Genomic DNA, 115,343 nt, shown 5'->3' with positions numbered 1-115,343 from the left:
TTTATCTCAAATTTAAAAGATTTAGAAATACCAAGTGAGTTTAAAAAGAATTTAGAAACATTAGGTTTTTCTAATTTAACTTCAATACAAGAAAAATCTTTACCTTCTATTTTAGATGGTAAAGATGTAGTTGGACAGGCTAAAACTGGTTCTGGAAAAACACTTGCTTTTTCAATTCCAATTGTAAATGCTTTAAATGTAAAAAAGTTTAGAATTCAGTCAATTGTTTTGGCTCCTACAAGAGAGCTTGCAAATCAAATTGCAGTAGAAATAAGAAAACTTTCACGACATATTCATAATGTAAAAGTACTTACTTTATGTGGAGGAGTTCCTTTTAAGCCCCAAGTTGCATCATTAAATCATGGTGCGCATATTGTAGTTGGTACTCCTGGACGAATATTACAACATATACATGAAACAAAAGTTGACTTTTCAAATGTAAATATGTTAGTACTAGACGAAGCAGATAAGATGCTAGATATGGGATTTTATGAAGATATTTTAAAGATTATTGAAAATGTTCCACAATATAGACAATCTTTACTTTTCTCTGCTACTTATGAAGATAATATTAAAAAATTATCAAATGAAATATTAAATAAACCAATTTTTGTGCAAAGCGAAGCAGTACATACAAGTGAAGTAATAAATCAAAAATTTTATAGTGTAACAGAAGAGGTAAAGACAGCTTTAATTCCTTCACTTATTTCTTCAAATAAATCAAAATCAGTGCTTATATTTTGTAACACAAAAATAAAATGTGATGAATTGACAGATGATTTACTTGATTTAGGATTAGATGTTTTAACACTTCATTCTGATTTAGACCAAAGAGATAGAGATGAAACTATTATTCTTTTCTCAAATAAATCATATCCTATTTTAATAGCTACTGATGTTGCTTCTAGAGGTTTACATATTGATGATATAGATTTAGTAATAAATTATGATGTAGCGCGAAATGAGATGGTTCATACTCATAGAATAGGAAGGACAGCACGTGCTGGGAAAAATGGACTTGCCGTAACTTTAGCTACTAATATAGATGATAATAGAATGGATTTAATTAAAGAAAAATTTGATGATGTTGAGTTTGAAGATATGACTACAGTTGTAGATGATATGAACTATAAAATTGATTCAGATTTTAGATCTATTTTTATTCTTGGTGGAAAGAAACAGAAGGTTAGAGCAGGGGATATTTTAGGTGCTTTAACAGCTGGTGTTGGACTTGATAAAAATGATATAGGAAAAATAAATATATTAGATTTTGTCTCTTATGTTGCAGTTAAAAAAGAAGTTATAAAAAAAGCTGTAAAAGGTTTAGAGAGAGGGAAGATAAAAGGTAAATACTTTAAAGTCTTTGAAAAGTAATTATGTTAAAATTCAAAAAAATTTAAAGGAAATAACAATATGGCAACAGCAACAGCTAGACACTTATTAGTAGAATCAGAAGAGTTATGTAATGAATTAAAAACAAGAATTGAAAATGGTGAAACATTTGAAGATTTAGCAAAAGAGTATTCTCAATGTCCTTCAGGTGCTCAAGGTGGAGATTTAGGTCATTTTTCACAAGGTCAAATGGTTCCAGAATTTGATGCAGTAGTTTTTAACAAAGCTTTGAATACTGTTCATGGTCCAGTTCAAACTCAATTTGGATATCACTTATTAGAAACTACTTCAAGAGAAGACTAATTTAATTATAAATTTTTAGACTCCTTTTAAGATAATCAATTATAATGATTTCTTATAAAAGGAGTTTTTATGAAATTACTTACAACAATACTATTTTTTACAGTATCTTTATTTGCAGCTGGTATAAATTTTGAAAAAGATTTAAATATAGCAAAACAAAAAGCTATAAAAGAAAACAAAAAACTCATGATAATGTATTCTACTCCAACATGTCCAGAGTGTAATTATATGAAGAAAAAAGTTTTTAAAGATAAAGAGATTATCTCTTATACAAATGATAATTATGTTTCTGTAATAATGGATATTAAAAAAGACAAGGAAATCTTACCTTACAAGTTTATAGGTATTCCAACATTTTATTTTGCTGATCCTAAAGATATGAAATTATTATCTAAAAAAATTGGTGGTACAAGAGAAGCTCAGTTTTTAGATATTATAAAGCAAGTTAAATAGAGTAAATATGAAATATATATTAATAATAGCCTTATTCTTTTCTTCACTTTTTTCATATAGTGAAACAGATTTAAAAAAACTTTTAGAAACTAATATTTGTCAAGAATGTGATTTAACAAATGTAAATCTAAGTGGTAAAAATTTAGAAAAAGTAAATTTAACAAGTTCAAATTTAAGTGGTGCAAATTTAGAAAATACAAATTTATTAAAATCTAACCTTTGGGGTGCAAACTTAACAAATACAAATCTAAATGGTGCAAATGTAAGGGCTTCTAATCTTTCAGGAGTAGAACTTATAAATGCAAAATGTAATAATACTATATTCAAAGGCGTAAACCTTTCAAATGCTACTTTAGAAAATTTGAAGTGTGAGAATTTATCTATTTGGTCAGCAAGGTTTTTAGATACTTCTTTTGAAAATGTAGACTTTACAAATGCAGGTGGAGCTTACTCAATTTTTGATGAAATAGATTTTTTTGGATTAAAAATAGAAAATGTAATTTTTTGGAATGCAAAGGTTTCTAATTCTACAATGTCAAAAAAACAATGTGAACACTTTAAAAAAGAGGAAGCTATATTAAAAGATGTAGAGTGCGAATAAGTTAAGAAACTTTTTCCTCTACCTCTTCATCCCAAAGAATTGAGACTCCATACTCTTTGTCTGCAATTACATATTTAAAATATTCTCTAGTTCCTTTTCTTCCATGAAGTCTTATTATAGTTTGTTCATTTTGAAGTAATTTTTTCATCTCATATTCAGAAAAAGAGCGTTTATTCCATTTTAAAAAAGCGTTTGAATATACTCTAAAAGTACAAGTTGAATCTGCTGTGAAAACATATTGTTCACTATCATCATACTCTTTTTTTGCATTTTCACAAGAGTATAGTTTGATTTGTTTTCCTTGTGCAGTTATTTTTTTTGATATAACATTTGCTTCGCAGTATGGGCATTTCCCTAAAATACTCATTTTAAACCTTTATTTGTTTTATATAAGTATTTTAGTGTAAGATTTTTGAAGAGCCAAAAAATATTTCAATTTGTAATATTAGTTATCAAAAACTTCAAAAAGTATTTGTCTTAAATCTTCTTTCATCTCTTCATTCATATTTTTCTTATTTGAGTATATATAAAAAGGAACAGTATTTAACATAGATTGTTTAAGTCTTTTTCTTAAAGTTGATATTTCATCTATATTAATTAAATTTTCTCCATCATAAAAGGAAAAACTTTTTTCTATACCAATTTTAAATGAAACTATTTGATATGTAAAGAAAAGTTCTTTATCTTCTTTTTCCCATTTTGTTATAAAATTATCAAGTCTATCTTGTAACTCTATTCTTCTTTTGTGTGTTATATTTCCAAAACTTTCTCTAAATTGATATCTTTGAATAGTTGTAAAACCTAATACTTTGTAAAATTCATTTAGATTTTTCCAAGGACTTCTAAAATATCTTTTCCCAAAAAGGACTTCTTCAAAACAGTAAATATATTTTTTATCTTCGTGAGATAGTTCTTTTTTTCTTTTTATATAAAAATACTCTTCTTTAAATAAAGAAATTAACCAGTTTTCATCTAGTTGTGATATTGTGTCAAGTCTTTTTTCTATATCTTTATGTTTTGCAAAGTTCCAAAGCATAGAAATAGAATCTGAAAGTTTATAATTTTCTTCTTCTTTATCAAAATATTTTTTTGCTAAATATTGCACTACGTTTTCTAAAATAGCATCTGTTTTTGCAATACCATGATTGAATATTACTTTTTTATAAAGATTAAATCTCATCTCCAGCATGTGTTCAATATCTATTAAACTCATGTCAAAATAACACAAGTGGTACTTTCCATTTTCTTCGACTAAGACTGCTTCTTTAGTAATTCTAATATGGTCATTTGGACCAGTTATATAACCACTTGCTAGCATATCTCTATTTATATAATCTAATCTATCTGCATCAACTGTACTATCAATTACTTTATGTAAAACAGAAAAATCAAAGCCTTTATATTTTTTATTCTTTAAAATTTTTATTGCAAGAATCTTAATAAGTTTTATTAAATCTTTTTCATCATTCTCTTTAATTAAATCAAAAATTTCATATTCAAATAAAATAATTAGAAGTTGTTTTCCTATTGCCTCATGGAGAACTTCACTAGAGTTTTCAGTTATCTCTTCATAGATTTTTATAAAATCTAACTCTTTTTTTGAAAGATTTTCTTCTTGTTTTATACTGTGGTAAACTTTTTCAAGTGCATATTCTACTTGGTGTGAAAATGGCAAATGCCCTACATCATGAAGAAGTCCAACAAGTCTAATAGTTTGTAAAATAATAGTATAAATAACTCTATCTTTTTTATTTTTTGTTGGAATAGTAAATTGATATAAAGCTTTGTTATCAAAATATGCTAAATCATCTAGATTTATATTTAGTTTCTCTTCTTTGATTATAGATTTAACTGCTTTTTTTAAATCTTTTAAGAAAGAGTTTTTTGTCTCTTTATGCGCATTAAGCAAAGCATTTTTAAAAATATATGAACTTAGATGCATAGTTCCTAAAGAATGAATAAATCTCTTAGTAGTAATAGATGGATATGAAAAATATGCTAAAGCATTTTGTGTGATAAATTGTAATCTATTCAGTATCTTTGTTTGAAGAATTTTATCTTCAAGTTTTGTATACTGAATATGATTATAAATAGTATCATTGATTAGTCTACTTTGGATTATCTTTTCCTTTCAAATATTCTTTCTGTAAATTCTGCAAACTTACCTCGAACTGCTTTTTCTAGTTCTATCGCAAACATTTTTACTTCTGGATGCTCTTGTCTTGTTTGTTTTAATAGTGTTGTAAGACCATTGTTATATTTATTTAAATATAGATTATCTATTTGTCTATTTGATCCAATTACTATTGCCATACAAGATTCGTCAAGTCTACTTAAAATTAATTGGGTAGTTTTTTCAGAAGAGTTTTGCCACTCATCCATAATGACAATTGCTTCAGAAAGTGTTCTTCCTCTAGCTTCCCCAGGCCATAATGTTTCAATACAATATTTAGATGTAAGTTCTGAAATTTTAGATTCTATTGATTCTTTATTCTCTTTGTTTTCACTTTTTTTAAGTTGTTTTTTTGCTACAAATTCTAAAGTATCCTGTAAAGCCATATTATAAATTCTAAATTTTTCGTCATTCCCTGCTAAATATCCTATATCAGCACCTTTATCAAGTGATTCTATAGAGTTTCTAACATAAACAATTTTATCGTAGTGTCCTAAATCAATAAGTCTCATAGCTGAAACCATAGACATAAGAGTCTTTCCTGAACCTGCTTTTGCATCAATAACAAGTAAATCAAACATATCAGTTAAAATTGCTTTCATAAAAAGTTTTTGTTTTAAATTAACAGGTTTAACTTGCATAGTTTTAAAATCTGCTTCTGTTAAAATATTTATTCTTTTATTTAAAATGATTCCATAAGTAGAGTTTCCATCATCACTTTCAAAAGCATAACAGAAATTTTCAGAAGAGTATTCTTCATCATATATAGTTATATCACTACCATCAAGAGAGTTAAATAAAGAAGAATCTACATTTATAAATTTTACAAATTCAAACTTTGGAACTGTAGATTTATCATCATGTAGTGTTTCTGCTTTTATACCTTTAAATAATGCAAAAGTTCTTGCATAGACATCTAAAGATAAAAATACAACTTGAGTACCTTTATAATAATCTTGAGCAATAGCAGCAACTTCAATTATTCTTTTGTCATTGCTCTCACTTAAATGAACTTGTTCAATTTCTGATTCGTATGCATCTTTTGAAATAATATGAAGTGTAAGTTCATCGTTATAAAGTTTTACAACTTTAAATCCTGTTTTGTAGTCAACCTCTTTGATTTTCATTTTTGCAAGTAGTCGTGCGAACTCTCTAGAATAATAACCTAATTCATTTGTTAGTTTCTTTTTATCCTCTAATTCTAATAAAACTGTTTCTGGTATAACGATGTTGTTAGTGCTATTGTCAGATATTCTACTTAAGTTTTGCACATTTTGTAAAATGATATTCGTATCTAATACATATACTTTTTCTTTCATAAAATTATTATAGCATGGAATAGCTACAAGTTAATGACAAAATGTATATTATTTATTAAGTGGTAACTTTATTTTAAAGCAAGCTCCTATAAAGTATGTATTGTCATGTTCATATTTACAGTTTTCTACTTCTAATGAACCTTTCATATTTTTTTCAATTATTTCTTTACACATATATAGACCAATACCAGTTCCTTGGCTTTTATGTTTAGTTGTAAAATATGGTTCAAAGACTCTATTTTTTAGATTTTTAGGAATTCCTCCAGCATTGTCTTTTATTTCTATAGAAACAAAACCTTTTACTTTTTTAACTTTTATGAAAATTATTTTCTTAAAATCTTTATTCTTTTTTGTTAATTCATCTTTTGCATTTGTTAAAATATTGATAATTACTTGAATAAATTCATTTTCAAAATTAGTTATTTTGATATCTTTTATATCTTTAACTATATCAATTTCTAAGTTATACAATTGAGCACTACAAAGAGATATTGCTCTACAAATAGTATCTTTTATACTAAATTCTACTTCATTTTTATTTGTTTTGAAAAAGTTTCTAAAATCATCAATTGTTTTTGATAAATATTGTGCTGAATCATTTATTCCTGATAATCCTTCAATTAAGAAACTATCTTCAAGTATATTCATCTCTTTTTGTATCTTTAATCCAGTTGCAGTTGTTGTAATAGTAGATAGAGGTTGTCTCCATTGATGGGCAATATTTCCTATCATTTCACCCATGGCAGCCATTTTAGTTTTTTGTGCCATAATATTTTGCTGTTTTGTATTTTTGTTGATATGTTCTTTAATCTCTTTTTTGTATTTAATAAATTTATTTTGTAATATTCTAGAAAAATAGATTGATAGTAGTAATAGTATAATTGTTATTAGGATTGTCACTTTTAAGATTTGATAAACATATTCTTTAAATTTTTCATCTAAATCTTTTCTTTTTTGAATAATTGCCATATTCATGTCATCTTCGTAAAAACCAGTTCCTATAATCCATGACCAGTTATCAAGACCTTTAACATAGCTTACTTTTTTAGTAGGTTGTTCACTTCCTGGTTTTCTATTTTGTACATAACTATAGTAGCCTTCACCATTTTTTGCAATTTGTAAGAGTTTATCTATTACCTCTTTTGTTCCTACTGCATCATTATTCGTAATGGCGTGTTTCCCGATATAGTCTTTTCGTATGTGACTTAAATAGATTAAATCATAATCAATGATAAAGATATATCCATCTTCATTTAAATTTACATTTTTTACAAAATCTAATATCTTCTCTTTTATTTCAACTTCATACTCTTCTATATATTCACCTGTACCAATAAACCATTCAAAAGGTTTAAAGTTTCGTACGAGACCAATTTTTGTTTTTTGTTTATCTGGGTTAGTTGGATTATACCAATGCCATTGATAAAAAGCTTCATCTTTTTTCTTTAAAAGACTTACCATATCTTGAATAACGTAAGCGCCTTTTGAATCTTGATGCTTCCAAAAGTCATTTCCTTCAAGTTCTGGGTTATGTGGAAGTAGAATATTTTTTCCAGTGTTTTCATATATAAAGAAATAACCTCTATTTTTATTGAACCTTATATTTCTAAGTGCATCAACAATTAGTTTTTTTATAAAAACTGGATCTTTATCTTGATTATTTTGATATATTGTATTTGCAATTGCATAAGCGTTGTTAACTGCATTTTTTAGAGATTCTTTTAACTCTTTTTGTGTTGATTGTTGTTCTCTTTTTATAAAATCATATACTTCATCTATTTCTTGTTTAATGATATTTTTATTTCGTGTAGTAAATTCAGTTCTTATTTTTTCTTTTTCAATTTCAAAAGTTCTATTATTTTCTGCAAATTGAATAGTTAGTGTTATTATAGAAATTGTTAGTATAAAAATACTTGGTGTATATTTTATTATTTTTAATAGCTGTTTTTCATTCTGAAATATCATCTTTGACCCATATTTAGATTTATAAATAGTATAATACATAAATATAATAATAATATGATAAATAGGAATTTATAAATTCTAATAGTTCAAACAGCTAATAAATCATAATTTGATATAATCAAAATAAAAAGTATTAATAAATGATAAGATTTACATCAGAATCTATGTTTGAAATAATTCAAATAGTTAAAAAAAATCTAGAAAAAGAGAAAACTTGCCAATTTGAAGTATTAAATCCTGATTTATTTAAGTCAAAATATGCAGGTGAAATTGTAATAATTGATAAAAAAGAGTACCTTTATAGAGGTTATAAAGCTTGGCAAGATTTAGCTCAAAAACTTTTTTCTAGAATGTTAACTCCAATTAAAGTTTCTGAAGTATATGTTCGTTTAGAGTTTGAAAAACTTGATTTAACTGATAGTTTTCATAATAAAAATAGTGAAAAAGAGGAAAAGTATGGAGTAGGGTCAACTTTTTTTGAAATAAATAAAAATGAAGAACCTGAAGTTTTATTATCATATTTTGAAGCATTACAAAATGTAAAGATAGAAAAGAGAAAAAGAATTTTAAATTTAGGTGTTAACACTGGTGAAGAATTTGAAATAATTGAAAGTATATATGATAAATTTCCAGAACATGAGTTTGTAGGAATAGATTATTGCGAATCTGCTATAGCCTTTGCAAAAGATAAGTTTAAAGAAAAAACAAATGTAAAATTCTATGCACAAGATATAAATTGCTTAGATGAGCTAGCTTTGGGAAAATTTGATTTGATTATTTCAATAGGAACTTTGCAAAGCTCAAATTTGGATTTCAATAAAACTTTTATGGATATTGTTCAGAACTATCTAAATAATGATGGTTCGATGATACTTGGATTCCCTAACTGTAGGTGGATTGATGGTGAAATTATTTATGGTGCAAAAGCTCCAAATTATTCATTTTCTGAGATGTCTATACTTTATAAAGATGCATTTTTTTGTAAGAAGTATCTTCAACAAAAGAAATTCAGAGTGACTTTAACTGGAAAATATTATATATTTTTAACAGCAACATCTATAAGAAAGTAAAACTTACTAAAAACTAAGAGGATTTCTCTTAGTTTTTAAAATCGTTATTTTCTAAATTACCTTCTATAAGCGTTGGATCTGTTTGATCAGGTTGTTCTGCCTCTGTAATACCTACATTATTTTTATCAATATTGTTAGGTCTTTCTTTTTTCATCATTTCTTTTTTCATCATTTTCTTTTCCATCATCTTTTTTTCACCATGATGTTCAGCAAATGCAACAGAGACTAAAATAAACATTGAGCTTAAAATTAATGCTATACCTTTTTTCATTTTGAATCCTTTAGTTTGGTCTTTATGGAAAAATTGTATCTCAATCAAGATTATAATTTTTTTTGTAAATTATCTATTTTTTAATTTTAAACTAGATTTAATTTTCTACTTATAATTTTTTATATGATTTTTTTATATTTTATGATATTGTTTTGTTATGAAAACAAAGAACATTTTTAAAGTAATATTAGCACTATTTTTATCTACAAATCTTTTTGCATATACAAAGAATTATAATAAAAATCTTGAAGTTAAAAGATTCATAAATGAACTTGTAAAAAAAGACAAGTTCAAGAAAAATGATTTAAAAAAACTATTTTCAAAGGTTTTTGTTCAAACTTCATCTTTAAAATATTATACAAAAGTGAAAAGGCCAGATTTTGAAACTAAGCGATATCATGGCAGTTGGGATAGGTATGAAAAAAAGCTTTTAACACAAAGAAGAGTAGATCTTGGTGTTGAATTTATGAAAAGAAATAAAAAAGCTTTATATAAAGCATATAAAAAATATGGAGTACAATCTGAATATATTACAGCTATTATTGGTATAGAAAGTTATTATGGAGAATATACAGGAACTTATCCTGTATTTGATGCTCTTGTAACATTAGCTTTTGAAGAAAATCGACGAAATAAATTTTTTAAAAGTGAGTTGAAAGCTTTTTTAAAATTAATGAAAAAAGAAAAACAAAACCCAAAAAAAGTTTATGGTTCATTTGCAGGAGCAATTGGATTAGCTCAATTTATGCCAAGTAATTTTAAAAAATTAGCAGTAGATTTTAATAAAGATGGAAAAGTAAATCTAAATCATGACATTGATGCAATAGGAAGTATTGCAAATTATTTTAATAAATCAGGTTGGAATAGAAAAATACCAGTTGCAACTAGAGTCTCTTATAAGGGAAAAAGATTTACACGATTAAAAACAGGATTTAAGTATAAGTATAAGCGCTCAAGACTTAAAGGAATTAAACCAAGAAGTGGAAGGTTCTATTATAATAAAAAAGTACATCTAGTTAAGCTTGATAGATATAGACATGACGAATTATGGTATGGTACAAAAAATTTTTATGTAATTACAAGGTATAATAGAAGTAATTATTATGCTATGGCTGTTCATAAACTTGCACAAGAAATAAGAAAAGAGTATAAAAAAAGTAGACGTAAATCCACATAGTCTCCACAAGATTTAGATATAATCACAAAATTTTTTATTAGGATAATTATGGATAATAAAACAATGAATTCCACATTAGTTTTTTTAAGTTTTTTAGTAGCTTCAACTGCTACTCTTGGTTCTTTATTTTTTAGTGAAATTATGGAGTTTATACCTTGTTCAATGTGTTGGTATCAAAGAATATTTATGTATCCACTTGTTTTAATATTTTTAATAAATTTACTTTATCCTGATGATAAGATTTTTAAGTATTCTTTTCCTATAGTTCTTGTAGGACTTTTCTTTTCAATTTATCATAATTTATTGATGTGGGGAATAATCCCTGAAAGTGTAGTTCCTTGTAGACAAGGAGTTCCTTGTTCAACTGAATATTTTGAGTATTTTGGATTTATAAATATTCCATTTTTATCTTTACTTTCATATTCATTAATTTTTATTTTTTTAATTATAGGTTTAAAAAAGGGTAACAATGCAAAATAAAAAAATTGTTTTTATTTCAGTAGCTGTATTAGCTTTAGTATTTATTGGTGCGATTATAGGATTTAAAAAAAGTGAATCATCAAACGTTGAAACTTTAGCAAAAACTAGTTCAAAAGGAGCTCCTTTTGTTAGAGACCATTCTGTAAGAATGGGTGATAATAAAAAGAATATTATCATTACAGAGTTTACTGATCCTGAATGTCCTGCTTGTAGAACTTTTCATCCAGCAATATATAATATTTATAAAGAATATTACGAAGATATACATTTAGTTATAAGATATTTAGCAAATCATAGAAATTCTGAATATGTTATAAAAATAATGGAAGCATCTAGAAAACAAAATAAATATAAAGAAGTGACTGATTTAGTATATAAATATCAACCAGCTTGGGCAGCAAAAAATAATCCAAATCCTCAACTTCTTTGGAATTTTTTACCAAATATTGAAGGTCTTGATGTAGAGAAATTAAAACAAGATGCGGATACAATTGATATTAGTGATATGTTAGCATTAGATAGACAAGATGCAGCAACTCTTGGTGTAAGAGGAACTCCTACTTTTTTTGTAAATGGAAAAAAACTTGAAAAATTAATTTATCAAGATTTTTTAGATTTAGTAGAATCAGAAATCTATAAGTAAGGGAAAAAAATGAAAAAACTTTTTTTAATTTTTAGTTCGCTTATTGCGATACTAATATTTAGTGGATGTAATTCAGATGAAGAAGCAACAACTATTATTGAAGATAATAAAAGCTTTAAAGAATTAAAAGCACAGAGTAATAAAAATTACTCATTTAAAACTACAGATGGTAATACAATCGAGTTTAAAGTTGAAAATGATGTTTTAACATCAAAACAATTAAATGGCAAATATGTGATGCTAAATTTTTGGGCAACTTGGTGTGCTCCTTGTCTTAGAGAGATGCCAATTTTAACCTCTTTACAGGAAAAACATAAAGATAAGTTCCAAATTATTGGTATATTAGTAGAAAAAAATAAAGATGTTAAAGAGTTAGCAGATTTTATGACAAAATATAAAATAAATTTTCCTGTAACAATTGGAGAAGAGAATTATAGAATAGCAAAAGCTTTTGATGATGTTAAAATGTTTCCGGAATCTTTTGTTTATGGACCTGATGGAAAGTTCTTAAAAAAATATATTGGTGAAGTTGAGTTTTCTGATATTGAGAATTTAATTAATAAATAAAATGCGTTAAAAAGTCACATCGTACTTTATAGTTTAGATTAATTTAGTGAATAAATTTTTTTAAAACTACTAATAAGGTATGATGTACTTTATGAAATATATTTTAATCACAATATTATCTTCAATCTTACTTTTTGCTTCTTCTCTTGGAGATGTTGACAAAGGTCACACTTATTTTAGATATATAATCAATCCAATTATTAATGTCAAAGGAGATATGTTTACTATTAAACATACTAAAAAAGAGTGGGAAGATCTTTTTTCAAATAATGCTCAGGGATTTAAAAGCAAATATAGCACAATAAATGATGATTTTAAGAAGTTTTTATCAAGTGAAAAATTTGATAATATAGCTTTAGATTTAAAAGCATTTTTTATTTATTATGCAAAAGATTCTGATATAAAACCTCAGTGTGGTGAATAAATTATAAATAAAAATCAAGTTTATTTTTGTATACTAATATCTTAAGTTTACAAATACTTTAGAAGGAAAAACAATGTCAGTTACCGAGTTTTTATCGATTGCAAAAGAATCAAAATATAATATACTGGATATTTATAAACAAGCTCCCAATGAGGTTTTAATACTTATAGGTGTCATTTTATTTATTCTTTTAGTAATTTACTTTTTAATAAGAAGATCAATTAAAATTTCTTTTGCTGTAAAGTTAGTTGATAAAATCCAAGACTCAAAAAGTTATGATGAATATAATGAAAAAATCTCTGCATTAGTTGATGAACTTCCAAAAAGAGGATTAAAAGTTGCAGATGTATTAAATGCAAGTAAGGATCATATTTTATTTAGAACATCTAAACTTTTAGCAAATATGAGTATTTCAGATAAAATTGATAAGTATTTAGAAGTTTCACAAAAGTATAAACAATTAGCAGATGGTTCTGCAAAGTATAAAAATCAAGAATTAACAGAGTTTTATGACACAAAATCAAAAGAGTTATTAGATATAAATTTAAATGAAGAGATAGCTTACTATTATCAAAATACGTATTTTACGAGTGATGAAGTAAATAATGTTAATAGAATCATTAAGTATGCAAATACTTTAGAAGATTCATCTACAATATTAACACCAATGATAGATACTATAAACCAATTTTCTTATGGATACAATTTAGAATTATTTAAATTTATTGAAGCTTTAGATGAAAAAGAATCAAAACAAGTATATAAAAATTGTAATGAAAAAGTTGAGGAGTTATTAACTAGTGGAGAATCAGAAGTATCTATTAATATATTAGATTACTTACTGGAAAAAGAAGAAAATCAGAAAGTTTATGATTATATTTCTTCTTTAAAATTAAGTGGATATTTACAACAGTTACATGATTTATATTTTAATAAAAAAGATGATATTAATTTAGATTTGGCATTTATTGCTAATCCTACTAAGATTAACTCAGAGTATAAGCACTATCTAGATGAGTCTTTAACTAGCAACTGGAGAGATCCAGAGTATATTGAGTTTATTTCTAAAGCTCCTGGAGTTCTTGAAGTTCTTGGACATATGGAATTTAGAACACTTATTGAAAGAATAGATAATATAAGTATTGAAAATGAAAATAGAAAAATGGTTGAAGAAGCATTAACTATTGCAAAAAGAGCAGAATCTATTGCCCTTGAAGCTAAGTCTTTAAATAAAAAGCCAATTATTGTTCCATCTACACCTTCAAATTAAAGTAGGAAATTAAAATGTCAGAATTACTAATCCTTATTTTGGCATTTTTAATCCTTGCTTTTATAATATATATTTTTTCAAAAAAATCTATAACTTCTTCTAAACCTGCACCTATAAAAAAAGAGGAGCTCATAAAAAAATATGAAGATGAGATGACTGAAATTATAAATAGATATAAAGATGATAGTATAAATCTACAACAAAAGAAAATAGAGTATTTAAAATTAGCAAGTCATCAATTACATAATAATATTTTTTTTGATGCCCAAGAAGCAAAAGAAATTGTAAAAAAATTAGCAAGCTTGTAATATGGAAAAATTAGATTTAATTACTTTAGAGTATAAAGATATTTTTGACAATAATAAAGATAAGAAAATTGAGTTTTCAAAAGACTTATTACCCAAAAAATATAATCTAAATTCTTTATTTGTTGTAAGAGTTGATGGTGAGTCAATGCAACCTGTTATTAATGATAGAGCATTAGTTGTCGCTGATTTATCACAAAAAGAGATTATAAATGATTCTATATATTTAGTTTATAAAGAAAATAAAATGTGGATTAAAAAAGCTCTTATCTTAGATGGTAAAACAAGGTTTGTATCTATAAATAGTGATTATTCTCATTTAATTTATGATTTAAAAGATATCCATGTTGTGGCAAAAGTTTTATTAACTTTTAGAACTTTTTAACAAACGATAATATATTTAGAAGTTAAATCAGAAATTTTCTTTAAACTAAGTTTTATACTGAACTTGCAATTGAAATTCCTCTTATTAGTATATTCTTCTTATAATATAAATAAAAAAGAATATGTAAATTTAATTGCTACCTAAAGGTAGTATTAAGTATAAATAGAATACTATTCGATTAAATACTACTTATAGGTAGTGATAAAAAGGATAAAAATGAAAAAATTAATTTTATTAAGTAGTTTAACATATGCAATGTTTGCAAATGAAGTTGTTGCTGTGGATGAAGCAAATAAGTTTTTGACTGCATTAAAAAATATGGATGATAAAATAGTAAACACAATGGTTCAAAATGATAAAAAAAGTATTTTAAATTCGTTAGATAATCATATCTTATATTTTAGAGATATAAAAGTAAGTGGTATCAGACAAGCTGATGAATATGGTCATTATTTTGTTACTTTAGATAATGAAGAATTTAATAAGTTAGAATTAAAAAGAGATAATAACGGAAAATATAAAATAATAGGTTTATAAAAGAAGAGGGTAATCCTCTTCTTTAAAACTTGATTGCTTGTTCTGTTAAAATTTTTAGTGATTTTTTTTCAAACATTTTTAGTAAAAGATTTTTTGGTTTTTGCCAATCATCATGTAATCCACATTTATTGGTACCTGTGCATAAGCCTACGCCAAGTAAGCACTCTTTTTTTTCAATACTTTCATTTACGGCATTGAGTATATCAGATACAAAAATCTCACTTGAATCTTTTGTTAATACAAAACCACCTTCTCGTCCTCTTTGTGATGTAATTAATCCTGCTTTTGTAAGAGAAGTCATTAGTTTAGTTAAATATTTATATGGAATATCCAAGCTCTCAGATATTTTCTTTGCATTATATTTGTTAATACTATCTTTTGCAATTAATATCAATATTCTAATTGCATATTTAGAAGTTGTATTGAGTTTCAATATATTTCCTAATTTTTATATATTTTATATTTTATGATAATTTTGCTTAAATTAATTCTACTTAAAGGTAGTATTAAGTTTTAATTGTATATTATTTCATATACCACTCCTAGGTAGAAATTAAATTTTTACGTTTGAAGTAGTTATATTATTCAAGAAAAGTATTTCTCTTCTCCTAAAAGTGCCTATTCTGGACTTGAAAATATTTCATACGTAAGAAAAGTTTATGATTTAAAACTAAAAGCAGTGAAAACCTTCTGCTTTTAGTTTTTAGTAGTATTAAAATTCTGCGCTTGCAACCCAGTCAGCTGGTTCTTCAAGAAATGCTACAATTTCTTCAAGAATTTGTTTATGTTTGATTTCTTCTTTTGCAACATGTAGAAAAATCTTTTTTTGTTTTTCATTATCTAGTTCAGCTGCTTTTTCAGCATAAAAATCATGAGAGTCTTCTTCTCTTGCAATTGCATCTTTGTAAAATTTAATTTGGTCAGCATCAAAAGTTACATTATCTTTTTCTTCATTAAGTGTTTGAAAAATTGTTTGAGTATCAGTGATTAAGTCTAATTCTTCTAAATCCATGTCCTCTTTTTTCATCATATTTTTAAAAACATTGTAATGTTTAACTTCTTCATCAGCTAGCATAGTAAAGATTCTTTTTAGTCCTGCATTTGTTGCAGCAGCTGCCATTTCTCTATAGTATGCTTCTCCTTCTTTTTCAACTTTCATAGCGTATTCGTAAACATTCATATTTGTCCCTTTAACTTTAATTTATAAAATAATATCACACAAAATATATAAAGTCAATTTAAGTTAACTTTATTCGTAAGGAATTGAAACAGGTGGGTTAGATTCAAACGATTTTTTGATTGAATGGTTAATTGCATGTTTATATTTTGAGTACTGTACAGGAGATGCAAACTGTAATAATTCAATAGAACCATCAAGTGTTTTCTCTTTTTTGTATACAAATGCAACTTTTTTACCCATTTGCACTGTTCTATCATAGATTAATTTGGCATAATCATTTATATATGGAAATTCTTTTGGATTTATCTTTTCACCCCATGCAAAAAATACAAATTTCCCTGTTGGAATAATATTTTGTGCATCAAGATACATAATATCTCTATCAAATTCAGTATTTTGAGAAGAATTATATGTTTCTAAATCTGCATTGAATTTCATAAGTAGTTGTGAAGCGTCAATATTTTCTTCAACTAAATTAAATAAATTTTTTATTTCTACGAGTTTCCCTTGGCATTGTTTAGCCATTGCTTGTTTAAAAGTAGTTATATAACTTTCTGCTTTTAATTCAATATATTCATCAAATTGATCAAAATCTTGTTCTAATAAAAATTTGTTAGAATCAAAACCAATTGGAGTTACGACAGGGTTATAAAGAAAGACTGTTCCTGCAATGTTCTTTTTTCTATCTTTATTTGTTTTTATTAATTGTTTTAATTCTTTAGGAGTTATTGTTTCATCCTCTTTATTAAAATATAAATAACTAGATGTTAAAAAAAGTTCTTCATATTTAGTTTCTAAAATTCCAAAATATTGCATGTTAATCCTTAAATAATATATGCAATGCTATCAAAAAGTTGCTCAGGTTATGTTAAAGTGACTTCTAAATAATAAACTTTTTCCTTGAAACTTAAATGAGACTAAAATACTCCTATTTGTTTTTTATTTATAAAACTGTTTAAGGCTAATCTGTTATAGTTTCAATACATTAAGAATTTGATGTAAAACTACACAGCCAAATTACACAATGTAAATTAATGCAAGTATTAATTCTTCTCCTTCACTTGGTTAATTTCATTGTGTTATATTCCTCAAAATTACTTATTATCCTAACTTAGATATAATATTTTCTTTAATTATAAATAGGATATTTAATGAGATACGAAAAAATGAGCTCTTTTATTGTTATGGATATTGTAAGAGATGCTTTAAAATACGAAGATACGATACACTTTGAAATAGGACAACCTGATTTAACTCCAAGTCCAAAAGTGAAAAAAAGACTAAAAAAAGCTTTAGATGATGATAAGTTCTCTTATACAGAAAGTCTAGGACTTTTAGAGTTAAGAAAAAAGATTGTTAAACATTATAAAAAAACTTACAATGTTAAAATAGATGATTCACAAGTTTTATTAACACCAGGAACATCAGGTGCTTTTTTAATTGCATATACTTTGACTTTGAAACACAAAGGAAAGTTAGGATTAAGTGATCCCTCATACCCATGTTATAAAAACTTTGCTCATATGTTTGATATTGACCCTGTTTTTATGAATATTGATAAATCAACAGACTATCAGTTAAATATTGAACATTTAAAAAATAATGATATTGATGCCCTTCAAATATCTTCTCCTTCAAATCCAACAGGTAATATTTATAATAAAAAGAATTTAAAAGAGTTAGTTAATTATTGTGATGATAATGGTATCTCTTTTATATCAGATGAATTGTATCATGGTTTAGTATATGAAAAAGAGGCTCACTCTGCTTTAGAATTCTCAAAAAGTGTTTTTGTGATAAATGGTTTTTCAAAGTATTATTGTATGCCAGGACTTAGATTAGGATGGATTATTGTTCCAAAACATTTAAGCAGAGAAGCAGAAATTATTGCTCAAAATATTTTTATATCTGCACCAACACTTTCCCAATATGCAGCTTTAGAAGCTTTTGATTATGAGTATTTAAAAAGTATAAAAAAGACTTTTAAAAAGAGAAGAAATTATTTATATAAAGAGTTAGATGAAATTTTTGAAGTAGATGCAAAGCCAGATGGGGCTTTTTATTTATGGGCAAATGTATCAAAATATACAAATGATAGTTTTGCTTTTGCAAAAGAGTTATTAGAGAATATTCATATTGCTACTACACCAGGAATTGATTTTGGAGATAATAAAACAAATCAATATTTAAGATTTGCATATACAAGAGATATAAAGCATATGAAAGAGGGTATTAAAAGATTGAAAAAATATCTTAAGAAAAGATAGTTATAAAAGAGTTTTTAACTCTTTTAAACTATCTATAAAATAATTTGCTTTTGAAAAATCATGTGATTTAGTAAACTCATTTTTTACTATTACACATTCTATGCCTGCATTATATGCAGAAGTTAAACCTCTTTGAGAATCTTCAACTATTATTGTTTCTTCTTTTTTTGCATTAAATTTTTTAAGTCCTGCAAGATATGGGTCAGGGTAGGGTTTAGCCCTTTTATATTCTTCTACACATAAAGTAAAATCCATAAAATCTACTATTCCTCTATTTTTATGAATTAAATCAAAATCGACTCTTCTTGATGTTGTAATGATAGCCATTTTATATTTATTACTAAGTTGTGATAAAATATCTTTTACTCCATCTATTTCAATATCTTTAGTTTGTAAAAATTCTTGATAGTATATATCTCTTTTAAATCTTTGGGCATCAATAATTTCTTTTTTTATACCTTGTTTTTGAGCAACTTCCCATGCTGTTCCACCTCTTGCCATAATTTCCATGTAAACGTCTTCATCAAGTTTTATATTTAATTCATTTAGTGCTTTTACATTTGCTTCGAAGTACCATTTCTCAGTTTCTACTAATACTCCATCATTATCAAAAAGAATATATTTTTTCAAGGATGCCTTTCAAGTTTTTTGAAAGTATACAAAAAATAAGTAGTAAAAAGATTTAAATAAAAGGTTTAGGCATCATCGTATTTCTCAAATTCTTCATCATAGAAGCATCCAAGTTGACAATGTGTTACTTTAATGTCAGAGTTGTTAATTGCAGAACCTACTTTTCTAAGGCTCATACCTTTATCCCTTGCAGTATAAAATGCTACTTCACAATCAATTTTTTTCTCATGTGCAAAGTTTCTAGATAATTTGTCATAAATATTATCATCAAGTTCTGAAAATTTTAATTTTCCAAATACTCCAAGTTCACAATTAGTTATTTTGATATTCATAGATTTAGTTATTTCATCCATATCTTTTGGTTTCATACCAATAAGACGAGCAACTTTAAAAGCTTTTAAACAAGATAATTTTCCATCTTCATCTAAATTTGTAAGTAATAAATCTGTTTGAATCTTATCAAGTTTTTTCATTTTTTCTAGGTACCCTTTTTATATCTGATAAATTTGGTTGGGATTATACATTTATAACATAACAATAACATAGCAATTATATAATTTTGGTGTGAAATTAATGTGATTTATTAACTCTTTTTGATTTATTAAATAAAAAAAAACAGAGAGATCAAAAATCGCTCTGTTTTTTAGGAGAGTTGTTCGCAAAAATTCTATAAGTAGTTCGCAGTTACTTATTTTGTATAAAAATTATAACGCTTATGTATTAATGATAGAGAAACAAAAAGTTAATCAAGAGTTAATGGTTTAAGAGAGTTCCCATTTACTTTTTGGAGCTTTATATTTTAAAAAAGAGTTATAAATAAAACTTATATCATCACTTATTATAATTGCATCTAAATGTTCTTGCTTTATGAAACCTTCTATTACGCAGTTTTCTAGAAAACCAATAAGTTTATTATAGTATCCATTTTGATTATATAAAGCACATGGTTTATTATGACTTCCTATTTGTATAGAAGTAAAAACTTCACTTATTTCTTCTAGTGTTCCATATCCCCCTGGAATTGCTATAAAAGCATCAGAAAGTTCTTCCATTTTTGCTTTTCTTTCTCTTATATCATTCACATAGTAAATATTTGAAATATTATTGTTTAATATCTCTTTATTTGCTAAGTCTTTTGGAATTACACCATGAATTTGCATATTTAATTTTATAGCTTCATTTGAAATTGTTCCCATAAGTCCGGATTTACTTCCTCCATAAACTATTGAAACATTTTTTTTAGATAAATAGTTGATTATTTCTTTTGCTTTTTCTTCATAGATTTTTTCATTTCCAAATGAAGAACCACAATAAATAGCTATATTCATATTAAAACTCATTACCTTCTATTGCATTATATGAGAAAGCAGTTACTTCTCCTTCTTCAACACAATAATCTATATCAATAGGTCTACAACAAACTTCGCAGTCATCGACAACATTTGTAAAACCTTCTACTCCTGTATCAAGTAAAATAGTTATAGCTTGTCTACAGTAAGGACATTGAAGATGTTTTTCAAACATGTGATTTTACTTTAGACCCATAAGGCTTAAATAATATCAATAATCTTGGCAATAAAAGTAAAGCAGAAGCTAAGATTGTTATCATTACAACTACTGTTAAAACACCAAAATATATTGTAGGAATTAAGTTTGATAAAACTAAAATAGAGAATCCAACAATAACTACTAATGAAGTATATGTCATTGCATATCCAATACTTTCATGTGATCTTTTCATTGCATTTAAATAATTATGGTCTTTTTTATACTCTTCATAAAATCTATGGATATAGTGAATAGTATCATCCACTCCAATTCCAATAGATATAGCAGCAATAGTAATTGTCATAATATCAAGAGGGATGTTAAACCAACCCATAATACCAAATATAATTGATATAGGAACTATGTTAGCTAAAATTGCAATGATAGCTATTTTAAGTGATTTAAAGAGTATTAAAAACATAATAAATAAGATGGCAACTACAAATCCCAAAGTTTTAATTTGAGAGTCAAATAAAGATTGAAGCATATTATTGTATAAAATCATTAAGTTAGAAAGTCTATGTTCAATTGAACTATCATTTATAACAGTATCAAGTTCTTTGTTTATCTTATTTATTAAATCATTTCTTCTTAGATTTGGATTTGAATCTACTATTCTAATACTTATTCTTGCTTGATTATGTTCTATATTTATATATGGATCTAAAATAATTTGTTTGTATTCTATAGGAAGTTTATTATATAAAAGTGCTAATTTAAATCCATCTAAATCTTCCCCTTTATTTAAAAGCTTACCTATTTTTAAAAGTGTTGCAAGTGATTGTACTTTTCCAACTTCAGGAAGAGTATTTAAATAATCATGCACTTTTGTAATAGCTTTCATTTTGTCTTCAGAGAACCAATATTGTGCATCATTTGTTTCTTCTTCATATTCCTCATCAAATGAATCAAAATCGTCTTCTATTTCTTCTTTATTTATTTCTTCTTTTACTTCAACAGTAGGCTCTTCATTAGAATTAAAAGTTAAAATAACATCTAAAGGAGTAGTTCCTCCTAAATGTTCATCTATAACTTCCATTCCTTTATATATTTCTGTACTTTTTTTAAAGTAGTTAATAAAGCTATTTTCTACAATTAATTTTGATGCCCCAGTTAAACTAAATATTACTAGTAAAATTGAACCTATGATAATAGACGGTCCTCTTTTTTCAACTAAATGAGTTGATCCACTTATTATTCCTAATTTAAATTTAGATTCATTTGTTGCATTTACTCTTTTTAGCATTATTAGAATAGCTGGAAAAACAATAAATGCAATTAGTAAAGATATTGCAATTCCTGTGCTCATCATCCAGCCTAAATTTTTAACAGGCTGAATTCCAGAAAGAACAAGTGAACCAAAGCCTGCAATAGTCGTAATTATTGCAAAAAATGATGGATTTAATTTTGAAAGAATAGTATTTATTACAAGTTTATATTGACTAGATTTTGTATATTTTGCACTTAATTCTCTATATCTTACAACAAGGTGTAAAACTATTGAAATAGTAATAATTAACTGCAAAGCAATAAAGTTTGATGATATTACAGTAACTTCCCAACCAAATAAACCTAATGTTCCTGCCGTTGATACAACAGATAAGGTACAAATTATTATAGGAAGAATTATCCATATTGTTTGTCTAAAAATAATCCATAAAATAAGAATCAAAAGTAAAACTAAAGTTGAACCATAAATTAGAAGGTCATTTTTTACAAAACCAACTATATCATCTGCAATCATATTTACTCCACCTAAAAATAGTGAAGAGTTTTTATTTTGATATTTAGATAAAATAGTTCTAATTGCTTCTATATTTTCATGGTCTTTAACTCTTTGTATATCTCTATGGTTTTTAAATTCTATTATAGTTTTTTGAAGTTCTTTTATTTCTTCTTTTGTAATTTTATTTTCTCTTTTTTTTGATAATAAAGAGTTTCTTTTTTCAAGTAATTCTATATATTTATCATCATTTTTTAAATTTAAAAGAAGTGCAGTAGTTGTGAAATCTAAACTAACTAAGTTATTTTTATAAATTTCTGATTCTAGGAACTCCTTTTTTACAAGAGTTTTATCAATGTCTTTACTACTTAATGTTTTTATATTATTTACAAGCTGAGTTAATTCTTGTACAGGAGATTGAAGTAAAGGAACATTTAGTATTGAGGTAATAGATTCTATTTTTTCAAGTTTTAATAATTCATCACTTATATTTTTTATCTTATTTAATGACTTTTCAGATAATAAATCACCATTTGGTTTATAAGTAACTAATAAAAAGTTTGGGTTATAGTATCTTTTACTAATTGTTCTTGTAAATTGTAAATCTTTATCGTCATCAAGTAGAAGTGTTTCAGCAGAAGCATCAATTTCTAGTTTTGTAGAATAAAAAGCTAGAAAAGAGATACCCAATAAAAGAAAAATAAGTACTTTTATTGGGTGTTTTAGAACATATAAGTCATAAAACTTTTTTATCATAAACTTTTATTTTTTTGTTTTTAAATGTGTTAACAATTCTTGAAAAGTTTTATCTTTTAAGAACCCTTTGAATTGTGCTTGGTATGTTTTTATAATACTAACACCTATTAAGTCCACATCATATATTAACCAAGTATCTACAGCATTTTTAACTTTGTAAAACTTATAATTGATATCATGTTTAGCATCTTTTCCAACTAATTGTGTTTTTAAAATAAGTCTATTTCTTTTAGGTTCTTCTGTACCTATTATTTTTACTAGCTCATCTGTATATAAATCAAGTTTATCAACATAAGAATCTTTCAGCATTTGAGTGAAAATTTTAATAAATTCAATTCTTTGTTCTTTTGAAATTTTTTTCCAAGTTCTACCTAAAGATAATCTTGACATTAATGTATAATCAAAAGCAGCGTTCATAATCGAAATAATTTCATTTGCTTTTTCATCTTTTGATAGATTTGAATCTTTTAGTACTATTAAAACCTTATCAATTTTATTAGTCATTTCTATTTCTATATTTGCTTTTGTCATTGCAAAACTACAGGTTGCAAATAATAAAATGAAAGGTAAAATTAATTTTCTGATCACTTTTATTCCTTAATTAGTTTTTCTCTGTTTTGTGTATATATATCTTTTAAAAATGGATATAAATCATCTATCGCATCTTTTTTTAAGTTTTCATATTTCCCTAAATTTAAAGATGTTCTATTTAATGTACTAAATACAGTAATCCCTAAAGTTTTTTCAGGTCTATCTGGAATCTTATACTTAATAGAACTTACATCTGTTAATGGGTTTATATAGTTATCTCCAACTGAACCAATAACATCTCTAAGGTTAGATGGTCCATATATTGGAAGAACAATATGAAAACCTTCTCCAACTCCATAATATCCTAGAGTTTGTCCAAAATCTTCTTCTCTTTTTTCTAAATTAAAGCTCTCTTTTGCTGGATCCATAAAACCTAGAATACCAACTGTAGAGTTAACAGCAAATCTTCCTAACTCTTCTGCTGCATAATTAATTTTAAATTGTAATATGTTATTTACAAATCGTATAGGAAAAGTTATATTATGTAAAAAATTAGATATTCCAACTCGTGCTTCTTCTGGAACTACTTCAGCATAGCCTTTAGCAACAGGAGTTAAAAAATTTATATACATGAAATCATTAAATGAAGTCATAACTCTATTATAAGGTTCAAGGGGATCCATTGATTCTTTTGCATCTTTAAATTCATCAGAAAAATCATCTTCAAATTCATCATTGCTAGTAAGTGAATCTTTTTGAATCTCTTTTATCGCTCGTTCTTTACCAAAAAGTTCGTATGTTTTTCTATCTTTTTCATTTACATATTCAAATTCTAAATTTTCAGTAACTTTATAATGTGATGTAACAGAACATGCATTAAAAGTAATTATGATAAATAGAAAAATAATTAGATTTTTCATTTTTTCCCTTAACTCTTTATATTAGACTAATAGAATATCTAAAATTTTTATAAAAAAAGCTGAATACAACTAAAAATTATTTAACAGCTTCATCAATTGTAACGGATCTACCTGAATACCATGGACTCTAAAAGAAAAATGTAAATGTGGACCAGTAACTCTCCCTGTGCTTCCACTTAAGCCAACAATTTCACCTTTTTTAATATAATCTCCACTCTTATAATTCATGCTACTTAAATGAAAATAACAAGAATATATTCCTTGCCCATGATTTATAACAATAGAGTTTCCTGCATAAAATCTATCTTCTGATATTACAACTATCCCATCATTTATTGCTTTAATTGGTGTTCCTACAGATGCTTTAAAATCAGTACCACTATGATAGGACTTTAAACTACCATTATAAACTCTTTTTTTACCAAAAGAGCTAGTTATATCTGAGTTTATAGGTTTAATTGATTTGTCTTTTATATAAAAAATATCTGTAGTTGTGTTATATATTTTCATTGCAGAAGCATACTCTTTTTTAGTTCTTTTTTTATTTTTTTTACTTAAACTAACTTTTCCTTTTGCAACATTTATAGTTTCACTTTTATATTTTCCATCAACAACTTTTATATTGATGCCTTTAAATATTTTTTTATCATTTTTTATATAAGAAATAATAATTCTATAATTACCTAATTTTTTATAATATGAAACAGGTATTAAAGCATAATATGTATCTATTTTGTTAGGGTATTCAAAAAATTTTATATTGTGTTTATCAAATGTAAGTTTAGGATTGTTTATATCTTTTTCTTTTAATGTTACTAAAACTGTATTTGCATTTTTAACTTCGTTAGAAGAAACTGAAACTTGTGCTGATAATAGACTACTTGTAAGTAGTGTAAATAGGATAATAATTTTATAAGTCATTATGTATTATATCAAAAAATAATGTTGAAAATATGTGTTTTATAAACTTAATATATCAAACCTGATATAATCGTCAAAAAATTATATAAATTATTGGAGTTGTTTATGGGTAGAGCCTTTGAATATAGGAAAGCGTCAAAGATGAAAAGATGGGGAGCAATGTCTCGACTTTTCCCAAAACTAGCAAAAGCTATTGAAATGGCAGCTAAAGCAGGTGTTGCAGATCCTGAAATGAATTCAGCACTTAGAACGGCAATTTTAAATGCAAAAGCTGAAAATATGCCAAAGTCAAATATTGATGCAGCTATTAAAAGAGCAACTGGAAAAGATTCTGCAAATTATGTAGATGTAAACTTTGAAGGAAAAGGACCTCATGGGGTTTTAGTATTTGTTGAAACTGCAACAGATAATAATACAAGAACAGTTGCAAATGTAAAAATGCATTTTAATAAAAATGGTGGTTCAATGGCACCAACTGGATCTTTAGAATTTTTCTTTGATCGAAAAGCAATTTTCGAATTTAATAAAACTGAGGATATGGATTTAGAAGAGTTAGAATTAGAGCTTATTGATGCAGGTCTTGAAGAGATTGAAGAAGAAGATGGAATTGTATTAGTAACTGCTGATTATAAAGATTTTGGTACTTTAAATAAAGCATTTGAAGATATGGGAATAGAACTTACAAAAGCAAAATTAGAAAGAATTTCAAATAATCCTCAAGAATATACAGAAGAACAGCAAGAAGAAATTGCCAAGTTATTAGAAAAACTTGATGAAGATGATGATGTTCAAGCTGTATTTACAAATATGGCATAATTTATTATCAAAACCTTTTAATATTTTATAAATTAGGTAAGAAAATCAATTAATTGATTTTCTTACCTAAATTTGAACTAGTATTTTTTATTGAATTTTCCATTCTTGGATGAGATTTTTTTATTTCTGAAATAACTCTATTTATATTAGCCATTCTGGTACTTGAGTTTGGGTGAGTAGAAAAAAACTCTGCTCCTTCTTTTTTACCTCCACTCATATTTTTCCAAAAATTTAATGCTTCATAGATATTATATCCAGCTTGATACATTAAGTGAATACCTATTTCATCTGCTTCATTTTCTTGCACCCTTCCATATGGAAGTAAAACTCCATATTGAGTTCCTAAACCAAAAGCAATATTAAAAGATTGCGTAAGATGTGGAGCTTGAGAACCTAAAATAATATTACCAATAAGTTGTGCTCCATTCGCTACCATCCCTGAACTTACTCTTTCTGCACCGTGACGAGCAAGTGCATGGGCTATTTCATGAGACATTACTGTTGCTAATTGGTCATCATTTTTTGCAGCTTTTAAAATACCTGTATAAACTACAACTTTACCTCCTGGTAAACAAAAAGCATTTTGTGCTTTATTTTCAACTAGGTTAAATTCCCACTTATAATCATTTCTATTTACAACTCTTGCAATTTTATAACCAATTTCTTTTACTCTTTTTGCATCTCTTGTATTGTAGATAACTTTTGATTTTTTAAGAGTATCATTATAAGATTTTTCACCTAGTGCTAATTCTTGTGATTGTGACATTAAAATCATTTGACTTCTTTTTGTAACTGGAGCCTTATGTGTACATCCTATAAATAGCGTAGCTATACAAACTACAACAATGTATTTAATCATTTTTTGCATATTATCCCTCATCTGTTTTAAATTTAACCATTTTACCAACAATATCCCCAAAGAATAAAACATCTTTTAGCACAGCATAACTACAAAAACCATTATGGTCTAAAGATATGAGTAGTTCTCCTCGTTTACTTTGAAATATTTTTTGATTTATAAATGCGGTAAATTTTGATTTATCATCTGTTTTTAACACTTCATTCATCTGTTTTAATTTTTCTGTTGTAGGCATTAAAATATTTATAATACCTTTTGTTTTATTAGCACCAACTGCATTTAGAGTGTATTCTTTTCCATTTTCATATTTAACAAGTTTTTGATTAATATTAAAAAATAGTGATAAAATATCATCTTTTGCAAAATAATCTAATTCTGAGTTTTTTTCTTCATCTATATTAATAAGCACTTTTTTAAATGAACTATTCATTTTTTTTTCTATACCAGTTTTTTTATCATTTACTAATATTTTTTTTTCTTTATGGTTAAAAGTATATATTCTAACTCTTTTTTTGTAATCATCTTTTTTTGTTTTTATAAATTTGTTTGGGATAAATTGATTATTAACAAATTTTCCATAACTTTCATATATCTCTTCACGATTATTTGTTAAGTATTTTGCCATACCAGTTGTTTTGGCTTTAATTTTTATTTTATATGAGTTCTTATTTATTTCTAAAGTTGTTGTTGCAATTCCTAAATCTAGAAAGTTTCCATAAGTTATATCATATTTTGCTTCAACATGTTTTGCAAATAAATTTAGAGTTAATACTAAGAATATAAATAATAAAATCAGTTTTTTCATAGTTTGATTATAACATAATTGTTGTATAAAAAAAGTGAATTTCTAAATAGAAAAGCCTTTATATCAAACCTTGATAACGTAAATTCCTTCAAACTCTACACAAACTTTTTCATTTTCGATTATTTTTGATTTTATTTTAAGTGAAGCACTTCCTTTTAACTTTAGTTTTTCTTTTACTAATTCTAATTGTTCATATGTAGGCAAATTGGTTTCACAATATATATCTTTTGTAACGGGTGCTCTATATGCTGTATCACTTTTAATAATTGCAATCATTGGGTTTTTATAGCCAAGTGCGTCTATTTTTAAAAAACAACTACTCCATGCAGAAATTGTAACTATAGTACTTAAGCTTCCAGCAAAACCAGTGCCTTTGTCATTTATATTTATATCAAGTGGTGCAGTTGTAATAAGTTTTTCTTTATCAATTGCTTTTACATGTAGTTTCATAAGTTTTGTCATAGGAATTTGAGAATGTAGTTTATTCTCTAAAGTTTTTAGCATCAATCTTCCTTTTCTAATATATCAATAAAAGAGTAAATCTCTTCAAATAACTCTTTTGTATTTTCTCCTTTTATAATAATATGATTATCTAAATCTAACATTAATAACTCTTTTTTTTCTGATTTAATTTTTTCATAAATCTCATAAGCAGAACTTGGATTTACAACAGGGTCATTTTTTGCTTGAATTATGAATGTAGGTGTTTGTATTTTAGGTATATTTTTTTGAGTTTTTTTCATAAGTAAACTTAGTTGCTCTATTGAATCTACATAGTGTTTATTATAATTTACTTCAGGATTTTCTGAATCATTGTCTACATACTCTTTTACATAACTTTTTGCATTGAATGCTTCTAATAAATCATTCCAAAAAGATAGGGCAGGTAGAAGAGTTTTTATTCTAATATCATTTAAATGTAAAGCTGCATTTATACAGATAATTCCACCAATCTCATCATAACACTTTTTTGTACTTAGAAGTGCTAAAAGTCCCCCTGTAGAAAAACCTACTATATATATTTTTTTGTATTTTAATGTTGCAATTGCAATAGCTCTACAAACTGAAAGATACCAGTCTTGCCAAGTAGTCTCTTTTAAATCTTTTGGACTAGTTCCATGTCCTCTAAGTCTTGGTGCATAAACATTGAGACCTTTTGAATGAATATATTTAGCCATTTCTAATACTTCTTTAGGAGCAGAAGAAAAACCGTGTAAAGTAATTACACATGACTCACTATCACTATTTTCAAAGGTAAAAGGAATACCTGTTTTTCTTGGTTTCAAATCTTCATCGGCAATATATTTAGCATAGTCATTTTCATATTCAAATACTTCTTCTATTTTTAAAAGTTCATATAGTTTTTTATTTATTTTTTCATCTGATAGATTAACTAAATCTTTAACTATCTTGTTAACTTCATCTATGATTAATACTTCATTTAAGATTACACGCATTATATTTCTAAGTCTTATTGTATGATGGGTATATGTATTTAAAAGATTTTCTTTATGTATTATATACTCATCATCTGTTTGTGTTAAGATTTCATCTTTTAGAGCAACTTTTAGGATGCTTTCAAAAGGTTCATAAGGTTCGTACGATACTAGTTTAATAATATCCCCATTTAGGTTTTCATTAAAATACATACAATTCATTTTAATTGCATTTGCTACAAGATATAAAACTCTTTTAAAATGAATTTTATTGATTCTTTTTTTAGGATGCATAAAAAGTGTTAGTGCAAATATATGATCAAAATTTACTGTCAAACTTTTATATATTTTTGTCATAAAATTATGTGTTAAAGAGTATCTGTATTTATTGATTATTTTAGCTTGATTTAACTCTTTCTCATAAATATCAGCTAATATTTTTTTTGTACTTACTGGTTCAAGTATTTGAATAGTAATTTTTGAATTTAGTGCAATGTTTCCTTCTATCTCTAGTTCTTCTAAAAAGTTTTCACCTATATTATCTAAAAATTTAACAGCCATATCCGTTAAAAAGTTTCTACCTGTTCGTAAGTTTGAATAGGTAATGTTTATAGGTACTATCATTGTTTCATTTTTTTGTATTTCTTTACACTCTTTAATAAAATACTTTCTTTGAAATTTAGTACTATTTTTTATTTTATTGTTAAAATAGTCTTCTCTCAAAAGTTGGGAGTTTAAAGCAAAAAAAGCAGAACCTGTATGAACTCTTTGACAAGCTCCATCTATTTTTACACAAAAATGATCACCTTCTTTAGTGATATCTTTTGCTTTTACCATCATTCCTTCTGGAAATATCATCCAGTCTTTACAACCAGTTATTAAATCTCCAATCATGATATTATTTCTACATGGTTCTGATTTTCTCATTGCTCCTAACTCTTCTAAATAAGAGCCAAAATATGTTTTAAATAAAGAATCATCAGCAATAACACCAACTTTTTTATCTGTTAAGTCATAGATTGCATAAGGTACAATCATAGCTTCCATTCTTGTAAAGTGATTTGCTACAAAAATTCTAGGATTATTTTTAGGTATATTTTCTACACCTTTTATTTCAATATCAGCATCTAAAACTTTTTCTAAGATATTCAAAATAAATCCATTTGAATTTAGTAGCAAATTTTTTTTCATCGCATTGCCTTATACGTTCTAACTTTAAATGCATCAACTGAAATAATATCTTGTTTAAGTTTGTATGCTTTTAAAAGTTTTGTTGACTCAGTACTAGTAATCAATTCAAGTTCAAGCGCTTTTTCTATCATTTTATCAACACTCTGTTTTTCAATTACACCATCTTTTACTGCTTGTTTAATTTTTGTAAAAATAGAACTTACTTCTACATTTAATTTTTTTGCTTCTTGTAATTTTGTAAATCTATCTTTTTTACTAGTTGATACAAAAATATTTTCTGTAAGTTTATTTAGATGTTCTATGTCTTTTAGTTTTGAAACGATTCTTGCATTTAATTTATCACTAGATTTAATACCTATTGCATTTAACTTAATAAATGGAATAAATATTCTAAGTACACCTATATTGTTATAAATATCTTCACGTGCAATTTGAATTTGATTAAAAGCATAATGACAAACATAATCTACTAAATCCCTATGCTCTTTATTTGGATTGTTTTCATACTCTCTTAGTGTTGCAGTTATTAAATAACTATAAGAAAGAATGTCTCCAAACCTAGCACTTATATTTTCTCTTTTTTTCAATGCTGGTCCAATTACTGCAAGAGCTAAGTTTGTTAAAAATGTAAAGTCAGCACTTACCCAAACAAGTTTTTGCTTATATCTTTGGAACTCTCCTTTTGTTCTAACAAAGAATCCACGAGTAAGATAATAAACAACTGTTTTACATAGTGCAGAAGTTGCAAGTCCAACATGTGAGAAAAAGGCGTCATCAAATGCTTTTACATCATTGTCTTTTAGTGCATTTATTTGTTTATAAATATATGGGTGTGATTTTATTAAGCCTTGTCCGAATTGCATAAGATTTCTTGTAAGAATATTTGCACCTTCAACTGTTATTGAAATTGGTAGTGCAAAATATGCATGAGCTAAGAAATTTTTTTCACCTCTTATAATTGCACTTCCACCTAATACATCCATAGAGTCATTTATCACTTCTCTAAACTTTTCAGTTGCATGATATTTCATAACTGAGTTTATAACTCCTGGTTTGTGTCCATTATCAATTGCATCTAGAGTATAGTTTCTTGCAGCATTTAACATATATGTAAAAGCAGCAACTTTTGCAATTTTTTCTTCAACACCCTCAAAGTGACTAATTGTTAAACCAAATTGCTCCCTTAAGTTAGAATATGAAGATAATACATTTAGTGCAAATTTACTTCCACCTAAAGATACACTTGGAAGTGAAATACCACGACCAATAGATAAAGACTCAACTAACATTTGCCAACCATGTCCTATACCATCAACTCCACCAATTACATCATCAATATCTATAATCACATCTTTACCATATAATGGAGAGTTTACAAAAGGAATACCAAGAGGGTCATGTCTTCTTGAGTTGTCAACACCTTTTATTTTATGGTCTACTAAACCAAAAGTAATACCTAAGTCTTCTTTATCACCTAATAGATGTTCAGGATCACTTAGTCTAAATGCAAGACCAATTAAAGTTGCAATACTTCCAAGAGTAATATAACGTTTCTCAAAGTTTAGTCTAATTTTTAATTTTCCTTCTTCATCTTTAAAAATCACACCATTTGATGTTAATGATGTGGCATCACTACCTGCATTTGGTTCTGTTAGACCAAAACAAGGTACTTGTTTACCAACAGCTAAATCTTGAAGATAGTTGTCTTTTTGTTCTTGAGTTCCATGTTTTAATATTAACTCAGCAGGTCCAAGTGAATTTGGAACCATAACTGTAATTGCTAAAACTTGAGAACGTGAAACAAGTTTTTCAATGATATATGAATGAGCAGTAGCAGAGAAACCTAATCCTCCATACTCTTTTGGAATAATCATACCAAAGAACTTTTTCTCTTTTATATATTTCCAAACTTCAGGACTTAAATCTCTATCTTGGAATATTTCCCAATCAGTTGTCATTTCACAAAGTTCATTTACTTCATTGTCTAAGAAAGCTTGTTCCTCTTCTGTAAGAGTTGTGACTTTTTCATTTTTTATTGCATCAAAATCTACTTTTGCTTCAAAAAAGTTTGACTCAACCCAGTTTGTACCGGCTTGTAGTGCTGCTTCTTCTGTTGCAGAAATTTTAGGCATTAAACCTTTTTGATTTATGAAATTTACTAGTTTTGAAGTTATAAATTTGATTCTAAATTGTTTGACACTAAGAATTACTGCAATGGCAATTAAGAAAGGCCATATAAAAAACGAAATATCAAAAAATACAAATGAGTAAACACCAATTATTATTAAACTATAAAGAATAGGAAAGGAATAAAATCCTAACGCACATACAATTATTAAAAATATTAAGAAATCCATAACTCTTCTCCTGTTTTAAAATTTTTCTTATTTTCTACAAGTTTTATAAGTAAGTTACTTGGTTTAAATCTTTTCCCATATCTATTATCTAAATCTTTTAATGTATTTAAAATATTTTCTAATCCAACATCATTTGCATAGTTTAGTAATCCACCTTTATATGGAGGGAAACCACTTCCTGTAATCATTGCAAAGTTTATAACATCTGCACTTTTTACTATACCTTCTTCTAAACATCTAGATGCTTCATTTATCATAATATAAATACATCTTTGAATAATTTGTTCATCAGAAAATTGTCTATTTAGATTATATGGTTTTGTAACTTCTTCATTTACTTTTGTTTTTCTATTTTTATGAATATAGAAACCTTTTTTATTTTTTGCTCCTAAAAGTTTTAAATCATTATATACTCTATCTAATATGGGAGCCATTGGCATCCTATCCCCATATGCCTCATTTAAAATCTTAGTAACTTTATATCCAATATCAATACCAACAGTATCAGCAAGAATAAATGGACCCATAGGCATACCAAAGTCTTTAAGTACTTTATCTATTTTAGAAACACTTAAACCTTCTTCAAGTATAAAAGCAGCTTCATTTAAATAAGGTAATAAAATTCTATTTACAATAAATCCTGCACAATCGCCTACAACAATTGGCGTTTTCCCACAAGATACTAAAAGTTCTGTAACACGGTTTATTGTTTTTTTAGATGTGTGTGATGAAGGTATAATTTCAACTAAAGGCATCATATTTACAGGATTGAAAAAGTGGACTCCTACAAAATTCTTTTTATTTTTAAGTTCACTACTTAATTTCTCAATGGAAATTGATGAGGTATTAGATGCAATGATAGAATCTTTTCCTAATACTTTTTCAAGTTCCGCAAAAGTGTCTTTTTTTGCTTCTTCATCTTCTATAATTGCTTCAATTGCTAGTTCTGTATTGTTCATACCATCATAGTTATCTGTATATGAAAGTTTATTTAATTTAAATTCAAGTTGATTTTTTGTCATAGATCTTCTTTTTATAGAAGATGAATATAGTTTTGCTACAAAACTCAAAATTGAATTTGCTTGTTCTATCTTTCTTAATTTAATTCTAACTTCACTTAAAAATTTTGAGAAAAGCCAAATAATACCTTTACCCATAACTCCATTTCCAACAACAACTACATCAGAAATAGGTTTATCTGTTTTTTTAAAAGATTTGTTGAATTTTTCAAATAGGAAAAAAAGCTCTATCATATATTTTGATTCTTTAGTAGCCGCTAGTTTACTAAAGGCTTTTGCTTCTACAAATATACCTTCATTATATGCTTTGCCAAAAGTTTGTTTTATAACTTCTAGTGCCATATATGGAGCGTTGAAGTCCCTATTAACTTTTTTCTCGATAGATTTTAGAGTTTTATAATATACAAATTCTCTTGTTAATGAATATTTTTCTAAAATACTATTCATAAAAGATAGTTTTTTCTTTTTTATTTCACCATTGATTGCTTTTTGAATAAAAGTAGCTAATTTAAACTCTTTTTGTCCATTATCAAAGATTTCATTTACAAGTCCTATTCTTAATGCTTTTTTAGAATCAATAGTTTTTCCAGTTAATATTAAATCTAGTGAATTTATAAGTCCAATTACTCTTGGTGCTCTTTGTGTTCCACCAAGACCAGGAAAGAAACCAAGTTTAATTTCTGGAAATGCAAGTTTTGTTTTTGCTCCTGTTGTTGCAACTCTATAGTCACAACATAAAGCAAGTTCTAATCCTCCACCCATACACGCACCATTTATATACGCAATTGTAGGATAAGGTAAATTTGCTAGTTTATCAAAGATTTCATCACCTTTTATAATCTGGGTATAAACTTCTTTTTCTGTTTTCATGGCTTCTATTTCTTTAATATCAGCACCTGCTACAAAAATATTTGGCTTATTACTTTGAATTACAAGAGCATTTATTGATGAATCATTTTTGATTTGGTCTAATAAAGCTTCTAATTCTTCTAAAACTTTAAAACTTAGTTTATTTACTTTTTCATTTTGTAAATCAAAAGTAATGGTTGCAATACTATTTTCAATTTTTAAATCTAAATTTGCCATCTTACACCTCCACTAAAAATGAGGCACCTTGTCCACCACCAACACAAAGTGTGGCTAGACCAGTTTTCTTACCTCTTCTTTTTAATTCTTTAATAGTATGAAGAACAATTCTTGTTCCACTCATACCAACAGGGTGCCCTAAGGCAATTCCTCCACCATTTACATTTAAAATATCTGGATTTATTTCTCCTAAAGGAGTACTATTTAGATGTTTTTTGAAATAATCAACAGATTTAAATGCCTCCATATTTGCAATAACTTGTGCTGCAAAGGCTTCATTTAATTCTATTAAATCTATATCTTCTAGTTTTGTTCCAGTTTTATCAAAAAGTTTCTTTGTTGCATATGTTGGACCTAATCCCATTCTTGAAGCATCTAGTCCTGCGTATGCATAATCTTTTATAAATCCAATTGGTTCAACACCTAATTCTTTTGCTTTAGATTCTGTAGTTAAAATTAACATAGCTGCACCATCTGAAACTTGTGATGAGTTTCCTGCGGTTACTGTTCCACTTATTCTATCAAATATTGGTCTTAATTTTTCTAAAGCTTGAATAGTTTGATTTAATCTAATCCCATCATCATCTGAAAAGGAAGTATCTTTTGTCATAATTGGATGAATTTCTTCGGCTAATATTCCAGCTTCTTGTGCTCTTTGAGCTTTATGATGCGAATTTAAAGCAAATTCATCTTGAGCTTCTTTACTAATTTTAAAATCATTTGCAAGATTTTCTGCTGTAACTCCCATGATTTTACCAGAGATTGGATCAGTTAAACCAGTAATTAATGCAATAATTGGTTTTAAAAAACTAGGTCTAAAAGTTGATAATATTTTTAATCTTTGGGATGTAGTTTTTGCGTAAGATAATTTTGTGACAAAGTCTTTAAACTGGTCATTATAAAGTAGGGGAATACTACTCATCGATTCTACTCCACCAGCTAAGTATATTTCACCTTGTCCTGTTTCTATTTTTTCAATTGATGAAGATATAGATTGCATTCCTGAAGCACAATTTCTATGAACAGTATAAGCAATAGTACTTTCTGGAAAACCAGCTCTAATTGCTAAAACTCTTGCCATATTTGCTGCATTTACAGGTTGTGCTACATTTCCAATAATCACTTCATCAAATCTATCATAGTCGATATTATTTTTAAGAACTAATTCCTTTGCGATAATAGCTCCAAGCGTATCAGCACCTAGTTTTTCTAATTTACCATTTGCTTTAGCAATAGGACTTCTAAGTCCATCAATAATAGCTATTCTCTCCTTCATAACAAACTCCTAATACATTTTATTTATAACTTCTTCATATTTCTCTTCGATAACATTTCTACAAATTTTCATTGAAGGAGTTAATTCTCCACCTTCAATTGATATATCATTTGTAACAATAGTATATTGAATAATTTTCTCCCACTCATTAACGTTTTTGTTAATTATTTTTATGTCATTTTTAATACTTTTATGTACTTTATCTTGATTATAGTACTCTTCAATTGTTAATTGTTTATTTAGTATATCATTATTATATATATCTTTATCAATAAAAAGTAAGCAAGAAACATATTTTTTATTATTTGCTATTATTGTTGCAAATTCAATATATTTGTTTTTTGATAAAGCTTGCTCAATTGGTATTGTAGAAACATAATTTCCTGTTGAAAGTTTATAAATATCTTTTTTCCTACTTTGGATATAAACATATCCATCTTCGTCAATACTTGCTAAATCACCTGTATAAAGCCAACCATCTTTATCAATTGTTTTTGCTGTTAGTTCATCATTATTTAAATAGCCTTTCATAATAGAATCCCCACGTGCTAAAAGTTCTCCATCATTTGTTATTTTTACTTCTACACTAGGAATTGGTCTACCACTTGAACCAACTTTATTTGCACCTGGAATATTAGTTGTAATAACAGGAGAACTTTCTGTTAATCCATAACCTTGATAAATAGGAATACCAATATTTAGGAAAAATTGAGCAATCTCTTTATTAAGTGGAGCTCCCCCTGAGACTAGTTTTGTAATTCTTCCTCCAAAAATATCTCTTAATTTACTATATACAATTTTATTAAATACTTTAAATAAAAATGTCTCTTTATTCATATTTTCATTAAGTGCATAATTAAATGCCTTTTTTGCAATAAATCTGGAAATAAAAGGTTTAGCATCAATATTCATTTTGATTTTGAAAAATATTTTTTCTAATAATCTTGGAACTACAGTCATCATAGTAGGACGAACAACTTTTAAAAGATTACTAACATTTGGTATTTCATCCACAAAATATATTGATACACCTTTATTTAAATAAAAGCTCATTACCATTCTTTCAAATATATGTGCTAGAGGTAGAAGTGATAAAATTACTTCATCTTCTGGTAGTTCTAATATTTTATTTACATCATGTATTTGATTGATTATATTTTTATGTGTTAGTTGAACACCTTTTGGAGTACCCGTGTTTCCACTTGTATATATGATAGAAAAAGTATCTTCTTCTTTTGGAGTATTTTGCTCTAAATCATATATATCACATTTTACAGTACTCATTACAAAAATGTCATCTAAATTATGAAAGCCTTCTTCTTTGATACAAAAATTGTGAGTAATAAATGTTACATCATGTTTTATATCATCTAATCTTTCTATAGAGTCTATAAAAACATATTTGATTTTTGCATCTTCTATTTCAAAATTTAAATTTTGAGTAGATATATTGTCAAATATAGGAACAGAGATTGCTCCAATTTTATGAATTGCAAAATCAAATATTAACCAAAAAGGCGAAGACTTTGCAAAAATTGCAATTGTGTCACCTTTATTAATACCCATCTTTTTTAATGCAATTGCAAGACAAATAACTTTTTCTTTAAATTCATTTACTGAAATAGATTTATATGTACCATTCTCTAAATAATTTAGAAAATTTGGATTTGTGTAAGTAGTTGTTATAAAATCAAACAACTCATTATAAGTTTTAAAGCTATATGAATACATGTTAATTCCTTATAACTAGATTTTTAATTCTAACATTATAATAAAAAGGAAAAAGAAAGTTTTTATTTAATTTAAAAGATTAAGAAAATAATTATATTAGGAGATGTACAAAATGTATTTCATTGTACAAAAATTGTACATCATATTTTTATTAAACATTAACATTAGCTAAAATGAAAATATCTATTGTAAAATTTAATGCTTTTTATAGTCTTTAAGTATCTATTTTTAGTGATTTTGAGTCTATTTTTATTACTTTTAGTAACTTTTATTAGTGAATAAGAAAATTGTATCATAGTTTACAAAAATTGTACATTAGTGTATATGAACATTATGCTATACTAGGCCTACAAATTTATTAGGAGATGTATATGAGTCTATTAGCTACTTATAAAGCACATACAGAAGAAAGATTAAATGAAGGTGGATTACCACCATTAGCATTAACTGCTGAACAAACTGCAGATTTAGTTGAATTATTAAAAGCAAATTCAGTTGAAGAAGCAGATTACTGTTTAGAACTATTCAAAAATAAAATCAACCCAGGTGTTGATGATGCTGCATACGTAAAAGCTGCATTTTTAAATGATGTTGTTCAAGGAAATACTACATGTTCAGTAATTACTAAAACTGAAGCTGTAGAAATTTTAGGAACAATGATGGGTGGATTTAATGTTTCTCCATTAATTGATGCACTTAAAATTGATGAAGTAGCACAAAGTGCTGCAGAGCAATTAAAAAATACTATCTTAGTATATGATGCATTCAATGACGTTAAAGATTTAATGGATGCTGGAAATGCAAAAGCAAAAGAAGTTATCGAATCATGGGCAAATGCTGAGTGGTTTACTAACAAACCTGCACTAGAAGAAGAAATTAAATTAACTGTTTACAAAATTCCTGGTGAAACAAATACAGATGATTTATCTCCTGCAACTGTTGCATTTACTAGATCTGATATTCCGTTACATGCAACTGCGATGTTACAATCAAGAATGGAAAATCCATTAGATACAATGAAAGCTCTTAAAGAAAAAGGTAATCCATTAGCATACGTTGGTGATGTTGTTGGTACTGGTTCTTCAAGAAAATCTGGGATTAACTCAGTTCAATGGCACATGGGTAGAGATATTCCAGGTGTTCCAAACAAAAGAACAGGTGGTGTTGTAATTGGTGATATTATCGCTCCAATTTTCTTCAATACTGCAGAAGATTCAGGATGTTTACCAATTCAAGCTCCAGTTGCAAATCTTGAAACTGGTGATGAAATTGTTCTTAAACCATATGCTGGTGTAATTGAAAAAAATGGTGAAGTTGTTTCTGAATTCAATTTAGCTCCAAACACATTAACTGATGAAATGAGAGCTGGTGGAAGAATTCCATTAATTATTGGTAAAGGTCTTACTGTTAAAGCTAGAGAAACTTTAGGTTTATCTGCTACTGAAGCATTTGTTGCACCTGAGCAGCCTTCTGATAATGGTAAAGGATTTACTCAAGCACAAAAAATGGTTGGTAGAGCTTGTGGTATAGAAGGTGTTAAACCTGGTATGTACGTTGAGCCTATTGCAACTACTGTTGGTTCTCAAGATACAACTGGACCAATGACAAGAGATGAGATTAAAGAATTAGCAGCACTTAGCTTTGGTGCTGATATGGTTATGCAATCATTCTGTCACACTGCTGCATATCCAAAACCAGCAGATATCAAATTAAGACATACTTTACCTGATTTCATCAACTCTAGAGGTGGTGTTACATTAAGACCAGGTGATGGTGTTATTCACTCTTGGTTAAATAGATTATGTTTACCAGATACTGTTGGTACTGGTGGAGATTCTCATACTAGATTCCCTATTGGTATTTCATTCCCAGCTGGTTCTGGTCTTATTGCATTTGCTGGTGTTACTGGTGCTATGCCATTAACTATGCCAGAATCTGTACTTGTTAAATTCAAAGGTGAAATGCAACCAGGAATTACTTTAAGAGACTTAGTAAATGCTATTCCATACCAAGCTATTCAAGATGGTTTATTAACTGTTGAGAAAAAAGGTAAGAAAAATGTATTCGCTGGAACAATTATTGAGATTGCTGGTTTACCTGACTTAAAAGTTGAGCAAGCATTTGAATTATCTGATTCAGCAGCAGAAAGATCAGCAGCAGCTTGTTCTGTACAATTAGATAAAGAACCAATTATTGAGTACTTATCTTCAAACATCGCATTAATTGAAAAAATGATTGAAGAAGGTTATGAAGATGCTAGAACTCTTCAAAGAAGAGCTGACAAAATGAAAGAATGGTTAGCTAACCCTGAGTTATTACAACCAGATGCAGATGCTGAATACAAAGCAGTAATTGAAATTGATTTAAATACAATTACTGAGCCATTATTAGCTTGTCCAAATGATCCAGATGATGTTGATACTTTAACTAGCATTTTAGCTGACGATAAAAGAATTAAGAATATTGACGAAGTATTCGTAGGTTCTTGTATGACTAATATCGGATTATTTAGAGCTTTAGGTGAAGTACTTAAAGGTGAAGGTGAAGTTCCTACTAAATTATGGGTTGCACCACCAACGAAAATGGATAAAGAACAATTAACAGAAGAGGGTTACTACTCAATTTTTGCAGCTGCAGGTGCAAGACTTGAAATTCCTGGTTGTTCATTATGTATGGGTAACCAAGCGCAAGTTTCTGAAGGTGCGGCAGTATTCTCAACTTCAACTAGAAACTTTGATAACAGATTAGGAAAAGGTTCTCAAGTTTACTTAGGATCTGCAGAAGTAGCAGCAGTAGCAGCACTTCTTGGAAGACTTCCATCTAAAGAAGAATATATGGAAATCGTACCTAAGAAAATCACTGAAGATAACAAAGATGGCGTTTATAAATACTTAAACTTCCACCAAGTTACTGGTGATCAATTAACTAACTTAGTTCACTCATAAGAATTATAAAACTCAAGCTTCAAGCTTGAGTTTTTATATATAATCTCACATAACTTTTATAGATATTTTTTTAAATAGTATGAACATTCATTTGGTATTAATTTTTATAATACTATAATTTAAAAAAAGTCCATACTTAAGGATATAACTTGTCAGCAAAAGAAGAAAAGAAGAATACCATAATTGAAAATTCTTTAAAACTTTTTTCAAAAAATGGTTTTTATAATACTACTATTCCCGATATTGCAAAATCAATGAAAATGAGTGTTGGAAATATGTATAATTATTTCAAATCAAAAGAAGAATTAGCAAAATATGCAATTAAGTATTCTACCAATGTTTTAGCAATTGAATTAAAAGAAATTAATAATATGGATATTTCTTCAAAAGAAAAAATTTATGTTTTCACAAAAAGATATTTACAGAGTGTTAAAAAATCTCCTGAAGTAATTGAATATTTTTTGAGAGTTTATCTTTCTAATAGAGAAGTTTTTAATGAAGGTTGTGAAGGTTTCTTATGTGTTAGTGAATTTGTAACAGAAGTTATGATTTTACTGGATGATGGTGCTGCAAAAAAAGAGTTTAGACAACAAGAATTTTTCCCAGCATTTGCAATGTTTATGGGAGCTTTAGGTGGTTTTGCATTTCTTTCAGGAGAAAAAGTTTTAGAAAAAGATGTTTTATCTTATTCTGATGCAGTTGCAGAAAATATCTATAGAGCTTTAAAGTATGAGGCTTAATCAAAAGAATAAACCAAAAGTATTATGGTTTCAAGCCATAACTTGTAATGGAAATACTCACTCTTTTCTAAGTTCAAATGATAATAGAATGAAACTATTTTTAGATAGTTTCGATCTAATTTATCATCCTTCCTTATCAGTTGATATTTCATTAAAAGATATTATAGAATCAGATGTAGAAATTGATTTTTTATTAGTTGAAGGTGCAATTACTTCAAATGAAAGGTTTTTTTCAATTTCAGGTGAAACAACAACTCTTTTATTAAATCAATTAGTTTCAAAATCAAAATATTTAATAGCTGTTGGTTCTTGTGCTTCTTATGGTGGTCTTCATGCAAAGTTTGAACAAAATGAAGATATAAAAGGGATTAGTGATTCATTAGATGTTGATAACTTATATTCTTTAAATCATCCTGTAATAAATTTAACTGGTTGTCCTGTCCATCCTGAATGGATTTTTCAAACTCTTTTTACACTAAAAGATTATAAAAAAATGCATTTAGATGAAGAAGGAAGACCAAAAGAGTTATATTATGGCTTAGCTCATCATGGTTGTACACGAAATGAATATTTTGAATGGAAAGTAGAATCCAAAACTTTTGGACTTAAAGAGGGCTGTCTTTTTTATGAACAAGGTTGTCGTGGTCCTATGACTCATTCTAATTGTAATAAAATTCTTTGGAATGAAGTAAATACAAAAACAAGAGTAGGAATGCCGTGTATTGGATGTACAGAGCTTGATTTTCCAAGAGATAATATGTTAGAAACAAAGAAAAATATTGGTATACCGGATCAAGTACCTTTAGGAATTAATAAACGTGCTTATTTATCCCTTACAGGTATTGCTAAAACTTTTAAAATAGATAGGCTTCATAAAAAATTAATTGACTAATTTTAATCTTATATTTTTTGATTTTAAATAAATCTCTGTCCATTTATAATTACTCAAAGTTTGTAAATCAGATGTTAGGTCAACTGCTTTATTTAAATCAATAGTTTTAAGAGTATAGAGTACTAATATATCATTTCTTACAGTTAATGGAAGAATTTTTTTATTAATATTATCTAAAATAAATACATCAGAAAATTGGTCTTCTTGATATGCTAAAACTAAGTGGTATTCATTATCATGTAAATTATGTAAAAGAGACAATTTAGATTCATCAATTCCTAGTTCTAGAAGTGTAAAGTATTTTGCAATAACAAAGTCTTCACAGTCACCACTACCTTTAAAAATAAACTCTTTTCTTGATGCCCAGTAGTCATTTTTTTTATAAACAGTCATATCACTTTTAAAATCATATTCATTAAACAGATCATTTACCGAAGTTAATTTTGTAAAATCGTCATCTACATTTTTAAGAGATTTTTTTAACATCATTAATTCGTTGATTCTATCTAATATAAAGTTCTTTTTTGAAGAATAGAGTATTTTTACAAAGTCATCATCCGTGATTCTTAAATCACTTAATGTTGAAGCGAATAAAAAATTTATTGTTAAAAAAGTAATTATTAATATTTTTTTCATAAGTTCATTATATTATAATATATTGATAATTATCTTAAAAATTTTATTTGCCTAATATAGGGGTATTATTGAAAGTATGCTAGAATCATTTTTTTTAAAGGGCTTAAATGAAAACTGTAGATTTAGTTGAAAGAATTGAAGGAGAAGCAAAACTAGCTTGTTCTTGGAAGAACAATATTATAAGTGATGCACGAATTGAATTTTTAAACTTTAGAGGTTTCGAACTGATTTTAGAAGGAAAGTCACCTTTAGATGCACTAATTTATACTCCTAGAATCTGTGGTATTTGTGGACAAGCCCATCTTCATACAACTGTAAATGCTTTAGAAAATATTTATGAAAATATTGGTGAAAAGCTAAATATCACTAAAAAAGCTAAGCTTTTAAGGGAAATAGGTTTAAATATTGAGATTATAGATTCTCATATAAAATGGTTTTATATGTTTATAATGCCAGATATAACCAATCTTTCAAATAGTGACTATAGTGATTATTCTGCTTTAAAAGGTAAAAAATGGATAAAAGCTTCAAGTGTAGCAAGTGAGACTATAAAATCTTTAGCAATTATTGGTGGTCAATGGCCTCATACTTCTTATATGTTACCAGGTGGAGTAGTTAGTGATCCAACTTTATTAGATTTAACATCGATGCAAAATTATTTAGACCAAGCTATTAAATTTTTTGAACATGATTTTGTCGGAGTAGATTTTGAAAAATATTTATCTTTTTCAGGATTAAAAGATGTAAATAAAATAAATGGTGATTTAAAAGATTTTGTTAATCTAAGTTTTGAAAATGATTTAGAGAAAATTGGAATGGCTTATGATAAACATATTGTGTTAGGAGAATCAACTCTATTTAAATCAGGAAGAATAAATAAAAGATTATCAACAAAAATTGATTTAAATAGAATTAGTGAAGATACAAATTATACTTTTAATATAGAAGAGAAAAATGATTCAAAAGATGCATATGGTTGGGCAAAAAATGTAAAATACTCAAATGAATTTTATGAAACAGGTCCATTATCAAGAGCTTTAGTACAAAGTAGAAAATTTATAAAAGAGATACATAAAGAGTATAGTGATTCAGTATTCACAAGGGTTATATCACGAATGGATGAGTTAGCACATCTTTTATATATGACAAAAGAATTGATAAAACAAGTAGATATTAGTGAAGAATCTTTTATTAAACCAAAAATTTCTTTGAGTGATATAAGTGAAGCTAAAGGTGTTGGTGTAGTTGAAGCTTGTAGAGGTTCTTTATTTCATGAAGTATCTATTAAAGAAGGAAAAATTGACAGCTACAATGTAATTACTCCTACTGTTTGGAATCTTGGACCTGGAGATAAAAGTAATTATTCTATTGCTCAAAAAGCAATTATTGGTAATACTTCAATTGAAAAAGCGAAAATAGTTTTACGTAGTTTTGATGTTTGTTCTGTTTGCACAACACATTAAATCAAATAAAATGTAACATAAAGTAACAAATCAATATAAAATAAGTGTGAATCTTTTAATTTATAATCCCTTACAAAAGTAAAACTCTTTTTACCAAAAAAAATAAAAATCCCAAAAATTAGACTCTTAAAAATTAGAAGTTTTTTATATGCTATTTTAATGCTACTAAGCCTATAAAACTAGTTGTTTAACATAAGTTTAACTTAAGCCTTGAAACGTTAATTTTACGATGAAAGTAAATGAATATTCATTTAGAAAAAAAGTAAGGAGAAGTATATGGTTGATTCTCAGGAAATGGTAAAAAAGGTTTTTACCCAAGACTCAGCAAGGGTAGATACAAACAAAGGTGATGCTTACTATAATTCACTTTTTGAAAAAGCAAAAAGTAGATTAGAGGCATTAAAAAAGCAGCCTGCTCTAAAAGACATCGATATGATGGAAGTAGTAGAGAGTGAAGGTGTAAATAGAAGAGATTTCATGAAATGGGCAAGTGCTACTACAGCTACATTGATGTTACCTCCTATGTTTACACCTTTAGTTGCTGAAGCTACAGAACTTATGAATAGAGTACCTGTAATTTGGATTGAGTTACAAGACTGTGCTGGTAACTCAGAAGCATTATTAAGATCTTCAACTCCTACTGTTGATGATTTATTATTTGATGTATTAAGTTTAGAATTTCATCATACTTTACAATCTGCATCTGGACATCAAGCTGAAGAACAACTTGAAGATGCAATACATCATTTTAAAGGTAAGTATTTATTATTTGTTGAAGGAGCAATACCTACTGCAATTAATGGTGGTTATGGAACAATTGGTGCAAGTGGAGAGACATTTCAAGAAAATTTAGAAAGATTATCTAAAGATGCTGCTGCTGTTGTTGCTGTTGGTTCATGTGCTACATATGGTGGTGTTCCTGCTGCTTCTCCAAATCCAACAGGTGCAGTTGGTGTAATGGATTTAGTTAAAGGTAAACCTGTAATCAATATTCCAGCCTGTCCTGCAAACCCAGCTAATATGGTTGGTGTAGTTTTACATTTTGTTTTAACTGGTCAAATTCCTGAATTAGACTCACTTTTAAGACCTAAATTTGCATTTGGTTATAGAATTCATGATAACTGTGAAAGAAGAGCACACTTTGATGCAGGTGAATTTGTAGAAGAGTGGGGTGATGAAGGTGCTAAAAACAACTTCTGTTTATATAAAGTTGGTTGTAAAGGACCAATGACATTTAATAACTGTTCTATAATTAGATATAACGATGGTGCAAACTGGCCAATTGGGGTAGGTCGTGGTTGTATTGGATGTTCTGAACCTGATTTCTGGGATAAATATGCTTATGAAAGACCAATGGCTGATGCAAATATAAAAGCTCCAACTGGTGGAGTTGAAAAAACAGTTGATGAGTTTGGTTTAGGGTTATTAACAGCAACAACAATTGGTATTGGTGTACATGCAGTGGCAAGTGCAGTAGCAGGGAAAAGAACAGTACATAGTGAAGATGGAGAAGAGTAATGAGTAAACACGTAGTAATAGATCCGATTACAAGAATCGAAGGACATTTAAGAATTGAAGCAGTAATTGATGATAACAATGTTATCCAAGAAGCTTACAGTTCTTCTACAATGTTCAGAGGTATCGAAGAAATTCTAAGAGGTAGAGACCCAAGAGACTGTGGTCTTCTAGCAATGAGAATTTGTGGTGTTTGTACTGGTACTCATTACCAAAGAAGTATTGAGGCAGTAGAACATGCATTTAATGTAACTATTCCAAAAAATGCAAGAATTGTTAGAAATTTAATGCAAGGTGGATTATACATCCATGACCATGTTGTTCATTTCTATCACTTACATGCTCTTGATTGGGTAGATATTACAAAAGCCTTAGAAGCTGATCCTAAAAAAGCTGTAGAAGAAGCTCAGAAGTGGGCTAAACTTTCAGGTCAAAGACCATGGAATGCATCTGAAGATGTATTTGCTGAAGTTCAAGAAAGAGTTACAAAATATGTTAAACAAGGTAGACTTGGTATATTTGGAAATGCTTATTGGGGAAGTAAAGCATACAAATTAACTCCTGAGCAGAACTTAATTGGTCTTTCTCATTATTTAGATGCTTTAGAATTACAAAGAGAAGTTGCAAAAGCGCAAGCAATTTTTGGTGGTAAGAATCCACATCCACAATCAATAGTTGTAGGTGGAGTAACTTGTGTTCAAGATATTAAAAATCCAGCAAGAGTTGCTGAGTTTAAAGATATTATTCAAAAAGCATTAAAGTTTACAAAGCAAGCTTATTTACCAGATGTTTATATGGCTGGAACAATGTATGCTGATGAAGCATTAGATGGAACTGGTGGTGGTTTAGGTAATTATATGTCATTTGGTGATTTTAATTTAGATGATACACCTTTCTATGAAGCTGCAAAATTATTCCCAAGTGGTGTAGTTATGAACAAAGACTTATCAAAAGTTTATGAGCTTGACCAAACTAAAATTACAGAAGATGTAACACATGCTTGGTATGAAGGTACTACAAACTTACATCCATATGATGGAGTAACTACTCCAAAGTATACAGGTTTTGGTAAAAAAGAAGATAATATTGCTTATCTTGATACTGATAAAAAGTATTCTTGGATTAAATCTCCGTTATATGATGATGAAAGAATGGAAGTAGGACCCCTTGCAAGAATGGTTGTTGGTGTTGCTAAAGGTGACGAGAAAATCACTAAATATGTTACGACATTCTTAAAGAATGGTAACTTACCAACAAAAGTTTTATTTTCTACAGTTGGAAGAACTGCCGCACGTGCAATTGAAACTGAAATGATGTGTGAAGAAGTTATTAAATGGTGTGATGAATTAGCTTCAAATGTTGCACATGGTGATTTATCGACTTGGACAGAATTTGATTTTGATACAGTATCAAAAGATGCGAAAGGTTTCGGTATGGCTGAAGCACCAAGGGGTGGATTAGGTCACTGGGTTAAAATCAAAGATGGAAAAGTAGAAAACTACCAAGCGGTTGTTCCTTCAACTTGGAATGCAGCTCCTAAAGATTATAAAGGAAGAATGGGTGCATATGAAGCTTCTTTAGTTGGTACTAAAGTTGTTAATCCAGATGAGCCTTTAGAAATTATTAGAACAGTTCATAGTTTTGACCCTTGTATTGCTTGTGCTGTACATATTGTGGATACAAAAGGAAAAGAATTAGCTGTTTATAAAGTAAACCCAGTAGGATCTAGCCGTGCCTAAGATGAAGCGGGTTGAGAGAATGACCCCAATCATGCGAACGATTCACTGGTTGAATGCATTTTGTATGATTGCTGCGGTTGCAACCGGGCTATATATTGGTCATCCATATTATCAAACATTTATTGCAGATCCTGCAGTAGATAAGTATGTGATGGCTTGGAACAGATGGGGACATTTTATTGTTGCCATTATATTTGATGTAACAGCAATTTTAATTGGTTATTTATATCTATTTTCTAGATTTGAAAAACCATATAAGAAAATTTTACCAACAAAGAAAAACTTTATTGAGTTTTGTGAAGTATTTTTTAACTTAATTACATTTAATAGAAGAAAGAAATTTGATTCTGAACATAGTGATAGTTATAATATTATGTTTTTTACTTTGTTTCATATTCTTTTAGTGTTTATGTTATTAACTGGACTTCAAATGTATGTACATGGTCTTGCTTCTGGGCAGAGTTCTATTGGTACTTGGTGGCCTGCATTATTGCATTTTGCTACAGATTGGACTTTAGAAGTATTTGGTGGAAATATGGGTGTTAGAATTGCTCATCATACTGCAATGTATATTTTACTTATGTGGGTTATGTCACATATTTATTACCAAGTTTGGAGAACAATTTTCTGGAGAGAGGGTGATATCAATATTGTATTTGGTGGAACTAAATTTGTTAATAAGAATATTGTTAATGAAAAAGGTGAAGTTGAAAATCACGGTAAATAACTTCCGTATTTTTACTTAAAACTAAATGGGCTATGGCTAAAATGTCATAGCCCATTTTTTCATGAAGATTTAAAGAAAATAAATAAAGTTTATTTTTTTTAAGTTTTTAAATATTAGAGGATTTTTTATGAAAAATATTGTAATTGGTGTTGGTAACGTTTTATTTAAAGATGAAGGTGTAGGAATTTATGCCTCTAAATATTTAGAAGAGAATTATGAATTTGATGGTAATTTGGAGATTATTGAAGGTGGAACATTAGGATTTAAACTAATGACATTTTTTCAAGAGTATGATAATGTAATTATTTTAGATACTGTATCAATTGAAGATAAAGCAGGTGAGATATTTAGACTTCCATCTGATGTTTTACTTGGACTTGGAACTTATAGAAAAACTGCACATGAAGTTGAAATTGTTGAGATGTTAGAAATATGTTCTGTATTGGATAAACATGCAGAAGTGACAATTTTAGGAATTATTCCAAAAGATATTGAGACTGTTGAAATTGGATTGACAGATGAGATTGAAGATAGATTTGAAGAATTAATTTTGCAAGCAGTTAAAGAAATTGAGAGTATTGGTATCAAAGCTACTAAAAAAAATAATAAAAGTATAAAAACAATCGCCCATGAATTAATAGGAAGTTATAATGGTGAACATTTAACTAGAATTCCAAATGAGGAAGACACTACATGGAACTAATTTATAAAGTAGATTTTAGCTCTACAAATTTTTATTTTAAACATATTATTGACGATTTAATTAAAGAATCAAAAGTTAAAGCCAAAACTAAAATGTATAGAGGTTTTATTTTAATCATATGTGATGATTCACAAGAAAATTTAGAAACGTTTTTTAGTTTATTAGAACAAAAATTGCCTCTTTCTATCTTCTTAAAAGGAGCATCTGTTATTGAAGAGTTTGATTTTGATGCACATGAAGAGTTAGAAGATAAAGAAGTGAAGGTTAACTTATCATTGCTTACAAATGATGAAATCAATGCTATTTTAGATGAAGCACCAATAGATTTTTCAAATGATATAAATAAGATAAAAGATGGTGGAATTTCAAGATTTGAAACTCATAATGGATTAAAAGATTTATTTTTACCTTCATGTAAATTAAGAGAAGAGTTCGAATCAAAAGATTATGAAGTAAAACTTTTAATTACAAATATAAATAATATTAAAAATCTTTTAGATATAGCACCAAAAGACTTACAATTGTTATGTTCAATAGAAAGACCTCTTGTAAAATTAAAGTTCAAACTTTTACAAAATGCAAATAAAGAGTATTCAAATACAAGATTTATTTATGCAAAAATTCCAGATGATAGGGAAACAGTTCTTTTTTCACAAGCTTTAAAAGAAGAAGGAATAGACTACCTTTTATATGTAAATGATGAAGTTTATCAAGATGGACTAAAAGTAACATACAATGATAAACAAAATATAGTTGTTCATGGAGAGAAAGGTTTATTCCCTAAATATGAATATACTTTAGGAAGAAAAGTAAATTCAAGCAATGATTATTTTGAAGAATATGGTTCTGTATATAAATCAGTACTTGCTCAGTACAATAAAAGAATAGTACCAACTATAGGAATTTATTTTTCATATCAAAGTGATGAATCTGGAATAAAAGTAAATGTACCAACAGTTGGTGAGAAAGATGTAATTCTAATTCCAAATGTAATCAATAATATTGATAATTGTTTAGAAGATATAAAGAGTATTGATGAGAATACTTATAGATTAATTGATAATTATAAAAATAAATTTCCAGAATTTTTTGAAAAAGAATTTGATGATAAAGATACAGATGGTTTTGAATCAATTTTAAATCATTTAGCATATTTACTTGGAATGAAAGATTACATAGAATTTGAAGATACAGCTTTATTGTTTAATGGAAAAAGTGGACTTCAAATTGATATGCATGTAGTTAAAATCGATGGCAAAAACTATCTTGATTATAGAAAAATTATTCAAAGTGCAATGAGTTATAAGATGGCAGGAGTAGAAGATACTATGATAGCTTATTCATTTTATGAAAGCTTAAGTGATTTTGTAACAGATAATGTATCAAAGATTAATTCAGAACTAAAAGCAAAAGATATAATTTTTTGTGGTAACATGTTTGCTAACTCAATTTTACTATCTAAATTAAAAAAATCTCTAAAAACATACAAAGTTTTAATCCCTGAAGAATATCCTATAGATTATTAAAAAATATTATAATATTTAGTACATAATTATGTATAAATTATGTACTAAAAATGTCTTTCTACTATCCTAAAAAGTCACGTTTATGCCACTTTAAAATATAAGTTTTAATTATTATATAAAAATATAAAAATTTCATTAGAATTTTATATAAAGTTAAGTTTAAGTCATGTAATATTTCAGTTATTTAAATGAATAATCATTCATTTGTTGATTTGGCTCAACTAAATTCTGTTTTGTTTTAAATAGAATACAATTCAATGAATGAATGAATGATTATTCATAAAAATATAAATCTTGAAAAGGAATCTATGTGAAAGATTTAAATTTATTTAACAGATTGTCTAAACGTTTAGAAGATTTAGAAAAACTTCCTAAATTAGATGACTCAAAATCTATACCAACAGTTTTAGAAGAAAAAGGTGTTAGTAGAAGAGATTTTATGAAGTGGGCTACTGCAGTTACTGCAATGCTTGCACTTCCTGGAAACTTCACTCCATTAGTAGCGAAGGCTGCAGAATTAAGTGATAGACTGCCAATAATTTGGTTACATATGGCAGAGTGTACTGGTTGTTCAGAATCACTTTTAAGAAGTGATGCTCCAACTATTGATTCATTGATTTTTGATTATATTTCATTAGAGTACCATGAAACATTAATGGCAAGTGCAGGTTGGCAAGCTGAACAAAATTTAGAGCATGCAATTGAAAAGTATAAGGGTAATTATATTCTTATGGTAGAGGGTGGAATACCAAGTGGTGAAAATGATTTCTATCTTACAATTGGTGGACATGGTAATACAGGTGAACATAGTGCTAAATTAGCATCTGAACATGCAAAAGCTATCTTTGCTATTGGTACCTGTTCTTCGTTTGGTGGAGTACAAGCTGCAATACCAAATCCAACAGGTGCAGTTGCTCTTTCAAAAGTTACAAATAAAAGTGTAATCAATGTACCTGGTTGTCCTCCAAGTGAAAAAAATATTGTAGGTACACTTTTACATTATATTCTTTATGGAACACTTCCCGCACTAGATGCATATAATAGACCAAAATGGGCTTATGGGCTAAGAATTCATGACTTATGTGAAAGAAGAGGTCATTTTGATGCAGGTGAATTTGTAGAAGAATTTGGTGATGAAGGTGCTAAAAAAGGTTACTGTTTATATAAAGTAGGTTGTAAAGGACCTTATACTTTTAATAACTGTTCTAAGAATAAATTTAATCAACATACTTCTTGGCCAATACAAGCAGGACATGGTTGTATTGGTTGTTCTGAACCGGACTTCTGGGATGCTATGGGGCCACTTGAAGAACCAGTTGCTGATAAATTATATAACACTGTATTTGGTGGTGGTGGAGCTGATGCTACTGCTGATAAAATTGGTGTTGGTATTTTAACAACTGCTGCAATTGGTATTGCTGCACATGCAGTTATTTCAAAAGTAAAAAATCCAAAAGAAGATGAGGAACATTAATCATGGCAAATAAAAGAGTAATCGTTGACCCAATTACTAGGATTGAGGGACACTTACGAATTGAAGTTGAAGTGGATGAAGATAATGTAATTCAAAATGCTTATTCTTCATCAACTTTATGGAGAGGTTTAGAGACTATTGTAAAAAATAGAGACCCAAGAGATGCAGGTTTTTTAATGCAAAGAATTTGTGGTGTATGTACATATTCACATTATAGAGCGGGTATTGAAGCAGTTGAAGATGCACTTAAAATAACACCTCCTTTAAATGCAAAACTAGTTAGGTCATTAATGAACCAAGCTCTGTTTATGCATGATCATGTTGTGCACTTTTATCATTTACATGGACTTGATTGGGTTGATGTTGTTTCTGCTCTTGATGCAGATCCTGCACTTGCTTCAAAAGAAGCATTTAAATATACAAAATACCCAATTGCAACTGGTGAAAATGATTTATTAAAAGTAAAAGATAGAGTAAAAGCTTTTGTTGATAAAGGTGAACTTGGACCATTTGCAAATGCATATTGGGGACATAAAACATTTAATCTTACACCTGAGCAAAATTTAATTGCACTTTCGCATTATCTTAAAGCACTAGAAGTACAAAGAACAGCAGCACAACTTATGGCGATGTTTGGTGGTAAACAACCACATCCTCAAAGTCTTACTGTTGGTGGTGTTACTTGTATTATGGATTTATTAGATCCATCTAGAATGGGTGAGTATTTAACTAAATATAAAGAAGTTGCAAATTTCATTGAACATGCATATTATGCAGATATTGTAATGGCAGGAAAAGCATTTGCTACAGAGCCTAGTGTTACAAGTGAAGCTGGAACTATGAATTTCATGTCTTATAAAGAGATGCAATTAAATAGAACAGAGTATCTTTTTGATACTGGTATTATTATGAATGGAGATTTATCAAAAGTTCATCCAATAAATGAAGATTTAATTACAGAAGAAGCGACGCATTCTTGGTATGCTGATGATGAACCTTTACATCCATATGATGGAAAAACAAATCCTAAATATACTGGATTAAATGAAAATATGACTATTGGTCCTGATGGAAAAGAAATTCATAGTAAAACTGTAGATGAAAAAGGTAAATACTCTTGGATTAAATCACCAAGATATGATGGTAAAGCTATGGAAGTAGGTCCTTTAGCAGCTGTATTAGTTTCTTATGCAAGTGGAAATAAAAAAATTAAAAAAGTTGTAGATGAATTCTTAGCAACTACAGGTTTACCAACTGAAGCATTATTTACTACTTTAGGTAGAACTGCTGCAAGAGCTTTACAAACAAAAGCAATCATTGATAATGGTTTAGAAACATTTAATACTTTAATTGAAAATTTAAAAGTTGACCAAGATACTTGTGCTACATATCATATTGATAAAGATAAAGAGTATAAAGGAAGATTTATTGGGGATGTTCCAAGAGGAATGTTATCTCATTGGATTAGAATTAAAAATGGTGTAGTTGAAAACTATCAAGCTGTTGTTCCTTCAACTTGGAATGCAGGACCTGAAGATTCTAGAGGATTAAAAGGTCCATATGAATCAAATCTAATTGGAATGAAAGTTCAAGATATTTCACAACCTCTTGAAATTATTAGAGTTATTCATAGTTTTGACCCTTGTATTGCTTGTGCTGTTCATGTTATGGATACTAAAGGTAAAGATTTAGGAACATATAAAGTTGATCCTGTTTACGGTAGTAGTTGTTAAAAAAAGGATAACAAATGATTGAAAAGAAGTACGAGTTTTCAGGGATTCTAAGATTTAATCACTGGGTAAGGGTTGTAACAATGTTAGTTCTTGTTGTAACTGGATTTTATATTGCAAATCCTTTTTTAACTCCTTATGTAAATAATGAACCAACTAATTTTATGAATGCTTTATGGAGGGCTTGGCATATTATTTTTGGATTTATTTTAATTGCATCAACAATGGTAAAAAGTTATCTTTTTATTTTTGATAGACATAGTAGAAATGAAAGAATGTCATTTTTTGATTTTATAAATCCAAAAGTGTGGATACAACAAATTAAATATTATATGTTAATTGGTGTGCATCCAGAGGCTAGGGGTATTTATAATCCTTTACAGTTTATTGCATACTTTATGATTTTTATAACACTATTTGTAATATCTATTACAGGGTTGATTCTTCATATGCATGTGTACCATGAAGGTTTTGGAGGAATGATCTTTGATATTTTAAGACCACTTGAAGTATGGATGGGTGGCTTGGCTGTTGTAAGAGAAGTTCATCATATTACGATGTGGGTTTTCTTATTGTTTATTCCTATTCATATTTATATGGCAGTATTTAACTCTGTTTATGGAAAATCTGGTGCTATGGATGCTATATTTAGTGGATATACATGGCATAAGAAAAAGAAGAAAGATTAGAATGAACATTTTAATATTAGGAATAGGAAATATCCTATTCCAAGATGAAGGGATAGGAGCTCATTTCATTCATTATTTAGATGAAAAATATGAGTTCTCTTCAGATAAAAATAGTGTAAGTATTCTAGATGGTGGAACTTTAGCTCAAAGATTGATTCCAGAAATTATCAAATATGATGAAGTTTTTGTAGTTGATTGTATTGACGCTTTAAATTCAAAAGCTGGTGACGTATACTTTTTTGACTTTTTAAATTCACCTGATGAGATTGATTGGCAAGGAAGTGCTCATGAAGTTGAAATGCTTCAAACTCTTAATATGATTAAGATGAATGGTGATTTGCCTTCTACAAATGTATTAGGAGTAATTCCTAAAAGAGTTGCTGATGATACAACATTTGAATTGAGTGATGAAATTATAAAAGCTGTTATTACAATGGAAGATACAATTATAAAAGCATTAAAAGATTTAGATATAAAAACAAAGATAAAAAAAGAAGATATCACAATAGAAGAGATATCAAAAATTTCATTTAAAAGGGATATTCTTCATGGTCCTAGAATATAAATTTGAATACCTTTCAAATAATAATACATTAGTGACTTTTCTTGATAATATTTTAAAAAAACGAGATGTTAATTATAAAATATTAAGAGATGAAAATTATATATTTTTATATATAGAAGATGAAGATAAAAAATTATTAACTGTATCTGATATTTTATCAAATGAGTTACCCATGTCAATATTCTTAAAAAATTTTACATTAGAAGTTGTACCAGAAATACCAAAAAAAGATTATACCTTAACTCTAAATGAATTAAAACTGCCACATTGTTCAAATTGTTTAGTAAATATTGAAAATGAAGAATCAACCGACTTCTATAATCCTTTTTTCGATTGTGATATTTGTGGTACAACCTGTGATGTAAGTAATTTGAAGTTTTTAAAAAATGGTGAAGAAATAAAATATAAAAACTATAAAGAACTATTTGCAATGCTTGCCTTAAAAATAAGTGAAAATAATAAAATTAAAATTAAAACTTCTAATGGTGATTTTGTTTATAGTAAATTAAATAAAGAATTAAATGAAGACTCAAATATAATTTGTACAGATATAAATGAATTGTCAAGGTTAGTTGTTTCTACAAAAGAAAAAACAGTTGCACTTTTAAGTATAGAAAAACCTATAGTAAATTTTAATATCAATCAAGTCTATAAAAATAATAATAATCTTAATATTGATAAAATCAATATTAGATATCCAAATAATTTGATTTTATATCTTTTATCCAAGGAATTAAGTAGATTTGGAATTTGTTTTCTTGAGTATGAAGAGTCTAAAGATTATGATTGTGAATTAGTATATACAAGTACTGACGTTAAAAGTATAAGTCCAAAGATAGTAATTAATGACTCAAAAATAATGATTTTAGAAAATGAAAACTATGATAAAAAATTAGAAGAAATATATGATACTTTTGATGAAAAGGCAAAAGGTCAATTTATGGTTTTATTAGAAGAAAATAATTTATCAGATAAATCTATATTAAACCTTTTTAGTTCTACAAAATATGATGATAATATATGTTTGTATTCTAATAAGATTGATGGCATGCTTGATATATTAAATTATAAAATACCTGAAACAATCAAGTATATTTTTGAAGAAATTTCAAAAGATGAAATAGGAAAAAAATTAATAGAAAATTATAAAACAAAATTTCCAAATGAATATGAAAATGCACTAAATTATGATATCTCTAAATTTAAAAACAATTCTATTTTTTCATTATGGAATATTGCTGCAATTATATTGGGAATAAAAAAAGATGATAGTTCAAAAAATATTATTTTTGAAAATGCATCTAATGCAATTCTAGAAAAAGGTCCTCGGGTTGATTATAAGCTATTAGATTCTCAAAAGATTTTTAGTAGAGAATTTAATATTAATAAATTTATTCAAAGTGGTATAAGTTTTAAACTTGCAGGAGTTGATGATAAAACGTTAAGTTTAGGGTATGTAGAAAGCTTTTCTTACTATTTAGCAAATATTGTAGATGAAGTAAATAGTGAGTTTGAAATTGATGGAGTCTCTTTATGTGGAGATATGATTTCAAATGAGTTATTTTATAAATTAATTAAAAAAGCTATTACAAAAAATTTTAAAATATACTATAATAAGGACTTTCCAATACAAAAGTAAGAGAGTTTGATGAGAAGTATAGAGGTACAAGTAAGTGGAATTGTTCAAGGAGTTGGCTTTAGACCATTTGTTTATACTCTTGCTTTAAATGAAAATTTAAATGGGTGGGTAAATAATGATGATAGAGGTGTAAATATTGCACTTGAAGGTCAATCAAAAAATATAGAAAACTTTCTAACCCAACTTAAAACTTCACCTCCACCTTTATCAAAAATAGACAATATAGAAATCTTTGAATTAGATTTAAAAGAGTATAAAACTTTTGAAATAATACAAAGTCAAACTACTTCAAATAAATCTACAATTATAAGTCCAGATATGGCAGTTTGTGATGATTGTATTGATGATATAAATGATGATAAAAACTTTAGATTTGAATATGCTTTAACAAACTGCACAAATTGTGGTCCTAGATACTCTATTATAGAAACTGTACCATATGATAGATGTAATACTTCAATGTCAAGATTTATTATGTGTGATGATTGTAAAGAAGAGTATATCAATCCTTTAAATAGAAGATATCATGCACAACCTGTTTCATGTGAGAAATGTGGACCTAAGATAGCTTTATATGATAATGGTAATAATAAATTAAGTGAAAATGCTGAAGCAATAAAAGAACTTGCTAATAAAATAAATCAAGGGTATATAGTTGCATTAAAAGGAATGGGCGGTTTTCATATAGTTTGTGATGCAACAAATACAAAAGCTATTGAAGAGTTAAGATTAAGAAAAAATAGACCTACAAAACCTTTTGCTGTTATGTTTAAAGATATTGAACAAGTAAGAGAATCTGCTAGTTTAACTTTAAAAGAAGAAGAGATAATTTCTTCAAAAGAAAAACCTATAACTTTAGTAAAATCAACTAATTCAAATTTGAGTTCACTAATAGCACCAAATATTGATAGAATAGGTTGCTTCATTGCTTATACTCCATTACATATTCTTCTATTTAAATATCTAAATAATCCAATCGTAGCGACTAGTGCAAATTTATCCAATGAACCTATAGTTAGATTTAAAGATGAGTTGATTGAAAAACTTGGAAATGTTGTAGATTTTGTATGTGATTTTGATAGAGATATTATAAATGCATGTGATGATTCTGTTGTTCAAGTTATAAATGATGAACTCTTTATATTAAGAAATGCAAGAGGTTATGCTCCAACTTCATTTAAGTTAGAAAAGAAATTAGATAAAAAAATATTAGCCTTGGGTGCTAATCAAAAATCAACTATTGCTTTAGCTTTTGAAGACAATTTAATTTTATCTCCTCATATTGGAGATTTAGGAAGTATAACATCTGTTGAGTATTTTACTAGAACAATCGAAACTTTTAAAAGATTTTATGATTTTGTACCAGATCTAATAGTTTGCGATAAACACCCAAGTTATGAAAGTACAAAATGGGCAAAAACTCAAAATATAGAATTAGTACAAATACAACATCACTACTCTCATATGCTTTCATGTATGGCTGAATATAATTTAAAAGAGAAAGTACTAGCTTTTTGCTTTGATGGAACTGGATATGGTGATGATGGAAATATATGGGGAGGAGAAGTTTTTATTGGAAATAATAATTCTTATGAAAGATCAAATTATTTTAAATACTTCAAATTACTTGGTGGAGAAAAAGCAGTTAAAGAGCCTAAGCGAGTTGCTCTATCTATTTTATTTGATATTTTTTCTTTAGAAGAAGTTTCAAATTTAGATAATCCAACAGTAAAAGCTTTTTCTCAAAGTGAAATTAAACTTTTACATACAGTTTGGAAAAAAGGTTTAAATGCACCACTTACAAGCTCTCTTGGACGGATATTTGATGCAATAGCTTCATTGTCAGGAATATCACAATTACAAAGTTATGAAGGGGAAACAGGACTTCAAATAGAAATGGCATATGATAAATCTATAAAAGAGTTTTATAAATTTGAAATAATAGATACAGAAGTTGATTTAACTTTATGTATAAAAGAAATTATAGAAGACAAAAATAAAACTATTATTTGTTCTAAGTTTATCAATGGTTTAGTAGAGTTAATTGTTGATATATCTCAAAAATACGATGACCTAGCAGTTGTGTTAACTGGTGGAGTATTTCAAAACAAAATTTTATTAGAGTTAGTAACAAAAAGATTAGAGAATTTAAATAAAAGGTATTATTACTCTAAAAAAATACCTTTAAATGATGGTGGTATTTCTATTGGTCAGATTTATTCTCAAGTATAAATTTAAAACTTTCTTTTTTTTAACTTTTTGAAATAATTAAATTTAATATTTTAAAATATCATATAATACTATATATTATAATTACTATTATGTTACTTTGAGGAGTTGATTATGTATTTTAAAGTAAGTATATTAGCAATAGTATTATTGTTCTCTGGCTGCAGTAACTCTGTCATTCAATCAACAGTTGATTTAAATAATGAGTTTGAAGTTAAATGGGGACTTACAGGTTCACCAAATCAATTAAAACAGATGTCTGTAAATGGACTTTCTCCCATAAGTAATGTTGGAGAATTTTATTATATAAAACCATCAAATGGCTTACAAAGTGCAATTATGCTAAATGGAAGTGATTTTGTAAGTAGTCCTTCTGACTTTTATATACAAAGAACAACATACAAATCAGATGTCAAGGAAGAAACACTTTTTGAAATAAAAAATCTTATAAATAAACTTGAAAGATTATCTACTAAGATATTAGATGAAAAAATAAAGAGTTTGAAAATAGAAGCAAAAAATACTGAGATTAAAAGAAAAATTGATTCTGTAAATAAAGAGATTGTAAAAGTTTCTACAGACAAAGCTCAGAGCTTAGTTACTCAAAAAGAAGAATTGTTTAAAGAATTAAATAATAATCAAGATAGTAGTTCTAATTTAGATGTTGAAAAGATAAAAAAGGAATTAAAAATATTATTAGATAGTGAATTAGCAATTCTATTAAAAATAAAAGAAATAGAAGAAAAACTTAAAGATGAAAATCTTTCAACTGAAGATAAGTCTAAATTTGAAAAAGAAAAAGAAGAAAAAGAAAAAGAGCTTATTACACTTAATTATAAGACACATAATCTTGTAAAAACTTATGGGGTTATAGCTTATGAGTTACAATATGATTTGTTATATGATAAATATTTAGAAATCACTAGTAAAAAGAACATCTTTGTATTTAGATGGAATTTAAAAAATGATAATAATGCAAATATTAATGCCACAGATTATCTAACAATAGATTCAAAAAGTAAAATAGATAAAACAGGTTATTTAATTGCTTCAGGTGTTGTAGTTGAAAAATTAGTTCCTAATAGAAGGTTCATAGATTACCTTGAATCAAAAGCAAATATATCAAATTTAGGAGCATATTTCAGAGGTCATTTAGGAATGGTCACTTACACTTTAAAAGTGAAAAATTTAGTATCTTTTGTCTCTCAAAAAAAAGAAACTATGTTTAAATTGTTAGCTTCTTTAAAAGATGTACAACATTTTTCTAGTGATATAAAAAATATTACAAATGTTGAACTGGGAATATCTTTATTAAGTGTTTCAGATGTAGCTACCTTCTCAAATTTTTCAAAGCCATATCATGAAAAAATAAGAGGAACTTCGTTATATAAATATAAAACAACAAGTCAATATGATGCTCAGTTGGCAGAGGGAGTAATTTTAGCTGCGGGAGGTACCGTAAAACCAATAAGTAGAATAGAAAGTGTAAATCTTATTAATAATGATATCTCTGTAATGAACAGTAATACAGAAAATACACATAAACCAAATCAAACTACAATTTTTTCAGTAATAACTGAAGCTACAGAATTAGCAGATATGTATAAATAAATATAAAAAGGGTTTTAATTATTTAAAACCCTTTCTCCCCAAAGTTCAAATGTTCTATCAGGAATAAACCAAATATCTTCTTCTTTATCTATAAACTCTTTGTCATAAAGTTGTTTAAGTGAAGACTGCATAGAAGCTCTAGAAATATTCTCTTTGTTTAATATATGATTTGAAAACATCTCTTTTTTATATTTTGATAGAAGTTTAAAAGCCTTTTTTTGGTTTGTACTAAAAAGTTCGAATAGACTTTTATAGTGATCGTTTTTTGATACTAATATCTCTTCAATATACCTATCAATCATCTCTTTATCTATTTTTTTTGTATTCGTATTTTCTAAATATGCCTTATGTAAAATCATTTGTATTAGTTTTGTTTCTCCATCTGCTATTAAATAAATCTCTTCTATTAGTTCTTTTGATATTTTAAGATGTTTTTTTGCATATGAAAATATATTATCTACAGATATACTTTTAAGTGACATTGGAGTTGCCATTTCAAATAAAGGAGCTTTATATGCAAATAAGGTATTTAAGATATTTCTTTTAGAACCTAAAAAGATATATGAAATATTGTGATCTTCTTGCATATATTTTCTAATTAATGCAGCTATTTTTTTATCTTTTATTGTAGATATTTGTTGAAATTCATCTATTGCAATCGCAACATTTTTTTTCTTTGACATTTCAAATAATGCATTAAATGCATCTTCAATTAGCTCTTCAAATGATAGGTCTGAAATAACTGGTTTAATCCCCATTTTTCCAGTATTAGGATCAAATGTTGGTTCTACTCTTGCTCTTTTAAAAAGAGAGGATAACCATTTAATCGATTTTGCTACATCTCCTTTTTGTGCGTCAGTTATACCTTTTAGAAGAAGTCTTGCAAAATCTTGGGCCGTAATTATATTAAAAATATCTATATAAATTACTGTATATTTTTTTTCTATTTTTGAGAAAGTATTTTTTATAAGAGTACTTTTCCCCATCCTTCTTTTTGAAAATAGAAGTATATTTGTTGATGCTTCAATGTGTGAAACGATATTTTTTACTTCTTCATTTCTTCCATAAAAGTTTGTACTTTGTGCAATATATTCAAAAGGAAATGGAGTTTTCATATTAAACCTTTGTATTTAAAAATAGATATTAGTTTGTATTTTATCTTTTATATTTAAAAATGTCAAATATTTATATTTAATTTTAAATATTTTTCAAAATTTATTTTATATAAGTTATAATAATAATGATTATATTTATAATATATAGTTATAATTAATTCTAAATATAATATAATTTTGAATAATAATTATATTTGGAGACAAAATGAAAATCAAATCCATAGGTCTAAAAATCACCTTAGTTGTAGTGATTATTTCTTTACTTTCTTTAGTTGTAAGTTATTCAATACTTCAATTTTATAAGAATAAAGCTATAGAAGATGTTTACTCTCAAGTAGTAAATGATTTACAAGTAAAAGTAAATCAAAAGATTAATAGTAAAAAAGATGTTGGTATTTCAAATGCAGTAAGTATTGCAAATGATGGACGTATAAAAAGTGCATTGAGAAATAAAGATAGAGATGAAGCCATTTTAACACTAAAATTTATTAGTGAAAAAATGAAAAAAAGTACACCTTTTAAAAATATAAAAGTACATGTACATACTAAAGACAATCACTCTTTCGTTCGTGCTTGGAAGTTAAATAAATTTGGTGATGATTTAAGTTCTTTTAGACATAGTGTTGTAAAAGTAAATAGTACTCAAACTGTAGTAAATACTTTTGAGATGGGAAAAGCTGGTCTGTCTTTACGTGCAGTAGTTCCTGTAATTGATGATGATGGAACACATTTAGGTTCTTTAGAGTTTATGCAAGGTTTGAATTCAGTAGCAAAATCTTTTGATAAACAAAAAGAGGGTTATGTACTTTTAATGGATTTATCTGCATCAAAAGTAAAACAATTTAATGCTTCACAAAAATTAAATAATTATATAATTTCACAAAAATTTATTAATAAAGATTTTTTAGCAGATGCTAAAAAAATTGATTTTAAAAAACTTTTAAAAGAAAAGTTTATTATTACTGATAAGTTTTTATATACATATGTAGATGTAAAAGATTTCAATAATAAGAAACTTGGTATTTCTTTAGTTGCTGAACCTATTGAAAAAGTAAATCTGGCAATTGATGTTTCAAGTAATATTATCAATATGGCAATAATTATGATTATTTGTTTAATATTTGTATTAATTATTGTGATTCTATTTTCAATGAAAAAAATAGTTGCTGCACCTTTAGACAATCTAAATAATGCAATAACAAATCTAATTGCTTCAAATGATTCTAGTTCTAGAGTAGATATTTCTTCTGAAGATGAAGTGGGAAAAGTTGCCATGAAGTTTAATGATTATTTACAAACTATCGAAGATGGTCTTTTAAAAGAAAAAGATTTAATTGTGCAAGCAGAAGGCGTTATGAAACGAGTTAGTCATGGTTGGTATAGTGAACATATCACTAAAAGTTCTGATAATAATAGTTTAGAGCTTTTAAAAGAAAATATAAATAGTATGATTACAGATACTAAAAGTAATTTTAATAAAGTAAATTATATTTTAGAAGAGTATGCAAAATATAATTATAAAAATGAATTAATCATGGATAACGTAGAAAAAGGCGGAGTATTTGAACTTTTAATTAATGACATAAATAAATTAAGAGATGCAATTACAGATATGCTAATTGAAAATAAATCTAATGGTTTAACATTACAAGAGAGTTCATCTGTTCTAATGGAAAATGTTGATACTTTAAATGTCTCTTCAAATCATGCTGCAGCTTCATTAGAAGAGACAGCAGCTGCACTTGAAGAAGTTACAAGTACAATTACTGCAAATACAGAAAATGTATCAAAAATGAACTCTTATGCAACTAGTCTTACAAATTCTGCAAATACTGGATATGAATTAGCTAATCAAACTATGGAAGCTATGGATAGTATTAATACTCAAGTATTAACAATCAATGAAGCAATAACAATTATTGATCAAATTGCATTCCAAACAAATATTCTTTCTCTAAATGCAGCAGTTGAAGCAGCAACTGCAGGTGAAGCAGGAAAAGGTTTTGCAGTAGTTGCTCAAGAAGTAAGAAATTTAGCTTCAAGAAGTGCAGAGGCAGCAAAAGAGATAAAAGATTTAGTTGAAAATGCTACAAATAAAGCAAATGAAGGTAAATCTATTACTTCAAATATGATTGAAGGCTTTAATGAATTATCAGAAAATATTGATAAAACAACACAGATTATTAAAGATGTAGATAGAGCATCGCAAGAACAACAAACAGGTATTTTACAAATTAATGATGCTATTACAAAACTTGACTCTCAAACACAACAAAATGCTAACGTAGCAACAAGAACAAAAGAAATTGCAGATTTAACAACTTATATTTCAGAAACAATTGTTGCAAAAGCAGATGAAAAAGAATTTAATGGAAAAGATGAAGTAAGAGCAAAAGATATAGATAGTATAAAATAAAGATAAAAAGATTATATAAAGTTAATTTAGAACTTTATATAATCTAATTTTGCTAAGCGTTCTGTTTTGCTTCTTTAGGTTTTACTCTGTTTTCAATTATAAAAGCTCCAAAAGGTATTAAAGATAGTACAAAAAGTTGGAACATAAAACCTGTATCCCAAGACTCTTTTATTTTAGCTTCAAATAATGAAATCATAAATAATATAAATAAAACTCCATGAGCCATACCAAAAACTTTTACATAATATGGATCATTTCCTAAATATTTTATTGGCATAGCAATAAATACTAAAATTAAATAAGATAAACCTTCGATCGCTGAAATACTTCTAAAACGTTTTAATGCAGAGTTAAGCATCTGATTCCTTCAAATTTTTGATGCATTATATAGTTTTATTTTTATAATTAGTTTAGCTCTAAAGTTAATTGAAAAATATAGTTTTAAATTAATTTTTATTCTTTTTATTCTTTTAATAAATCTAGGAATATAATATAAAGAAAAAGGAGTCATTATGGCAACATATGCAATCGTAGTAATTGCTATTGTAATAGCAATTTGGTTCTACTCAATTTATTCAATAATTTCTAATAGATTTAAAAATGAAGAGGAAAAAAAGTTTTGGCTTATTGGTGTTGTAATAATGCCGGTTTTTTCACTATTTTACATTTTTATAAAGAAAGATTTAATTGCATAAAAAGTAAACGGTTTTCGTTTACTTTTTATTGAACTTTTTGACAATATTCTCCAATTTTACTACTGGAGGATTAGGAAGTTCTGGAAACACATTTCTTACAATATTTGTAACCCATTGAGGATATATTCTAAAATTAAGTTTAACATCTACATTTAAAGGATAATTTAGTTCTTTTGGTAAATCATAAACTTCAACCCTTCTTTCTTTTGCTGGAATTCTAGTATCTTTTAAAAGAGTTTTATATTTCCAAAATAGTAAGCCCACAGGCTCTCCATTTTCATCACCAAATACTTTCATGAATGGTCTTGCATCATCTCCTAAATTACCATCTTCTTTTAGTTTACCACTTGAAAAGACTATTTTATTATTTGCATCTTTTATTGTAGTATCAAGCCATAACTCTCTAAAGTCAGCAACTCCTGTTGGTAGATGATGTCCTGCCCCAACATTTTTAACTCCAACATGAATCTGTCCATCTTTAATATTTACATCAAGTTCGGCAGAAGTTCTAAGTAGTTGAAGTGTTTGGTCTTCATGCTCTTTATTTTTAAGTCCTGATAAGAAATGGTTTGAACCAGAAAAGTAGTGAACTTTCACATCATCTTTTATTACTCCACCATCAGTTGAAGTTCCTCTTAAAGGTGAAAATTTATCATCTTTTAAATAAGTCATATGACAATCAATACATGACTTATGTTTTGTTTTATCTTTAGGATTATTGTATTCAGATTTTTCCCACTGTTTAAAAGTCGATACTATTTGTTTTCCTGTTATAGGAGAAGTTTCGTCATGACAAGATGCACAATATTTTGCTTCTTTATATAGAGGCTTCATATAACTATCTTTATGTTCTTGAGGTTTTGCATTTATAAATTTATGTCCTAACCAAGAGCCCATACTAGATTCTTCATCTTCAAAAGGATATTTCTTTCTATTTGTTAAATCTAGAGTATATGATGAGTTACCATCACTTTTAGCATCCATTATTCTGTGACATGTAAGGCAAGATACTCCTTCTTCAAGTCTTGAGTTACCATGTTCTTTAAAGTTTTCTACTAAAGTTTTTCCTTTTTTTTCAAAAAGTGTACTTGTAAGTGTATTTCCTGTCATATTATGTGAAGTTTTTGTAAGTCCTGTTGTGAGTCCACTTGGATTATGACATCCCATACACCATTGTCTGAACTCTTCACCTTCAACTTCAGCTGCAATTCCTTCTAAAACCATATAGTATGGATTTGACTCTACTAAGTTTTTATGATTTGAATCTGCCCATTGATTGAATATTTCACTATGACATGATTTACATTTAGTTGAATTTGTCCAATCTTCATTATGATACATAGTTTTATCATTCTCAAGTTTCATTGAAACAAAGTCTTTATTAAAACTATATGATGAAGTAGGATTAATTAAAGTCATTACAAATACTAAAGAGGCAGTTGCTGTAGGTATTTTGTTTTTTGTATGATAAAGTAAAAAAGCTATTAAAACAAAAGAACCATATAAATGAATATTAAATGATACTATACCAATCATATCTCCACCTCTATTTCCTACTAAGAATAAATAAAATCCACTCAATATTACTATTAATAGTATAAATCCAAGAATCCAACCAATTAGGCTATTTACTCTTCTTATAACTATATATTTATAAGCATGTTTATTAACAAAAGGAATAATATAAAAAACAGAGAATACTACTGATACAAGTGCATGAATTATTGAAATTGTTGTTAAGTATTTCCATTGTATATTAAAAATATCCATTTGAAGTATTCCTGTGATAAATATTATAAGTATTAAAGTTTTTACGTTAAAAAGTCTCATTTTGAACTCCCTTCAGAAGAATAATCAACAATATTCCCTTCTAGTGTTTTTAAAAATGCAACTATCTCATCTATTTGTTTATTTGTAAGATTCAATCCTAATTGATGTCTTCCCATAATCTCTACTGCTTTTTTAATTTTATCAACTGAGCCATTATGAAAATATGGAGAGGTTTTTGTAATATTTCTTAAAATAGGAACTCTAAAGAAATGAGTATTTGCTCTACCTTTATAGTTTCCAATATTATTAAAAGGAAAACTGTTATCAATAATTTCAAAATCAGGTGCAGGCCCTAAGTTTGGTCTTAAATCATGAATTGCAGCAAAATGTCTTAATGGAAACCTTTGTACACTTTGTCCTCCTACACTCATACCTGTGTGACATCCACTACATCCAAAGTTCATAAAGTTTATTAACCCTTGTTTTGCTTGTGGATTTATTGCATTATTATCACCTTCTAAAAACTTATCAAAGCTACTTCTTGTAAGTAGTGTTCTAACATATGTAGCAATTGATTTATTAATATTCTCAAATGTTATTGAATCTGGGTCTTTAAAAGCAATATTAAAAAGTTCTTTATAAGAGTTGTCTTCTGATAATCGTTTTACTAGTTCTTCTTTTTTCATATTCATTTGAGTAGGGGCTTGTATAGATTCAGCAATTTGACCTTCTATATTTTTTATCTCTCCTCCCCAAGTAAAGAATTTTGCTAAAGATGAATTTAATATAGTCATTGTATTTAGATGATGAGGGTTTTCTTTTCCACCATCACCTATAGAAGTTGATAGTCTATCTGTTCCACTTTCATCACCTAAATGACAAACAACACAATTATTTGCATTTTTCATATCATTTGGTTTTTTCTTTTGTGTTATAGAGTTTAAGATAATCTTTTTTTCTTCTTGATTTTTGCTAATCAAATGACATGTTGCACAGCTAATATCACTATTTTTAGAGAGTTTTGTATCAAAAAATAGCTCTTTCCCTAGAGCTATTTTTTCTCTTGTTATTGGATTTTCTTTTTTATCCATAACTTTTATCATATCTTCATAGGTATTTGGAATTGGTTTTAATCCCTTTGATATTGCCGTTTTTCTTATTTGTTCATCGCCATATGTTTTAAAGTCTCTCTCTTTTAAAATATATGGAAGTGATAATAAAATAGATATAACAATAAATGCTATGACTATATTTTGTATGATAGTTTTCATTTTTGTTCTTTGTTGGTTTATTTTCTATTATATCGCAAACGTTTCTTTAATCTTTTGTTCAAAGTCAATATCAGATAGCTCTTTTCTAAGTGGTACAAAAGTCTCTGCTTCAGCTCCTACAGGAATTGAGATATCAGAATTTTCATCTTCAATTATATTTTTAACTGCATTGGCAATTGGTTGAGGGTTTGGTCCTTCATTAATAGCTTTTCCTATAATTGGAACAAAATGAGATACTAACTCTTTATATGGAGAATTTTCACTTGTAGTAACTTCATTTGCAACTAAACCTTTTTTAACAAAGTTTGTTCCAAAAAGTCCTGATTGGATTGAGTGAACTCTGATATTAAAAGGTGATGTTTCAAATCTTAGTGAATCAACTATTCCTTCTACTGCATATTTTGAAGCATTATAATGAGCAAGTAATGGTAATCCCATTTTTCCTAAGAATGAACTAATATTAATAATTACACCAGCATTTGCTTTTCTCATATATGGTAATACTTCTCTTGTCATTTTTATAAGACCAAATACATTTACATCAAATTGATTAAACATCTCTTCATCTGTTCCATCTTCAATAGTTGCTAAAAGTCCATATCCTGCATTGTTTACAAGAACATCAATTTTTCCTTCATTTTCAATGATTTGATCTACTGCATTTTTTATTGAGCCAGTTTTTGTTACATCTAAATAAATATTTCTAATATTTTCAATAGAAGATTCTTCTATATTTTCATTTCTAGTTCCTGCATATACAATATATCCACTCTTAGCAAGTGTATTTGCAGTTAATTCTCCCATTCCTGATGTAGCGCCTGTTATTAAAACTACTTGTGACATAAAGTCTCCTTTTATATTTTTAATAATTTTAGCAGTCAGGTTGAGTAGTTTTCAATATGCTTTTAGCAATAGAAGAAATAAATTTTAGCAGAAAAAGATTTTTTAGTATTAAAAATAAAGTTTAAATAAAGAAAAAACTAATTTTTTAATAAATCTTTTGGATAGACTCCATATGTTTCAAAAAATAGTTTACTAAAATGCCCTTGGTGTTTATATCCAACATCTTTTGCAATTTCTCCTATGTTTAAAACTCTGTCTTTTAAAAGTAAGTTTGCTTTTTCTAATCGTAGTTTTTGTATATAGTTATATATTGTTACCTTATAAACTTTTTTAAATATGATTTTTAACTTAGATTCATTTGTTGCACATAAATGCGCTAATATATTTATTGTTGGTGGACTAACATAGTTTTTTAGTAAATGTGCTTTTGCTTTTTTTGCTATTAGTAAATCATCTTCATTTATATCTTCTTCATAGATATCTAGTAGTGAAAACCTATGAATCATAAACTCCATAACACTATGTTCATATCTAATACTATTCATATTTGCATGTTCTTTTGAATTGATTATTTTATTTATAATATAAAGGCTTAACGCATCAATTGGCTGAGAGTTTATAAGTTCTAAAGATATTTCTTCTTGAATTTTATTGTATAAGAAATCTAAAGGCTCATTTTTATTTGCACTTAAATATCTTTTTAAAAAGAAATCTGCAATAAAAAGTATAAATACTTTTGATTTTTCTGATTTTTTAATAGTTAGTAAAAAATCTTGCTTAGATGAACAGTATATATTTATATCATCTTTTTTTGAAATATAGTTTTCTTTTTTAATATTATCAGATATTTCAAACTCTCCATTTTGTACAGTAGAGATTACGACCATTCTATCAAGGTTTTTAATTGGAAATTGCATTTCTTGATTGTTTTGAAGGTTTATATCAAAAAAAACTATTCCATTTGAGATATCTACCCTTGTAATATGTTCTTTCACTTTCTCAAAGAGTTTTGTAGTTTTATATTTTGTATCAGTTATATTAAAAAAGAAACTATCCATATTTATCCTATATTATAATATTCTTTAACTCGTCTTTCAAAATCTTCATCACTTAACTCTTTTTTCATAGGGATAAATTTTTTTGCTTTTTCTCCAATTGTTGTTCGTGCTGGAAACTTTTCATTTTCAATAATATCAAAAATTATAGAGGCTACTTCTTTTGGGTCATTTCCATTGTTTATTTGTTCAACTATTACAGGTGCAAGTTTAGAAACAGTTTTAGAATAAGGTGATTTCTCATCAAATGTATTAAAGTTTGTAACAAGATTTTCTTTTGCAAAATCTGTAGCAAAAAAACCTGGCATAACAGAATGAACTCTTATATTAAATTCTGCTAGTTCGTATCTTAATGAATCTGTAATTCCTTCAACAGCATATTTACTTGAGTTATATAATGTAAGAAGAGGTAAGCCAATTTTACCTAGAAACGAACTAATATTTATAATAACTCCACTGTTGTTTTTTCGCATACAAGGAATTACTTCTTTGCATACTCTTAGAAGTCCAAATACATTTATATTATATTGGTCAAACATCTCTTTTTCATCTAAATCTTCAACTGTTGATACTAATCCATATCCTGCATTATTTATTAGAATATCAATTTTATCATGTTCTTTTTTTATTTTATTTATAGTTTCTTTTATTTGTTCAGGTTTTCTTATATCAAGTTTTATTGGAATAAGGTTTTGATTATTTATATTTTCAAGTTTTTTTGGAGTTCTTGTTCCTGCATATACTAGAAAACCTTTTTTAGCTAGAAGTAATGCAGTTTCTTTTCCCATTCCTGTACTTGAACCTGTTATTAAAACTACCTTTTGATTATCCATTTTTAACCTTATCATTCTAATATTGTTTATATTATCAAAAAGTAGAAAAATAAAAATTGTTGTTTATCAATATATTATAGAAGATTGATATTTTCTATAAAATCTTCAGTATTAAGTGGTTTGTTATATGTATAGCTTGCATTTTTTAGTAAGTTCTTTGATAGTTCTTTTTCTTTTTCAACGATTAGAATTAATTTATTTTGAGGATTAATTTTTTCTAACTCTTCTAGGTTTAAATTATTCGTATCAATTATTATATGAGAATAGTTGTTTTTATTTTCTAGTTCTTCAAAAAGATCTTTTTCATTATTAATCTGGGTTACCTCATAATCATTTTTCAATTTTACAATTATCTTTAAATAACTTATAGGGTCATTATTAAAAATTAATATATTTTTCTTTTCTTCTTTTATTTTGCCATCTAAATCTTCTAAAGTCTTTTCTTTTTTATAGTTATTAACAGTTTTTGGTTTTTCTATGTTTTCTTTTTCATTAGCTTTATTAGTATTTTTGGGAAGGTTTAGTATAAATTTTGTCCCCACATTTAGAACACTTTGAACGTCAATCGAGCCTTTTAATAAATTAGCTAATTCTTTACAAATTGATAATCCAAGACCAGTTCCTCCATATATTCTACTTGTACTTCCATCTACTTGTTTAAATCTGTCAAAGATAGAATCTAATTTTTCTTTAGCAATTCCAATTCCATCATCTTCAACACAAATACTAATAAAATTATTCGAATCTTTTACAATTATTCGAATTTCTCCTTTTTGTGTAAATTTTAGAGCATTACTTAATAGATTTTTTAAAATTTGTGCAATTCTTTGTTCATCAGAATTAATTAGTCTAACATCACTTTCATATTTTAATACTAGAGTCAAACCTTTTTTTGTAGCTTGTGGTTCTATCATATTTTTTAGTTTATTCATACATTCATAAAAATCAAATACTTGATAATTTATGATAATCTCCCCAGCTTCAAGTTTAGAAATATCTAAAACATCATTTATTAGAAAAAGTAAATCTTGTCCACAGCTATTGATAACTTTTAGATTTTTAACTTGTTCATTATTTAGTTTTTCATCTTTATTTTTCATCATAACAGAAGATATAATATTTATAGAATTTAGAGGAGTTTTTAGTTCATGACTCATATTTGCAAGAAAATCGTCTCTAGATTTATTTGCTTCGATTAATTCTTTATTTTGAGAATCAAGTTTTAATGAATACTCTCGTATCTTTGTAATATCAAATACAACTCCTATAAGTCCATCAATTTCTTGTTTTTCGTTATAAAATATATTTTTATAAAATACTAAGTGTTTAGTCTCTTTTTCATTATTTTCTAATACTTCTTCATATCTTTGAGCTTCTCCGCTTTTTAAAAGTTCTTTATCTTTTAAATCATATATTTTTGCAAATTTTTTAGGAATAAGACCATAAATAGATTTTCCCATAATATTTTCTTTTTTCTGGTTTATAAAGTTTTCAAAAGCTCTATTACATCCGATATATTTCCCTTCTAAGTCTTTATAATAAATTGGAGTATCGACATTATCTATTAAATCTTGTTGAAATTTTAATTGTTTTTTTATTTTTATTTCTGCTTCTTTTCTTTTTTGAATATTTCTTAACAGTATAATTATAAATATAAACATCATGATAAAAAGTATAAGTGCTAAGATTATCTCTTTTTTGTAGTGTTCATAAAAAGTAATAGGCTTATTTTGAATAATACTATTTTTAGGTAATAAGTCTTGGTTTATACCATGTTGTAATAATTTTTCATAATTAAAAATATATTTGTTAGGACTTACATACTCAATGGGAATATCTTTTACTTTTTTCCCTTCTAATATCTTTTTTGCAATTGTTCCAGCAGCTTTTCCTTGAAAAAAAGAACTAATTGAATATCCTCCTATAATACCTTCAAATTCCCATGGAGAATATACAGGTACATTTGCATTTTTGCTAAGCATTATTGATACATCATTCCATTCAAAGAAATTGTTATCTTTATCTCTAAAGAATACGGTCAAAAGAATCACGCTATTTTTGGGTAAGTTTTTTACTTTAGTTTTCAAATTATTATAAGTAATATCACTAATAAATTCAAAAACTAGATTTTTATTAGGATATTTTTTTATTGCTAAATCAACTTGTTTTTTTATTTGACTTCCCGTTGTTGTCGTATCTATGATTATATAGATTTTATTTGTATTAGGATGAAGTGTTTTTATTAATTCTATATTTTTTGTAATATCTGCTTGTTCATTTGTTCCTGTAAAGTTTTCAAAGTTTTCCACATCTTTTTTTACTAAACTATTAACTCCACAAAATGAAACTGGTACAGATTTAAATATTGAGTTATTGTATTTTTTTAAAAAATTGAAAGCGTTATTGTCTGAACTAATTATTAAGTCAAATTTTGTATTTTTATATTTTTCATAATAAATTTTTGCTAAATTATCATAATGTTTAATATTTACAAATCTTTTTGTATCCATATATTCAATGAAGTATTCGGTATTTGCATCATTTTTATCAAGTACTGAAAAAATACCATTATTTAGTCTATCTGTCCAGTTAAATGTATGATGATATGAGTGTAATATAAGTATTTTTTTATTTTCTTTAGAAAAAGAAATAGTATTAAAGACTAGTATGAATAATAGTAATATTTTAGATAATAAATTCATATGAATTCCTGTTATATTTATTATACTAAAAAATTATTAATTAGCAAAGAATTATAGTTCTTTTATATGTGGTTTGTTTATTTATTATTTATTTAAAATAAATATCTTTTAATATTTGGATTTGTTTATTTTGTAGATAATTAAATTTAAATTCATACTCTTTTAAATATAAAAAGAAATTTTCTTCATTTATTCCTTTATACTTTTTCAAGTTCTCTTCTAAATATTTCCAGAAAATATTCAATGGTGTGGTATAAGAGTTTTGAGAGTAAATCTTGTGCCATTTTAGATAGTTTTCAAATGTTTTAGAATCACTTTCATTATTATATTTAGGAAGTTGGGGCATCAAAAGTGTAAATATATTTTTATTAGAATAAAATCCTATGATATTTATTGCATCGTAAAGAGATCGTTTTTTATTGCTTTTTTGTCGATTTGTAAAATAGTAAAATTCTTCATAAGAACTGTTGTCTTGTATTGAGTTATAATAAGCGTCTTCAAGATAGTTTGCAATAAGTTTTCTAAAGAGTGTATATCTATTTTGCACAGTTCTATAGTTTATATTGAGTATTTTTGCACATTTATTTGCATTTATATTATTACAAAAAAATTCAATTATTGTGTAGTCAGTTTCTAGTTTTTTTAAGGAAAACTTTCTTTTACATGTACTACATTTTTTATAGTTGTCTTTTAAAGTATATAGGTGTCGACTATTACAATAAGGGCAGTTTTTTATTTCCATATAGAATTATACTATTTAAGTACTAAAAATGCATAAGTTAATTTTATTTATTAGTTTTAAACTTTTTAGTAACATAGTTTAAAAGTGCTTGTAATTTTACTGCAATATATCCAATTACAATACCAAATAGAATTTCTGTTAGGAATGAAACAATTCCTGAAATATTTCCTAAACTATTAATTGAATGTTCTAAAAAATTTAAGGCATGAGTTTCATGTGCAACTATTCCTCCTCCAACTGCAAGCATAGCTACTGTACCAATAATAGAGATAGTTTTTATAATAACTGGCATAGATTTTATTAATGCTTTTCCAATAACTTTAGAAGAATTAGAATCTTTTTCTTCTAAATAAAAACCAATATCATCAAGCTTAATAATAAGTGCAACTATTCCATAAACACCAACTGTAGTTAATAGTCCAATTACTACTAGAACTGAAAGCTTAACTAAAAAATCACTTTGAGATAAAAGACTAAGTGCTATAACTATAATTTCAAATGATAAAATAAAATCTGTTTTTATTGCACTTTTTACTTTTTGTTCTTCAAACTCTTCATTTGATAAGGTTTCTTTTTCTTCCTCTGTATTATGTGATTTATGATGAAAAAGTTTTTCTAAAATTACTTCTACACCTTCATAAGCTAAATATATACCACCTAAAATAAGTGCAGGTGCAATAAGCCAAGGAGAGATACTACTTAGAAGTAGAACTACAGGAATAATTATAAATTTGTTTTTTAAACTACCTCGAGCTATTTTATAAACAATAGGAAGTTCCCTCGCAGCAGCACTTTTTTGAGCTTTTTTTATTGCATCATTTTTTATTTGTTCTAGTTCTTGTAAAACTTCTTGTTGAGTTTTTTCATCTAGATTTTTTATATTTTGTTTTAACTCTTCTACTGAGTTTGCTTTTTCTAATTCTTTTTTTAAGATATTAGAAGTAGTTTCATTTGTAAAACTAGAAATAGCAGCTAGGTCATCTACTAATATACCTGAAGATTTTATACCTGCAAGTTTTGTATATGTAACTATATCATCAAATAAAATCCCCACATCATCAAGTGAAGTTGCTAATGATTTCGTCGCAGTAATTACTGTTTTACCTGCTAGTGTGCTAATGTCATCTGCTAGAACAGATAAGTATCCAAGAATCCCTGCCATAATATTCCTAATAATTTTTTTTGGTATTTTATTGAAATTATTGTTATAAAGAAATTAGAGTTATGAGTACACAAAGACTAAATAAAATTATAAGATAATATAAAATCAAAGGATTTTTATGTTTTATATTGTAGTTTTATTATTTGTAGTATATTTTGTGTTAACTTTAGCTTCTATAGTTGCAGTATTGCAAGAAGAAGTTTTTTATTCTAAAAAAGAGAAGATTAAAAAGATATTTTTTATCCTATTCGTTCCTTTTCTTGCTTCAATAATAGAATTGATAATATTAAAAAAATATTCTAAATACGAAAAAGAAATTTATAAAGATGATATAGACCAAAATACTAGAATTTATGATTTCTTAGATGAATATACAACAGAAGTTCCTATTTCTTCAAATGATTCAGCTTCTTAATTTTAATTTTAATATAGAGAATAGAGTTATAACTATAAGTGAAATACCAATAAGTAAAAAGAAATTTTGTACTCCTAATTTATCTACAAAAGGATGAAAAACTATAGGTGAAGAAAACTGGCCTAAGAATAATGAACTAGTAAAATAACCAGAAGTTTTAACTCTTCTTTTTAAGGTAGTTCGACTTAACATCCATGCAGTAAGATTTGTCATCATAATTCCACCACCAAAACCTAAAAATGGAGTAATGAAGTAGAACAAATATAAGTTATGATTTAATCCAATTCCTGAAAATCCAATTGCAATAATGATTAAAGCTATTAGAAAAATTGTAGGAAATGAAAACTTTGTTTTCAATTTTGAAAAAGTTATTGCACCAAAAGCATTTGCTAAAAATGCAATTGCAATAATAGAACCTGCAAATTTTCCACTTGCTCCAAAATCTTCTATAAGTAAAAATGGAATTTGAGTAGGTAATATAAAAAATATTAGCATATAAAAAAATGCAAGAAAATAGATAAAAAACATTTTTGGATTGATTTGTGTTTCTTCTTCTTGGATCGTATCTATCTTAAACTCTTTTATTTGAGTCATTACTAAAGGTAAAAGAATAAAACCTATTAAATAAATACCAAAAGAGTATCTCCAGTTAATGTCTGATAAAAAACCACCACCTACGACAAATACCATACCTCCTGTTGCTATGAAAGCACTTTGATATCCCATGAATTTGTGTCTAGCTTCTTCTTTGAAATAATCTCCAACTAATGAAGTAGAAACTATCATAAGTACAGCTACACAAATACCAAATAAAGCCCTTGAGATAAGTAAAGATTCAATACTTTGTAAAAATAGACCAGAACTTCCACTTAGAGTAAAAATAGTAAGTGCTATTGTTGCACTTCTTTTTTTTCCATACTTAAATATTAGATGTCCAAGAACAGGAGCTAAAAGTGCAATAACTAAAGAGGGTAAAGTAAGCATCAGTCTTGAATAAAACTCTATATTGTTTATATAACTGAAATCTTCTTTTAAATGTGGTAATGCTGTAACAATAGCCACATTTGACATCATAGTTGTCATTGATAATAAAAGTAGAGTAAAAATTGTTAGCTTTGTTATATTATTCATTTGCGAATTATAGTTAAATAATTCTTTCTTTTTATCTATAGTTCTAAAAATACATAAGTGTTTAGCAGTATCAGTTTAATTTTAACTAGCTTCCATTAAACTAAGAAAAAAAATGAATATATATTCACTAAAAGGAAATATAAATGTGCCAAGATTGCGGATGTAGTATAACAGACCACCATCATCACGACCATGACCATTCACATGATCATTCTCATGACCATGGACACTCTCACGATAGTCATAGCCACCAAGCAGCTCATGAGACTTTAGCCCATAATCCACAGCTAAATGATAGTAAAACAATTTCAGTTATCAAAAAGATTTTAGATAAAAATGACCATGAAGCAGGTCATAATAGAGCTCATTTTGATAATCATAAAGTATTAGGTATCAACCTTATGTCAAGTCCTGGAAGTGGAAAAACTACTTTACTTGAACATATGAATGATTTATGTGATTTTAATTATGGTGTTGTTGAAGGTGATTTAGAAACAAACCGAGATGCTGATAGATTAAAAGCAAAAGGAATTAAAGCTGTACAGATACAAACTGGTTCAGCCTGTCATTTAGATGCATTTATGGTTCATAAAGGTTTACATGATATGCCATTAGCTGATTTAGATGTATGTTTTGTAGAAAATGTAGGAAACCTTGTATGTCCAGCTTCTTATGATGTAGGAACTCACTTAAATATTGTATTAGTTTCAGTACCAGAAGGTGAAGATAAGATTGCTAAATATCCAGTTATGTTTAGAGCAGCTGATTTAATTCTTATTACAAAAACTGACTTACTTCCATATTTTGATTATGATGTGGAAAAAGAGAAGATGGAAGCTAGAAAATTAAAACCAAATGTAGATATTTTAGAAGTATCAACAAAAGATGAAAAAAGCTTACAAGCAGTTGTAGACTGGATTAATTTTAAAAGAAAGATGAGATAGTAGTATGTGTTTATCAATCCCTTCAAAAGTAACTCATATAGATGAAGAAAGTAATGTTTGTACCGTTGATACTATGGGCGTAGAGAGAAAAGCATCTTTAGATTTAATTGACCAACCAGTTGTTATTGGTGATTATGTACTTATTCATATTGGTTTTGCTATGAATAAAATAGATGAAGAAGATGCTCTAGCTTCTTTAGAAGTCTATAGAGAAATTATAGAAAAAATGGAAGAAGAGGATAGGCGTCAAGCAATCCTTGAAGATGATAATTGTCCTAATAGAGGCTAGTGATGTCTGATTTACAATTAAAAGATTTATATGATGGGTTTAGAGACCCTGATACTATAAAAGCTTTCAAAAAGATTATCGATGAAGATGCAAAAAAATTAGAACATCCAATTAACATAATGGAAGTATGTGGTGGACATACTCATACTATTATGAAATATGGTATTCCTCAACTTTTGCCAGATAATATTAACTTTGTACATGGTCCTGGTTGTCCAGTATGTATCATGCCTAAAGAGAGAATTGACCATGCATATGTTTTAAGTATGCAAGAAGATGTAATACTTGTAACACTTGGAGATATGATAAAAGTTCCAGGTTCAAATGGAAGTTTACAAGATGCAAGAAGTAAAGGTGCAGATGTAAGGTTTGTATATTCACCTTTAGATTGTTTAAAAATTGCAAATGAAAATAAAGATAAAAAGATAGTTTTCTTTGCTATTGGATTTGAAACAACTACTCCTATGACTGCTGCTCTAATGGACACAGTTATTAAACAAGACATCAAAAATATATATTTTCATATAAATCATGTAACAGTTCCAGAAGTAATGAGAGAACTAATAGATAGTAGAGATGAACATGTAGATTCTTATAATCATCAAATAGATGCTTTCTTAGGACCTTCTCATGTTAGTGTTATAAGTGGTAGTAAGATTTATGAAGAGTTTCCAAGAGATTATAAAAAGCCAGTAGTGGTTGCTGGATTTGAACCTGTTGATGTAATGCAATCAATCTCTATGATAGTAAAACAGTTTATTGAAAATAGATGTGAGTTAGAAATAGAGTATAAAAGACTTGTATCATATGACGGAAATAAAAAAGCTCAAGATTTAATCAATATATACTTTGAGAAGATAAGCCTTTTTAAATGGAGAGGTTTAGGAAATATAAAAGATTCTGGGCTTAAATTAAGAGATGAATATGCTAAATATGATGCAGAAGTTATATATAAAGATATTTTACCAATAGCCCAAATAGAAGATCATAAGCTTTGTATTTGTGGAGATATCTTAAGAGGAATGGCAAGTCCTCCTGAATGTACTATCTTTGGAACAGCATGTAAACCAAGTACTCCTATTGGTTCATGTATGGTATCAAGTGAAGGTGCGTGTGCGGCATACTACAAGTATGGAAACTTGTTATAAAGCATCAGCTTTTTGCAAAACTCTGCGTTGAAAGTAAAAATTTAGATACTCACTTACTTCAAGTAAGCTCCTACCTAAATTTTTACTTCCGCCTTGATTTTTACAAAAATCTAACGCTTTAGAACAAGTTTGATAATTAAAGGGAATAAGAAATAATATGAAAACAATTACACTAGCCCATGGAAACGGTGGTCAAGAAAACAACGAACTTATTTCAAAAGTTTTTTATAAAGCTTTTAAAAATGATATCTTAGAGAAAAGTGAAGATGCAGCGGTTATTCATAATGGTGAGCTAGCATTTTCTACTGATTCTTTTACAGTTAGTCCTCTATTTTTTGCGGGAGCAGATATAGGTAAACTGGCAGTTTGTGGAACTTGTAATGATTTAGCAATGATGGGAGCACAACCAAAATATCTTACGTGTTCTGTAATCATAGAAGAGGGTTTTGATACAAAAAGTCTAGAAAAGATTGTAAGAAGCATGAAAAAAGAGCTTGAAGTAAATGGTGCAATTGTAGTAAGTGGTGATACAAAGGTTGTACCAAAAGGTAGTGTAGATAAGATTTTTATAAATACAACTGGAGTTGGAGAAATACAAAAAAAAGGTATTTCTTCAAATAGTATTACTAGTGAAGATATGATTTTAGTAAGTAGGGATATTGGAGCTCATGGTGCAACTATTTTTGCTGCACGTGAAGGTATTGATATGAATACTTCTTTACAAAGTGATTGTGCTTCACTATATCCTCAAGTAAAAGCTTTAATTGATGCAGATATTAAAATAACTGCATTAAGAGATGCAACTAGAGGTGGAGTTTCTGCTGTATTAAATGAGTGGGCTAAACAATCAGATATTTGTGTCGAAGTTGATGAAGATAAAATTCCAGTATCTGATGAGGTAAATGGTATTTGTGAATTACTTGGATTTGAAGCAATGGCTTTAGCAAATGAAGGGACATTTGTATTAGCAATTGCAAAAGAAGATGCCCAAAAAGCACTAGATATTTTAAAACAAACAAATGAAACAGCAAGTATAATTGGAAGTGTAACAGATCAGTATGTAGGAAGAGTTGTTCTAAATTCTGCTTGGGGAACTAAAAGATTTTTAGAATTACCAACTGGTGAATTACTTCCTAGAATCTGTTAGAAAATAGCTTATGAAAATATTACTTCTAATTTCTTCATTTAACTCACTTTCTCAAAGAGTATATTGTGAGTTAAAAGAACTAAACCATGAAGTAAGTATCTGTCTTGGAAATGAAAAAAACTTAATAGAAGATATAAATGATATAAACCCTGATATAATTTTCTGTCCATTTTTAAAAGAGTATCTAACTCATGATATTTATGAAACATATCCTACTTTTATACTTCATCCTGGAATCATAGGAGATAGAGGACATCAATCTTTAGACCATGCTATAAATGAAGAAAAAGAGCAGTGGGGTGTAGTGATTTTAAAAGCAAATGAAGAATTAGATGGTGGTGATATTTATGCTTCAAGCCAATTTAAAATGAGAATTACAAGTAAAGGTTCTATTTATAGAAATGAAGTTTGTGATGCTACTTCAAATGCTTTAAAAGATTTACTTAATAATCTTCAAGATTCAAATTTTAAACCAATTCCTCAAATACAAAATGATATCCATGAAACATTAACTCAAAAGAAAAGAAAAATTGATTGGGGAAAAGATACAACTGATGTAATAATTAAAAAAATTAATATGAGTGATTCTTATCCAGGAGTAAAAGAAAACTTACTTGGAATTGATTGCTTTTTATATGGAGTTTGTAAAGAAGATACCTTTAAGGGCAAAAGCAAAGAGATATTAGCAAAAAGAGATGGTGCAATTTGTATAGCTACAAGTGATGGCGCAATTTGGGTAAGTCATTTAAAAAAAGAAGGTAGTTTTAAACTTCCAGCTACTTATGTATTAAAAGATAAAATTAAAGGTATAAAAGAGCATAGAATACCTCTTTTTTTAGAAGATTCAAAAAATACTTTTCATGAAATATATGTTGAAAAAAAAGATGATATTGCATATTTACATTTTGATTTTCATAATGGTGCTATGAATTCTGAACAAGCAATACGTTTAAAGTATGCAGTAGAGTATTTAAAAGAAGAGTGTAAAGTTTTAGTTTTAATGGGTGGTGAAGAGTTTTTCTCAAATGGAATTCATCTTAATATTTTAGAAGATAGTAAAAAACAAGGTGAAGATGGTTGGAGTAATATCAATGCTATGAATGATGTTGTCAAATCAATTTTATTTGCAGAAGATATTATAACTGTTGCCTCTTTTTCTAAAAATGCTGGAGCTGGTGGAGTTTTTTTAGGTCTTGTCTGTGATTATTGTATTGCTAGAGATGGAATTGTTTTAAATCCTCATTATCAAACTATGGGTTTAAGTGGTAGTGAGTACCATACTTTCTCTTTTTATAAAAGAGTTGAAAAGAATATTGCAGATGAAATTCTTTTTAAATGTATTCCTGTTGGAAATGCAAAAGCTAAAAAAATAGGAATGATTGATGAAGTTTATCCAAGTATTAATTATCAAGAGAACTTAGAGATTTTCTGTAAAAATTTAATTAGTGATGAAAATAAATATGAAGACTTTATAGATGAGAAAAAAGATTTTATATTTGATAATGAAGAAAAAATAGAAAAATTAAAAGAGAAAGAACTTCAAAGAATGTATCCAGAGTTTTGGGATAAGAATAGTTCTTTCCACTATTTACGAAATGAATTTATTTATAAAAAAGAACATAAAGATAGTTTAAAAAGATTAAAGGAATTATAAAATGCATGAATATAGTATTGTTCAGTCTTTATTAGAGAGTTGTGAAGAACATGCAAGAACTAATGAATCAACAAAAGTTGTTAAAGTTATTGTAAAAATTGGAGTATTATCTGGAGTAGAACCAGATTTATTACAAACTGCTTTTGATACTTTTAAAGAAAAAACTGTCTGTGATGGTGCAGAATTTATAATAAATCATCAAAAGGTTGTCATATCTTGTTTAGCATGTGATGAAGAATCAACATTAGAAAAAAATGAGTTTTCATGTCCAAAATGTCAATCCAATCAAGTAAAAGTTATAGATGGTGAAGATATGTATTTAATGTCCCTTGAAATGGAATAATCTTAAACTGTAAAACTAATTAGTATTATTAATCCCTATTGTTGATATTTTCTTGTTATAATAATATGTTAAAACCTTATATAAAGGTGTTGTTGTGGATAAAATAATACTAGAAAAACTAATTTATAAGAATTATTTAAAAACAGCATTAACTTCAATATTATTTATCGAAATTACATTAATCGTAATATATTTCAATGTAAATAATAGTATGGTTAATAAAAGTGTAGACTTTATCTTAAATGATATAAAGAAAAGTCTCTCTACCATAGTTCAAAATGCAACTTTTGAGATTGAACACAAATTTAATGATATTGAAAACTTAACTTATATTTTACAAAATGAACATCAAAACTTTTTTAAGCATTATAAAGAAATTACTTTAGAAAAGAAACCAAATTTTGATTATGCAAAAAATGGGATGTATTATAAAAGCATAGATAATGGTGGTTCTTCTGTTGTAGTCTCAAAAAATACAGCTATAACTAATGATATTCAAAAGAAATTAATAAATAGTGAAGTTTTTGATAATACATTTAAATCAATAGTTGATGGTCATGATATGGTTATTGCTGCATACTTTAATTCTCATGATAACTTTAATAGATATTATCCTTATCTACCAAATGCATATAATATTTTTCCTGCAGATTTAACAATGAAAAACTATAATTTTTATTATAAAGCAAATGCTCTAAATAATCCAGAAAAGAAGATGGTATGGACAGATGTATATTTAGATCCAGCAGGTCAAGGTTGGATGCTAAGTGCAATTGCGCCTATTTATAATAAAGGTTTTCTTGAAGGAGTTACTGGTATTGATGTTACTGTTGAAATGATAATAAATAAATTTTTAAATTTTAAACTACCTTATAATGGAAAATCATTTTTAATTGATGATAAAGGTAATCTAATTGCAATGCCAAAAGAGATTGCTAGTATATTTAAGATCAAAGATTTGGATAGATATATTTATAACTCTGATGAAAAAATTACAAAAACAGTTTACAAAAAAAGTGATTATAGTATTTTAGAATATGAAAATAAAGATGTTGTTAAAACTATTAGAAATGTAATAAATGACTTACCACATTCTAATGATTTGATAATAGGAGATAATAAATATTTACTTTTTACCGAAAAAATAGAAAGAACTTCTTGGTATGTAATTTCAATGATTAATGAAAAAGAGATTATTTCAGAAGTAAGAGCCTTAGAAAATCATTATGTAAATCTAGGTTATGTGATTATTGCTTCTATTATAACTTTTTATTTACTATTTTTTATATATTTATATACTAAAGCAAAACAGTTTGTTCGAATTATAAATGAACCTCTTTCTAAAATCATTTCTTTGACAAAAAACCTAGGTTTGAAAAAGGATATAAGTAAACTTGAAGAGTGTGGAATAGTAGAAATAGATATATTAAATGAAAATTTTAATAACTTGGCATTAGAGTTAGATGAAAGAACAAAAAAATTAGTTAAATCAGAAACTCAAAGAGTGTTTAATGAAAAATTGGCAAATACTGATTCTTTGACAGGGGTTTACAATAGAAGATTTTTGGAAGATTTTTCAGAGAAATATATGAAAATTGTTAGAAGAGAAGAAGATAAGCTTTCTATGTTATTAATTGACATTGATGATTTTAAAATAAAAAATGACACTTATGGACATAATACTGGGGATTTGATTATTAAAAAATTAGTAAGTATTATAAAAAATATTATTAGAGATGATGATTTGATAATCAGATATGGTGGAGATGAATTTATAGTACTTTTACCTAGTACAAATATAAATAATGCAAGAAAAGTTGGAAAAAAATTGGTTTCATATTTAAATGAGGTCAATCAATTAGAATCAAAAGAACTATTTTTTACTATTACTATAGGTACTTCAGAATATGAAAGTAGTGATAGAAATATTGAAGATATAATACATAGAGCTGATAAATCCTTATATAAAGCAAAAGATCTTGGTAAAAATTGTGTAGTTTAGTTTCAATATGCATTTTTCATGGCATAAAACTATAATTTATATATAATTTTTTGAACATTTATAAAAACTTTTTGGAAAAATATGCTAACCTTTTGTATAAAAATTTAAGGAGTTTAAATGAAGAAAGTGATTAGTTTAGCAGTTGCATCTGCTCTAACTTGTGGGATGGCTTTTGCAAAAGAGATTAAAATAGGTGCAGTTATGCCTATGTCTGGTCCTTTAGCAGCATATGGTCAAGTTTGTAACTTAGGTTTAGAATTAGCAAATAAATTACAACCTAAATTAAAAAATGGTGATACAGTTAAAATTGTATTAGTTGATAACAAAGGTGATAAGGTTGAGACTGCAACTGCAACTACAAGATTAATTTCTTCAGATAAAGTTGTTGCAATTTTAGGTGCATTAACTTCAACAAATACAGCGCAAACAATTGCTATTGCTGATAAGAAAAAAGTTCCAGTTATTGCTTCTGTTGCTACAAATGATAAATTAACAGCAAAAAGAACATTTGCAAATAGAGTTTGTTTTACTGATAGTTTCCAAGGTGAAGTTGTTGCAAACTATGCAAAAGAGCAAGGTTATAAAACTGCTGTAGTTGTTGTGGATCAAGCACAAGTTTATTCTTTAGGTTTAGCAAAAGCATTCCAAAAAGCATTTAAAGCTAATGGTGGAAAAATTGTTAAAAAAATTAAAGTTACTTCAGGAGATAAAGATTTTAAAGCAGTTGTTTCTCAAATTAAAAACTTAAACCCTGATTTTATGTTTTTACCATTATATCATCCAGAAGCTTCTATGATTTCAAGACAATCTAAACAATTAGGTTTAGTAAAACCTATGTTTTCTGGTGATGGTGTTGCAAATCAAACATTTATTGACTTAGGTGGGGAATCTGTTGAAGGTTATATGTTTACTGACTTCTTTGATTCAACAAACCCTCCATCAAAAACTTCTGCTGATTTCGTAGCATTCCATGAAAAAGAGACTGGAAACAAAGAAATGAATTCTTTTACTGCATTGGGAGCAGATACTTATAATGTTTTAATTGATGCAATGAATAGATGTGAAGACCCAACTGATTCAATTTGTATTAATGAGCAAATCAAAATGACTAAAGATTTTGATGGTGTATCTGGAAAAATTTCTATTAATAAAGAAGGTAACGCAACAAGATCTGCTGTTATCAAAGAAATTAGAAATGGAAAAGCTGGCTTTAAAGCGACGGTTAATCCTTAATTATTTTACTTTTAAAGCCTAGCATTTTTTGCTAGGCTTTTTTTTTGCAATACGAAAAGTAATTACAAGTTATTTTTTTTATTGTAAAAGTTACTTACGAAAAAATTTGGAGAATTGATGGATATATTAACGTTTATGCAGCAGATGGTAAACGGTTTTAGTTTGGGTAGTATGTACGCCCTTATTGCGATTGGTTATACTATGGTATATGGGGTGTTGAGATTAATCAACTTTGCACATGGTGATATTATGATGGTTGGTGCCTTTTTAGGTTATACATTTATGGCAGTTTTTGATTTACCTTTTTCAGTTACAGTGATGTTATCAGTTACTATTTCTGCACTACTTGGTATGTTTATGGATAAAATTGCTTATAAACCTTTAAGAGAAGCTCCAAAAATTTCTTTATTGATTACTGCTATTGGTATATCTTTCTTTTTAGAAAATGCATTTACGGTATTTTTAGGAGGAGTTCCAAGAGCTTTCCCTGTTCCTGCATATATGGAAAATATTTTTAATGTAGCAGGTGTTACTTTTTCTGTATCTTCAATAATGGTTCCAATTGTTACATTAGTATTGTTGTTAGGTATTTTATATGTTCTTTATAGAACTAAATATGGTATGGCAATTAGAGCACTTTCTTTTGATATTAAAACAGTAAACCTTATGGGGATTGACGCAAATACTATTATTGCCCTAGTATTTGGACTTGGTTCTGGACTTGCTGCTGTGGGTGGTATCTTTTGGGCTGTAAATTATCCTTCTGTTGAACCTATGATGGGAGTACTTGTTGGACTTAAAGCCTTTGCTGCTGCCGTTGTTGGTGGAATTGGTTCAGTAACAGGTGCAGTACTTGGTGGTTTTATTATTGGGTTTACTGAAGTTGTTGTTATTGCATTTTGGCCTGAGATGGGTGGTTATAAAGATGCTTTTGCATTTATTTTTTTAATTTTTGTATTATTATTTAAACCTACAGGAATTATGGGTGAAGATTTAGAAAAGAGTAGGTTCTAAAGATGATTGAAGATAAAATATTTACAAAAGATAGAATTATAAATTTATCTTTGATTGTATTAGCTATTTGGTTTACATGGTTTGCACAAGCTACTTTTGATGAATATACTATAAGAATTATAAATAATGTTGCTATTTTCATTATTCTTGCAGTTTCTTACAACTTAATTAATGGTGTTACTGGTCAGTTTTCACTTGAGCCTAATGGGTTTGTTGCAATAGGTGCATATGTTACGGCTATTTTAATTGTTGATGCTGATACAATGCTTTATCAATATGATATTGAAGATCCATCTGCGTGGGTTCTTGCAATGCAAGCAGATTTTGCTTGGGCTTTATTAATTGCTGGTGTTTTTTCAGCTTTAGTTGCATTAGCATTATCTTTTCCTGTATTTAGAGTTAGAGGAGATTATTTAGCAATTGTTACTTTAGGTTTTGGTTTTATTATCAAAATTTTAGCTATTAATAATCCACAAATTACAAATGGTTCTTTAGGTATTAATGATATTCCAGAGTTTTCAAATCTTTATTGGACAGGTGGTGTCGCAATCTTTACAGTTCTTGCTATTTTAAATATTATTTATTCTAAATATGGAAGAGCTATGAAAGCAGTAAGAGATGATGAAGATGCAGCTACTGCAATGGGTGTTAATACATTCAAAATCAAAACTTATGCATTTACAACTTCAGCATTCTTTGAAGGAGTAGGTGGGGGATTACTTGCTGCTTTATTAACATCAATTTCTCCAGACTTATTTACATTCTTCTTAACCTTCCAACTATTAATTATCATCGTTCTTGGTGGTCTAGGATCTACAACAGGAGCAATTTTAGGTACAGTATTTGTTATGGCAGGACTAGAAATGATGAGATTCTTAGATGAGCCTATGAATATTTTTGGATTTGAAACAGAAGCCTTACCAGGGATGAGAATGGTTGTATTCTCACTAATTTTAATTGTTGTAATGTTATTTGCAAGAGAAGGGTTAACAGGTAAGAAAGAGTTAAAAGATTTCTTTAAAAAGAAAAGGGCTAAGAAATGATATTAGAAGTATGTAATGTAACTAAGAAATTTGGTGGAGTAACTGCTATTAATGATACATCATTTCATGTAAATTCAAAAGAGATTTATGGTCTTATTGGTCCTAATGGAGCCGGTAAGACTACAATGTTTAATATTATTACTGGAAATTATGAACCAACAGAGGGCTCTATTAAATTCCATGGACAAACAATTAATGGTATAAAACCTCATAAAATTGTTCATAGAGGTATTGCAAGAACATTCCAGAATATTAGACTTTTTGAATCAATGACAGTATTAGACAATGTTTTAATTGGCTTTGATTATCAAGCAACATATACATATTTAGAAGCAGTATTTAGACTTCCTAGATTTTTTAAAGAAGAAAAAAGAGTAAGAGCTAGAGCTTTTGAGATTATGGGAGTTTTAGGAATAGCTGAATATGCTGATGAATTAGCAACTTCATTATCTTATGGACAGCAAAGAAAAGTAGAGATTGCAAGAGCCTTGGCAGCAAATCCTCAACTTTTACTTTTAGATGAGCCAGCTGCAGGTATGAATCCACAAGAAACTCATGAATTAGCAGAACTTTTCTTTAAGATTAGAGATGAGTTTGATGTAACAATTTTACTTATTGAACATGATATGAAATTTGTAAATAAATTATGTGATAGAGTTATGGTTTTAGATTATGGAAAAACAATCTTTGAAGGTGATATTAAAGATGCAATTAAAGATGAAGAAGTTATAAAAGCTTACCTTGGAGATTTTAAACATGCTTAAAATTAGAAATTTAGAAGTATATTATGGATTAATTAAAGCTGTAAAAGGCGTAAATATTGATGTTGAAGAAGGTCAAATAGTATCTTTAATTGGATCAAATGGAGCAGGAAAGACTTCAACTTTACAATCAATTGTAAATGATGTTAAAAAAACTGGTGATATTCATTTTAAAGATAAAACAATTTCAAAACTTAAAACACATAATATTATTCAAGAAGGTATCTCTTTAGTTCCTGAAGGTAGAAGAGTATTTCAAAACTTAACAATTGAAGAAAACATGAGAATGGGTGCTTTTAATAATGGCGAAAAATATGAAGAACTACAAGAAAGAATGTTTAAACTTTTCCCTAGACTTATTGCAAAAAAAGGACAACTTGGTGGTACTATGAGTGGAGGTGAGCAACAAATGCTTGCAATTGCTAGAGCACTTATGAGTTCTCCAAAACTTCTAATGCTTGATGAACCTTCTTTAGGACTTGCTCCTAAAATTGTTGGTGAACTTTTTGAAATTATTACAAAGCTTAGAGAAGAGGGTATTACAATTTTACTTGTAGAACAAAATGCCTTTGCTGCACTTGAAATCTCTGATTATGCATATGTTTTAGAAAATGGAGAAATTGCTTTGGAAGATAAAGCTTCTAACTTAATAGACTCTGATGAAATAAGAAAAAAATATTTAGGCGGGTAATTTATTTTGCTTCCTTTAGAAGAATACATAAAAGTATTTTTAGGGGTCCTTGCTATTATGGGGCCCTTTTCTGCACTACCTATTTTTGTAAATTTAACCTCAAATAAAAGTAAACTTGAAAAAAACCAATTAGCAAAGAATTCTTCTTTGTATGCACTTGTTATTGCACTTTGTTCAGTATGGATAGGAAATGCAATTCTAGATTTTTTTAATATTTCAATTGCTGCTTTTAGAGTTGCAGGAGGTATTCTTCTTTTAACTTTAGCAATAAATATGATAAATGCAAAAATTCCAGGAGCTAAACAAACTCCTGAAGAACTAGAAGAGGCTAAGGTATCTACAAAAGACTTAGCTATGATTCCTTTAGCTATTCCTCTTATTATGGGTCCTGGTGCTATTTCTACTGTTATAGTTTTTTCTCATTATGCTTCAGGTATTGGACATTTGTTGATGATGAGTTTAATAGTAATAGTACTGATTTTAAATATATATATTTTTTTAAAAGCAGCTGCATATTTTTCTGAAAAACTTGGACTTATAGGTATAAATGTAATTTCAAGAATAATGGGACTTATTCTTGCAGCTATTGCTGTTGAGTTTATGGCTAGTGGATTAATAAAGTTATTTCCCGGTTGGGCATAGTTTATTTATAAATGATTAACTTTTTTACATTATAATTCCTTTTATAAATACATACAAATATATATAGGAATAATATGCTTTTAATGAAACTACAACCAAGGGAGAAATTCTCTTTTTTACAGCTTGCACACTATTTAGCTAGAATTGATAATGAATATGGAGAAAAAGAGCAAGAGATTATTTTAGAATACTGTGCTGAAATGGGTATTGAAAATGATGATGCTTTTGAGAATGACGGATTTTCACTTTCTGAAACTTTAAAAGATTTTAAATCTAAAAAGAGTAAAAAGATTGTTATTTTAGAATTAATGATATTAATACACGCAGATGATAAATTTGATTTAAAAGAGAGAACATTAATAAATCAAATCAATGATGCTTTTGCTTTTTCTAATAAAGATATGGACTTTTATTCTCAATGGGGAAAGGCTGTAGCAGCACTTTATCAACAAGGAAAACTCTTTATTGATGATAAATAATTATTTAAATTAAAAAATTAAATAATATTACTAGGTTAAATTGGGTAGAATAGTAGCCATGGAAATCATTGAAAAGTTAAATACAAAAATTGAAAAATTAATACGTGAATATGAACTCATAAAAAAAGAGAATGAAAATTTACGCCAAGACTTAGATGATTTAAAAAATACAAATGATGAATTAGAAAGAAATAATCAAGATATGCTTTTAAAAATAGATAGTAGCTTAACTTTACTAGAGGCACAAAGACGTGGAAAATAAATTGACGTTTCACATAAATAATATGGCCTATACCATTAATGTAGAGGAGTCTTTAAAAAAAGAGATGACTCGTTATCTTCCCACTGATAAAAATGTTGATACAAAAGAGTTACTTGCTGCATTTATAAGAATCTCACAAGAGTTTACACAATTTAAAGAAGACTTAGAAATAATCTCAGATAAAATTCCTAAAATATAACGATATTATGAAAAGTGCATTTTCTTTGTTTGAGCTAATTGTAGTTTTAGTTATTCTTTCAATTTTAACAAGTTTTATTGTTTCAAAAGTAAATAATTCTATTGACTCTTCTCTAAAAACAAAAGTTAAATCGGAAATAGCTTTAATAAGAAATTCTATAGCAAAATATAAAACAAAAAAAATATTACTAGGAAATGACGCAGTAGTTATTTTGGATAATGCTCAAATAAATAGTAATAAAAGTTTACTTTTTAAAGATATTTTAAATTTTCCTTTAGTTTCAACTTCTATGAATCATAAAGTTATAGGTAGTTGGATTAAAAAAACATCTTCAGAGTATATTGTTTATTTAAATAGTAGTACTTTTTTGGAGTTTAAATTTGAAAATGATTCTTTTATTTGTAAAAGTGATATAAAACTTTGTAAAGAGTATGAATGAAATATTATTACGAAGTCTCTTTATTAAAATCCCCTTTAAATCCTTTAACATATGAATATGATGCAAAAATTGATATAGGTTCTAAAGTATTTGTAAAACTTAGAAATAGAAAGAAACTTTCAGATGCAGTTATTATAAAAGAGGTTGAAAAACCAGATTTTAAATGTGTAAAAATCGATGAAATAAGTAGTTTTTATTTTGATAATAAAATGCTAGAACTAGCCACTTTTATATCCCAATACTATGTTTGTTCTTTTGGGGAAGCTATAGGTACCTTTATTCCTTATAATAAAGAGATAATAGAAAATACAGATGAAGTTGAGTTTCAGTCAGAAATTAAATTATCATCTGAACAAAATAAAGCATATGATTTTTTAGAAGAGAAAAAACAGGCTTTACTTTTTGCTAACACAGGTAGTGGTAAGACAGAAATTTATATTAAAACAATAGAAAAAATATTAAATAGTGGTGGCAGTGCAATTTTATTGATGCCAGAAATATCTTTAACCCCTCAAATGCAAAAAAGATTAGAAAAAGTATTTTCAACTTCAGTTGCTATTTGGCATTCTAAGGTAACTAAAAAGAAGAAAGAAGAGATTTTAGAGGGAATATACAGTGGAAGAATAAAACTCGTTGCAGGGGCTAGATCTGCTCTTTTCCTTCCTTTAAAGAATTTAGAACTTATAGTTGTAGATGAAGAGCATGATGAATCGTATAAAAGTGATAGTAAACCAAGATATCATGCAAAAGATTTAAGTCTTTATATTGCGAAAAAATATAATATTAGACTAATTTTAGGAAGTGCAACGGCTTCTATATCTTCTTTTCAAAAACTTCCATATTATAGATTAAATGAAACTTTTTTTGATACAACTAAAAAAATAGTTTTTGATGATTCATCACAAGATTTATCTTCAAAAGTTTTGAATAAAATAAGAGAAGTTTTAAATAATAATGCACAAGTAATTATATTTCTACCAACGCGTGCAAATTTCAAATACCAAATTTGTACTAGTTGTGGTAAGTCAGTTCAATGTCCTTACTGTTCAGTTTCGATGAGTTTACATAAAAATGATAGAGCTTTGAAGTGTCACTATTGTGGCTGGACTACAAAAATACCCGAATTTTGTCCTTCTTGTAATACAGGAATTATCCATAATCTAAGAGTAGGTACAGCTGAAATTGAAACACAATTAAATGAATTATTCCCCCAAAAGAATATAAAAAGATTTGATAGGGATGAAATTAAAACAGATGCTAAATTAAAAAGTGTTTTAAATGATTTTAATAAAAATAAGATTGATATACTTGTTGGAACACAGATGCTTTCAAAAGGACATGATTATCATAATGTAAAACTTGCAGTTGTTTTAGGTATTGATTCAATTTTAAATATGAACTCTTATAAAGCTAGAGAACGGGCTTTGTCTCTTTTAATACAAATTGCTGGACGAAGTGGTAGAAAAGGTGAAGGTGAAGTTATTATTCAAACCCAAAATGAAGAGTTCTTTGATTACTATTTAAAACAGAGTGACTATGAAGAGTTTTTAGAAGGTGAATTGATTTTTAGAGAAGATACTTCTTATCCTCCTTTTTTAAAGATGGCAAAAATAATATTTGCTCATACAAATGGTTTAAAAGTAAAAGATGAAATGGACAAATATCTTAATATCCTAAGACAAAATAACCATATAGAAGTAGTTGGTTTTGGACAAAGTGGTATATTTAAAATGGCAAATAGATATAGATATGAGATAATTATTCGTTCAAATAATATAAAGCAGATGTTAGTTGCACTTCATAGTATTGATTCAACTATGGTTACAATTGATATGGATACTACATATTAATTACATTTTTAATAAATTTAGAGTATAATCCCGAAAAAATTTAAGGAAGAGTAATGGCTTTTACAAAAGATGATTTTAAAAAATTAGTTGAAGATATCCAAGGTCAATCTTGGTATAGAAATCCAATTGGATTTGGTATTGCAAGAGTAGATAGAGGACAATTAAACGCTGATAAAATTTTACAAGCGACATTTCCTGTAGTAAACTGGAATGAAAACAATGGTAGTGCAGCAGTATTTTTAAATGCTTTAAAAGAAGCTGGTGTTGAAGTTGATACTTCTAAATCAGAATTAGTTTGTGAAGTTAGTGATAAGTTTTTAACTTCTGCTATTGAGTCATTTAGACCGTATATTCCAGAAGCAAAAGGTGACGAACATAGAAATGTTCAAGTTATTTCTCAATTAGCATCTTTACCAATTGATTCAGGTTTTACAGCTGATGATTATAAAGTTGTTTTTATTTTTGAAGATACAAATGCACAATCAACAGAATCTGCTTATTTAAAATTATATGCACTTTCTACTGGTAAAGCTGCATTAAGATCTTTAAATCTTGATGGTGTATTTGGAAAGTTACATAATTGTGCATGGATTGGAAATGAGCCTCTAGAGTTAGATTGGTTAAGAGAGAATGAAATTTCATTAAAATTAACTGGTAGATATCCTGATATTACTTTTGTTGATAAGTTCCCAAGATTCTTATCTCATGTAATTCCTGCTGATAATACAAGAATCTTAGAAACTTCTAAAGTTAGATTTGGTGCTCAATTAGCAGCTGGTACAACTGTAATGCCTGGTGCTTCTTATATTAACTTCAATGCTGGAACTGAAGGTGTTGTTATGGTTGAAGGTAGAATTTCTTCTTCTGCTGTAGTTGGTGCTGGTTCTGATGTTGGTGGAGGAGCTTCAATTCTTGGTGTTCTTTCTGGTACTGATGGGGTTCCTGTTTCAATTGGTGCAAATACATTATTAGGTGCTAACTCTTGTACAGGTACTGCTATTGGTGATTCTTGTATCTTAGATGCTGGTGTAACAATTTTACCAGGAACTAAAATTACACTTTCTGAAAAAGCTGTAGCAGCTATTAAAGAGATTAATCCGGATAAAGAAATTAAAACATCTATGAAAGGTGTAGAATTCCAAGGTGTAAATGGTGTTCACTTTAGAGTTAATTCTTCAACTGGTCAAACAATTGCAATGAGATCAACTAGAGAAGTTAAATTAAACGCTGACTTACACTAGTTATTAGTTATTAAGTTAATAAAAAAGGGTAACAAGTGAAAACTTGTTACCCTTTTTTTATGTATAAATATTAAAATAAATCTACGCTTGAAACTTGCTCTTCTTTAAACCTAATTACTTTATCTCTACCACTGTTTTTTGCTTCATAAAGAGCTATATCAGCATTTTTAATAACTGAATCAAAAAGGTTAGAATCAGTAGGAAACATTGATAATCCAAGACTTACTGTCTTTTTAAGTTTATTACCTGCATAAACATCTATTTCATTTTCTCTTACATTTTTACCAATTTTATTTGCAACAGCTAATGCATCTTCTTCTGTTTTAACACCTACTAAAAGAATAATAAATTCTTCTCCACCATATCTTATAATAATATCTGACTCTCTTACTGTTTCAGTTAAAATTCTTGCAAGCTCTTTTAATACTTTATCTCCAATATCATGCCCATATTCATCATTAACAGCTTTAAAATGATCCATATCCAACATTAATACACCAATATTAATTTCTTCTCGAAGTGCTTGAGGAATAAGTTTTTTAGAATTTTCTTCTAAGAATTTTCTATTATAAAGACCAGTTAATCCATCTCTAAATGCAGATTCTTTTAATTTATTCATAAGCAATTTAACTTCAAGTGCTGGTGCAGCTTCAGTTAAATAACTTTTTATAAATACTGTTTTGTCTTTTAATTTTTCAAGTTCTTCACTTGTATCACAAACAAAATTTATAATAAGATATAAATTTTTTGCAATATCTAGATTTATACAGTAGTAAAATTTTTCAGAATTATCAAAAAATGGACAGCTATTATGGTAGTCAATTGACATAACATCATTTTTTGTTCTAGCTGCTCTACATAATTCAGGAGTCTCTTTCATTGTTTTTTCACAATAAAAAGAATTACCAATATCTTGAACTTTTTCCATTTTATGTGTTAGCATATTTATTTCGATAAATGTAAAGTTTTTTACATTAAACTTATTAATAAAAACTTGTGCTAATCTTGAATATATCTCTTCTTTAGAATCATCTAATTCGACTTGTTTTTTAAATTGATATAAGTTTGATAAATTGTTAATAATATCTTTTGATTCACTAAGAGGATTACGATTTTTATTTGTAGTTTTGTATCCAATAAATCCTTGTAATTTTTTATCAATATCTCCTGAAGTTTCTTCAAATGTCATCATAAGATTATTATAGTCTTCAGTAACATGAAGCATCTCTATAGATAAACCAGATGGAGGATTAATCTTTTTAAATTTTCCAGTAGAAGCTTGATGCATACTCTTTTTAAATATGCTAAAAAGTGAAAGGTAAGGGTTTAAAACTTTTCTACTAAAAATTATAAAAAATATTATAGTAACTAAAATCAATCCAGTGATGATATAAAGAGATTCAATTCCAATTTCTTTTAAAGTACTAATATCAAGTACTAATGAAACAGCACCAAGTGTAGTGCCTTGTTGGACTTGATGACATTTTAAACAATCTATTCCTTTATCTGGGACAGCGTTATAAGGAATACTCACACGAACTAATGTCTTAGTGATACTTTCATCTATTTCATATTGAAGTTCACCTGTTTTAATTACTTTTTCGTCAATTCTATCTCTTGGGATATTATATGAGTCTCTTTTTGTTTGTTTATTTAAAAGTTCATTTCTAACTAGCCAAAGTTTTTCTACATTTTTCATATTTGAAACAGATTGAATAAAAGTATCTACTTCATGCATATTTCCATTCATCATATGGCTTGTTAGTCCACTTTTAATTACTTCTGAAATTGATTCTGCATTATGAATAGCTGATTTAATACCTGATGTTCTTAAATTGTATAAACTTAGTAGAGTAATAGATATAGAAAGTATTATCAACATAATAATTGAATTAAATATAATATTTCTTTTCATAGATTTAAACCTTAAATAATTTATTAGTTTATAGGAATTAAGCTTAATTTTATATATATAATTCGATAAAAATATGAAGTTATTTATTATAAAATAATAAAATCACTATGATTACTTTCTTCTTTTTATATAATATATTTAAATAATAAAATAGCATAACTATATTTAATAATAGAAAAAACTACGAAGTTAACAATGTTTAATTAAATCTAATTAAGTTTTCTATTAAAAGACATTTTTTGTAAAAATAATTATATAAGATAAAATTTAAATAATATAAAAATTATTCTTTGTCTATAACAGTAGTTTTAATAGTGTTATTAATATAAAACTAGATTCTAAATAGGTCTTTTGGATTTATATGTGCTTCATTTTTTGTAGCTTGAAAGGTTAGAGTATTATTTACTCGTCCTACTACATATCCTTTTTTTATCCATCTTCCAACTTTTAGTGATGGAGAGATTTTATCTAGATGTGAATAAATAGTATGCAGGCCATTTTTATGCTGAATGATTACAACATTTTCAAGCATACCAGCGTCTTTTTTTGCATATACAATTTTGCCATTAAAAATTGATTTTACTTTTGCTTCTGATCTTTTTGTTTTAAGAACCATAGATTCGTTGAATAGTTCTATTTTATAAACAGGGTCAAAGTATTTACCAAATTTTTTAACTACTTTAAAAGAATCAAGTGGAGCAATTGTTTTCTTACCTCTGTACCTTGAGATTTTAACTCCAGAAGTTGAAGAACCTAACATTCTAACATCTATATCAAGATTTTTTGCATATTTACTATTTCTAGTATCACTAACACTATAGGTTTCTTTTTTACTTTTTGATTTACTCTTTTTTGAGCTCTTCTGTTTTTTTCTTTTTTGAGCAGCAAGTTTTTTTGCTTTTGCAATTCTTGCACGTTTTTGTTTTTCTAATTCTTCTTTCTTTAAAATATTAAGTTTCCCCAAAAGTTGTTTTAGTGAATTTTGTTTTTTTATACTACTTTTTAATTCTTCTTGGTAGTCTTTATGTTTTTTTTCTAAAGATACAAGTGATTTTGAATATTTCTTTTTTAATAAATTTAATATCTTTTTTTTCTTTTTTCTTTTTTCAATATATTGGCTGATATTTTTTATTTTATTTTTGTTCTGTTTTTTTGTTTGAGTTAAAAGTTCATAATTATTGTTTAATTTAAGAATTTCATCTTTAGAACTTTGTGAAAGGATAGTATATATTTCAGAATCAATTAATTCATCTAGACTACTTTCACTGGCAAGTTTTAATGCAATTGAAGAAGAAAAGTCATCAATAATAACTTTAACAATCTGTTTTTCATTATCTTTTTTTTCTTTTATAAGTGTTTTTGAGCTTTTTTGTAAATCTTTTAATCTATTTTTAGCTTCTTTTAATTGGACTTCATGTTTTTGTATATCATTATTTATAATTTTAATATTATTCTCTAGTTTTGTAAGTTCTTTATTTTGATTAGTAATTTGACGTGCTAAAATTTTTACTTGTAAATCTTTTTTCTTTTGTACTGAGGCATTACTTTTAAGTATTTTTTCATTGTTTTCTATTTTCTTATCAATACTTTTAGTTGAAGCAATTAAGAATGAAAAAGTTAAAAATATTAAAAAAAGATATCTAGTCATGTTTCATTTTATATTTTAACAATACACCAAGAATAGTTAGGATTGAAATACCAAAAGATAAGAGAAAAACTTTTATTAATGAGTTTTCTACTGTTAAAGATATTTTTACAATATCTTCTAAATCATTAGGTAATAAGACACTTATATTATCAACTAAATATATAAATATTCCAGAAACAATCATAAAAGAAATTAGTGAACTAAAAATAGCATATTTTAAAATTGTTGATGAACTATATAATATAGATGCACCATGTAGTTTTAAAATTGTAATTTTTTCATGATGTTCATAAAACCAAATTCTTATTTGTTTTGAAATTATTATAATTGCAAAGATTGTAATTATTGTAAATAGTATAAAACTTATTTGACTTAGTAGTAGGAGTAAGAGATAAACACTATTATGATTTTTTGAAAAGATTTCTACTTTTCTAATATTTTTATTTTGATATAAAGTATTTTTTATAGTTTCTAACTCGGAAGTAGTTGGAAAAACTTCAAGTTTTATTTTATAAAAATGAGGAAGTTTTCTTTTTAATAAATCAATTGATGATTTTGATAAATTTGATTTAATATTAGTAATTATATTGTCTTTTTCTAAAGTTATAATTCTTTCAACTCTTATATCTGCAAGAGATGATATATCTTCTTTTATTAAAGGTGTATTTGTAATTATAACAATAGAATAATCATCTGCTATTTTTACTTTATAGTTTTCTAAAATATTTGATGAGAAAATATATATTATAAATGATATTAACATTGCTGTTAATGGAACTATAAAAGCAAATGTATTTTTAAGAAACTTCATAAATAATCCCATCTTCAATAGATAATTGTCTAAATCTTATTCCAAAGTTTTTAGGAACTCTATGCGTAACAACAACTACTGTTATTCCTAGTTGTTCATTTGCACCTTTTAGTAAATTCCAAACTACATCAGCAGAATAGTCATCTAAGTTACCTGTTGGTTCATCTGCAATTATAATTTTTGGATTGTGAGCAAGAGCACGTGCTACTGCAACTCTTTGTTGTTCTCCTCCACTTAGTTCATTTGGATAGTATCCTTGTCTATGTGATAGTTTAACGTGGCTTAAAAGCTTTATTGCTTGCTCTTTTGAAATATCATGTGAATATCCATTGATTTTTAAAGGAATCATGATATTCTCTTCAATAGTCCACTCTTTGATTAGTTTATAATCTTGAAAGATAATACCAATATCTTTTCTAAGTCGTCTTAGTGGTTTTCCATTTATTCCAAAAACCTCTTGTCCTGCAATATTTAGATTACCATGCTTTAAAGGAATTTCTCCATAAAATGATTTTAATAGTGTTGATTTTCCACTACCGCTTGTTCCACCAATAAATATAAATTCTTTTTCTTTAATTGAAAAATTACCTTTTTTAATAATGTATTTGTTTTCATCATACGAAAGATATATATTTTTGGCTTCTATCATTATTTTAGCATCTCTTTTAATTTGTTATGGGCTTTCATATTTGCACTTGTTGGCAATGGTAAGTCTTGAAAATATCTTGCTTTTTTCTCTTCTATTAAAATATATTTACTAAGAGGTCTATCAAAACTTCCAAATGTTATTTGAATAAGTCCAGAATTTTTTTTCTCTTCTATTGTAAATAAATCTTCAATATGGATAAAGTAGTCATCTTTTACCACAGCTTTTGTACTAAGAGTTTCGATGATTTTATCATATTCAATATCTTCATCAAATGAAAAGTTATAATCTAGATTGATATCTTCATCTTCTTGATTACAAGATAAGATTACATCATAGATATTTTTTCCTTGTTTTTTCCATCTATCTTCATATTTACTTGATATTGGAAGGTCTTTATTTATATCAATTGTAATTCTTCCACTATTAAGATTTGTTAGAAGTTCTGTGCAATAATCAAAATATTTTCTACTATCAGTTCTAAGTTCTAAAGTACCTTCTAGTTTTAATACTCTTAAAGCTTCGTTTATAAAGGCATTTGAGTATACTCTTCTATGAGGTTTTTTATCCCATGGAACAGGAAAGTGTACAAATATTTTACCTACTTTATTTGAATTTATAAATTCCATAAAAAGTCTAGCATCATAGTTTACAACTAAAATATTATCTAACTCTTGAATTTTTATTTGCTTTAGAACTTGTTCTATAGATGGAGTATGAATTTCTAGACCAATAAACTGTACATCAGGATTTTCTTTAGCTTGATGAATAAGATGTCTACCACTTCCAAATCCAATTTCAATTTGAATCTCTTTGTCAGTTTTAAAGTCATTAATAAAATAATCAATATCTTTTAAATATTTTTGTGTAGGTCTAACTTTTTGGTTACTATCTTGAGTATTTGAAAAGATAATATTTGCTTCAACTTCATTTGCATAATCATTTAATGCATCTTTTACTAACTGTACAGGAGTTACTCTTGTAACTTTATCTGCTTTTAAAAGATAGTTTTCATCTTTTTCTTTAAGTGTTAATAAAAATTTTTTATTCTCTTTTTCTACACAAATTTTATATTCAGTTTTTCTTATCTTTTCTGTAAAGTTATATGATTTTGCAATGAAATCAAAACTTACGTCCTCTTTTTTTAGAGGCGTTACTAATTCTTTATTAAATTTATCAAAAACTATATGAGGCATATATTAATTTAACTTTTTTAATTTTGGTAATACTAATTCTGTTTTATTTGTTTTAGGTGATACTATTCCAAATTTATCAACAGATTGAATTGCATAATTATATTCAACACCTCTCACTATATCTTTATCTTCATATCTTAAAGCAGTGATTCCTTCAAATTTAATTGTTTTTGATTTAAAGAAGTTCTCTTTTATTGTTTTATGAATGATATAAGAAACAGCTCTGTTATCACCAGATTGCCAATTTAATATTGCTTTTTCACCTTGAATTTGAGCTAAAGTAATAATAGGTTTATTTAATTTACCTAGTGTTGCTCCCATTATAGAGTTTATATTTAAATTACTTTCTAATCCATCTTTATCAACAGAGCTTATTTTGTAGAAATATACTTTTCCATCTTCATTTACAAAGTCATCAAAACTTAAAGTTTGAGCATCTACAGTTTTGATTTTATCAAAGTAACTAGTAGAGTCTGTACTTCTATAAATATTGTATTTAATAATATCAGAAGTATCAGAAGCTTGCCAGTTAAGTGCTATCTTTCTTGGTAAGTCATTAGTTGCTTTTAATCCTAGAATTCCCTTTGGTAAAGGTTTCGTTTGAGCTTTTACAATTTCACTTGCTTGAGATAATAATTCATCAAAAGTTTTTGCAAATACTCTATAGTTGTAAATTACATTATCATCTAGATCTTCATCTATATATTCAGCTTGTAATCTTCCCTCAATTGTTTTAAGATTTTTCCATTCTGCTGTTTGAGGAGTACTTCTTTGAACTACATATGATTCTACTCTTTCATTTGAGTGTGGTCTCCAAATAATCTTTATTTGTCTAGGAAGATTTGAAATAGCTTGAATAAAACTTACTCCTTCCATTTTTGGAAGAGTTGAAACTACATAGTCTGCTGTAGTTCTTGATTCTATATCCGAATCTGTTGCAGATGAAATTTTATAAACATATTTTGTGTTTGGTTCTAAATCTTCATCAACATAATGTGTAGTATATTTATTTTCAATTGTATCAATAAGTTTTAATTTTGCTCCATCTTTTTGCATATTTGCTCTATAGAAATGATATCCAACTACTCTTGGGTCATCAACTTTTCTCCATTCAAAAGCAACTGCATTCATATCTGAAATAGATCTAATAGAAGCAGAATCAACTACTTCAAGTGTTTCATCAATTTTTGGGGCTACTGGTTTTGATAATTTATCTTTATAAGCACATCCACTAACTAATAAAATTAAAGCTGTTAACGATGTTAGTCTCATTAATTTTGTCATTTAAACTCTCCATATTAAAGTTTTTTTCTAAAAAGTTATGCATATCATCACTTAAGTTTGCCGTAAAACTCATTTTTTCATTTGTAATTGGATGAATTAAGTATAGATTATATGCATGTAAATAAAATCTATTTATTTTATTTAATTCGCCCTTAAATCCATATAAATTATCTCCTAATATATGCCTATTTATCGAACTTAGATGTACTCTGATTTGATGGGTTCTTCCTGTAAAAAGCTTACATGCAATTAGTTCATATTTTTCATTTTTTGAGAGTTCTATTTTACTAAAAGCAGACTTTGCATTTTTACCATTTTCTACTATTGCCATTTTAAGTCTATTGTTAGGGCTTCTAGCAATTGGTTTTTCTATAATTATTTCATCTTTTAGTGGTAAGTCTGTTATGGCTATATAATATCTTCCCATAGATTTATCTTCAAGTTGAGTAGCTAATCCTGTATGTGCTTCATTGGTTTTTGCAATAACCATTACTCCACTTGTTCCTTTATCTAGTCTATGAACAATTCCATGTCGTTCTTCTCCGCTAATAGTAGATAGTGAAATGTTTTTAAGCTTTAACCAATCTACTAAAGTTGCATCTTTTACACTTGGTGCATCATGTACTGTTAAGTTATAGGGTTTATTTAGAACTAAAATGTAATCATCTTCATAGATTATTTTTACTTCTTTGTCTTTTAAAGACTCTTTTACAAATTCAATGTCTTTTATTGGGTTTATTTGGGCTTCTGGAAAGCTAACTTCAACGTTTTGATTTTCTTTTAATTTTAATCCTGTTTTTGTAATATTTTTTCCATCAACATTTACAAAACCTTTTTTTATAAGTTGTTCTATTTGATTTCTTGAAGCTTCGATGTTTAGACTTAAGAATTTATCTAAACGATTTGGCTCTTGAACAATAAAAAATTTATCCATATTTCGATACTCTTTCACTATGCGTTTATTTGACAAAAGAATTATATCTCATTTTGACTATTTATTAATAATATTTGTTTTACCTTTGGTATTACTTTCATATAAATTAATTAGTGAAACTAATACTGCACTAGCAAATAAGCAATTAGTATACTTTAGCGTATCTTTAGTTGCTTTTTTGATTGTATTTATTTTACCCATAAGAAGGCATATTAGACTTATACCTTTATTGTATTGGCTTGGGATTATATTATTATTAGCAGTTGAATTTTTTGGTGAAACAAGATTAGGTGCTAAAAGGTGGCTAGCCTTGCCAATTGGTGGTTTAACAATTCAGCCTAGTGAACTTTTCAAACCTGTATTTATTTTAATGTTAGGTTATTTAATTCAAAACAGACAACCTGATAGAGATGGATATAATGCAAAAGATTTTATTTATTTCTCTTTTTATATTTTATTGCCATTTATTTTAATTGCAAAAGAGCCTGATTTAGGCACTGCTTTAGTTCTTTTATTAGTAGGTTATGGAATTTTATTCATTGTTGGTGTAAATTGGAAAATCTGGACAACAATATTTTTAGCAATAGCACTTACTTCTCCTTTAATTTATACAAATTTAATTAAAGATTATCAAAAAAAGAGAATAAAAGATTTTTTATCTGAAAAGCCAAGTTATCAAGTACAACAGTCTATTATAGCAATTGGAAATGGGGGCTTGTTAGGTAAAGATACTTCAGAAGCTACTCAAACACAATTGAAGTTTTTACCTATTGCAACAAGTGATTTTATTTTTGCATATTTTGTGGAAAGATATGGGTTTTTAGGTGCTTTTGGTTTAATATTTATTTATGGTTTATTGATACTACATTTACTATCCATGAATTACTATTTTCATGATGATTTTGTAATTCGTGCTTTTGCCTCCGGATTAGGTCTTTTAATATTTTTGGATATGAGTATTAATATTTTAATGGTAATAGGTTATGCCCCTGTTGTTGGCTTGCCTTTACCCATGTTCTCCTATGGTGGGAGCTCATTTATTAATTTTATTGTTCTATTTGCTATTTTAGAAAATTTACTTGCATTTAGATTTATGGATATGTATAGTTTTGAGAGGAGATTATAATGAAAGCACAAGGAAGTAGTTTTATTGGTTTTGAAGATGGGTTTGAGGAATCAAAAGCTGTACTTTTTGGAGCTCCATTTGATGGTACAACTTCTTTTAAACCAGGTGCAAGATTTGCCCCTAGTGCTATGAGAGAAGACTCTTGGGGGTTAGAAAGTTATAGCCCTTATTTAGATAAAGATTTAGAAGATTTAAAACTTTTTGATTATGGAAATTTAGAGCTTCCTTTTGGAGATAAAAAAGTTGCTTTACGGATGATTCAAGAGCATGTTCAAGAAATTATAGATGCAAACAAAATTCCTATTATGATCGGTGGAGAGCATTTAGTTTCTTTAGCTCCTGTAAAAGCTTTATCAAAAAAATATGATGATTTGCAAATAATTCATTTTGATGCACATACTGATTTGAGAGAAGAGTATTTAGGTGAATCATTAAGTCATGCAACTGTAATACGAAGAATTTATGATCAAGTTGGTATTGGAAAAATCAATCAATTCTGTATACGTTCCGGTTTAAAAGAAGAGTTTGAGTGGGCAAAAAAACATACTCATCTAGAAAAGTTTACATATAACACTTTAGAGTCTTGTATTAGAAGAATCAAAGATAAACCAGTTTATATTACTATAGATTTAGATGTATTAGATCCAGCTGTATTCCCTGGAACTGGAACACCAGAACCTGGTGGAATAAATTTTCATCATATGCTTGAAATTATTGGTATGTTAAGTAAATTAGAAAATGTAGTGGGTCTTGATATTGTAGAATTATCGCCTAAATATGATACTTCTGCAGCTTCAACTGCTGTTGCCTGTAAAACATTAAGAGAATTAGTATTAGCTACTATAAAGTAGTTAATCTCTCTTTTTCTTTAACTTTGTTGTTTTAATATTTCTCTTAATATATTTTCATCTCTATTTGATTGAATACAATCTTCATTTGTAACTTTTATTTCTGCAATCTTTATATTTTTTTTAGTTGTATAATAGTAATAAAATTTATAGTTTTGCTTTAATAAATTACTAGATTTTATATCATTACAAGTTGCTTTTGTAACATCATCTTTTAATAAATTTTTATTTGTTTGCGAAAATTTTTCATTACCAAAGTTTTGAAGTTCATATGTATAGTATATATTTTTTTCGTCTATTGCAGCTTTTGTAATATAAACATCTTCACTTATTTTTATGGGTGTTTTTTTCTCTAATTGTTTAATACTATTTTCTAATGCATAAGTTTCATCTGTAAAGTTTTTAGTAAAATTATAACTTTCCATACTTAAGTTTATAAAGTTAAAAATAACAATAATTTTTGCAACATTTGCCCAAAATTTTGAACCATCATGATTTGTTGCACTTCTCCAAACAGCAATTAATATATATATTGAATAAAAAATAGAAAATATGGCAATAAATATGCTTATGTACCTTTGATTTGTACTTAACTCTACTGGTAAATTGTTAAAATAAAAGCTTGAAGTAGTTAAAATGATAAAATTTATAAAGAAAAACCAAACCCAATATGTCATAGGAAGAGATATTTCTCCTCTAAAAAGTCTTATAAAATAATTTGATGATTTTTGATTAATAATTTCTTCCAAAATGAGTCCTCGAATAATATAAGGTATATTATTATATTTATGCTAAAGAAAAGTTAATATTCTAAAACTCTTTTGATATAATTAAATTATGAAATTTTTTAAATATTTTTTTATTCTTTTATTTTTTCTTATTAATCTAAATGCTAAAGATATAAAACCAATTTTTGTTTTAGAAACAAGAGACTTAGTATATGATTTTGTGTTAGATGGTTCAAATCTTTTTGTTTCAAATGCAATGGGTACAATTGAAGTTTTTGATTTGTTTAAACAAAAAAAGATAGATGAAATTGTATTACCTCCAATGTATAATGTTCATGGTGAACAAGTAACATCAAAAATACTTAGTGTTGATAGACATAACGGTAAAACTCTTTTTGTAAGTACAACTTTAAAGGGTTTCAGAGATGTTTGGTTGCATGATGGCATGAATTTAAAACATATTATAAAAGCAGAAAATAAACTAGCTGTAAGAGAAGCACGATTTATTGATGATGAGAAATTTATTTTAGGTACTGTTGCACATGAAATGATTTTATATAATATGTCAGATAGTTATAAAACTTATAGAAAACATCTTGAACAAAGTACTTTTTCAGATGTTGTATTAAGTGAAGATAGAAAAACTATGATAACTTCAAGTGAGAGTGGACGGGTAACTTTAACAGATGTAAAGTCTGGTGAAGTTATTAAGATTTTTGAATCTCAAAATGTAGATAATATTTATAAAATAGATTATAAAAATGGAAATATAATAACTGCAGGTCAAGACAGAAGAGTTGGTGTTTATCCAAAAAACTCAGAACCATATTATATAAAAAGTGATTTTTTAGTGTACACAGCAAGTTTAAGCCCAAGTGGAAATATTGGTGTTTATTCTAGTGGAGAAGAAAATAACTTACAAGTATTTAATGTAAATACTAAAAAGAAAATGAATAAATTGATAGGACATTATTCAACTCCTACAACAATCAAATTCATTAGAGAAAATGAATTGTTTTCAGCAGGAGATGAAAACAGAGTTTTTTATTGGAAAATTGATTAAAAACTATTTGTTATTTTTAATAATATCTTTTACTTCATCTAGCAACTCTATAGAAGCTTCAATTTCTGCTTTTCTAATTGCAACACTTTCAATATTACAACCAACCGGAATACCTTTTTTTAGACCAAATTTGTATAGCTCTTCAAAAATATCTCGAGATAATTTTACTGATTCATGTAGAATATCTCCTGATTCTTTTAAATCCTCTTCTAAATAATTAGGTACATTAATTCCTAACCATTTCATAAAGTCTAGTGTTTTTGAACTTCCACAAGGAGTTAATGTAAAAATAATTGGAACCATATCATAGTTGTTTTCTTTTGCATATTTTGCATAATCAGTTAAAAAAGTTTTTGCTGCATGTAAGTCATAAACACATTGAGTGATAAAATATTCACAAGAGCTATTTTTCTTAGAAAATACTCTTAAATGTTCATCATGTTTTTTTGTATGTCTTTCAGGAATTGCAATTCCACCAAGACATAGATTATTGTTTACTTCTTTTTTTAACTCATATGCTTCTTTTAATGTAATATTATTTTGTTGTTCATGTGAAGCAGCTCCTACAAATACAGAATGAACTTGACTTTGTTTTGTATCTTCAAGCCAAGCTGTGAACCTTTCAGGAGTGTAATTTCCTACTGCTCTATAAACTATTCTTGGTGTATTTAATTCTTGTAAATAGTTTTTTGAGTATTCACAAGGATTTAATGTTTTAATAAAAGGGAAGGGTCTTTTTTCATCTGTTCTATCTGATTCATCTTGAATATCGTATAATACTAATCCATCTACGTCTAATGCTGAGATTCTATCAATATGTCTTTTAGCAATATCTCTTATTTCTTCTTCAGTGTGGTTAACTTTTGGAGGAGTAATTCCGTATAGAATAATTCCATTTTCTTTATTTCTTATTTTATCTGTTAACATTAATTACCTTGGTATATATTATAATTTTTTGTATTTTACTTAATACAAGTTGTAAGAAACATAAATTTTTATTTTTGTCACTGTTTTTGGTCTTGGATAATCTTTATAAGCATATTCAATTGTTTCAATAGTATTTTTATCTAAACTTGAATGTCCAGAAGAGTGACTTAGTCTCAAATCACTTATATTTCCATTAGGATGTAAATTAAATTGTACAATATTCATTCCATGTTGTCTTGTTCTAACTGCAATTGCTGGATACTTTAGATATCTTTCTGTGATTCTACCTATATTTTTAAGATTTTTTTGTAGATAAACTTTTTGAACTTTAGTGAAAGAATTATATTCTTCACCATAAAGTTTTAAATAGCTTTTTGTAATATCATCTAAAAGTCTTCTATCTAAAGGAACAGGGTCTGCTAATAAAAAGTTTTCTAAAGATTTTTTAGGAATAGTTTGTCTCTTTTTTTGAGGTTTTATTGGAACTTGTTTTGTAAAACTTGGTCTAGTTTCAACTTTCTTAATTGGTTTTGGAATAATTATTTTAGGTTTTTTTACAATTTTTTTTCTTTTTTGAGGTTTTATATTTTTCTTTTCTACTTTTTTATAAGTTTTTAGTTTTTTCTTAGGAATAATTTTTTTTTGTATAGGCTTTACTATTTCAACTTTTTTTATAATATTTGGACTTGGAATAATTTTTGGTTGCAGTCTTACATATTGAACAGATGATTTTTTTACATATTTAGATGTTGAAGGATTTTGTTTTAATTCTTCTTTTTTCTGTGTTAATGGAGAAAAAAGTAAAATATGTATAGTTAGAGATAAAATAAATGCAAATATAATTAGTTTCATAACGCGATTATAGTACAATATTGCTTTTAATTTAAAAGTAGTAATTATAATAGGATAAAAAATGTTTGAAAATTCTGTGAAAGCTTATGAAGAAGCTAAAGAAGTAATCCCTGGTGGTGTTGATTCACCTGTACGTGCATTTAAATCAGTTGGAGGAACTCCACCATTTATTGATAGAGGTGAGGGCGCTTATATAGTTGATATAGATGGTAATAAATATTTAGATTTTGTACAGTCTTGGGGACCACTAATTTTTGGGCATTGTGATAGTGATATTGAAGAAGCTGTTATTAATACATGTAAGAAAGGTTTATCTTTTGGGGCACCAACACTTTTAGAAACCCAGTTAGCTGAAGAGATTGTTGATATGTATGACAATATTGACAAAGTAAGATTTGTAAGTTCAGGTACAGAAGCAGTAATGTCTGCAATTAGACTAGCTCGTGGTGTTACAGGAAAAAATGATATTGTAAAATTTGAAGGTTGTTACCATGGACATTCAGATTCATTATTAGTACAAGCTGGTTCAGGTATGGCTACCTTTGGAGCACCAAGTTCTCCTGGAGTACCTGCTGATTTAACAAAACATACATTATTATGTGAATATAACAATATAGAAAATCTTAAAAAATGTTTTGAAGATTCAAATGATATTTCTTGTATTATTATTGAACCAATTGCTGGAAATATGGGATTAGTTCCTGCAAGTCCGGAGTTCTTAAAAACTTGTAGAGAGCTTTGTGATGCAAATAATGCATTACTTATTTTTGATGAAGTAATGACAGGATTTAGAGCATCTTTAAAAGGTGCAAGTGGAATCTTAGATGTTCAAGCAGATATCATTACTTTCGGTAAAGTAATTGGTGCAGGTATGCCAGTAGGTGCTTTTGCGAGTTCACAAAAAATTATGGGAGAACTCTCTCCTGATGGTGCAATCTACCAAGCAGGAACACTAAGTGGAAATCCAGTTGCTATGGCAGCGGGTTTAGTATCTCTTAAAAAATTAAAAGCAAACCCAGCTATGTATGAAGAGTTAAATAAAAAAGCAGTTAAACTGATAAATGGATTAAAAGAAGTAGCAAGTAAGAATAATATAGGTCTTCAAGTTGATACAAGAGGAAGTATGTTTGGTTTCTTCTTTGCAGATAAAATGCCTAAAAACTTCGCAGAAGTTACGGACTTTTGTGACTTTGAAAAATTTGGTAAGTTTCATCATGAAATGATTAAAAAAGGTTTCTATTTTGCTTGTTCACAATATGAAGCAGGGTTTATTTCTACAGTTATTACTGATGAAGATATTGATGCTTGTATTAATGCAGCTGATGAAATTATGAAAAACTTATAAGAGGAGAATATTATGCCAGTTATGAAGAATGTCGAATTAGTTAAAAAAGCGAACATATACTTTGATGGAAATGTTACAAGTAGGTCATTTGTTGATGAAAATGGAGTGAAAAAATCATTAGGTGTTATGATGCCTGGTGAGTATACTTTTAATACAGAAGATGCTGAACATATGGAAATTATTTCAGGGCGTGTTGAAGTACTAATTGCTTGTGGTGATAGCAATTGGGAGACAATTGAAGCTGGAGATTATTTTGAAGTTCCTGCAAATTGTAGTTTTGACATCAAAGTATTAGAAGTAACAGATTACTGTTGTACTTTTATTCAATAGGATAATTATGGAAAATAAAGAAGAACAAAAAGTACCTAAACATAGAGATAAGATTGTTGCACTTGATAATCTTTCTTTAGGAATTTCTATTGTTGCTGCAATAGTTATTGGTTTTGCTATAGGATATGGACTTAAAGAATGGACCGGGTATTCATGGACTTTATGGCTTGGTATTTTTTGGGGTATTGCTGCTGCTGGACTTAATATATATAAAGCCTATAAAAGAGCACAAAAAGAGTTTGAAGGTTTAGAAAATGACCCGAGATATGCTTACCGTGCAAAACATGGAGATAAGTCTGACGACGAAGATGAATAATAACAATAACATTTTAAATTTTGCAAAGGTCTTTATTGTTGTTGACCTTTGCTTAATTGTCTTTTCAATTACATTTTATGATTTAATATGGTTTTTAAATACACAAGTTGCTTTTATAGGTTCTTTATCTGTAACCATTGCATCTTTTTTATCATATAGAAAAAATATCAATAATAGAATATCAAATTTAGATACTTCAAAAAATATGATGACTGAAGATAGGGATAAAATTGATGAGATTGATGATCCTTATGATTTATATACTGAATATGAAGAAATTCCAGAAGAAGAATTAACTCCTGAAAAAATAAAAGAAATTATTGACCATGAGAAGAAAAATGTTAAGAAAAATTCTTTTAAAAATACTCTTTTTTCTGCTGGTGGATTTGTTTCAATTTATAGAGTAATTGGGTATGCTTTTTTAATATTTGGATTTTTTGCATTAAATAACAATAAACTTTTTTTACCTATTCCTTTTTTAGTTGGATTAGGAGTTGTTCCTTTATCTGTTTTAGTTGCTAAGTTTGTATTTAAAACTAGTCAAGAATAAGTGGTAAGTCTATTGTAATTTTATCTTCATCTTTTGTAATTATGAAAGATGCATTTTCATCTTTATAATTAAAGTCTTTAACTGAACATTCAGTATTTGAAAAAATCTCTACACTAATTATAGAGTGTTTTTTTCCATCAATTCTTATGTATTCACCTATTTTTAATATAACAGAAGTTGTAAGCATCGATGATTCTTCAAATACATCATATATAAGGTTAAGGGCTTTTATAAATTCACTTGCATTTATTTTAAACTCTGGAATAGATGGATCATAGTTTTTAATAAATTTTGAATTTGATTTGATTTTTTTAGTCGAGATTGCTAAATCAACAAGTGTAAAAATATTTGTTATATTAGTATTTTTTGTACTTAATTGAGAATCTTTTTTTACCATTGCACTTTTATAAAGTTTCATATGAATTTCATCTTCATTTTCATATTTAACAGTTATTGCATAAAAGACATAGTTTTTAATATTTAAGTCAAAGTATGTAGTTTCTACTCCAAAAGTTTGAGGAGCATGTTTTAAAGCTAAATCAAAAAGCTCTTTTTGCTTAATTCTACTAAGCAAAAATTGAGCCTCTTGATTTGAATATATAATCTTCCCCGTTGAGGAAAAAGATATAATAGGATTTAAGTCTAGTTCAACCCATTCTTCATAAAAGTTCATTATATTTTAACTCTCAACATAGTTTTTAAGGTTTTTACCTACTTTAGGGTGCTTTAATTTCTTAATAGCACTCGATTCAATTTGTCTAACTCTTTCTCTTGTAACAGAAAGTTCTTTCCCAATTTCTTCAAGTGTTCTATCTGATGCATCATTCATAAGACCAAATCTCATTCTAACAACGGCTTGTTCTCTTTCATTAAGCTGTGCAAGAATTTGGTCTATTTGACCTTGTAAATCTTCTTTCATGATATTATCAACTGGTGTTGGAGCTTTTTCATCAGGAACGAAGTCTCCAAATTTACCATCATCATCAGAACCAATAGGTGCTTCAAGTGATACAGGTTCTTTAGTAATTTTAATTACTTGTTTAACTTTATCAACTGGTAGTCCTACTTCTTTTGCGATTTCATCTACATCTGGCTCTTTACCATTTTCTTGAATACCTTTTCTAATGATTTTATTAATTCTATTAATAGTTTCAATCATATGAATTGGAATTCTAATAGTTCTAGCTTGGTCTGCAATTGCTCTAGAGATTGCTTGTCTAATCCACCAAGTTGCATAAGTAGAGAATTTATATCCCTTTTTATATTCGAACTTATCAACGGCTTTCATAAGACCAATATTACCTTCTTGAATTAAATCTAAGAATGGTAAACCTCTGTTTGTATATCTTTTTGCAATAGATACAACAAGTCTAAGGTTTGATTTAGCCATTCTAGTTTTAGCTTCATCAGTGATTCTCTTACCTCTTTTAATTTGTTCTAGAACATCAATTAATTCTTCAGGTTCTAAATCAAATCCACCTTTAGATGCTTCTGCTGTCTGGAAAAGTTTTTTAATTTCCATATAAGTAGAAACCATAGTAGCTTCTGGAACCATAGAAGTAATTTGTACTTTTGATAAATTAACAATATTATCTAAAATCTTTTGATGATTTTTTAATAAAATATCATTAAATAGTGGTAATTTATACTCTAATTTTTTTAATTCTGTTTCAAAACCTGTATCAGATTTAAGCGCAGTTTCCATAGCTTTTACAATTTCAGTAATAAGTTTAGAAGTAGGACCTAAGTCTAATAATGCTTCTTTTAAAACTTTTTTCTTAAATGCAATTGCTAAGTTAAATAGCATTTGGTCTGCTTCACTATCAGATTTTGCTTCTTCTTTAGCTTGGAACTTTAACCAGTCTTTTTTTGCTTTTTCTAAAATTTTAAAAGCATTGATAATTGTTTCTGCTCTTTTATCAAGCTTTTTTTGTTTTTTAGTTCCTTGACCATCAGCATCATCAGAATCATCTGTTTCTTCAATTTCTTCAGGTTCATCAGAAGAATCAGAATCTTCATCATCGAAGTTTCTAAATAATTCTTTTACTTTTCTTTCTCTATTTACTAGAGGTTCTTTGTATTCTAAAATAAAATCAATTAAATATGGAACATAACATATGGCATCAAGAATAACATCTTCACCCATTTCAATTTTTTTAGAAATTTCAATCTCTTCTTCTTTTGTAAGAAGAGGGATTTGTCCCATTTCTCTTAGGTACATTCTAACAGGAGAATCTGATCTTGACCATTCAAGAAGTTCTTTACTCTTTAGAAGATCAAAGACATCATCGTCGTTTTCTTTCATTTTTTTTATTAAGTCTTCTTTTCTCTTCGCCTCTTCAGCATTCATTCTTTTTGCTTGTTCTTGAGAACTAATTAACGTTACGTTATATAGTTGTATGAAAGCTAAAAGTTTTTTAATGTTTGCAGATGATGGCGCTTTTGAAAAAATTTTAATAAGTTTTTCAAATGTAAGTATTGAATCTTTGTATTCTTTTACAGTAGTTTCAATAACTTTATTTAGATCTTTTGCGCTCATAAATGGATATTCCTCATTTGTTTTAAAGATAGTCAGATATTATACCGAAGTTAGTTGAGGAAATTATTAATTATTTTACATTTAATCTACTATTTTTAAAATTTTAGATAAAATGCCTTTCTTTTAAAAAACTATGTAACTACTTTTTTAATCAAAAAAGTATGGTAAATAAGGAAAAACAATATGAATAAAATTACTGGAAAAGTTTGGAATTTTGGAGCAAATATAGATACTGATGTTATTATTGCTGCAAGATATTTAAATAGTTCAGATCCTGAGCATTTAGCAAAATATGTTATGGAAGATGCAGATCCTGAATTTCCTAATAAATTACAAAGAGGTGATATTATAGTTGCCGGTGAAAACTTTGGATGTGGTTCGTCACGAGAACATGCCCCAATTGCTTTAAAAGCAGCAGGTGTTGCGGCTGTTGTTGCTCCATCATTTGCTAGAATTTTTTATAGAAATGCTTTTAATATGGGATTGCCAATTTTTGAATTACCTGAATCTTTAGAGATTAAAGAAGGTGAAGAAATTTCAATTAATCTTGATGCTGGTGAAATTACTAATAATACAACAAATAAAACATATAAATTTATTCCAATTCCTGATTTTATGCAAGAATTAATTGCTACTGGTGGATTAATTAATTATGCAAAAGCTGAAATGGGAGTTAAGTAGATTATGAAAAAATATAATATATCAATAATCAAAGGTGATGGAATAGGACCAGAGATAGTAGATGAAGCAATCAAAGTATTAGATGCAGTTTCTTATTCTTGTGGATTCTCTTTAGAATATAAAGAATATCTAATGGGTGGTATTGCAATTGACGTAACTGGTAAACCACTTCCAGAAGAAACAGTAGAAGGTGTTTTAAATTCAGATGCTTGTCTGTTTGGAGCAATTGGTGGAGAAAAATGGGATACCTTGCCAAGAGAATTAAGACCTGAAACAGGACTTTTATCTTTTAGAGAGAAAATGGGTGTATATGCAAACTTAAGACCAGCAATTATATATGATGAACTAGTAAATGCTTCAACACTAAAACCTGAAGTTATTGAAGGTGTTGATATTATGGTTGTAAGAGAACTAATTGGTGGAATCTATTTTGGACAACCAAGAGCAAACGATGGAGAGAAAGCTTATAATACAATGGTATATACAAAACCAGAAATTGTAAGAATAGGTAAACAAGCATTTGAACTTGCAATGAAAAGAGATAAAAGAGTTTGTTCAGTAGATAAAGCAAATGTTCTTGAAGTTTCTCAATTGTGGAGAGATACTATGGAAGAACTAGCAGTTGATTACCCTGAAGTAGAACTGTCTCATATGTATGTAGATAACGCAGCAATGCAACTAGTAAGAAACCCAAAACAGTTTGATGTAATTGTTACTGGAAATATTTTTGGAGATATTTTATCTGATACAGCTTCAATGGTAGTAGGTTCAATAGGATTATTACCATCAGCTTCAACAGGAGATAAAACAGCAATCTATGAACCAATTCATGGTTCAGCTCCTGATATTGCTGGACAAGGAAT

The 115,343-nt window shown here is 27.3% G+C and carries 111 protein-coding genes; 63 read left to right on the top strand and 48 right to left on the bottom strand.

The window, feature by feature from the left end; all coding sequences use genetic code 11:
• The first annotated feature begins 3 nt into the window (after positions 1-3).
• The 4 genes from dbpA to BT997_RS11080 all read left to right on the top strand — a co-directional run bounded on the left by dbpA (position 4) and on the right by BT997_RS11080 (position 2,749).
• Positions 4-1,374: an ATP-dependent RNA helicase DbpA gene (gene dbpA, locus BT997_RS11095; RefSeq protein WP_072681965.1), complete on the top strand. Its 1,371-nt coding sequence runs from the start codon at positions 4-6 to the stop codon at positions 1,372-1,374.
• A gap of 39 nt (positions 1,375-1,413) precedes the next feature.
• The gene (locus tag BT997_RS11090) at positions 1,414-1,695 is read left to right on the top strand and encodes a peptidylprolyl isomerase (RefSeq protein WP_072681964.1); all 282 of its coding nucleotides are present in this window, start codon (positions 1,414-1,416) and stop codon (positions 1,693-1,695) included.
• A gap of 69 nt (positions 1,696-1,764) precedes the next feature.
• Positions 1,765-2,148, top strand: coding sequence for a thioredoxin fold domain-containing protein (locus tag BT997_RS11085; RefSeq protein WP_072681963.1), 384 nt, complete (start codon positions 1,765-1,767; stop codon positions 2,146-2,148).
• A gap of 7 nt (positions 2,149-2,155) precedes the next feature.
• Positions 2,156-2,749 carry a pentapeptide repeat-containing protein gene (locus BT997_RS11080; RefSeq protein WP_072681962.1) on the top strand — a complete coding sequence of 198 codons (594 nt, stop codon included), beginning with the start codon at positions 2,156-2,158 and terminating at the stop codon, positions 2,747-2,749.
• Between the two features lies 1 nt (position 2,750).
• On the opposite strand, the gene BT997_RS11075 is transcribed toward BT997_RS11080, so the two are convergent.
• The 4 genes from BT997_RS11075 to BT997_RS11060 all read right to left on the bottom strand — a co-directional run bounded on the left by BT997_RS11075 (position 2,751) and on the right by BT997_RS11060 (position 8,206).
• Positions 2,751-3,116: a hypothetical protein gene (locus BT997_RS11075; RefSeq protein ID WP_072681961.1), complete on the bottom strand. Its 366-nt coding sequence runs from the start codon at positions 3,114-3,116 to the stop codon at positions 2,751-2,753.
• A 78-nt stretch (positions 3,117-3,194) separates the two neighbouring features.
• Positions 3,195-4,691: a hypothetical protein gene (locus BT997_RS11070; RefSeq protein WP_258239476.1), complete on the bottom strand. Its 1,497-nt coding sequence runs from the start codon at positions 4,689-4,691 to the stop codon at positions 3,195-3,197.
• A gap of 176 nt (positions 4,692-4,867) precedes the next feature.
• Positions 4,868-6,241, bottom strand: coding sequence for a PhoH family protein (locus BT997_RS11065; RefSeq protein ID WP_072681959.1), 1,374 nt, complete (start codon positions 6,239-6,241; stop codon positions 4,868-4,870).
• Positions 6,242-6,289: 48 nt separating this feature from the next.
• Complete coding sequence (locus BT997_RS11060; RefSeq protein WP_072681958.1) at positions 6,290-8,206, bottom strand: cache domain-containing protein; 1,917 nt, start codon at positions 8,204-8,206, stop codon at positions 6,290-6,292.
• A gap of 140 nt (positions 8,207-8,346) precedes the next feature.
• On the opposite strand from BT997_RS11060, the gene BT997_RS11055 reads away from it, so the two are divergent.
• A complete protein-coding gene (locus BT997_RS11055; RefSeq protein ID WP_072681957.1) occupies positions 8,347-9,276 on the top strand; it encodes a class I SAM-dependent methyltransferase in 930 nt (309 codons plus the stop codon).
• A gap of 28 nt (positions 9,277-9,304) precedes the next feature.
• Here BT997_RS11055 and BT997_RS11050 read toward each other — a convergent pair whose 3' ends face one another.
• Positions 9,305-9,547: a hypothetical protein gene (locus BT997_RS11050; protein ID WP_072681956.1), complete on the bottom strand. Its 243-nt coding sequence runs from the start codon at positions 9,545-9,547 to the stop codon at positions 9,305-9,307.
• A gap of 157 nt (positions 9,548-9,704) precedes the next feature.
• Between BT997_RS11050 and mltB the strand changes: the two genes are divergently transcribed.
• The 9 genes from mltB to BT997_RS11005 all read left to right on the top strand — a co-directional run bounded on the left by mltB (position 9,705) and on the right by BT997_RS11005 (position 15,335).
• Positions 9,705-10,724 carry a lytic murein transglycosylase B gene (gene mltB / locus BT997_RS11045; protein ID WP_072681955.1) on the top strand — a complete coding sequence of 340 codons (1,020 nt, stop codon included), beginning with the start codon at positions 9,705-9,707 and terminating at the stop codon, positions 10,722-10,724.
• Between the two features lie 48 nt (positions 10,725-10,772).
• On the top strand, positions 10,773-11,204 hold the full coding sequence (locus BT997_RS11040; protein WP_072681954.1) for a disulfide oxidoreductase: 432 nt from the start codon (positions 10,773-10,775) through the stop codon (positions 11,202-11,204).
• On the top strand, positions 11,194-11,847 hold the full coding sequence (locus BT997_RS11035) for a thioredoxin domain-containing protein (RefSeq protein ID WP_072681953.1): 654 nt from the start codon (positions 11,194-11,196) through the stop codon (positions 11,845-11,847). Before BT997_RS11040 ends, BT997_RS11035 begins: the two co-directional genes overlap by 11 nt.
• 9 nt (positions 11,848-11,856) lie before the next feature.
• The gene (locus BT997_RS11030) at positions 11,857-12,414 is read left to right on the top strand and encodes a TlpA disulfide reductase family protein (RefSeq protein WP_072681952.1); all 558 of its coding nucleotides are present in this window, start codon (positions 11,857-11,859) and stop codon (positions 12,412-12,414) included.
• Between the two features lie 91 nt (positions 12,415-12,505).
• Positions 12,506-12,838 carry a hypothetical protein gene (locus BT997_RS11025; RefSeq protein ID WP_072681951.1) on the top strand — a complete coding sequence of 111 codons (333 nt, stop codon included), beginning with the start codon at positions 12,506-12,508 and terminating at the stop codon, positions 12,836-12,838.
• Between the two features lie 73 nt (positions 12,839-12,911).
• A complete protein-coding gene (locus tag BT997_RS11020; protein ID WP_072681950.1) occupies positions 12,912-14,108 on the top strand; it encodes a hypothetical protein in 1,197 nt (398 codons plus the stop codon).
• Between the two features lie 14 nt (positions 14,109-14,122).
• Positions 14,123-14,416 (top strand): hypothetical protein, encoded by a 294-nt coding sequence (locus tag BT997_RS11015; RefSeq protein ID WP_072681949.1) that lies wholly within the window; start codon positions 14,123-14,125, stop codon positions 14,414-14,416.
• A gap of 1 nt (position 14,417) precedes the next feature.
• Positions 14,418-14,798: a S24 family peptidase gene (locus tag BT997_RS11010; RefSeq protein WP_072681948.1), complete on the top strand. Its 381-nt coding sequence runs from the start codon at positions 14,418-14,420 to the stop codon at positions 14,796-14,798.
• Between the two features lie 216 nt (positions 14,799-15,014).
• Positions 15,015-15,335, top strand: a complete 321-nt coding sequence (locus BT997_RS11005; protein WP_072681947.1) for a hypothetical protein — start codon at positions 15,015-15,017, stop codon at positions 15,333-15,335.
• A gap of 22 nt (positions 15,336-15,357) precedes the next feature.
• On the opposite strand, the gene BT997_RS11000 is transcribed toward BT997_RS11005, so the two are convergent.
• From BT997_RS11000 to BT997_RS10990, 3 genes are all read right to left on the bottom strand, one after another.
• Complete coding sequence (locus tag BT997_RS11000) at positions 15,358-15,768, bottom strand: Rrf2 family transcriptional regulator (protein WP_072681946.1); 411 nt, start codon at positions 15,766-15,768, stop codon at positions 15,358-15,360.
• A gap of 279 nt (positions 15,769-16,047) precedes the next feature.
• Positions 16,048-16,515, bottom strand: a complete 468-nt coding sequence (locus BT997_RS10995) for a ferritin family protein (protein ID WP_072681945.1) — start codon at positions 16,513-16,515, stop codon at positions 16,048-16,050.
• Positions 16,516-16,584: 69 nt separating this feature from the next.
• Entirely contained in the window at positions 16,585-17,331 is a 747-nt protein-coding gene (locus BT997_RS10990) for a hypothetical protein (protein WP_072681944.1), read from the bottom strand.
• Positions 17,332-17,666: 335 nt separating this feature from the next.
• Between BT997_RS10990 and BT997_RS10985 the strand changes: the two genes are divergently transcribed.
• Entirely contained in the window at positions 17,667-18,782 is a 1,116-nt protein-coding gene (locus tag BT997_RS10985) for a pyridoxal phosphate-dependent aminotransferase (protein ID WP_072681943.1), read from the top strand.
• On the opposite strand, the gene BT997_RS10980 is transcribed toward BT997_RS10985, so the two are convergent.
• The 8 genes from BT997_RS10980 to BT997_RS10945 form a co-directional block, all read right to left on the bottom strand.
• On the bottom strand, positions 18,783-19,412 hold the full coding sequence (locus tag BT997_RS10980; protein WP_072681942.1) for an HAD family phosphatase: 630 nt from the start codon (positions 19,410-19,412) through the stop codon (positions 18,783-18,785). It abuts the gene before it with no gap.
• 65 nt (positions 19,413-19,477) lie between these two features.
• Positions 19,478-19,885, bottom strand: coding sequence for a ModE family transcriptional regulator (locus tag BT997_RS10975; protein WP_072681941.1), 408 nt, complete (start codon positions 19,883-19,885; stop codon positions 19,478-19,480).
• A 288-nt stretch (positions 19,886-20,173) separates the two neighbouring features.
• Entirely contained in the window at positions 20,174-20,740 is a 567-nt protein-coding gene (locus tag BT997_RS10970; protein WP_072681984.1) for a TIGR00730 family Rossman fold protein, read from the bottom strand.
• A 1-nt stretch (position 20,741) separates the two neighbouring features.
• The gene (locus tag BT997_RS10965; RefSeq protein ID WP_072681940.1) at positions 20,742-20,936 is read right to left on the bottom strand and encodes a CPXCG motif-containing cysteine-rich protein; all 195 of its coding nucleotides are present in this window, start codon (positions 20,934-20,936) and stop codon (positions 20,742-20,744) included.
• Entirely contained in the window at positions 20,929-23,439 is a 2,511-nt protein-coding gene (locus BT997_RS10960; RefSeq protein WP_072681939.1) for an RND family transporter, read from the bottom strand. Before BT997_RS10960 ends, BT997_RS10965 begins: the two co-directional genes overlap by 8 nt.
• Positions 23,440-23,445: 6 nt before the next feature.
• The gene (locus BT997_RS10955; protein WP_072681938.1) at positions 23,446-24,027 is read right to left on the bottom strand and encodes an ABC transporter substrate-binding protein; all 582 of its coding nucleotides are present in this window, start codon (positions 24,025-24,027) and stop codon (positions 23,446-23,448) included.
• A 2-nt stretch (positions 24,028-24,029) separates the two neighbouring features.
• Positions 24,030-24,890, bottom strand: coding sequence for a VacJ family lipoprotein (locus tag BT997_RS10950; protein WP_083568692.1), 861 nt, complete (start codon positions 24,888-24,890; stop codon positions 24,030-24,032).
• A gap of 69 nt (positions 24,891-24,959) precedes the next feature.
• Positions 24,960-25,811, bottom strand: coding sequence for a M23 family metallopeptidase (locus tag BT997_RS10945; RefSeq protein ID WP_072681937.1), 852 nt, complete (start codon positions 25,809-25,811; stop codon positions 24,960-24,962).
• A 105-nt stretch (positions 25,812-25,916) separates the two neighbouring features.
• Between BT997_RS10945 and BT997_RS10940 the strand changes: the two genes are divergently transcribed.
• A complete protein-coding gene (locus tag BT997_RS10940; protein ID WP_072681936.1) occupies positions 25,917-26,627 on the top strand; it encodes a YebC/PmpR family DNA-binding transcriptional regulator in 711 nt (236 codons plus the stop codon).
• Between the two features lie 49 nt (positions 26,628-26,676).
• On the opposite strand, the gene BT997_RS10935 is transcribed toward BT997_RS10940, so the two are convergent.
• From BT997_RS10935 to BT997_RS10900, 8 genes are all read right to left on the bottom strand, one after another.
• Positions 26,677-27,495 carry a M48 family metallopeptidase gene (locus BT997_RS10935; RefSeq protein ID WP_258239475.1) on the bottom strand — a complete coding sequence of 273 codons (819 nt, stop codon included), beginning with the start codon at positions 27,493-27,495 and terminating at the stop codon, positions 26,677-26,679.
• A gap of 1 nt (position 27,496) precedes the next feature.
• Positions 27,497-28,291 carry a DUF3108 domain-containing protein gene (locus BT997_RS10930; protein WP_072681935.1) on the bottom strand — a complete coding sequence of 265 codons (795 nt, stop codon included), beginning with the start codon at positions 28,289-28,291 and terminating at the stop codon, positions 27,497-27,499.
• A gap of 63 nt (positions 28,292-28,354) precedes the next feature.
• A complete protein-coding gene (locus BT997_RS10925) occupies positions 28,355-28,795 on the bottom strand; it encodes a YiiD C-terminal domain-containing protein (RefSeq protein ID WP_072681934.1) in 441 nt (146 codons plus the stop codon).
• On the bottom strand, positions 28,795-30,918 hold the full coding sequence (locus tag BT997_RS10920) for an alpha/beta fold hydrolase (protein WP_072681933.1): 2,124 nt from the start codon (positions 30,916-30,918) through the stop codon (positions 28,795-28,797). The genes BT997_RS10925 and BT997_RS10920 overlap by 1 nt, the downstream gene beginning before the upstream one ends.
• Entirely contained in the window at positions 30,915-33,275 is a 2,361-nt protein-coding gene (locus BT997_RS10915; protein WP_072681932.1) for an acyl-CoA dehydrogenase, read from the bottom strand. Before BT997_RS10915 ends, BT997_RS10920 begins: the two co-directional genes overlap by 4 nt.
• Entirely contained in the window at positions 33,263-35,380 is a 2,118-nt protein-coding gene (locus BT997_RS10910; protein WP_072681931.1) for a 3-hydroxyacyl-CoA dehydrogenase NAD-binding domain-containing protein, read from the bottom strand. The genes BT997_RS10915 and BT997_RS10910 overlap by 13 nt, the downstream gene beginning before the upstream one ends.
• 1 nt (position 35,381) lies before the next feature.
• On the bottom strand, positions 35,382-36,656 hold the full coding sequence (locus BT997_RS10905; protein ID WP_072681930.1) for a thiolase family protein: 1,275 nt from the start codon (positions 36,654-36,656) through the stop codon (positions 35,382-35,384).
• Positions 36,657-36,665: 9 nt separating this feature from the next.
• Complete coding sequence (locus BT997_RS10900; RefSeq protein ID WP_072681929.1) at positions 36,666-38,387, bottom strand: long-chain fatty acid--CoA ligase; 1,722 nt, start codon at positions 38,385-38,387, stop codon at positions 36,666-36,668.
• A 371-nt stretch (positions 38,388-38,758) separates the two neighbouring features.
• Here BT997_RS10900 and BT997_RS10895 point away from each other — a divergent pair, with 371 nt between their 5' ends.
• From BT997_RS10895 to BT997_RS10885, 3 genes are all read left to right on the top strand, one after another.
• A complete protein-coding gene (locus tag BT997_RS10895) occupies positions 38,759-41,332 on the top strand; it encodes a bifunctional aconitate hydratase 2/2-methylisocitrate dehydratase (protein ID WP_072681928.1) in 2,574 nt (857 codons plus the stop codon).
• 149 nt (positions 41,333-41,481) lie between these two features.
• Entirely contained in the window at positions 41,482-42,072 is a 591-nt protein-coding gene (locus tag BT997_RS10890) for a TetR/AcrR family transcriptional regulator (protein WP_072681927.1), read from the top strand.
• Positions 42,062-42,964, top strand: coding sequence for a Ni/Fe hydrogenase (locus BT997_RS10885; RefSeq protein ID WP_072681926.1), 903 nt, complete (start codon positions 42,062-42,064; stop codon positions 42,962-42,964). The genes BT997_RS10890 and BT997_RS10885 overlap by 11 nt, the downstream gene beginning before the upstream one ends.
• Here the strand turns inward: BT997_RS10885 and BT997_RS10880 are convergent.
• Complete coding sequence (locus BT997_RS10880; RefSeq protein WP_072681925.1) at positions 42,953-43,600, bottom strand: transglutaminase-like cysteine peptidase; 648 nt, start codon at positions 43,598-43,600, stop codon at positions 42,953-42,955. The two genes, BT997_RS10885 and BT997_RS10880, sit on opposite strands and share 12 nt — an antisense overlap.
• 107 nt (positions 43,601-43,707) lie before the next feature.
• Here BT997_RS10880 and BT997_RS10875 point away from each other — a divergent pair, with 107 nt between their 5' ends.
• The 13 genes from BT997_RS10875 (at position 43,708) to BT997_RS10815 (ending at position 61,210) form a co-directional block, all read left to right on the top strand.
• Positions 43,708-45,063, top strand: a complete 1,356-nt coding sequence (locus tag BT997_RS10875; RefSeq protein ID WP_072681924.1) for a nickel-dependent hydrogenase large subunit — start codon at positions 43,708-43,710, stop codon at positions 45,061-45,063.
• A 276-nt stretch (positions 45,064-45,339) separates the two neighbouring features.
• Positions 45,340-46,581 carry a hydrogenase small subunit gene (locus tag BT997_RS10870; RefSeq protein WP_072681923.1) on the top strand — a complete coding sequence of 414 codons (1,242 nt, stop codon included), beginning with the start codon at positions 45,340-45,342 and terminating at the stop codon, positions 46,579-46,581.
• Positions 46,581-48,317, top strand: coding sequence for a nickel-dependent hydrogenase large subunit (locus BT997_RS10865; RefSeq protein ID WP_072681922.1), 1,737 nt, complete (start codon positions 46,581-46,583; stop codon positions 48,315-48,317). The genes BT997_RS10870 and BT997_RS10865 overlap by 1 nt, the downstream gene beginning before the upstream one ends.
• A 1-nt stretch (position 48,318) precedes the next feature.
• Positions 48,319-49,044: a cytochrome b/b6 domain-containing protein gene (locus BT997_RS10860; protein WP_072681981.1), complete on the top strand. Its 726-nt coding sequence runs from the start codon at positions 48,319-48,321 to the stop codon at positions 49,042-49,044.
• Between the two features lie 127 nt (positions 49,045-49,171).
• Positions 49,172-49,747 carry a HyaD/HybD family hydrogenase maturation endopeptidase gene (locus BT997_RS10855; protein ID WP_072681921.1) on the top strand — a complete coding sequence of 192 codons (576 nt, stop codon included), beginning with the start codon at positions 49,172-49,174 and terminating at the stop codon, positions 49,745-49,747.
• On the top strand, positions 49,738-51,273 hold the full coding sequence (locus BT997_RS10850; RefSeq protein WP_072681920.1) for a hypothetical protein: 1,536 nt from the start codon (positions 49,738-49,740) through the stop codon (positions 51,271-51,273). Before BT997_RS10855 ends, BT997_RS10850 begins: the two co-directional genes overlap by 10 nt.
• Positions 51,274-51,583: 310 nt before the next feature.
• Positions 51,584-52,747 carry a hydrogenase small subunit gene (locus BT997_RS10845; RefSeq protein ID WP_072681919.1) on the top strand — a complete coding sequence of 388 codons (1,164 nt, stop codon included), beginning with the start codon at positions 51,584-51,586 and terminating at the stop codon, positions 52,745-52,747.
• A 2-nt stretch (positions 52,748-52,749) separates the two neighbouring features.
• Positions 52,750-54,480: a nickel-dependent hydrogenase large subunit gene (locus BT997_RS10840; protein WP_072681918.1), complete on the top strand. Its 1,731-nt coding sequence runs from the start codon at positions 52,750-52,752 to the stop codon at positions 54,478-54,480.
• A gap of 14 nt (positions 54,481-54,494) precedes the next feature.
• Positions 54,495-55,166 (top strand): Ni/Fe-hydrogenase, b-type cytochrome subunit, encoded by a 672-nt coding sequence (cybH, locus tag BT997_RS10835; protein WP_072681917.1) that lies wholly within the window; start codon positions 54,495-54,497, stop codon positions 55,164-55,166.
• 1 nt (position 55,167) lies between these two features.
• Positions 55,168-55,731 (top strand): HyaD/HybD family hydrogenase maturation endopeptidase, encoded by a 564-nt coding sequence (locus tag BT997_RS10830; RefSeq protein WP_072681916.1) that lies wholly within the window; start codon positions 55,168-55,170, stop codon positions 55,729-55,731.
• On the top strand, positions 55,715-57,370 hold the full coding sequence (locus BT997_RS10825) for a hypothetical protein (RefSeq protein WP_072681915.1): 1,656 nt from the start codon (positions 55,715-55,717) through the stop codon (positions 57,368-57,370). The genes BT997_RS10830 and BT997_RS10825 overlap by 17 nt, the downstream gene beginning before the upstream one ends.
• A 9-nt stretch (positions 57,371-57,379) precedes the next feature.
• Entirely contained in the window at positions 57,380-59,602 is a 2,223-nt protein-coding gene (gene hypF, locus BT997_RS10820) for a carbamoyltransferase HypF (RefSeq protein ID WP_072681914.1), read from the top strand.
• 111 nt (positions 59,603-59,713) lie between these two features.
• A complete protein-coding gene (locus BT997_RS10815; RefSeq protein WP_072681913.1) occupies positions 59,714-61,210 on the top strand; it encodes a hypothetical protein in 1,497 nt (498 codons plus the stop codon).
• Positions 61,211-61,224: 14 nt separating this feature from the next.
• On the opposite strand, the gene BT997_RS10810 is transcribed toward BT997_RS10815, so the two are convergent.
• On the bottom strand, positions 61,225-62,325 hold the full coding sequence (locus tag BT997_RS10810; protein ID WP_072681912.1) for an ATP-binding protein: 1,101 nt from the start codon (positions 62,323-62,325) through the stop codon (positions 61,225-61,227).
• Positions 62,326-62,530: 205 nt separating this feature from the next.
• Between BT997_RS10810 and BT997_RS10805 the strand changes: the two genes are divergently transcribed.
• Positions 62,531-64,741, top strand: coding sequence for a methyl-accepting chemotaxis protein (locus BT997_RS10805; protein WP_072681911.1), 2,211 nt, complete (start codon positions 62,531-62,533; stop codon positions 64,739-64,741).
• Between the two features lie 52 nt (positions 64,742-64,793).
• Here BT997_RS10805 and BT997_RS10800 read toward each other — a convergent pair whose 3' ends face one another.
• Complete coding sequence (locus BT997_RS10800; protein ID WP_072681910.1) at positions 64,794-65,099, bottom strand: DUF3817 domain-containing protein; 306 nt, start codon at positions 65,097-65,099, stop codon at positions 64,794-64,796.
• A gap of 154 nt (positions 65,100-65,253) precedes the next feature.
• Here BT997_RS10800 and BT997_RS10795 point away from each other — a divergent pair, with 154 nt between their 5' ends.
• Positions 65,254-65,436, top strand: a complete 183-nt coding sequence (locus tag BT997_RS10795) for a PLDc N-terminal domain-containing protein (protein WP_072681909.1) — start codon at positions 65,254-65,256, stop codon at positions 65,434-65,436.
• Positions 65,437-65,454: 18 nt separating this feature from the next.
• Here BT997_RS10795 and BT997_RS10790 read toward each other — a convergent pair whose 3' ends face one another.
• From BT997_RS10790 to BT997_RS10755, 8 genes are all read right to left on the bottom strand, one after another.
• Entirely contained in the window at positions 65,455-67,266 is a 1,812-nt protein-coding gene (locus BT997_RS10790) for a multiheme c-type cytochrome (protein ID WP_072681908.1), read from the bottom strand.
• Positions 67,263-68,477, bottom strand: a complete 1,215-nt coding sequence (locus tag BT997_RS10785; protein WP_143145190.1) for a cytochrome-c peroxidase — start codon at positions 68,475-68,477, stop codon at positions 67,263-67,265. The genes BT997_RS10790 and BT997_RS10785 overlap by 4 nt, the downstream gene beginning before the upstream one ends.
• Positions 68,478-68,504: 27 nt before the next feature.
• Positions 68,505-69,320, bottom strand: a complete 816-nt coding sequence (locus tag BT997_RS10780; RefSeq protein ID WP_072681907.1) for an SDR family oxidoreductase — start codon at positions 69,318-69,320, stop codon at positions 68,505-68,507.
• A 137-nt stretch (positions 69,321-69,457) separates the two neighbouring features.
• Positions 69,458-70,378: a helix-turn-helix transcriptional regulator gene (locus tag BT997_RS10775; protein ID WP_072681906.1), complete on the bottom strand. Its 921-nt coding sequence runs from the start codon at positions 70,376-70,378 to the stop codon at positions 69,458-69,460.
• 2 nt (positions 70,379-70,380) lie between these two features.
• The gene (locus BT997_RS10770) at positions 70,381-71,208 is read right to left on the bottom strand and encodes an SDR family oxidoreductase (protein WP_072681905.1); all 828 of its coding nucleotides are present in this window, start codon (positions 71,206-71,208) and stop codon (positions 70,381-70,383) included.
• A gap of 74 nt (positions 71,209-71,282) precedes the next feature.
• A complete protein-coding gene (locus BT997_RS10765) occupies positions 71,283-73,910 on the bottom strand; it encodes an ABC transporter substrate binding protein (protein ID WP_072681904.1) in 2,628 nt (875 codons plus the stop codon).
• 88 nt (positions 73,911-73,998) lie between these two features.
• Positions 73,999-74,652: a hypothetical protein gene (locus BT997_RS10760; protein WP_072681903.1), complete on the bottom strand. Its 654-nt coding sequence runs from the start codon at positions 74,650-74,652 to the stop codon at positions 73,999-74,001.
• Positions 74,653-74,695: 43 nt separating this feature from the next.
• Positions 74,696-75,814, bottom strand: coding sequence for a DUF808 family protein (locus BT997_RS10755; RefSeq protein WP_072681902.1), 1,119 nt, complete (start codon positions 75,812-75,814; stop codon positions 74,696-74,698).
• Between the two features lie 118 nt (positions 75,815-75,932).
• On the opposite strand from BT997_RS10755, the gene BT997_RS10750 reads away from it, so the two are divergent.
• The gene (locus BT997_RS10750) at positions 75,933-76,229 is read left to right on the top strand and encodes a hypothetical protein (protein ID WP_072681901.1); all 297 of its coding nucleotides are present in this window, start codon (positions 75,933-75,935) and stop codon (positions 76,227-76,229) included.
• Here BT997_RS10750 and BT997_RS10745 read toward each other — a convergent pair.
• Complete coding sequence (locus BT997_RS10745; RefSeq protein WP_072681900.1) at positions 76,218-77,360, bottom strand: MFS transporter; 1,143 nt, start codon at positions 77,358-77,360, stop codon at positions 76,218-76,220. The two genes, BT997_RS10750 and BT997_RS10745, sit on opposite strands and share 12 nt — an antisense overlap.
• 143 nt (positions 77,361-77,503) lie before the next feature.
• Between BT997_RS10745 and hypB the strand changes: the two genes are divergently transcribed.
• The 19 genes from hypB (at position 77,504) to BT997_RS10655 (ending at position 94,741) form a co-directional block, all read left to right on the top strand.
• Complete coding sequence (hypB, locus tag BT997_RS10740; RefSeq protein ID WP_072681899.1) at positions 77,504-78,304, top strand: hydrogenase nickel incorporation protein HypB; 801 nt, start codon at positions 77,504-77,506, stop codon at positions 78,302-78,304.
• A gap of 4 nt (positions 78,305-78,308) precedes the next feature.
• The gene (locus BT997_RS10735) at positions 78,309-78,593 is read left to right on the top strand and encodes a HypC/HybG/HupF family hydrogenase formation chaperone (RefSeq protein ID WP_072681898.1); all 285 of its coding nucleotides are present in this window, start codon (positions 78,309-78,311) and stop codon (positions 78,591-78,593) included.
• Positions 78,594-78,595: 2 nt separating this feature from the next.
• On the top strand, positions 78,596-79,741 hold the full coding sequence (gene hypD, locus BT997_RS10730) for a hydrogenase formation protein HypD (protein WP_072681897.1): 1,146 nt from the start codon (positions 78,596-78,598) through the stop codon (positions 79,739-79,741).
• 157 nt (positions 79,742-79,898) lie between these two features.
• Entirely contained in the window at positions 79,899-80,888 is a 990-nt protein-coding gene (hypE, locus tag BT997_RS10725) for a hydrogenase expression/formation protein HypE (protein WP_072681896.1), read from the top strand.
• A gap of 10 nt (positions 80,889-80,898) precedes the next feature.
• Entirely contained in the window at positions 80,899-82,542 is a 1,644-nt protein-coding gene (locus tag BT997_RS10720; RefSeq protein ID WP_072681895.1) for an enoyl-CoA hydratase-related protein, read from the top strand.
• 1 nt (position 82,543) lies between these two features.
• Positions 82,544-82,885 carry a hydrogenase maturation nickel metallochaperone HypA gene (gene hypA / locus BT997_RS10715; RefSeq protein ID WP_072681894.1) on the top strand — a complete coding sequence of 114 codons (342 nt, stop codon included), beginning with the start codon at positions 82,544-82,546 and terminating at the stop codon, positions 82,883-82,885.
• Between the two features lie 94 nt (positions 82,886-82,979).
• Positions 82,980-84,887: a diguanylate cyclase gene (locus BT997_RS10710; protein ID WP_072681893.1), complete on the top strand. Its 1,908-nt coding sequence runs from the start codon at positions 82,980-82,982 to the stop codon at positions 84,885-84,887.
• Positions 84,888-85,004: 117 nt separating this feature from the next.
• Positions 85,005-86,120, top strand: coding sequence for an ABC transporter substrate-binding protein (locus BT997_RS10705; protein ID WP_072681892.1), 1,116 nt, complete (start codon positions 85,005-85,007; stop codon positions 86,118-86,120).
• A gap of 117 nt (positions 86,121-86,237) precedes the next feature.
• Entirely contained in the window at positions 86,238-87,134 is an 897-nt protein-coding gene (locus BT997_RS10700) for a branched-chain amino acid ABC transporter permease (protein ID WP_072681891.1), read from the top strand.
• Between the two features lie 2 nt (positions 87,135-87,136).
• Positions 87,137-88,177 (top strand): branched-chain amino acid ABC transporter permease, encoded by a 1,041-nt coding sequence (locus BT997_RS10695; RefSeq protein ID WP_072681890.1) that lies wholly within the window; start codon positions 87,137-87,139, stop codon positions 88,175-88,177.
• Positions 88,174-88,941, top strand: a complete 768-nt coding sequence (locus tag BT997_RS10690; RefSeq protein WP_072681889.1) for an ABC transporter ATP-binding protein — start codon at positions 88,174-88,176, stop codon at positions 88,939-88,941. Before BT997_RS10695 ends, BT997_RS10690 begins: the two co-directional genes overlap by 4 nt.
• A complete protein-coding gene (locus tag BT997_RS10685) occupies positions 88,934-89,629 on the top strand; it encodes an ABC transporter ATP-binding protein (RefSeq protein WP_072681888.1) in 696 nt (231 codons plus the stop codon). Before BT997_RS10690 ends, BT997_RS10685 begins: the two co-directional genes overlap by 8 nt.
• A 6-nt stretch (positions 89,630-89,635) precedes the next feature.
• The gene (locus tag BT997_RS10680) at positions 89,636-90,271 is read left to right on the top strand and encodes a MarC family protein (RefSeq protein ID WP_072681887.1); all 636 of its coding nucleotides are present in this window, start codon (positions 89,636-89,638) and stop codon (positions 90,269-90,271) included.
• Positions 90,272-90,345: 74 nt separating this feature from the next.
• Entirely contained in the window at positions 90,346-90,750 is a 405-nt protein-coding gene (locus tag BT997_RS10675) for a hypothetical protein (RefSeq protein WP_072681886.1), read from the top strand.
• A gap of 40 nt (positions 90,751-90,790) precedes the next feature.
• Positions 90,791-91,012 (top strand): hypothetical protein, encoded by a 222-nt coding sequence (locus BT997_RS10670; protein ID WP_258239474.1) that lies wholly within the window; start codon positions 90,791-90,793, stop codon positions 91,010-91,012.
• Positions 91,002-91,211, top strand: a complete 210-nt coding sequence (locus BT997_RS15365) for a hypothetical protein (protein ID WP_083568690.1) — start codon at positions 91,002-91,004, stop codon at positions 91,209-91,211. Before BT997_RS10670 ends, BT997_RS15365 begins: the two co-directional genes overlap by 11 nt.
• Positions 91,212-91,218: 7 nt before the next feature.
• On the top strand, positions 91,219-91,650 hold the full coding sequence (locus BT997_RS10665) for a type II secretion system protein (RefSeq protein ID WP_083568688.1): 432 nt from the start codon (positions 91,219-91,221) through the stop codon (positions 91,648-91,650).
• Positions 91,647-93,500, top strand: a complete 1,854-nt coding sequence (locus BT997_RS10660; protein WP_072681885.1) for a primosomal protein N' — start codon at positions 91,647-91,649, stop codon at positions 93,498-93,500. Before BT997_RS10665 ends, BT997_RS10660 begins: the two co-directional genes overlap by 4 nt.
• Before the next feature lie 53 nt (positions 93,501-93,553).
• Positions 93,554-94,741: a tetrahydrodipicolinate N-succinyltransferase N-terminal domain-containing protein gene (locus tag BT997_RS10655; protein ID WP_072681884.1), complete on the top strand. Its 1,188-nt coding sequence runs from the start codon at positions 93,554-93,556 to the stop codon at positions 94,739-94,741.
• Positions 94,742-94,811: 70 nt separating this feature from the next.
• Here the strand turns inward: BT997_RS10655 and BT997_RS10650 are convergent, their stop codons facing one another.
• From BT997_RS10650 to BT997_RS10620, 7 genes are all read right to left on the bottom strand, one after another.
• Positions 94,812-96,656 (bottom strand): GGDEF domain-containing protein, encoded by a 1,845-nt coding sequence (locus BT997_RS10650; RefSeq protein WP_072681883.1) that lies wholly within the window; start codon positions 96,654-96,656, stop codon positions 94,812-94,814.
• A 331-nt stretch (positions 96,657-96,987) separates the two neighbouring features.
• On the bottom strand, positions 96,988-98,304 hold the full coding sequence (locus BT997_RS10645) for a murein hydrolase activator EnvC (RefSeq protein ID WP_072681882.1): 1,317 nt from the start codon (positions 98,302-98,304) through the stop codon (positions 96,988-96,990).
• Positions 98,297-99,115 carry a cell division protein FtsX gene (locus tag BT997_RS10640; RefSeq protein ID WP_072681881.1) on the bottom strand — a complete coding sequence of 273 codons (819 nt, stop codon included), beginning with the start codon at positions 99,113-99,115 and terminating at the stop codon, positions 98,297-98,299. Before BT997_RS10640 ends, BT997_RS10645 begins: the two co-directional genes overlap by 8 nt.
• On the bottom strand, positions 99,102-99,764 hold the full coding sequence (locus BT997_RS10635; protein WP_072681880.1) for a cell division ATP-binding protein FtsE: 663 nt from the start codon (positions 99,762-99,764) through the stop codon (positions 99,102-99,104). Before BT997_RS10635 ends, BT997_RS10640 begins: the two co-directional genes overlap by 14 nt.
• Entirely contained in the window at positions 99,764-100,957 is a 1,194-nt protein-coding gene (gene trmB, locus BT997_RS10630) for a tRNA (guanosine(46)-N7)-methyltransferase TrmB (protein WP_072681879.1), read from the bottom strand. The genes BT997_RS10635 and trmB overlap by 1 nt, the downstream gene beginning before the upstream one ends.
• 3 nt (positions 100,958-100,960) lie before the next feature.
• Positions 100,961-102,241 (bottom strand): fibronectin type III domain-containing protein, encoded by a 1,281-nt coding sequence (locus BT997_RS10625; RefSeq protein WP_258239473.1) that lies wholly within the window; start codon positions 102,239-102,241, stop codon positions 100,961-100,963.
• A complete protein-coding gene (locus BT997_RS10620; protein WP_072681878.1) occupies positions 102,189-103,175 on the bottom strand; it encodes an RluA family pseudouridine synthase in 987 nt (328 codons plus the stop codon). Before BT997_RS10620 ends, BT997_RS10625 begins: the two co-directional genes overlap by 53 nt.
• A 19-nt stretch (positions 103,176-103,194) precedes the next feature.
• Between BT997_RS10620 and BT997_RS10615 the strand changes: the two genes are divergently transcribed.
• Together BT997_RS10615 and speB are read left to right on the top strand one after the other, a co-directional pair.
• The gene (locus tag BT997_RS10615; protein ID WP_072681877.1) at positions 103,195-104,301 is read left to right on the top strand and encodes an FtsW/RodA/SpoVE family cell cycle protein; all 1,107 of its coding nucleotides are present in this window, start codon (positions 103,195-103,197) and stop codon (positions 104,299-104,301) included.
• Entirely contained in the window at positions 104,301-105,152 is an 852-nt protein-coding gene (gene speB / locus BT997_RS10610; protein ID WP_143145188.1) for an agmatinase, read from the top strand. The genes BT997_RS10615 and speB overlap by 1 nt, the downstream gene beginning before the upstream one ends.
• A 17-nt stretch (positions 105,153-105,169) precedes the next feature.
• On the opposite strand, the gene BT997_RS10605 is transcribed toward speB, so the two are convergent.
• Positions 105,170-105,898 carry a hypothetical protein gene (locus tag BT997_RS10605; RefSeq protein WP_072681875.1) on the bottom strand — a complete coding sequence of 243 codons (729 nt, stop codon included), beginning with the start codon at positions 105,896-105,898 and terminating at the stop codon, positions 105,170-105,172.
• 88 nt (positions 105,899-105,986) lie between these two features.
• On the opposite strand from BT997_RS10605, the gene BT997_RS10600 reads away from it, so the two are divergent.
• Positions 105,987-106,940 (top strand): WD40 repeat domain-containing protein, encoded by a 954-nt coding sequence (locus BT997_RS10600; RefSeq protein ID WP_072681874.1) that lies wholly within the window; start codon positions 105,987-105,989, stop codon positions 106,938-106,940.
• 3 nt (positions 106,941-106,943) lie between these two features.
• Here BT997_RS10600 and BT997_RS10595 read toward each other — a convergent pair whose 3' ends face one another.
• Together BT997_RS10595 and BT997_RS10590 are read right to left on the bottom strand one after the other, a co-directional pair.
• Positions 106,944-107,867 carry a methylenetetrahydrofolate reductase gene (locus tag BT997_RS10595; RefSeq protein ID WP_072681873.1) on the bottom strand — a complete coding sequence of 308 codons (924 nt, stop codon included), beginning with the start codon at positions 107,865-107,867 and terminating at the stop codon, positions 106,944-106,946.
• 39 nt (positions 107,868-107,906) lie between these two features.
• Entirely contained in the window at positions 107,907-108,719 is an 813-nt protein-coding gene (locus BT997_RS10590; protein WP_072681872.1) for a TonB family protein, read from the bottom strand.
• A gap of 61 nt (positions 108,720-108,780) precedes the next feature.
• On the opposite strand from BT997_RS10590, the gene hemL reads away from it, so the two are divergent.
• The 4 genes from hemL to BT997_RS10570 are packed head-to-tail and all read left to right on the top strand — an operon-like array spanning position 108,781 to position 111,260.
• Positions 108,781-110,064, top strand: a complete 1,284-nt coding sequence (gene hemL / locus BT997_RS10585) for a glutamate-1-semialdehyde 2,1-aminomutase (protein WP_072681871.1) — start codon at positions 108,781-108,783, stop codon at positions 110,062-110,064.
• Positions 110,065-110,076: 12 nt separating this feature from the next.
• Entirely contained in the window at positions 110,077-110,394 is a 318-nt protein-coding gene (locus BT997_RS10580; RefSeq protein ID WP_072681870.1) for a pyrimidine/purine nucleoside phosphorylase, read from the top strand.
• A 7-nt stretch (positions 110,395-110,401) separates the two neighbouring features.
• Entirely contained in the window at positions 110,402-110,710 is a 309-nt protein-coding gene (locus BT997_RS10575; protein ID WP_072681869.1) for an AtpZ/AtpI family protein, read from the top strand.
• On the top strand, positions 110,703-111,260 hold the full coding sequence (locus BT997_RS10570) for a hypothetical protein (protein ID WP_072681868.1): 558 nt from the start codon (positions 110,703-110,705) through the stop codon (positions 111,258-111,260). Before BT997_RS10575 ends, BT997_RS10570 begins: the two co-directional genes overlap by 8 nt.
• Here BT997_RS10570 and BT997_RS10565 read toward each other — a convergent pair.
• Both BT997_RS10565 and rpoD read right to left on the bottom strand, forming a co-directional pair.
• Positions 111,247-111,933, bottom strand: coding sequence for a hypothetical protein (locus tag BT997_RS10565; RefSeq protein WP_072681867.1), 687 nt, complete (start codon positions 111,931-111,933; stop codon positions 111,247-111,249). The two genes, BT997_RS10570 and BT997_RS10565, sit on opposite strands and share 14 nt — an antisense overlap.
• A gap of 6 nt (positions 111,934-111,939) precedes the next feature.
• Complete coding sequence (gene rpoD, locus BT997_RS10560; protein WP_072681866.1) at positions 111,940-113,799, bottom strand: RNA polymerase sigma factor RpoD; 1,860 nt, start codon at positions 113,797-113,799, stop codon at positions 111,940-111,942.
• A 183-nt stretch (positions 113,800-113,982) separates the two neighbouring features.
• On the opposite strand from rpoD, the gene BT997_RS10555 reads away from it, so the two are divergent.
• Together BT997_RS10555 and leuB are read left to right on the top strand one after the other, a co-directional pair.
• Positions 113,983-114,480, top strand: a complete 498-nt coding sequence (locus tag BT997_RS10555) for a 3-isopropylmalate dehydratase small subunit (protein WP_072681865.1) — start codon at positions 113,983-113,985, stop codon at positions 114,478-114,480.
• Positions 114,481-114,483: 3 nt separating this feature from the next.
• The coding region (gene leuB, locus BT997_RS10550; protein ID WP_072681864.1) for a 3-isopropylmalate dehydrogenase at positions 114,484-115,343 on the top strand (860 nt) is incomplete at its 3' end.

The organism is Arcobacter sp. LA11 (assembly GCF_001895145.1).
Lineage (GTDB): Bacteria > Campylobacterota > Campylobacteria > Campylobacterales > Arcobacteraceae > Halarcobacter.
This window is presented reverse-complemented; position numbering and strand designations above follow the sequence as displayed.

Bases quoted from the DNA above. Each gene is read 5' to 3' on its own strand.
- BT997_RS10700 (WP_072681891.1), top strand. From the start codon at position 86,238: ATGGATATATTAACGTTTATGCAGCAGATGGTAAACGGTTTTAGTTTG.
- BT997_RS10640 (WP_072681881.1), bottom strand. From the start codon at position 99,115: ATGAAGTTTCTTAAAAATACATTTGCTTTTATAGTTCCATTAACAGCA.
- BT997_RS10800 (WP_072681910.1), bottom strand. From the start codon at position 65,099: ATGCTTAACTCTGCATTAAAACGTTTTAGAAGTATTTCAGCGATCGAA.
- BT997_RS10635 (WP_072681880.1), bottom strand. From the start codon at position 99,764: ATGATAGAAGCCAAAAATATATATCTTTCGTATGATGAAAACAAATAC.
- speB (WP_143145188.1), top strand. From the start codon at position 104,301: ATGAAAGCACAAGGAAGTAGTTTTATTGGTTTTGAAGATGGGTTTGAG.
- BT997_RS10990 (WP_072681944.1), bottom strand. From the start codon at position 17,331: ATGCAATATTTTGGAATTTTAGAAACTAAATATGAAGAACTTTTTTTA.
- BT997_RS11035 (WP_072681953.1), top strand. From the start codon at position 11,194: ATGCAAAATAAAAAAATTGTTTTTATTTCAGTAGCTGTATTAGCTTTA.
- BT997_RS10665 (WP_083568688.1), top strand. From the start codon at position 91,219: ATGAAAAGTGCATTTTCTTTGTTTGAGCTAATTGTAGTTTTAGTTATT.
- BT997_RS10810 (WP_072681912.1), bottom strand. From the start codon at position 62,325: ATGAAAACTCCATTTCCTTTTGAATATATTGCACAAAGTACAAACTTT.
- BT997_RS10910 (WP_072681931.1), bottom strand. From the start codon at position 35,380: ATGGCAAATTTAGATTTAAAAATTGAAAATAGTATTGCAACCATTACT.
- rpoD (WP_072681866.1), bottom strand. From the start codon at position 113,799: ATGAGCGCAAAAGATCTAAATAAAGTTATTGAAACTACTGTAAAAGAA.
- BT997_RS10675 (WP_072681886.1), top strand. From the start codon at position 90,346: ATGCTTTTAATGAAACTACAACCAAGGGAGAAATTCTCTTTTTTACAG.
- hemL (WP_072681871.1), top strand. From the start codon at position 108,781: ATGTTTGAAAATTCTGTGAAAGCTTATGAAGAAGCTAAAGAAGTAATC.
- BT997_RS10940 (WP_072681936.1), top strand. From the start codon at position 25,917: ATGGGTAGAGCCTTTGAATATAGGAAAGCGTCAAAGATGAAAAGATGG.
- BT997_RS10785 (WP_143145190.1), bottom strand. From the start codon at position 68,477: ATGAAAACTATCATACAAAATATAGTCATAGCATTTATTGTTATATCT.
- hypE (WP_072681896.1), top strand. From the start codon at position 79,899: ATGAAAACAATTACACTAGCCCATGGAAACGGTGGTCAAGAAAACAAC.
- BT997_RS10805 (WP_072681911.1), top strand. From the start codon at position 62,531: ATGAAAATCAAATCCATAGGTCTAAAAATCACCTTAGTTGTAGTGATT.
- trmB (WP_072681879.1), bottom strand. From the start codon at position 100,957: ATGCCTCATATAGTTTTTGATAAATTTAATAAAGAATTAGTAACGCCT.
- BT997_RS11010 (WP_072681948.1), top strand. From the start codon at position 14,418: ATGGAAAAATTAGATTTAATTACTTTAGAGTATAAAGATATTTTTGAC.
- hypA (WP_072681894.1), top strand. From the start codon at position 82,544: ATGCATGAATATAGTATTGTTCAGTCTTTATTAGAGAGTTGTGAAGAA.
- BT997_RS10900 (WP_072681929.1), bottom strand. From the start codon at position 38,387: ATGTATTCATATAGCTTTAAAACTTATAATGAGTTGTTTGATTTTATA.
- BT997_RS10870 (WP_072681923.1), top strand. From the start codon at position 45,340: ATGGTTGATTCTCAGGAAATGGTAAAAAAGGTTTTTACCCAAGACTCA.
- BT997_RS11020 (WP_072681950.1), top strand. From the start codon at position 12,912: ATGTCAGTTACCGAGTTTTTATCGATTGCAAAAGAATCAAAATATAAT.
- BT997_RS10565 (WP_072681867.1), bottom strand. From the start codon at position 111,933: ATGAACTTTTATGAAGAATGGGTTGAACTAGACTTAAATCCTATTATA.
- cybH (WP_072681917.1), top strand. From the start codon at position 54,495: ATGATTGAAAAGAAGTACGAGTTTTCAGGGATTCTAAGATTTAATCAC.
- BT997_RS10695 (WP_072681890.1), top strand. From the start codon at position 87,137: ATGATTGAAGATAAAATATTTACAAAAGATAGAATTATAAATTTATCT.
- BT997_RS11015 (WP_072681949.1), top strand. From the start codon at position 14,123: ATGTCAGAATTACTAATCCTTATTTTGGCATTTTTAATCCTTGCTTTT.
- BT997_RS10815 (WP_072681913.1), top strand. From the start codon at position 59,714: ATGTATTTTAAAGTAAGTATATTAGCAATAGTATTATTGTTCTCTGGC.
- BT997_RS10790 (WP_072681908.1), bottom strand. From the start codon at position 67,266: ATGAGACTTTTTAACGTAAAAACTTTAATACTTATAATATTTATCACA.
- hypF (WP_072681914.1), top strand. From the start codon at position 57,380: ATGAGAAGTATAGAGGTACAAGTAAGTGGAATTGTTCAAGGAGTTGGC.
- BT997_RS10930 (WP_072681935.1), bottom strand. From the start codon at position 28,291: ATGAAAAAACTGATTTTATTATTTATATTCTTAGTATTAACTCTAAAT.
- BT997_RS10625 (WP_258239473.1), bottom strand. From the start codon at position 102,241: ATGACAAAATTAATGAGACTAACATCGTTAACAGCTTTAATTTTATTA.
- BT997_RS10960 (WP_072681939.1), bottom strand. From the start codon at position 23,439: ATGATAAAAAAGTTTTATGACTTATATGTTCTAAAACACCCAATAAAA.
- BT997_RS10860 (WP_072681981.1), top strand. From the start codon at position 48,319: ATGAAGCGGGTTGAGAGAATGACCCCAATCATGCGAACGATTCACTGG.
- BT997_RS10950 (WP_083568692.1), bottom strand. From the start codon at position 24,890: ATGAAAAATCTAATTATTTTTCTATTTATCATAATTACTTTTAATGCA.
- BT997_RS10935 (WP_258239475.1), bottom strand. From the start codon at position 27,495: ATGCAAAAAATGATTAAATACATTGTTGTAGTTTGTATAGCTACGCTA.
- BT997_RS10745 (WP_072681900.1), bottom strand. From the start codon at position 77,360: ATGAATAATATAACAAAGCTAACAATTTTTACTCTACTTTTATTATCA.
- BT997_RS11005 (WP_072681947.1), top strand. From the start codon at position 15,015: ATGAAAAAATTAATTTTATTAAGTAGTTTAACATATGCAATGTTTGCA.
- BT997_RS11075 (WP_072681961.1), bottom strand. From the start codon at position 3,116: ATGAGTATTTTAGGGAAATGCCCATACTGCGAAGCAAATGTTATATCA.
- BT997_RS10600 (WP_072681874.1), top strand. From the start codon at position 105,987: ATGAAATTTTTTAAATATTTTTTTATTCTTTTATTTTTTCTTATTAAT.
- BT997_RS10965 (WP_072681940.1), bottom strand. From the start codon at position 20,936: ATGTTTGAAAAACATCTTCAATGTCCTTACTGTAGACAAGCTATAACT.
- BT997_RS10865 (WP_072681922.1), top strand. From the start codon at position 46,581: ATGAGTAAACACGTAGTAATAGATCCGATTACAAGAATCGAAGGACAT.
- BT997_RS11080 (WP_072681962.1), top strand. From the start codon at position 2,156: ATGAAATATATATTAATAATAGCCTTATTCTTTTCTTCACTTTTTTCA.
- BT997_RS11050 (WP_072681956.1), bottom strand. From the start codon at position 9,547: ATGAAAAAAGGTATAGCATTAATTTTAAGCTCAATGTTTATTTTAGTC.
- BT997_RS10555 (WP_072681865.1), top strand. From the start codon at position 113,983: ATGAATAAAATTACTGGAAAAGTTTGGAATTTTGGAGCAAATATAGAT.
- BT997_RS10645 (WP_072681882.1), bottom strand. From the start codon at position 98,304: ATGACTAGATATCTTTTTTTAATATTTTTAACTTTTTCATTCTTAATT.
- BT997_RS10895 (WP_072681928.1), top strand. From the start codon at position 38,759: ATGAGTCTATTAGCTACTTATAAAGCACATACAGAAGAAAGATTAAAT.
- BT997_RS10655 (WP_072681884.1), top strand. From the start codon at position 93,554: ATGGCTTTTACAAAAGATGATTTTAAAAAATTAGTTGAAGATATCCAA.
- BT997_RS10795 (WP_072681909.1), top strand. From the start codon at position 65,254: ATGGCAACATATGCAATCGTAGTAATTGCTATTGTAATAGCAATTTGG.
- BT997_RS10855 (WP_072681921.1), top strand. From the start codon at position 49,172: ATGAAAAATATTGTAATTGGTGTTGGTAACGTTTTATTTAAAGATGAA.
- BT997_RS10850 (WP_072681920.1), top strand. From the start codon at position 49,738: ATGGAACTAATTTATAAAGTAGATTTTAGCTCTACAAATTTTTATTTT.
- BT997_RS10660 (WP_072681885.1), top strand. From the start codon at position 91,647: ATGAAATATTATTACGAAGTCTCTTTATTAAAATCCCCTTTAAATCCT.
- BT997_RS10620 (WP_072681878.1), bottom strand. From the start codon at position 103,175: ATGGATAAATTTTTTATTGTTCAAGAGCCAAATCGTTTAGATAAATTC.
- BT997_RS10875 (WP_072681924.1), top strand. From the start codon at position 43,708: ATGAAAACTGTAGATTTAGTTGAAAGAATTGAAGGAGAAGCAAAACTA.
- BT997_RS11065 (WP_072681959.1), bottom strand. From the start codon at position 6,241: ATGAAAGAAAAAGTATATGTATTAGATACGAATATCATTTTACAAAAT.
- BT997_RS10575 (WP_072681869.1), top strand. From the start codon at position 110,402: ATGGAAAATAAAGAAGAACAAAAAGTACCTAAACATAGAGATAAGATT.
- BT997_RS10595 (WP_072681873.1), bottom strand. From the start codon at position 107,867: ATGTTAACAGATAAAATAAGAAATAAAGAAAATGGAATTATTCTATAC.
- BT997_RS10975 (WP_072681941.1), bottom strand. From the start codon at position 19,885: ATGAAAAAACTTGATAAGATTCAAACAGATTTATTACTTACAAATTTA.
- BT997_RS11025 (WP_072681951.1), top strand. From the start codon at position 12,506: ATGAAATATATTTTAATCACAATATTATCTTCAATCTTACTTTTTGCT.
- BT997_RS10925 (WP_072681934.1), bottom strand. From the start codon at position 28,795: ATGCTAAAAACTTTAGAGAATAAACTACATTCTCAAATTCCTATGACA.
- BT997_RS10985 (WP_072681943.1), top strand. From the start codon at position 17,667: ATGAGATACGAAAAAATGAGCTCTTTTATTGTTATGGATATTGTAAGA.
- BT997_RS10650 (WP_072681883.1), bottom strand. From the start codon at position 96,656: ATGAAAAGAAATATTATATTTAATTCAATTATTATGTTGATAATACTT.
- BT997_RS10830 (WP_072681916.1), top strand. From the start codon at position 55,168: ATGAACATTTTAATATTAGGAATAGGAAATATCCTATTCCAAGATGAA.
- BT997_RS11040 (WP_072681954.1), top strand. From the start codon at position 10,773: ATGGATAATAAAACAATGAATTCCACATTAGTTTTTTTAAGTTTTTTA.
- BT997_RS11090 (WP_072681964.1), top strand. From the start codon at position 1,414: ATGGCAACAGCAACAGCTAGACACTTATTAGTAGAATCAGAAGAGTTA.
- BT997_RS10840 (WP_072681918.1), top strand. From the start codon at position 52,750: ATGGCAAATAAAAGAGTAATCGTTGACCCAATTACTAGGATTGAGGGA.
- BT997_RS10685 (WP_072681888.1), top strand. From the start codon at position 88,934: ATGCTTAAAATTAGAAATTTAGAAGTATATTATGGATTAATTAAAGCT.
- BT997_RS11030 (WP_072681952.1), top strand. From the start codon at position 11,857: ATGAAAAAACTTTTTTTAATTTTTAGTTCGCTTATTGCGATACTAATA.
- BT997_RS10570 (WP_072681868.1), top strand. From the start codon at position 110,703: ATGAATAATAACAATAACATTTTAAATTTTGCAAAGGTCTTTATTGTT.
- BT997_RS10690 (WP_072681889.1), top strand. From the start codon at position 88,174: ATGATATTAGAAGTATGTAATGTAACTAAGAAATTTGGTGGAGTAACT.
- BT997_RS10720 (WP_072681895.1), top strand. From the start codon at position 80,899: ATGAAAATATTACTTCTAATTTCTTCATTTAACTCACTTTCTCAAAGA.
- BT997_RS10760 (WP_072681903.1), bottom strand. From the start codon at position 74,652: ATGGAAATAAAAAACTGCCCTTATTGTAATAGTCGACACCTATATACT.
- BT997_RS10775 (WP_072681906.1), bottom strand. From the start codon at position 70,378: ATGGATAGTTTCTTTTTTAATATAACTGATACAAAATATAAAACTACA.
- BT997_RS10590 (WP_072681872.1), bottom strand. From the start codon at position 108,719: ATGAAACTAATTATATTTGCATTTATTTTATCTCTAACTATACATATT.
- hypD (WP_072681897.1), top strand. From the start codon at position 78,596: ATGTCTGATTTACAATTAAAAGATTTATATGATGGGTTTAGAGACCCT.
- mltB (WP_072681955.1), top strand. From the start codon at position 9,705: ATGAAAACAAAGAACATTTTTAAAGTAATATTAGCACTATTTTTATCT.
- BT997_RS10885 (WP_072681926.1), top strand. From the start codon at position 42,062: ATGAGGCTTAATCAAAAGAATAAACCAAAAGTATTATGGTTTCAAGCC.
- BT997_RS10705 (WP_072681892.1), top strand. From the start codon at position 85,005: ATGAAGAAAGTGATTAGTTTAGCAGTTGCATCTGCTCTAACTTGTGGG.
- BT997_RS10945 (WP_072681937.1), bottom strand. From the start codon at position 25,811: ATGACTTATAAAATTATTATCCTATTTACACTACTTACAAGTAGTCTA.
- BT997_RS10825 (WP_072681915.1), top strand. From the start codon at position 55,715: ATGGTCCTAGAATATAAATTTGAATACCTTTCAAATAATAATACATTA.
- BT997_RS10755 (WP_072681902.1), bottom strand. From the start codon at position 75,814: ATGGCAGGGATTCTTGGATACTTATCTGTTCTAGCAGATGACATTAGC.
- BT997_RS10780 (WP_072681907.1), bottom strand. From the start codon at position 69,320: ATGTCACAAGTAGTTTTAATAACAGGCGCTACATCAGGAATGGGAGAA.
- BT997_RS11070 (WP_258239476.1), bottom strand. From the start codon at position 4,691: ATGCATCTAAGTTCATATATTTTTAAAAATGCTTTGCTTAATGCGCAT.
- BT997_RS10765 (WP_072681904.1), bottom strand. From the start codon at position 73,910: ATGAATTTATTATCTAAAATATTACTATTATTCATACTAGTCTTTAAT.
- BT997_RS10735 (WP_072681898.1), top strand. From the start codon at position 78,309: ATGTGTTTATCAATCCCTTCAAAAGTAACTCATATAGATGAAGAAAGT.
- hypB (WP_072681899.1), top strand. From the start codon at position 77,504: ATGTGCCAAGATTGCGGATGTAGTATAACAGACCACCATCATCACGAC.
- BT997_RS10915 (WP_072681932.1), bottom strand. From the start codon at position 33,275: ATGGATTTCTTAATATTTTTAATAATTGTATGTGCGTTAGGATTTTAT.
- BT997_RS10580 (WP_072681870.1), top strand. From the start codon at position 110,077: ATGCCAGTTATGAAGAATGTCGAATTAGTTAAAAAAGCGAACATATAC.
- BT997_RS10615 (WP_072681877.1), top strand. From the start codon at position 103,195: ATGCGTTTATTTGACAAAAGAATTATATCTCATTTTGACTATTTATTA.
- BT997_RS10750 (WP_072681901.1), top strand. From the start codon at position 75,933: ATGTTTTATATTGTAGTTTTATTATTTGTAGTATATTTTGTGTTAACT.
- BT997_RS11055 (WP_072681957.1), top strand. From the start codon at position 8,347: ATGATAAGATTTACATCAGAATCTATGTTTGAAATAATTCAAATAGTT.
- BT997_RS10905 (WP_072681930.1), bottom strand. From the start codon at position 36,656: ATGAAGGAGAGAATAGCTATTATTGATGGACTTAGAAGTCCTATTGCT.
- BT997_RS11060 (WP_072681958.1), bottom strand. From the start codon at position 8,206: ATGATATTTCAGAATGAAAAACAGCTATTAAAAATAATAAAATATACA.
- BT997_RS10970 (WP_072681984.1), bottom strand. From the start codon at position 20,740: ATGAATATAGCTATTTATTGTGGTTCTTCATTTGGAAATGAAAAAATC.
- BT997_RS10770 (WP_072681905.1), bottom strand. From the start codon at position 71,208: ATGGATAATCAAAAGGTAGTTTTAATAACAGGTTCAAGTACAGGAATG.
- BT997_RS10880 (WP_072681925.1), bottom strand. From the start codon at position 43,600: ATGAAAAAAATATTAATAATTACTTTTTTAACAATAAATTTTTTATTC.
- BT997_RS10920 (WP_072681933.1), bottom strand. From the start codon at position 30,918: ATGAAAAAAAATTTGCTACTAAATTCAAATGGATTTATTTTGAATATC.
- BT997_RS10995 (WP_072681945.1), bottom strand. From the start codon at position 16,515: ATGAATGTTTACGAATACGCTATGAAAGTTGAAAAAGAAGGAGAAGCA.
- BT997_RS11085 (WP_072681963.1), top strand. From the start codon at position 1,765: ATGAAATTACTTACAACAATACTATTTTTTACAGTATCTTTATTTGCA.